The organism is Pseudomonas sp. GW821-FHT01D09, assembly GCF_059422465.1.
In genome coordinates this window covers 167899-282258 of sequence record NZ_JBWKWY010000004.1, presented here as the reverse complement: position 1 = coordinate 282258, position 114360 = coordinate 167899, and the positions used below count along the sequence as shown (strand labels likewise).

Annotated in this window: 101 protein-coding genes, 3 pseudogenes and 1 riboswitch (2 of these 105 cut by a window edge); of the genes and pseudogenes, 38 read left to right on the top strand and 66 right to left on the bottom strand. The window is 61.2% G+C overall.

Translation table 11 applies throughout. The annotated features are described in order from the left end of the window. Nucleotides 1-659 carry the 3' portion of a DMT family transporter gene (locus tag AC07W7_RS07135; RefSeq protein ID WP_495038993.1) on the top strand. 223 nt of this gene lie to the left of the window's left edge, so 659 of the gene's 882 nt are visible here — the last part of the coding sequence; the start codon falls outside the window, past its left edge; its stop codon occupies nt 657-659. Between the two features lie 128 nt (nt 660-787). Beyond that, nucleotides 788-1069, top strand: a complete 282-nt coding sequence (locus tag AC07W7_RS07130) for a hypothetical protein (RefSeq protein WP_495038992.1) — start codon at nt 788-790, stop codon at nt 1067-1069. Between the two features lie 38 nt (nt 1070-1107). Here AC07W7_RS07130 and AC07W7_RS07125 read toward each other — a convergent pair whose 3' ends face one another. Next, entirely contained in the window at nt 1108-1395 is a 288-nt protein-coding gene (locus tag AC07W7_RS07125) for an Rdx family protein (protein ID WP_169901371.1), read from the bottom strand. 83 nt (nt 1396-1478) lie between these two features. Here AC07W7_RS07125 and AC07W7_RS07120 point away from each other — a divergent pair, with 83 nt between their 5' ends. Next, nucleotides 1479-3668, top strand: coding sequence for a patatin-like phospholipase family protein (locus tag AC07W7_RS07120; protein WP_197883316.1), 2190 nt, complete (start codon nt 1479-1481; stop codon nt 3666-3668). An 84-nt stretch (nt 3669-3752) separates the two neighbouring features. On the opposite strand, the gene AC07W7_RS07115 is transcribed toward AC07W7_RS07120, so the two are convergent. Beyond that, a complete protein-coding gene (locus AC07W7_RS07115; protein WP_099168086.1) occupies nt 3753-4187 on the bottom strand; it encodes a MarR family transcriptional regulator in 435 nt (144 codons plus the stop codon). Nucleotides 4188-4308: 121 nt separating this feature from the next. Further along, nucleotides 4309-6438, bottom strand: a complete 2130-nt coding sequence (gene recQ / locus AC07W7_RS07110) for a DNA helicase RecQ (RefSeq protein ID WP_099168085.1) — start codon at nt 6436-6438, stop codon at nt 4309-4311. A gap of 274 nt (nt 6439-6712) precedes the next feature. Between recQ and AC07W7_RS07105 the strand changes: the two genes are divergently transcribed. From AC07W7_RS07105 to AC07W7_RS07095, 3 genes are all read left to right on the top strand, one after another. Then, nucleotides 6713-7300, top strand: a complete 588-nt coding sequence (locus AC07W7_RS07105; protein ID WP_076963034.1) for a UPF0149 family protein — start codon at nt 6713-6715, stop codon at nt 7298-7300. Nucleotides 7301-7320: 20 nt separating this feature from the next. Beyond that, on the top strand, nt 7321-7707 hold the full coding sequence (locus tag AC07W7_RS07100; protein WP_099168084.1) for a YbaN family protein: 387 nt from the start codon (nt 7321-7323) through the stop codon (nt 7705-7707). Between the two features lie 106 nt (nt 7708-7813). Continuing rightward, nucleotides 7814-11284 (top strand): hybrid sensor histidine kinase/response regulator, encoded by a 3471-nt coding sequence (locus AC07W7_RS07095; RefSeq protein ID WP_495038991.1) that lies wholly within the window; start codon nt 7814-7816, stop codon nt 11282-11284. A gap of 125 nt (nt 11285-11409) precedes the next feature. On the opposite strand, the gene AC07W7_RS07090 is transcribed toward AC07W7_RS07095, so the two are convergent. Both AC07W7_RS07090 and AC07W7_RS07085 read right to left on the bottom strand, forming a co-directional pair. Next, on the bottom strand, nt 11410-12774 hold the full coding sequence (locus AC07W7_RS07090; RefSeq protein ID WP_495039002.1) for a DNA recombination protein RmuC: 1365 nt from the start codon (nt 12772-12774) through the stop codon (nt 11410-11412). 175 nt (nt 12775-12949) lie between these two features. Continuing rightward, on the bottom strand, nt 12950-13273 hold the full coding sequence (locus AC07W7_RS07085; protein ID WP_076963030.1) for an SEL1-like repeat protein: 324 nt from the start codon (nt 13271-13273) through the stop codon (nt 12950-12952). 878 nt (nt 13274-14151) lie between these two features. Between AC07W7_RS07085 and AC07W7_RS07080 the strand changes: the two genes are divergently transcribed. From AC07W7_RS07080 to AC07W7_RS07070, 3 genes are all read left to right on the top strand, one after another. Beyond that, nucleotides 14152-14376 carry a hypothetical protein gene (locus AC07W7_RS07080; RefSeq protein ID WP_007898912.1) on the top strand — a complete coding sequence of 75 codons (225 nt, stop codon included), beginning with the start codon at nt 14152-14154 and terminating at the stop codon, nt 14374-14376. 279 nt (nt 14377-14655) lie between these two features. After that, nucleotides 14656-15138: a hypothetical protein gene (locus AC07W7_RS07075; RefSeq protein WP_076963029.1), complete on the top strand. Its 483-nt coding sequence runs from the start codon at nt 14656-14658 to the stop codon at nt 15136-15138. 146 nt (nt 15139-15284) lie between these two features. Continuing rightward, nucleotides 15285-16559 (top strand): OmpP1/FadL family transporter, encoded by a 1275-nt coding sequence (locus AC07W7_RS07070; RefSeq protein WP_076963028.1) that lies wholly within the window; start codon nt 15285-15287, stop codon nt 16557-16559. Nucleotides 16560-16624: 65 nt separating this feature from the next. Here AC07W7_RS07070 and AC07W7_RS07065 read toward each other — a convergent pair whose 3' ends face one another. From AC07W7_RS07065 to cobO, 13 genes are all read right to left on the bottom strand, one after another. Beyond that, nucleotides 16625-17176 carry a glutathione peroxidase gene (locus tag AC07W7_RS07065; RefSeq protein WP_495038990.1) on the bottom strand — a complete coding sequence of 184 codons (552 nt, stop codon included), beginning with the start codon at nt 17174-17176 and terminating at the stop codon, nt 16625-16627. A gap of 150 nt (nt 17177-17326) precedes the next feature. Next, nucleotides 17327-18526 carry an MFS transporter gene (locus AC07W7_RS07060; protein WP_495039001.1) on the bottom strand — a complete coding sequence of 400 codons (1200 nt, stop codon included), beginning with the start codon at nt 18524-18526 and terminating at the stop codon, nt 17327-17329. A 62-nt stretch (nt 18527-18588) separates the two neighbouring features. After that, nucleotides 18589-18993 carry a MarR family winged helix-turn-helix transcriptional regulator gene (locus AC07W7_RS07055; RefSeq protein ID WP_076963025.1) on the bottom strand — a complete coding sequence of 135 codons (405 nt, stop codon included), beginning with the start codon at nt 18991-18993 and terminating at the stop codon, nt 18589-18591. Nucleotides 18994-19035: 42 nt separating this feature from the next. Then, complete coding sequence (locus tag AC07W7_RS07050; protein ID WP_495038989.1) at nt 19036-19764, bottom strand: adenosylcobinamide-GDP ribazoletransferase; 729 nt, start codon at nt 19762-19764, stop codon at nt 19036-19038. Further along, a complete protein-coding gene (cobC, locus tag AC07W7_RS07045; RefSeq protein WP_076963023.1) occupies nt 19765-20340 on the bottom strand; it encodes an alpha-ribazole phosphatase family protein in 576 nt (191 codons plus the stop codon). Further along, complete coding sequence (gene cobT / locus AC07W7_RS07040) at nt 20337-21392, bottom strand: nicotinate-nucleotide--dimethylbenzimidazole phosphoribosyltransferase (RefSeq protein ID WP_076963022.1); 1056 nt, start codon at nt 21390-21392, stop codon at nt 20337-20339. Before cobT ends, cobC begins: the two co-directional genes overlap by 4 nt. Next, a complete protein-coding gene (cobU, locus tag AC07W7_RS07035; RefSeq protein WP_099168076.1) occupies nt 21389-21910 on the bottom strand; it encodes a bifunctional adenosylcobinamide kinase/adenosylcobinamide-phosphate guanylyltransferase in 522 nt (173 codons plus the stop codon). Before cobU ends, cobT begins: the two co-directional genes overlap by 4 nt. Nucleotides 21911-21920: 10 nt before the next feature. Continuing rightward, nucleotides 21921-23372, bottom strand: coding sequence for a cobyric acid synthase (locus AC07W7_RS07030; protein ID WP_099168075.1), 1452 nt, complete (start codon nt 23370-23372; stop codon nt 21921-21923). Continuing rightward, nucleotides 23369-24358, bottom strand: a complete 990-nt coding sequence (gene cobD / locus AC07W7_RS07025; RefSeq protein WP_197883321.1) for a threonine-phosphate decarboxylase CobD — start codon at nt 24356-24358, stop codon at nt 23369-23371. Before cobD ends, AC07W7_RS07030 begins: the two co-directional genes overlap by 4 nt. Continuing rightward, nucleotides 24351-25259: an adenosylcobinamide-phosphate synthase CbiB gene (gene cbiB / locus AC07W7_RS07020; RefSeq protein WP_099168073.1), complete on the bottom strand. Its 909-nt coding sequence runs from the start codon at nt 25257-25259 to the stop codon at nt 24351-24353. The genes cobD and cbiB overlap by 8 nt, the downstream gene beginning before the upstream one ends. Beyond that, nucleotides 25256-25906 (bottom strand): 5,6-dimethylbenzimidazole synthase, encoded by a 651-nt coding sequence (gene bluB, locus AC07W7_RS07015; RefSeq protein WP_099168072.1) that lies wholly within the window; start codon nt 25904-25906, stop codon nt 25256-25258. The genes cbiB and bluB overlap by 4 nt, the downstream gene beginning before the upstream one ends. Beyond that, the gene (locus tag AC07W7_RS07010) at nt 25903-27267 is read right to left on the bottom strand and encodes a cobyrinic acid a,c-diamide synthase CobB (RefSeq protein WP_495038988.1); all 1365 of its coding nucleotides are present in this window, start codon (nt 27265-27267) and stop codon (nt 25903-25905) included. The genes bluB and AC07W7_RS07010 overlap by 4 nt, the downstream gene beginning before the upstream one ends. Then, nucleotides 27264-27875, bottom strand: coding sequence for a cob(I)yrinic acid a,c-diamide adenosyltransferase (gene cobO / locus AC07W7_RS07005; RefSeq protein ID WP_076963015.1), 612 nt, complete (start codon nt 27873-27875; stop codon nt 27264-27266). The genes AC07W7_RS07010 and cobO overlap by 4 nt, the downstream gene beginning before the upstream one ends. 79 nt (nt 27876-27954) lie before the next feature. Next, nucleotides 27955-28202, bottom strand: a riboswitch (cobalamin riboswitch). Nucleotides 28203-28317: 115 nt separating this feature from the next. Here cobO and AC07W7_RS07000 point away from each other — a divergent pair. Next, nucleotides 28318-28647: pseudogene (locus AC07W7_RS07000) on the top strand (sorbosone dehydrogenase family protein); the annotation flags it as partial. Between the two features lie 136 nt (nt 28648-28783). Here the strand turns inward: AC07W7_RS07000 and AC07W7_RS06995 are convergent. The 5 genes from AC07W7_RS06995 to AC07W7_RS06975 all read right to left on the bottom strand — a co-directional run bounded on the left by AC07W7_RS06995 (nt 28784) and on the right by AC07W7_RS06975 (nt 33406). After that, the gene (locus AC07W7_RS06995; RefSeq protein WP_099168069.1) at nt 28784-29323 is read right to left on the bottom strand and encodes a C40 family peptidase; all 540 of its coding nucleotides are present in this window, start codon (nt 29321-29323) and stop codon (nt 28784-28786) included. A gap of 144 nt (nt 29324-29467) precedes the next feature. Continuing rightward, nucleotides 29468-30097, bottom strand: a complete 630-nt coding sequence (locus tag AC07W7_RS06990; RefSeq protein ID WP_099168068.1) for a C40 family peptidase — start codon at nt 30095-30097, stop codon at nt 29468-29470. Between the two features lie 213 nt (nt 30098-30310). Further along, nucleotides 30311-31015 (bottom strand): DnaA regulatory inactivator Hda, encoded by a 705-nt coding sequence (gene hda / locus AC07W7_RS06985; RefSeq protein ID WP_029292403.1) that lies wholly within the window; start codon nt 31013-31015, stop codon nt 30311-30313. A gap of 215 nt (nt 31016-31230) precedes the next feature. Further along, on the bottom strand, nt 31231-32304 hold the full coding sequence (locus tag AC07W7_RS06980; protein WP_495038987.1) for an AI-2E family transporter: 1074 nt from the start codon (nt 32302-32304) through the stop codon (nt 31231-31233). 43 nt (nt 32305-32347) lie between these two features. Continuing rightward, a complete protein-coding gene (locus AC07W7_RS06975; RefSeq protein ID WP_076963011.1) occupies nt 32348-33406 on the bottom strand; it encodes a DUF2066 domain-containing protein in 1059 nt (352 codons plus the stop codon). Nucleotides 33407-33764: 358 nt separating this feature from the next. Here AC07W7_RS06975 and purM point away from each other — a divergent pair, with 358 nt between their 5' ends. From purM to AC07W7_RS06955, 4 genes are all read left to right on the top strand, one after another. After that, nucleotides 33765-34823: a phosphoribosylformylglycinamidine cyclo-ligase gene (purM, locus tag AC07W7_RS06970; protein WP_032857036.1), complete on the top strand. Its 1059-nt coding sequence runs from the start codon at nt 33765-33767 to the stop codon at nt 34821-34823. Continuing rightward, nucleotides 34823-35473, top strand: a complete 651-nt coding sequence (purN, locus tag AC07W7_RS06965) for a phosphoribosylglycinamide formyltransferase (protein ID WP_099168066.1) — start codon at nt 34823-34825, stop codon at nt 35471-35473. The genes purM and purN overlap by 1 nt, the downstream gene beginning before the upstream one ends. 8 nt (nt 35474-35481) lie before the next feature. Next, a complete protein-coding gene (locus tag AC07W7_RS06960) occupies nt 35482-36195 on the top strand; it encodes a DUF3108 domain-containing protein (protein ID WP_076963008.1) in 714 nt (237 codons plus the stop codon). A 343-nt stretch (nt 36196-36538) separates the two neighbouring features. Next, on the top strand, nt 36539-36727 hold the full coding sequence (locus tag AC07W7_RS06955) for a hypothetical protein (RefSeq protein WP_076963007.1): 189 nt from the start codon (nt 36539-36541) through the stop codon (nt 36725-36727). Between the two features lie 94 nt (nt 36728-36821). Here AC07W7_RS06955 and AC07W7_RS06950 read toward each other — a convergent pair whose 3' ends face one another. The 6 genes from AC07W7_RS06950 to AC07W7_RS06925 all read right to left on the bottom strand — a co-directional run bounded on the left by AC07W7_RS06950 (nt 36822) and on the right by AC07W7_RS06925 (nt 49560). Continuing rightward, nucleotides 36822-37367: a DUF2058 domain-containing protein gene (locus AC07W7_RS06950; protein WP_076963006.1), complete on the bottom strand. Its 546-nt coding sequence runs from the start codon at nt 37365-37367 to the stop codon at nt 36822-36824. Between the two features lie 25 nt (nt 37368-37392). Next, the gene (gene mazG / locus AC07W7_RS06945; RefSeq protein ID WP_495038986.1) at nt 37393-38226 is read right to left on the bottom strand and encodes a nucleoside triphosphate pyrophosphohydrolase; all 834 of its coding nucleotides are present in this window, start codon (nt 38224-38226) and stop codon (nt 37393-37395) included. A 166-nt stretch (nt 38227-38392) separates the two neighbouring features. Continuing rightward, nucleotides 38393-40636, bottom strand: coding sequence for a GTP diphosphokinase (gene relA / locus AC07W7_RS06940; protein WP_099168065.1), 2244 nt, complete (start codon nt 40634-40636; stop codon nt 38393-38395). A 120-nt stretch (nt 40637-40756) separates the two neighbouring features. After that, nucleotides 40757-42109, bottom strand: coding sequence for a 23S rRNA (uracil(1939)-C(5))-methyltransferase RlmD (gene rlmD / locus AC07W7_RS06935; RefSeq protein WP_495038985.1), 1353 nt, complete (start codon nt 42107-42109; stop codon nt 40757-40759). Continuing rightward, nucleotides 42109-43011, bottom strand: a complete 903-nt coding sequence (gene cysM, locus AC07W7_RS06930) for a cysteine synthase CysM (RefSeq protein WP_099168063.1) — start codon at nt 43009-43011, stop codon at nt 42109-42111. Before cysM ends, rlmD begins: the two co-directional genes overlap by 1 nt. A gap of 147 nt (nt 43012-43158) precedes the next feature. Beyond that, nucleotides 43159-49560, bottom strand: coding sequence for a retention module-containing protein (locus AC07W7_RS06925; RefSeq protein WP_495038984.1), 6402 nt, complete (start codon nt 49558-49560; stop codon nt 43159-43161). Between the two features lie 477 nt (nt 49561-50037). On the opposite strand from AC07W7_RS06925, the gene AC07W7_RS06920 reads away from it, so the two are divergent. From AC07W7_RS06920 to AC07W7_RS06910, 3 genes are read left to right on the top strand one after another with little or no spacing between them, the layout of a single operon-like run. Next, nucleotides 50038-51396 (top strand): TolC family outer membrane protein, encoded by a 1359-nt coding sequence (locus AC07W7_RS06920; RefSeq protein ID WP_099168061.1) that lies wholly within the window; start codon nt 50038-50040, stop codon nt 51394-51396. A 22-nt stretch (nt 51397-51418) separates the two neighbouring features. Next, nucleotides 51419-53578 carry a type I secretion system permease/ATPase gene (locus AC07W7_RS06915; RefSeq protein WP_495038983.1) on the top strand — a complete coding sequence of 720 codons (2160 nt, stop codon included), beginning with the start codon at nt 51419-51421 and terminating at the stop codon, nt 53576-53578. A gap of 10 nt (nt 53579-53588) precedes the next feature. After that, nucleotides 53589-54944 (top strand): HlyD family type I secretion periplasmic adaptor subunit, encoded by a 1356-nt coding sequence (locus AC07W7_RS06910; protein ID WP_495038982.1) that lies wholly within the window; start codon nt 53589-53591, stop codon nt 54942-54944. 84 nt (nt 54945-55028) lie between these two features. Here the strand turns inward: AC07W7_RS06910 and AC07W7_RS06905 are convergent. The 8 genes and pseudogenes from AC07W7_RS06905 to AC07W7_RS06870 form a co-directional block, all read right to left on the bottom strand. Further along, nucleotides 55029-55343: pseudogene (locus AC07W7_RS06905) on the bottom strand (transposase); the annotation flags it as partial. 29 nt (nt 55344-55372) lie between these two features. Next, nucleotides 55373-56467 (bottom strand): DNA polymerase IV, encoded by a 1095-nt coding sequence (gene dinB, locus AC07W7_RS06900; protein ID WP_495038981.1) that lies wholly within the window; start codon nt 56465-56467, stop codon nt 55373-55375. Beyond that, the gene (locus tag AC07W7_RS06895; protein ID WP_495038980.1) at nt 56467-58602 is read right to left on the bottom strand and encodes an Orn/Lys/Arg family decarboxylase; all 2136 of its coding nucleotides are present in this window, start codon (nt 58600-58602) and stop codon (nt 56467-56469) included. The genes dinB and AC07W7_RS06895 overlap by 1 nt, the downstream gene beginning before the upstream one ends. Continuing rightward, the gene (locus AC07W7_RS06890) at nt 58577-59791 is read right to left on the bottom strand and encodes an MFS transporter (protein WP_495038979.1); all 1215 of its coding nucleotides are present in this window, start codon (nt 59789-59791) and stop codon (nt 58577-58579) included. Before AC07W7_RS06890 ends, AC07W7_RS06895 begins: the two co-directional genes overlap by 26 nt. Nucleotides 59792-59813: 22 nt before the next feature. Further along, nucleotides 59814-61220, bottom strand: a complete 1407-nt coding sequence (locus AC07W7_RS06885; RefSeq protein WP_495038978.1) for a coproporphyrinogen-III oxidase family protein — start codon at nt 61218-61220, stop codon at nt 59814-59816. Next, entirely contained in the window at nt 61204-61593 is a 390-nt protein-coding gene (speD, locus tag AC07W7_RS06880; RefSeq protein WP_495038977.1) for an adenosylmethionine decarboxylase, read from the bottom strand. The genes AC07W7_RS06885 and speD overlap by 17 nt, the downstream gene beginning before the upstream one ends. A 523-nt stretch (nt 61594-62116) precedes the next feature. Further along, nucleotides 62117-62725 carry a tRNA-uridine aminocarboxypropyltransferase gene (locus tag AC07W7_RS06875; protein ID WP_495038976.1) on the bottom strand — a complete coding sequence of 203 codons (609 nt, stop codon included), beginning with the start codon at nt 62723-62725 and terminating at the stop codon, nt 62117-62119. A 2-nt stretch (nt 62726-62727) separates the two neighbouring features. Next, complete coding sequence (locus tag AC07W7_RS06870; RefSeq protein WP_076962997.1) at nt 62728-63621, bottom strand: LysR family transcriptional regulator; 894 nt, start codon at nt 63619-63621, stop codon at nt 62728-62730. Nucleotides 63622-63782: 161 nt separating this feature from the next. On the opposite strand from AC07W7_RS06870, the gene speB reads away from it, so the two are divergent. Together speB and AC07W7_RS06860 are read left to right on the top strand one after the other, a co-directional pair. Beyond that, nucleotides 63783-64733, top strand: a complete 951-nt coding sequence (gene speB, locus AC07W7_RS06865) for an agmatinase (RefSeq protein WP_169897461.1) — start codon at nt 63783-63785, stop codon at nt 64731-64733. Nucleotides 64734-64785: 52 nt separating this feature from the next. Continuing rightward, on the top strand, nt 64786-66168 hold the full coding sequence (locus AC07W7_RS06860) for a sodium:solute symporter family protein (protein ID WP_099168057.1): 1383 nt from the start codon (nt 64786-64788) through the stop codon (nt 66166-66168). A 428-nt stretch (nt 66169-66596) separates the two neighbouring features. Here AC07W7_RS06860 and AC07W7_RS06855 read toward each other — a convergent pair whose 3' ends face one another. The 4 genes and pseudogenes from AC07W7_RS06855 to AC07W7_RS06840 form a co-directional block, all read right to left on the bottom strand. Continuing rightward, on the bottom strand, nt 66597-67199 hold the full coding sequence (locus tag AC07W7_RS06855) for a peptidoglycan recognition protein family protein (protein WP_495038975.1): 603 nt from the start codon (nt 67197-67199) through the stop codon (nt 66597-66599). 254 nt (nt 67200-67453) lie between these two features. Continuing rightward, nucleotides 67454-67576 carry a PA1414 family protein gene (locus AC07W7_RS06850; protein WP_003210728.1) on the bottom strand — a complete coding sequence of 41 codons (123 nt, stop codon included), beginning with the start codon at nt 67574-67576 and terminating at the stop codon, nt 67454-67456. Between the two features lie 139 nt (nt 67577-67715). Beyond that, nucleotides 67716-67823, bottom strand: a pseudogene (locus tag AC07W7_RS06845) (LysR family transcriptional regulator); the annotation flags it as partial. A gap of 60 nt (nt 67824-67883) precedes the next feature. Continuing rightward, the gene (locus tag AC07W7_RS06840; protein WP_076962992.1) at nt 67884-68720 is read right to left on the bottom strand and encodes a CvfB family protein; all 837 of its coding nucleotides are present in this window, start codon (nt 68718-68720) and stop codon (nt 67884-67886) included. Nucleotides 68721-69054: 334 nt separating this feature from the next. Between AC07W7_RS06840 and AC07W7_RS06835 the strand changes: the two genes are divergently transcribed. From AC07W7_RS06835 to AC07W7_RS06825, 3 genes are all read left to right on the top strand, one after another. Then, complete coding sequence (locus AC07W7_RS06835) at nt 69055-69234, top strand: PFL_1563 family small protein (RefSeq protein WP_007946007.1); 180 nt, start codon at nt 69055-69057, stop codon at nt 69232-69234. 219 nt (nt 69235-69453) lie between these two features. Further along, nucleotides 69454-70176, top strand: a complete 723-nt coding sequence (locus AC07W7_RS06830) for a TorF family putative porin (RefSeq protein ID WP_495038974.1) — start codon at nt 69454-69456, stop codon at nt 70174-70176. Nucleotides 70177-70242: 66 nt separating this feature from the next. Next, nucleotides 70243-71109, top strand: a complete 867-nt coding sequence (locus AC07W7_RS06825) for a DUF6279 family lipoprotein (RefSeq protein WP_495038973.1) — start codon at nt 70243-70245, stop codon at nt 71107-71109. On the opposite strand, the gene copD is transcribed toward AC07W7_RS06825, so the two are convergent. The 5 genes from copD to AC07W7_RS06800 all read right to left on the bottom strand — a co-directional run bounded on the left by copD (nt 71106) and on the right by AC07W7_RS06800 (nt 76699). Then, nucleotides 71106-72032: a copper homeostasis membrane protein CopD gene (gene copD, locus AC07W7_RS06820; RefSeq protein ID WP_495038972.1), complete on the bottom strand. Its 927-nt coding sequence runs from the start codon at nt 72030-72032 to the stop codon at nt 71106-71108. The genes AC07W7_RS06825 and copD overlap by 4 nt on opposite strands. Beyond that, nucleotides 72029-72403, bottom strand: coding sequence for a copper homeostasis periplasmic binding protein CopC (copC, locus tag AC07W7_RS06815; protein ID WP_495038971.1), 375 nt, complete (start codon nt 72401-72403; stop codon nt 72029-72031). Before copC ends, copD begins: the two co-directional genes overlap by 4 nt. Nucleotides 72404-72455: 52 nt before the next feature. Continuing rightward, nucleotides 72456-73298: a copper resistance protein B gene (locus tag AC07W7_RS06810; RefSeq protein WP_169897458.1), complete on the bottom strand. Its 843-nt coding sequence runs from the start codon at nt 73296-73298 to the stop codon at nt 72456-72458. Nucleotides 73299-73308: 10 nt separating this feature from the next. Beyond that, a complete protein-coding gene (locus AC07W7_RS06805) occupies nt 73309-75126 on the bottom strand; it encodes a copper resistance system multicopper oxidase (RefSeq protein WP_495038970.1) in 1818 nt (605 codons plus the stop codon). Nucleotides 75127-75352: 226 nt separating this feature from the next. Then, the gene (locus AC07W7_RS06800) at nt 75353-76699 is read right to left on the bottom strand and encodes a DEAD/DEAH box helicase (protein ID WP_076962985.1); all 1347 of its coding nucleotides are present in this window, start codon (nt 76697-76699) and stop codon (nt 75353-75355) included. Nucleotides 76700-76892: 193 nt separating this feature from the next. On the opposite strand from AC07W7_RS06800, the gene AC07W7_RS06795 reads away from it, so the two are divergent. Continuing rightward, entirely contained in the window at nt 76893-78191 is a 1299-nt protein-coding gene (locus AC07W7_RS06795) for a mechanosensitive ion channel family protein (protein WP_076962984.1), read from the top strand. 111 nt (nt 78192-78302) lie between these two features. Here the strand turns inward: AC07W7_RS06795 and AC07W7_RS06790 are convergent, their stop codons facing one another. The 3 genes from AC07W7_RS06790 to AC07W7_RS06780 form a co-directional block, all read right to left on the bottom strand. After that, the gene (locus tag AC07W7_RS06790) at nt 78303-79172 is read right to left on the bottom strand and encodes a carboxylate/amino acid/amine transporter (RefSeq protein ID WP_076962983.1); all 870 of its coding nucleotides are present in this window, start codon (nt 79170-79172) and stop codon (nt 78303-78305) included. Between the two features lie 203 nt (nt 79173-79375). Then, on the bottom strand, nt 79376-79975 hold the full coding sequence (locus AC07W7_RS06785) for an FMN-dependent NADH-azoreductase (RefSeq protein WP_099168049.1): 600 nt from the start codon (nt 79973-79975) through the stop codon (nt 79376-79378). A 147-nt stretch (nt 79976-80122) separates the two neighbouring features. Next, nucleotides 80123-80437, bottom strand: a complete 315-nt coding sequence (locus AC07W7_RS06780) for a 3-phosphoglycerate kinase (protein WP_495038969.1) — start codon at nt 80435-80437, stop codon at nt 80123-80125. Between the two features lie 49 nt (nt 80438-80486). On the opposite strand from AC07W7_RS06780, the gene AC07W7_RS06775 reads away from it, so the two are divergent. The 5 genes from AC07W7_RS06775 to aqpZ all read left to right on the top strand — a co-directional run bounded on the left by AC07W7_RS06775 (nt 80487) and on the right by aqpZ (nt 85574). Beyond that, nucleotides 80487-81410: a PA3225 family LysR-type transcriptional regulator gene (locus AC07W7_RS06775; protein ID WP_076962980.1), complete on the top strand. Its 924-nt coding sequence runs from the start codon at nt 80487-80489 to the stop codon at nt 81408-81410. 14 nt (nt 81411-81424) lie between these two features. Beyond that, the gene (locus AC07W7_RS06770) at nt 81425-82228 is read left to right on the top strand and encodes an alpha/beta fold hydrolase (RefSeq protein WP_236309286.1); all 804 of its coding nucleotides are present in this window, start codon (nt 81425-81427) and stop codon (nt 82226-82228) included. 3 nt (nt 82229-82231) lie between these two features. After that, nucleotides 82232-82792, top strand: a complete 561-nt coding sequence (locus tag AC07W7_RS06765) for a peptidylprolyl isomerase (RefSeq protein ID WP_099168046.1) — start codon at nt 82232-82234, stop codon at nt 82790-82792. 81 nt (nt 82793-82873) lie between these two features. Further along, entirely contained in the window at nt 82874-84706 is a 1833-nt protein-coding gene (locus tag AC07W7_RS06760; protein ID WP_076962977.1) for an ABC transporter ATP-binding protein, read from the top strand. 166 nt (nt 84707-84872) lie between these two features. Continuing rightward, on the top strand, nt 84873-85574 hold the full coding sequence (gene aqpZ / locus AC07W7_RS06755; protein WP_076962976.1) for an aquaporin Z: 702 nt from the start codon (nt 84873-84875) through the stop codon (nt 85572-85574). 126 nt (nt 85575-85700) lie between these two features. Here aqpZ and AC07W7_RS06750 read toward each other — a convergent pair whose 3' ends face one another. From AC07W7_RS06750 to aceK, 7 genes are all read right to left on the bottom strand, one after another. Then, nucleotides 85701-86825 (bottom strand): GNAT family N-acetyltransferase, encoded by a 1125-nt coding sequence (locus tag AC07W7_RS06750; RefSeq protein WP_197882376.1) that lies wholly within the window; start codon nt 86823-86825, stop codon nt 85701-85703. A 163-nt stretch (nt 86826-86988) separates the two neighbouring features. Then, nucleotides 86989-88323, bottom strand: a complete 1335-nt coding sequence (locus AC07W7_RS06745; RefSeq protein WP_076962437.1) for an OprO/OprP family phosphate-selective porin — start codon at nt 88321-88323, stop codon at nt 86989-86991. Nucleotides 88324-88651: 328 nt separating this feature from the next. Continuing rightward, entirely contained in the window at nt 88652-88885 is a 234-nt protein-coding gene (locus AC07W7_RS06740) for an anti-sigma factor family protein (protein ID WP_495038968.1), read from the bottom strand. After that, nucleotides 88879-89493, bottom strand: coding sequence for an RNA polymerase sigma factor (locus AC07W7_RS06735; RefSeq protein WP_076962439.1), 615 nt, complete (start codon nt 89491-89493; stop codon nt 88879-88881). The genes AC07W7_RS06740 and AC07W7_RS06735 overlap by 7 nt, the downstream gene beginning before the upstream one ends. 40 nt (nt 89494-89533) lie before the next feature. Next, on the bottom strand, nt 89534-90655 hold the full coding sequence (locus tag AC07W7_RS06730) for a beta-ketoacyl-ACP synthase III (RefSeq protein ID WP_076962440.1): 1122 nt from the start codon (nt 90653-90655) through the stop codon (nt 89534-89536). A gap of 228 nt (nt 90656-90883) precedes the next feature. Then, nucleotides 90884-94795: an ATP-dependent RNA helicase HrpA gene (gene hrpA / locus AC07W7_RS06725; protein ID WP_495038967.1), complete on the bottom strand. Its 3912-nt coding sequence runs from the start codon at nt 94793-94795 to the stop codon at nt 90884-90886. A 105-nt stretch (nt 94796-94900) separates the two neighbouring features. Continuing rightward, entirely contained in the window at nt 94901-96634 is a 1734-nt protein-coding gene (gene aceK / locus AC07W7_RS06720; RefSeq protein ID WP_169901202.1) for a bifunctional isocitrate dehydrogenase kinase/phosphatase, read from the bottom strand. A gap of 191 nt (nt 96635-96825) precedes the next feature. On the opposite strand from aceK, the gene AC07W7_RS06715 reads away from it, so the two are divergent. Then, nucleotides 96826-97722 carry a DMT family transporter gene (locus AC07W7_RS06715; RefSeq protein ID WP_169901185.1) on the top strand — a complete coding sequence of 299 codons (897 nt, stop codon included), beginning with the start codon at nt 96826-96828 and terminating at the stop codon, nt 97720-97722. Nucleotides 97723-97753: 31 nt separating this feature from the next. Here AC07W7_RS06715 and AC07W7_RS06710 read toward each other — a convergent pair whose 3' ends face one another. After that, nucleotides 97754-98614: a DMT family transporter gene (locus AC07W7_RS06710; protein WP_076962443.1), complete on the bottom strand. Its 861-nt coding sequence runs from the start codon at nt 98612-98614 to the stop codon at nt 97754-97756. 445 nt (nt 98615-99059) lie between these two features. On the opposite strand from AC07W7_RS06710, the gene AC07W7_RS06705 reads away from it, so the two are divergent. Further along, complete coding sequence (locus AC07W7_RS06705; RefSeq protein WP_197882381.1) at nt 99060-99650, top strand: hypothetical protein; 591 nt, start codon at nt 99060-99062, stop codon at nt 99648-99650. On the opposite strand, the gene AC07W7_RS06700 is transcribed toward AC07W7_RS06705, so the two are convergent. Both AC07W7_RS06700 and cysK read right to left on the bottom strand, forming a co-directional pair. Continuing rightward, a complete protein-coding gene (locus tag AC07W7_RS06700; protein WP_099168041.1) occupies nt 99589-100527 on the bottom strand; it encodes an aspartyl/asparaginyl beta-hydroxylase domain-containing protein in 939 nt (312 codons plus the stop codon). The two genes, AC07W7_RS06705 and AC07W7_RS06700, sit on opposite strands and share 62 nt — an antisense overlap. Before the next feature lie 200 nt (nt 100528-100727). Beyond that, entirely contained in the window at nt 100728-101702 is a 975-nt protein-coding gene (cysK, locus tag AC07W7_RS06695; protein WP_076962447.1) for a cysteine synthase A, read from the bottom strand. A gap of 125 nt (nt 101703-101827) precedes the next feature. On the opposite strand from cysK, the gene AC07W7_RS06690 reads away from it, so the two are divergent. The 3 genes from AC07W7_RS06690 to AC07W7_RS06680 all read left to right on the top strand — a co-directional run bounded on the left by AC07W7_RS06690 (nt 101828) and on the right by AC07W7_RS06680 (nt 105057). Continuing rightward, nucleotides 101828-102904, top strand: a complete 1077-nt coding sequence (locus AC07W7_RS06690; RefSeq protein ID WP_495038966.1) for a DUF748 domain-containing protein — start codon at nt 101828-101830, stop codon at nt 102902-102904. 117 nt (nt 102905-103021) lie between these two features. Further along, the gene (locus AC07W7_RS06685) at nt 103022-103867 is read left to right on the top strand and encodes an AAA family ATPase (RefSeq protein ID WP_029292347.1); all 846 of its coding nucleotides are present in this window, start codon (nt 103022-103024) and stop codon (nt 103865-103867) included. A gap of 11 nt (nt 103868-103878) precedes the next feature. Beyond that, nucleotides 103879-105057: a vWA domain-containing protein gene (locus AC07W7_RS06680; protein WP_076962449.1), complete on the top strand. Its 1179-nt coding sequence runs from the start codon at nt 103879-103881 to the stop codon at nt 105055-105057. Nucleotides 105058-105174: 117 nt separating this feature from the next. On the opposite strand, the gene AC07W7_RS06675 is transcribed toward AC07W7_RS06680, so the two are convergent. The 3 genes from AC07W7_RS06675 to AC07W7_RS06665 are packed head-to-tail and all read right to left on the bottom strand — an operon-like array spanning nt 105175 to nt 107530. Beyond that, nucleotides 105175-106089, bottom strand: a complete 915-nt coding sequence (locus tag AC07W7_RS06675) for a 5-oxoprolinase subunit C family protein (RefSeq protein ID WP_495038965.1) — start codon at nt 106087-106089, stop codon at nt 105175-105177. Beyond that, a complete protein-coding gene (locus AC07W7_RS06670) occupies nt 106086-106790 on the bottom strand; it encodes a 5-oxoprolinase subunit B family protein (RefSeq protein WP_197882391.1) in 705 nt (234 codons plus the stop codon). The genes AC07W7_RS06675 and AC07W7_RS06670 overlap by 4 nt, the downstream gene beginning before the upstream one ends. Beyond that, nucleotides 106787-107530 (bottom strand): 5-oxoprolinase subunit PxpA, encoded by a 744-nt coding sequence (locus AC07W7_RS06665; protein ID WP_076962452.1) that lies wholly within the window; start codon nt 107528-107530, stop codon nt 106787-106789. The genes AC07W7_RS06670 and AC07W7_RS06665 overlap by 4 nt, the downstream gene beginning before the upstream one ends. 178 nt (nt 107531-107708) lie before the next feature. On the opposite strand from AC07W7_RS06665, the gene AC07W7_RS06660 reads away from it, so the two are divergent. Beyond that, on the top strand, nt 107709-108647 hold the full coding sequence (locus AC07W7_RS06660) for a LysR family transcriptional regulator (RefSeq protein ID WP_495038964.1): 939 nt from the start codon (nt 107709-107711) through the stop codon (nt 108645-108647). A 107-nt stretch (nt 108648-108754) separates the two neighbouring features. On the opposite strand, the gene AC07W7_RS06655 is transcribed toward AC07W7_RS06660, so the two are convergent. From AC07W7_RS06655 to AC07W7_RS06645, 3 genes are read right to left on the bottom strand one after another with little or no spacing between them, the layout of a single operon-like run. Next, complete coding sequence (locus AC07W7_RS06655; RefSeq protein ID WP_099168035.1) at nt 108755-109297, bottom strand: DUF2937 family protein; 543 nt, start codon at nt 109295-109297, stop codon at nt 108755-108757. Between the two features lie 11 nt (nt 109298-109308). After that, a complete protein-coding gene (locus tag AC07W7_RS06650; protein ID WP_076962455.1) occupies nt 109309-110085 on the bottom strand; it encodes a class II glutamine amidotransferase in 777 nt (258 codons plus the stop codon). Between the two features lie 30 nt (nt 110086-110115). Further along, entirely contained in the window at nt 110116-110580 is a 465-nt protein-coding gene (locus AC07W7_RS06645; RefSeq protein WP_029292339.1) for a hypothetical protein, read from the bottom strand. A gap of 90 nt (nt 110581-110670) precedes the next feature. Between AC07W7_RS06645 and AC07W7_RS06640 the strand changes: the two genes are divergently transcribed. Then, nucleotides 110671-112725 carry a S9 family peptidase gene (locus AC07W7_RS06640; RefSeq protein WP_495038963.1) on the top strand — a complete coding sequence of 685 codons (2055 nt, stop codon included), beginning with the start codon at nt 110671-110673 and terminating at the stop codon, nt 112723-112725. Here the strand turns inward: AC07W7_RS06640 and AC07W7_RS06635 are convergent. Next, nucleotides 112722-113003: a hypothetical protein gene (locus AC07W7_RS06635; protein ID WP_099168033.1), complete on the bottom strand. Its 282-nt coding sequence runs from the start codon at nt 113001-113003 to the stop codon at nt 112722-112724. The genes AC07W7_RS06640 and AC07W7_RS06635 overlap by 4 nt on opposite strands. 81 nt (nt 113004-113084) lie before the next feature. On the opposite strand from AC07W7_RS06635, the gene AC07W7_RS06630 reads away from it, so the two are divergent. The 3 genes from AC07W7_RS06630 to AC07W7_RS06620 all read left to right on the top strand — a co-directional run. Further along, a complete protein-coding gene (locus AC07W7_RS06630) occupies nt 113085-113771 on the top strand; it encodes a spermidine synthase (RefSeq protein WP_076962458.1) in 687 nt (228 codons plus the stop codon). Between the two features lie 65 nt (nt 113772-113836). Next, on the top strand, nt 113837-114211 hold the full coding sequence (locus AC07W7_RS06625) for a YajD family HNH nuclease (protein WP_003210675.1): 375 nt from the start codon (nt 113837-113839) through the stop codon (nt 114209-114211). A gap of 141 nt (nt 114212-114352) precedes the next feature. Beyond that, on the top strand, nt 114353-114360 hold the start of the coding sequence (locus AC07W7_RS06620; RefSeq protein WP_032863501.1) for an RNA methyltransferase. Its footprint extends 460 nt past the window's final position; only the first 8 of its 468 coding nucleotides appear in the window; its start codon is at nt 114353-114355; its stop codon lies beyond the right edge, outside the window.

The following is a 114360-nucleotide window of genomic DNA, read 5'->3' as shown; positions in this document are numbered from 1 at the left end:
TGCTGGCCGGGCACTGGGTGAGTTTCTTTATCGCGGTAAAAGTGGCTGGGGTGGCGATTGCGACCTTGGGTTTTACCACGTTCCCGGCGTTCACCGTGATCCTTGAAGGGCTGATCTTCCGCGAGCGGATCCGCGCCAATGAAATGGTGCTGGTGGTGCTGGTCAGCATCGGCCTGGTGCTGGTCACCCCGGACTTCGACCTGGCCAGCCAAGCCACCAGTGGCCTGGTCTGGGCCGTGGTCTCGGGCCTGCTGTTCTCGCTGCTGTCATTGAACAACCGGGCCAGCGCCAGTATCCCGCCCGTGCAGGCGGCCCTGTGCCAGAACGTCGTAGTAGCGCTGTGCCTGTTGCCCGTCGCCGCTCCCGGCCTTGGCGAGGTACGCGCCCTGGACTGGTTGTGGATCAGCCTGCTGGGGGTGTTCTGTACCGGCCTGGCCCACAGTTTGTTCGTCGCCAGCCTCAAGGTGCTCAAGGCGCGCACCGCTGCGGTGGTGTTCGCCATGGAGCCGGTGTACGGCATCAGCGTGGCCTGGCTGCTGTTCAGCGAAACGCCAACCCTGCGCATGCTGCTGGGCGGTGCGCTGATTATTGCCGCCATTGTCGTCTCAGGGTTGATGAGCCGCCCGGCCAAGGCTAAACAGCCGCCGGCCATGGCCTGATCTATACTTTTTGTATCCGCAACAGTCAGCCGTCGTTCAACGGATACAGACTCCTCGACGACAGCCGTGGTCCTTGAAGTTGCTGCATGCGAGTGGTCACTCCCTTAACGCGATGCAGGAGTTTTACCATGGACATGTTCATCACCCTGATCATTCAAATCATCAGTGGCGCGGTCGGCGGCAATATCGCCGGCCTTAGCAAGCAAGGCCTGGGTTCCGGGCTCAACACCATGGTCGGTGGCGTCGGCGGCCTGGTGCTGGGGCAGATCGTTGCAGCAATCAGCGGCCTGCCGGCGGGCGGCGCGCTGGATGTTGCCGCCGTGGGCAGCCATATTGTCGGCGGCGGCGTCGGTGGCCTGGTGCTGACGTTTGTCGTCGGCTGGATCAAGAATAAAATGGCCGCCAAGTAAACCATTCGTCACTGCCGGCCCTGCGCCGGCAGTGTCGTTTACGAGGTCCGGTCGTTGTGCCCCAGGTCCCGCTCGGGGTCGATCTGGTCGCGCACCCGCTGCTTGAGCACCTTGGCCTCCGGGAAACCACCATCGGCCTTGCGCTCCCAGATCTGCACACCGTCGCAGGTAATGCGAAACGCCCCGCCGCTCGCCGGTTCCAGCGCTACCTTGCCGAGGTCGTCGGCAAAGGTGCTCAACAGCTCCTGGGCCAGCCACGCGGCGCGCAGCAACCACTGGCATTGGGTGCAATAGGTGATGACAATTTCGGGCTTGGGTGCGGACATGAAATGACAGACTCCTGCATGACGGGACAGGTGGATCGGATGGCTATAATACCGGCCTTTATCATCCAGCCCCGAGATTGATGATGCGCCGCCTGTTGTCCTGCCTGTTGCTGTGCCTGCTCCCTGTCCTTGTCCAAGCCGTGGAAGCGCCACGCCCGAAAATCGGCCTGGTGCTCTCTGGCGGTGCGGCCCGGGGCCTGGCCCACATCGGTGTGCTCAAGGCCCTGGAAGAGCAAGGCATCCACATCGACGCGATTGCCGGCACCAGCATGGGCGCAGTGATTGGCGGGCTGTACGCGTCGGGCTACAAGATCGACGAGCTGGAAAAACTCGCCCTGGGCATCGACTGGCAATTGGCGCTGTCCGATGCCCCGCCCCGGGAAGACGTGCCGTTCCGGCGCAAGCAGGATGACCGGGACTTTTTGATCAAGCAGAAACTGAGCTTTCGTGACGACGGCAGCCTGGGCCTGCCCCTGGGCGTGATCCAGGGCCAGAACCTGGCGCTGCTGCTGGAGAGCATGTTCGCCCACAGCAGCAACACCCGCGACTTCGACAAGCTGCCGATCCCATTTCGCGCCGTGGCCACCGATATCAGCAGTGGCGAAAAAGTGGTGTTTCGCAAGGGCCACCTGCCCCAGGTAATCCGCGCCAGCATGTCGATCCCGGCGGTGTTCGCCCCGGTGGAGCTAGACGGCCGGCTGCTGGTGGATGGCGGCATGACCGATAACATCCCCCTGGATGTGGCGCGGGAAATGGGGGTCGATATTGCCATTGTGGTGGATATCGGCACGCCGTTGCGCAACCGCAAGCAACTGGCGACGGTGGTGGATGTGCTCAACCAGTCCATCACCCTGATGACCCGCCGCAACTCCGAGGAGCAGCTCAAGGCCCTGCACCCCGGCGATGTACTGATCCAGCCACCGCTGGCCGCGTATGGCGTGACCGACTTTGGCCGGGCCAAGGACATGATCGACGCCGGCTACCGCGCCACCCGCGCCCTGGACACCCGCCTGGCACGCTTGCGCCCCACCCAATCGGTGGACGCCGAACTGACCGCCGCCCGCACGCCGGGCCAGCGCAACCCGACGATCACGGCGATCAAGGTGGAAAACGACTCGAAAGTCGGCGACGACGTGATCCGCTACTACATCCGCCAACCCATTGGCGAGCCGCTGAACCTGGCGCGCCTGCAATCGGACATGGGCACCCTGTACGGCCTGGATTACTTCGAGCAGGTGCAATACCGCGTGGTGAAAAAAGGCCCGGACAACACCCTGGTCATCAGCGCGCGCGGCAAACGCAGCGGCACCGACTACCTGCGCCTGGGGCTCAACCTGTCCGATGACATGCGCGGCGACAGCGCGTTCAACCTCGGCGCCAGCTACCGCGTCAACGGCATCAATCGCCTCGGCGCCGAGTGGCTTACCAGGGTGCAGATCGGTGATCGCCAGGAGCTGTACAGCGAGTTCTATCAGCCGATGGATGCCGGCTCGCGCTATTTCGTCGCCCCCTATATCAGTGCGCAGGCGCAGAATGTGGAACTGATCCTGGATAACGACCCGATCTCCGAATACCGCCTTGAACGCTATGGTTTTGGCCTGAACGTTGGCCGGCAGATCGGCAATAGCGGCGAAATCCGCTTTGGCGTCGGCGAGGCCTGGGGCAAGGCCGATGTGCGCATTGGCGACCGCGACTTGCCAAGCGTGAGCTTCAGCGAGGGGTTCTACGAGCTCAAGTACTCATTCGACTCCCTGGATAACGTGTACTTCCCCCACTCCGGCGAAGATATCGGCCTGGCCTACCGCGAATTCGAGCCGGGCCTGGGCTCGGACCAGCGCTACCGGCAATGGGAGCTCAAGCTGGACAAGGCCATGAGCCACGGCCCGGACACCCTGGTACTGGGCGGCCGCTACGGGCGCACCCTGGATGATTCCGACGTGGTGATTTCCAGCTTCCTGCTGGGCGGTGCACGGCAGTTGTCGGGGTTCCGCCAGGATGCGATTTCCGGGCAGAACATCAGCCTGATGCGCGCGGTCTACTACCGCCGCCTGACCCCACGCTCGTACTTGCCGCTGGACTTCCCACTGTACCTGGGCGCCTCCCTGGAACGCGGGCGGGCATGGAACAACGACAATGAGTTCGACAGTGGCTATATCAATGCCGCGAGTATTTTCCTCGGGTTTGATACGCCACTGGGGCCGTTGAATTTCAGCTATGGGTTTAATGATGACAATCAGAAGGCGGTGTATCTGAATCTTGGGCAGACGTTCTAACAACAACACTTAGCCGAGGTAGAGCAGGCTTGTGTGGGAGCGGGCTTGCCCGCTCCCACCTTTAGATCATGGGTATCGCAGACATCAGGTCTTTTCCAGGTTCGCCAGGATATGCCCATGTACCCGCATGCACACCCGCATATCCTCCTCATCGACCCCTACAAACAACTCCTGACGCAAAGCCGTGGCAATGGTCTCGATCTGCTCGATCAGCGGCCGTGCGGTATCACACAACACAATGCGCTTGGCACGCCGGTCTTCCAGCACGGCCTGGCGTTGCACCAGGCCCTGGCTTTCCAGGCTGTCGAGCAGGCGCGCCAATGTGGGCCCCTCTACCCCGACACTCTGGGCCAGCTCGCGCTGGGTCGGTGCTTCTTCAAAGCGTGCCAGATGCAGCAGCACCAGCCAGCGTGCCTGGGACAACCCCAGCCCCGCCAGACGGCGATCCAGCTCGGCGCGCCAGCCACGGGACATTTGCGCCAACTGCATGCCAAAACGGTGTTGATCGGTTAACGGCATAAAAAACTCATGGGTTAGACTGAAAATAAAGTGTGGCTAATTATTAGTCAGCTAAGCATGACCCATGACAGTAGGCAAGGCTTGCAATGTACTGATTCGTTACATTGTCGTAATTGACGCATCAAATCTCGAATTCCGACTGCAAAGCGGCCCGTACACAGTACAAAACGCCCTCGGGCACCCGCCCGGTAAACAGCGGCGCTATATCGGAAACAGGTGGCAATTCACCTTCGCCGTCGAGAAACGCATCCTGGATTTCACCCAGCAAGTCTTCCGGCAGGTCGAGGGCCTGTTCCAGGGACAATTGCTGTTTGCCAATGGACTCGGCCAGCAAGGTGTAGACGTTCTTTTCCGAGCACTGCAACTGCCCGGCGATCTGGATCGGGGTCATGCCGGCGCGGGCCAGGCTGATCAGTTCGTGGCGGATATCGGCGATTTCCTTGGGCGCTTCGGCCTGGCCGCCAAGGACTTCCAGGAAGGCCTGGCCATAACGCTCCAGCTTGCGTGCGCCGACGCCGCTGACCCTGGCCATTTCGGCCAGGGTGGTCGGTTGTTCGCGCAGCATCTCCAGCAAGGTGGAGTCGGGGAAAATGACGTAGGGCGGCACGCTGTGCTCTTGTGCCAGCTTACGGCGCAAGGCACGCAGGGCTTCCCATTGTTCGCGTTCTTCGCCACGCACCAGTTGGCTGGCCTGGCTGGTGCTGCTGGATTTGGCAGTGGTCTGCGGCTTGAGGTCGCGGCGCAGCTCCAGGCTGACCTCGCCCTTGAGCAGGGGCCGGCAACTGTCGTTCAGGCGCAGGCCGCCATAGCCTTCCAGATCGATATCCACCAGGCCACGGGCGACCATCTGGCGGAACAGCGAGCGCCATTCGCCTTCAGCCCGCGCCTTGCCCACGCCATACACCGACAGGTGCTGGTGACCAAAGCTGCGGATTTTTTCGTTGTCCTTGCCCAGCAGCACATCCACCAGATGGCCGACGCCATAACGCTGGCCGGTGCGGAAGATCGCCGACAGGCCCTGGCGCGCCGGCTCGGTGGCATCCCAGGTTTGCACGCCATCCACACAGTTGTCGCAATGCCCACAGGGCTGGGGCATGTCTTCGTCGAAATAGGCGAGCAAGGTCTGGCGGCGGCAGCGGGTTTCTTCACACAGCGACAGCATGGCATCGAGCTTGTGCTGCTCCAGGCGCTTGTGACGCTCATCGCCCTCGGAGTTCTGCAGCATCTGCTTGAGCATCACCACATCCTGCAGGCCATAGACCATCCAGGCATCCGCCGGCAGGCCATCGCGGCCGGCACGTCCGGTTTCCTGGTAGTACGCCTCCAGGGACTTGGGCAGGTCCATATGGGCCACGAAGCGCACGTTGGACTTGTCGATACCCATGCCAAACGCAATGGTCGCCACCATGATCAGGCCTTCCTCGTTGAGGAAGCGCTTCTGGTGATAAGCCCGCAACTCGTTGGGCAGGCCGGCGTGGTAAGGCAGTGCGGGGTAACCCTGCTCGCACAGGAACGCCGCCACTTCATCGACCTTCTTGCGTGACAGGCAGTAGACAATCCCGGCATCGCTGCGCCGCTCCGAGAGGAATGCGAGCAACTGCTTGCGCGGCTGTTCCTTGGGCACGATGCGATAAAAGATATTGGGGCGGTCGAAACTGGAAAGAAAACGCTCGGCGTTCTGCAGGTGCAGGCGCTCGACGATTTCTTCGCGGGTGCGCTTGTCGGCCGTGGCCGTCAGGGCAATGCGCGGCACATTGGGGAACAGCTCGGCCAGTTGCCCCAATTGCAGGTATTCACGGCGAAAGTCGTGGCCCCACTGGGAGACGCAGTGGGCCTCGTCGATGGCAAACAGGGAGATATCCAGGCTTTGCAGGAACGCCAGCATCCGCGGCTGGACCAAACGCTCGGGCGCCAGGTAGAGCATCTTCACTTCGCCACGGCGGATCCGCGCCGCCAGGTCGCGTTGCTGTTCGGCGCTTAGGGTGGAGTTCAAGGCGGCGGCGGCAACGCCCAGTTCTTCCAGGGTGGCCACTTGATCGTCCATCAGCGCGATCAGCGGCGAGACCACCACCGCCAGCCCTTCACGCAGCAGTGCCGGCACCTGGAAGCACAATGACTTGCCGCCGCCGGTAGGCATCAGGACCAGCGCATCACCGCCGCTGGCCACGCGCTCAATGATCGCACCCTGGCGGCCACGAAAGCTGTCGTAGCCGAAGATGTCCTTGAGGACGCGTTGAGCCTGTTCAAGCATGAAAAACTCCAAATTCCACCGAAATCCCTCTGTACAGGCTGGCTGAAAAAGCACGCCTGCCCGGAAAATAATCCGTAAGCGAACTTTTCCCGCAACCGCCTCCGGCCTGTAGGGGCATCACAAAACGCGGCAGTATACCCGAGCACTCCCCGGCAAAGGGCGCCACTGACGAATAGCGGCCCATCTGAAAACCTTGCAAATATGCCGTGCGGCTGGCCTGTGCGCTCAAGAAGGCCTAGAATTCAGCATCGTTTATTCCCAAGGTAGTCTTTCAATGTCCTTCGCTGAGCAACTAAACCGCCTGCAAGCCTTCCTCGATGCCGATGAGCTGCATGACGAGGCGCTGGACTACGTGGCCGCCCACGGCTACCTGACCGCCCTGTCGATCTGCTCTGAACCGGTGCCTGATCGCGAATGGATCGACGCCCTGTTCGCCGAAGAGCCGCACTACAAGGACGAGGCCCAGCGCACCGAAATCGAAGAAACCCTGCTCCAGCTCAAGGCCCACATCTCCCGCCAACTGGCGTCCGATGAAGAGTTCGAGCTGCCTTGCGAGCTCGACCTGGGCGAAGAGCCGGATGACTCCGACCTGCGCGGCTGGTGCATTGGCTTCATGGAAGGGGTGTTCCTGCGTGAAGCCGCCTGGTTTGAAACCGCCGAGGAAGAAGTCAGCGAAATGCTGCTGCCGATCATGGTCGGTTCCGGCCTGTTCGACGACCAGCCTGAGTTCGCCGATATCGCCAGCGACGCCAACCTGATGGACGACATGATCGTACAGATCCCGGAAGCCCTGACCGCCCTGTACCTGCTGTGCAACGCCCCCGACGAAAAACCGGCGATCCTCAAGCCTCGCCATCACTAAGTCCCCCGCCCGTGGCGCCCATGGGCAACCGCTCCCCGATTGTGCGCTACGTTCTATTGGCCATTGGCTGGTTGAGCGTGGTGCTCGGGGTGATCGGGATTTTCCTGCCAGTCTTGCCGACCACCCCTTTCCTGCTCTTGGCTGCCGGCTGCTTTGCCCGTAGCTCACCGCGTTTCTACCACTGGCTGGTGAATCACCCGCGCCTTGGCCCATGGATCCGTGATTACCTGGATGGCAACGGTATCCCATTAAAAGGCAAGGTGTACGCCATCGGCCTGATGTGGTTGAGCATCGGCCTGTCCTGCTACCTGGTGCCACTGCCCTGGGCACGTGGCTTCATGTTGACCAGTGCGGTGCTGGTGACGATCTACCTCCTGCGCCAGAAAACCCTGCCTCCGCGCTCGTAGGAACCGCCCCTACACGACCTTCGTCGACACTGACTAACCCCGGCCAGCATGCGAGACTGTCGTCCCGGGCCTGGAATGCCTGGGTGTTCTTATGCCTGGAGTACTCATGACGCTGTCCAGCGGGCTGATCGCCGCCGTTGCCCTGGCCTATATGGCCATTATGTTTGCCATCGCCTTCTACGGTGACCGTCGCCACGCGCCGCTGCCGCCACGGGTGCGTGCCTGGGTGTATAGCCTGTCGCTGGCGGTGTATTGCACCAGTTGGACCTTCTTCGGCGCTGTAGGCCAGGCCGCCGAACAGTTGTGGGCATTTTTACCAATCTACCTGGGACCGGTCCTGCTTCTAGTACTGGCGCCCTGGGTCCTGCAAAAAATGGTGCTGATCAGCAAGCAGGAAAACATCACCTCCATCGCCGACTTTATCGCTGCACGCTATGGCAAGTCCCAGTCCCTGGCGGTGGTGGTGGCGCTGATCTGCCTGGTGGGCGTGCTGCCTTATATTGCCCTGCAACTCAAAGGCATCGTGCTGGGGGTCAACCTGCTGATTGGCGCCGGCGCCGATGCCACCGGCACCCGGGCCCAGGACACCGCCTTGATCGTGTCCCTGGTGCTGGCGCTGTTCACCATCGTGTTCGGCACGCGCAACCTCGACGCCACGGAGCACCACCGCGGCATGGTGCTGGCGATTGCCTTCGAGTCCCTGGTCAAGCTGTTCGCCTTTCTTGCCGTGGGTGCGTTTGTGACCTACGGCCTGTACGACGGTTTCAACGATCTGTTCAGCCAGGCAATGCTCGCGCCGAGGCTGGAGGAATACTGGAAAGAGACCGTCAACTGGCCCTCGATGGTGGTGCAGACCGGCGTGGCGATGATGGCGATCATCTGCCTGCCCCGTCAGTTCCACGTCACCGTGGTCGAGAACATCGAGCCCCAGGACCTGCGCCTGGCCAAGTGGGTGTTCCCGGCGTACCTGGTGCTGGCGGCGCTGTTTGTGGTGCCGATTGCCCTGGGCGGCAAGATGTTGCTGCCCAGCTCGGTACTGCCGGACTCCTACGTGATCAGCCTGCCCCTGGCCGAAGCCCATCCGGCCCTGGCGTTGCTGGCGTTTATCGGCGGCGCTTCGGCGGCGACCGGCATGGTCATCGTGGCCAGTGTGGCGCTGTCGACCATGGTTTCCAACGATATGTTGCTGCCGTGGCTGCTGCGCCGCACCAACGCCGAGCGCCCGTTTGAAGTCTTCCGCCACTGGATGCTCTCGGTACGCCGGGTGAGCATCGTGATTATTCTGCTGCTGGCCTATGTCAGTTATCGCCTGCTCGGCTCCACCGCCAGCCTGGCAACCATCGGCCAGATCGCCTTTGCCGCGGTGACCCAACTGGCACCGGCGATGCTCGGCGCGCTGTACTGGAAGCAGGCCAACCGGCGCGGCGTGTTTGCCGGCCTGGCGGCGGGCACCTTCCTGTGGTTCTACACCCTGGTGTTGCCGATTGCCGCCCATAGCCTGGGCTGGTCGCTGAATATCTTCCCGGGCCTGGCCTGGCTGCACGGCAACCCGCTGGGGCTGCCGATCACCCCGCTGACCCAGGGTGTGGTGCTGTCTTTGGCCGGTAACTTCACCCTGTTTGCCTGGGTTTCGGTGCTGTCGCGTACTCGGGTCTCGGAGCATTGGCAGGCCGGGCGCTTTATCGGCCAGGAAACCAGCCAGCGCGCCAGCGCCCGCTCCATGCTGTCGGTGCAGATCAATGACCTGCTGAGCCTGGCGGCGCGGTTTGTTGGCGAAGAACGCGCGCAACAGAGCTTCATCCGCTTCGCCTACCGCCAGGGCAAGGGCTTTAACCCCAACCAGAATGCCGACAACGACTGGATCGCCCACACCGAGCGGCTGCTGGCTGGCGTGCTGGGGGCATCCTCGACGCGGGCGGTGGTGAAAGCGGCGATTGAAGGCCGGGAAATGCAACTGGAGGACGTCGTCCGTATCGCTGACGAAGCCTCCGAAGTGTTGCAGTTCAACCGCGCGCTGTTGCAGGGCGCGATCGAGAACATCACCCAGGGCATCAGCGTGGTGGACCAGTCCCTCAAGCTGGTGGCCTGGAACCGCCGCTACCTGGAGCTGTTCAACTACCCCGACGGCCTGATCAGCGTCGGCCGGCCGATTGCCGACATTATTCGCTACAACGCCGAGCGCGGGCTGTGTGGCCCAGGCGAGGCCGAAGTCCACGTGGCGCGGCGCCTGCACTGGATGCGCCAGGGCCGGGCGCATACGTCGGAGCGGCTGTTCCCCAACGGTCGGGTGATCGAGCTGATCGGTAACCCGATGCCCGGTGGCGGGTTTGTCATGAGTTTCACCGACATCACCGCGTTCCGCGAGGCCGAACAGGCCCTGACCGAGGCCAATGAGGGCCTGGAACAGCGAGTCACCGAGCGGACCCATGAACTGTCGCAACTGAACGTGGCCCTGACCGATGCCAAAGGCGTGGCCGAATCGGCCAACCAGTCGAAAACCCGCTTCCTCGCCGCGGTCAGCCATGACCTGATGCAGCCGCTGAACGCGGCGCGACTGTTCTCCGCCGCCCTCTCCCACCAGAGCGAAGGTTTGTCCGGCGAGGCCCGGCAACTGGTGCAGCACCTGGACAGTTCGCTGCGCTCGGCCGAAGACCTGATCAGCGACTTGCTGGATATCTCCCGCCTGGAAAACGGCAAGATCAACCCCCAGCGCCAGCCGTTCGCCTTAAATGAACTGTTCGATGCCCTGGGCGCGGAGTTCAAGGTGCTGGCCCAGGAACAAGGCTTGCGTTTCCGCCTGCGCGGCAGCCGCTTGCGCGTCGACAGTGATATCAAGCTGCTGCGGCGCATCCTGCAGAACTTCCTGACCAACGCCTTCCGCTATGCCCACGGCCCGGTACTGCTGGGTGTGCGACGGCGGCGTGGCGAACTGCGCCTGGAGGTGTGGGACCGTGGCCCGGGCATACCGCTGGATAAACAGAAAGTCATCTTTGAAGAATTCAAGCGCCTGGACAGCCACCAGACCCGTGCCGAGAAGGGCCTGGGGCTGGGCCTGGCCATCGCCGACGGCCTGTGCCGGGTGCTCGGGCACCGCTTGCGGGTGCGTTCGTGGCCGGGCAAGGGCAGCGTCTTCAGTGTCAGCGTGCCGCTGGCCAAGGCGCAAACCAGCGTGCAGGTGCCGGCCCCCCCAGAAAAAGGCCTGCCACTGAGCGGTGCCCAGGTGCTGTGCGTGGACAACGAAGACAGCATCCTGATTGGCATGCGCAGCCTGTTGAGCCGTTGGGGCTGCCAGGTCTGGACCGCCCGCGACCAGGCGCAATGCGCGGCGTTGCTGGCCGAGGGCATGCGCCCGCAACTGGCCCTGGTGGATTACCACCTGGACCATGGCGAGACAGGCACCGAGTTGATGGGCTGGCTGCGCGCGCAACTGGCGGAGCCGATTCCCGGGGTAGTAATCAGCGCCGATGGCCGGCCGGAAATGGTGGCCCAGGTGCATGCGGCGGGGTTGGATTACCTGGCCAAGCCGGTCAAGCCGGCGGCATTGCGGGCGCTGTTGAACCGGCATCTGCCTTTGTAATCAGCCGCGCATCCGATCAAATGTGGGAGCGGGCTTGCTCGCGATAGCGGAGTGTCAGTCACCGAATAAATCGACTGGTTCACCGCTATCGCGAGCAAGCCCGCTCCCACATTTGGGTTCTGTGTTTAGTCAGGGAGTTGGGCGACGCCATCTTCATCGGTCATCGCTTTTTCCAACAGATCGGCAGGCAAACCTTTGCTGGCCCGTGCGCCCAGCAGCTTCAACTGCTCGACCCGGCTGACCAGATTGCCGCGACCATCTGTAAGCTTATTGCGCGCCGCACTGTAGGCCTTATCCAACTGCTGTAGGCGATTACCCACTTCATCCAGATCTTGGATAAACAATACGAACTTGTCGTACAGCCAGCCGGCGCGCTCAGCGATTTCCCGGGCGTTCTGGCTTTGCCGCTCCTGCTTCCACAGGCTGTCGATCACCCGCAGGGTCGCCAGCAACGTCGTAGGGCTGACGATCACGATATGGCGGTCGAAGGCTTCCTGGAACAGGTTCGGCTCGGCCTGCAAGGCCGCCGCAAACGCGGCTTCGATGGGCACGAACAGCAACACGAAATCCAGGCTGTGCAGGCCCTCCAGACGTTTATAGTCCTTGCCGGCCAAGCCTTTGACATGATTGCGCAACGACAGCACATGCTGCTTGAGGGCGGCCTGGCCGATCACCTCGTCATCGGTCGCCACGTATTGCTGATAGGCGGTCAGGCTGACCTTGGAGTCCACCACCACCTGCTTGTCGCCCGGCAACATGATCAGCACGTCCGGCTGGAAACGCTCGCCATCCGGGCCCTTGAGGCTGACCTGGGTCTGGTACTCACGACCTTTCTCCAGGCCGGCATGTTCCAGCACCCGCTCCAGGATCAACTCGCCCCAGTTGCCCTGGGTCTTCTGCCCCTTGAGGGCACGGGTGAGGTTGGTGGCTTCGTCCGACAGGCGCAGGTTCAATTGCTGTAGGCGCTCCAGCTCCTTGGCCAGGGAAAAGCGCTCACGTGCCTCATTCTGATAACTTTCTTCCACGCGTTTTTCAAACGACTGGATACGTTCCTTCAATGGGTCGAGCAATTGCCCCAGGCGCTGCTGGCTGGTTTCGGCAAACCGCTGCTCGCGCTCGTCGAAGATTTTCCCGGCCAGCTCGGCGAACTGCGCACGCAGCTCATCCCGCGAGCCTTGCAGGTCGTTGAGGCGTTGTTGATGGCTGTCCTGCTGCTCGCGCAGTTCGGCACGCAGGGCGGCCGACAAGGCATCCAGGCGGCGCAGTTCGCCTTCCTTGGCAGAGCGTTCGATATTCCAGGCGTGGGCCGCATCACGGGCGTTATCACGGTCGATTTGCAGCAGTTCGACTTCCCGGCGTACCGCCGCCAGATCCGCCTGTTTGGCGGCATTGGCCTGGCTCAGGTCGCTGATCTCGTCGCGGCTGGCGTCCAGTTGCGCGGCCAGCCCTTCCTGGGCCAATTGCGCGGTGGCCAGGCGTTCTTCCAGCAGTTCCCAACCGGCGCTGCGGGCGTTCAGGCGGCGCTGGATCTGCCAGCACAGGACCAACAGAGGCAACGCCGCAGCGGCGAGACCCAATGCCACACTGGTCCAGTCAAAAGCCATAGCCATTCCTGCCATTACGGTAAAAGAGGAAGGTTAACCAAGCGAGCGCTTTGTGGACAGCTCAGTCTTTGATCTGGCCCAGTGCACGCTGGGCGCCAGGGTCGCCGGCACGGGCGGCCTGGCGCAGGAGGTCGTGGCCGATGCGGCGGTCCCGGGCATTGCCGCACTCGCGACACATCAACAGGCCCAGGCGGCTCTGTGCCGCGACCACGCCTTCACGGGCCGGCTGCTTGAGCAAACGCCCGGCGAAATGCTTGATATTGGGGTTATCGCCAATGCGCGGGTTATCCAGCAGCCACAGGGCGACTTTCAAGGAGAAGCGCTTGGGTGGGGTAACACTCGGAGGATTGTCGGTAACAGAGGGTGATACTGAGCGAAACTTCATAAAGCACTGTAGGGCAGAACGGAAGGCGCGCCACTCTACTCCTTTTTTCGTACGGGTAAAGCTGAAAAAACCCTGCACGCCCGTTCTAGAGCAAGCGCTTGGGACAATCCACAGAAGCTGTGGATAACTCAGTGGACAACCGTGCTTTAACTCGCGCAAAGGCCCATGGAATGGGGGCCGCGCTTAAACTGACGATTTTTTCACCAATAAAAAAAAGCCAGATTTTTCATTGACTTAAATTTTTGATGCAGGCATTCGTGGGCTCATCCGGCAGCGCGTCGACCCGGTGACACACGGCGCAACCAATGTGCACAACTACCTGCCGGGTGGTTATATCCCCATCGCTTTGCGGTCCAAAACGTTACAGCCCAGACACAAACGCGGGCGGGGCCAGAGGGGGCGGGTAAAGTATTTTGGCTAACACACTTGCTTTACTGGTTTCAAGCCATTACTATCTGCGGCGTTAGTACCAAGCTGAAAGTCAATTCTGGTCGAACAAATCCCCGCGACGTAGCTTCCCTAAAGAGAAGTTCTGTCAATCTTGATGGGATCGACCACCTCGATGGTTTCCAGGTATCACTTGCGACGACACGGCCTTTGAACAATGCAAAGGGTGTCGCGAAGTTTCCATACTCTGACCGAACCAACCTGCAAATTGATCAGGATCTTCACCCTGGGCCCAGAACCTTTGCCCCTGTTGTGTTGCCTGCCCTCCTAAGTACCTACCTGCCAGCCCAAGCGCGCCAAACTATTCAGCGCTTCAAACTGGCTGCTTTGTTCCAGTCGGGTTCTTCGCATGATCAATGGTGATCAGCGTCACTGGAACGTTTTAACGTTGCACGGTCCTTATCCGTGTCATTTGTAGGAACACCCATAATATGTCCACTCAAATCCATACTCAGGATGCCATTCGCACCCTCACCAATGCTTTTGCTCCAATGAACTGCCTGATCATGGCCGCTCGCAAAGGCTGCTTCAGCTTCACCCTGGTCAACGAACACGGCATCGCTCGTCACAGCGAACGCCTGTACCCCGATCAATACTCCAGCGCAGAGCCGCTGCAAGCCGTGATCGAGCGTACCCGTCAGGCCCTGGTTGCCTGATTGACCCGACGCTGAACATCGAAAACCCTGCCCGCAAGGCAGGGTTTTTTATTGCCCGCGATTTGGTTTTTTGTCGGTTTGCTTTAGGTCAAACCGATATAACGCTTATAACCACAAGCTAGAAATATTTTAAAAACAGGCCTTTACGTCGCAAATCTGACACTACACTTCAAGTCAGGCGGCTGGTTCCGCCTCCGACGAGCCTGAGATCCGATCCACCGCTGCCAAGCCCCCACCGTCTCAGGCCTCGTCGACCACTTTCAAGGTTTCGAGGGTTTTATGGGCATTGCCGCCAGCGAATTGTGTCGTTATGTGATCCGACCCACGCTGATTTACCTGGGTTGCCACAGCCACACTGCCGAATCCCTGCTGCTGGGGGTTGCCGCCAGCCAATCGGGACTGGGCTCGGCCTTACACGACCGGCGTGGCCACGGCCTGTATCGCATTACCGAGCCGCGCCACCGGGCCCTGTGGGACGACTACCTGGCCCTCGACCCGGAACGTGCCAGCCTGGTGCGCGGCCTCGCCAGCCAGCATGCCTTCCTCAGCGGGCCGCAGTTGGAACTGGCGGTCAATTTGCGTTACGCCACCGCCATCGCCTGGTTGCTGGTGGAACAACAACGTCCCGAACTGCCTCGCCCCGACGACCTGCTGGGCATGGCGCGTATCTGGAAAGAAATATTTCATCCCCAGGGCCGGCTGCGCGATTACACCCAGGCCTGGCAAACCTGTGTATCCCCCATGAAACAGGTCGCCTGCTGATCGGGCACTTTGCAAGATTCGGCTAAAAGCTGCAATTTTGGTCGGATTGTCCTACAAAACCGCTCTATCTCCTACATTACAGCCTATAGCGCTAAGTGAATTTTATTGTTACTTTCCGCAGCGGTGATCACCACGGAGTTCTAATAATGAAAAAAGTAATGCTCAAGACCACACTTAGCCTCGCCGTTGCCATGGCCTCTTCCCAACTGTTCGCAAGCGGCTTTGCCCTCAACGAACAAAGCGTCAGCGGGATGGGTACCGGTTTCGCGGGCCGTTCCTCTTCTGCCGATGATGCAAGCACTGTTTTTGGCAACCCTGCCGGTATGGCTCGCCTTGAAGGCCAGCAAGTCACTGGCGGTGTTGCAGTGATTGATGCCTCCACCGATATCAAAGATGTCAGCGGTCGCTCCCGCGGCACCAACAAAGGCGACATGGTCCCCTTCACGGCGGTACCGTTCGGCTTCTACACCAACAAACTCAATGACCAGTGGGCTGTCGGCTTCGGTGTGTATGCACCGTTCGGCCTGATTACCGACTACGAGAGCAAATATCAGGGCCGCGGCTTCGGCAGCAAAAGCGAAGTGCAGGTCATCACGTTCCAGCCAACGGTCAGCTACGCCTTCAACGACCGGGTTTCCATCGGTTTTGGTCCAACCTTCAACCGCATTGCCGGCACCCTGGAATCAGAGCTGACACTGAACCCTGCCGCGCCTGACACCCGGATCAAGATCAAGGGCGACGATACCGCCATTGGCTTCAACGCCGGCGTGCTGGTCCAGGCAACCGACACCACCCGTGTGGGCCTGACCTACCACTCGAAGGTCAAGTACAAGCTGGAAGGCCACACCGAAGTCAACGCGCCTGCGGCGACCTCCGGCGCCCTGGCTACCGGCCGCTATGATGCATCGCTGAAAATCGACACGCCTGAATCCTGGGACCTGTCGGTAACCCAGGACATGAACGACGCCTGGAAGCTGTATGCCGGTGCAACCTGGACGCGCTGGAGCCGTCTGAAAGACATCACCGTCGACAACAAAGGCGTGACAAGCGCCGGTGGCGGCCTGGCACCCGGCCTGGTAGGCACCATCAAGGAAGAGCAGAACTGGCACGACACCTGGGCCTATGCCGTGGGCACCTCGTACCAGTTGACCAAGCAGGTTGTGCTGCGTACCGGCTTGACCTTCGACCAGTCGCCCACCAACAACACGGATCGTTCGCCGCGTATTCCTACCGGCGACCGGACCATCTTCAGTGTTGGCCTGGGCTACGCCGTCATGGATAACATGACCATCGACCTGGCCTATTCCTACCTCAAGGAAGAAGAAGTCAGCGTCAACCGCTCCAACGCTCTGGCAAGCTACAACGCCAAGTACAAAAACAGCGCCAACGGTTTTGGCCTGGGCATGACGTACAAATTCTGATCCAACGCCGTATAAAAAAGCCCCGCTCTCCTACACAGGAGGCGGGGCTTTTTAGTGGCCGCCAATCAGGGCTTGGAAGCCAGCGCCTGCTCCACAGCCTTGATCAGCTCCGGGCTGTCAGGCTTGGTCAGGCTGGAGAAGCTGGCGATCACCCGGCCCTGGCGATCCACCACGTACTTGTAGAAATTCCACTTCGGCGCATTGCTCTGCTCGGCCAGGACCTTGAACAGGTGCACGGCATCCGCGCCCCTGACCTTCTGTGGCTCGGTCATGGTGAAGGTCACGCCGTAATTCACATAGCAGACCTTGGCCGTCTCCTCGCCCGTCTTGGCTTCCTGCTTGAAGTCGTCGGAAGGCACGCCAATCACTTCCAGGCCGTCGCCCTTGTAACGCTGATACAGCACCTCCAGGCCCTTGAACTGCGGGGCGAACCCACAAAAACTGGCGGTGTTGACGATCACCAGGGGCTTGCCGGCAAAGCGCTGGCACAGCTCGATGGATTCCTTGGCGCGCAACTTCGGCAATTGGCCTTCGAGCAACGGCGGGCAATCGGCGGCCATGGCCACACCGCCAAAAGCCACCGCCAGGGCGGGTACTGCGAGCCAGCGCATCAACATGTCGGATGTCCTTGGGCAAAGTCAGGCAAGCAACTTAACAGATCGCCATACCCAGTTGCATCAACGCCAGCCCGCTGCGCTGCCAGCCCCACCAGGCCAGCAGCAACAGCGCCAGCAGGCCGACTGCGCCAACCCAGTACCCGATTGAGTTCATGCGACCCCCATCTGCGCCTGCAACCTGGCCACCGGCCGCTCACGCACGGGCCAGTTAAGGGCGGCGGCGAGCAGGCTCAAGACAATCGCCACCTGCCAGATCAAATCGTAGTTGCCGGTTCGATCATAGACCACGCCCCCCAGCCAACCGCCGAGGAACGAGCCTAACTGATGGAACAGGAACACGATCCCACCCAGCATCGACAGGTTTCTCACGCCAAACAAGGTCGCCACCGTACCGTTGGTCAGGGGCACGGTCGACAGCCACAAAAAGCCCATGGCCATGCCAAACAGATAGGCGCTCATCTGCGTCACCGGCGCCCACAAGAACAACACGATCACCACCGCCCGCAACAGGTACAACGCGGTGAGCAAGCGTGGCTTGGACATCCGCCCGCCGAGCCAGCCGGCGGTGTAGGTGCCGAAGATATTGAACAGGCCGATCAGCGCCAGCACCGTGGTGCCGACGGTCGCCGGCAGATGCTGATCCACCAGGTACGCCGGCAGGTGCACACCGATAAACACCACCTGGAACCCGCAGACAAAAAAACCGAAGGCCAGCAACCAGAAACCGGAATGGGAACAGGCTTCCTGCAAGGCTTCGCGCAGGGTTTGCTGGCCGGCCATGACCGGCAGCGGGCGATCCTTGATCATCGTCACCAGCGGCACAATCAGCGCCACCAGCAGGCCCAGCACCAGCAAGGCGGCGGACCAGCCCAGCCAGCCAATCAGGCCCAGGGTGCCCGGCAACATGGCGAACTGGCCGAAAGAGCCGGCGGCACTGGCAATGCCCATGGCCATGCTGCGTTTTTCCGGGGCCACGGCACGCCCGACCACGCCGAGGATCACCGAAAACGAGGTGCCCGACAGGCCGATACCGATCAGCAAACCAGCACTCAGGGACAACGACCACGCCGAATCCGACAAGCCCATGAACACCAGGCCCAAGGCATACAGCACGCCGCCGATCATCACCACTTTGGCCGCACCAAAGCGGTCGGCCAGGGCCCCGGTAAACGGCTGTGCCAGGCCCCAGATCAGGTTTTGCAGGGCGATGGCAAAGGCAAAGGTTTCACGCCCCCAGCCGAACTCGGCGCTCATCGGCGCCAGGAACAGGCCAAAGCCATGCCGCACGCCCAGGGAAAGGGCCAGGATCAGCGCACTTCCGACAAGAATCCAGCCACTGGTACGCCACATCGAGGTCATTATTATTCTCCGCTTGCGGGTATATACCCGCTTGTAGTCGAACAAGCCCGCGTTTAAGCGAGTTCGTCCAGCAAGGCCAACAGGGTTTCGCGTTTTTGCACGCCCAACTTATCGATCAGTTTCTGCTGCGCCGCTTCCCAGGCCGGCAACGCAGCCGCCAGGCGCTGTTTGCCTTCTTCCGTGAGCACCACCAGGCGATTGCGCAGGTCATTGCCCTCGACCCAGCGCACCAGGCCTTCACCCTCCAGCACCCGCAGGTTACGCCCCAGGGTGCTGCGGTCCAGGCCCATGGCATCGGCCAGGCTGGAAATGCTCGGTTGATTCAGACGCTGCAGGTTACACAGCAAGGAATACTGGGCGACGTTGATCCCGAAGCCATCGAGGGCGCCGTCATAGTGCCTGCTGACGCCACGGGCGGCACGACGCAGGTTGATACATAAACATTGGGAGGCAAGCATGGAGCGTGTATATACCCGCGATTAAGGAAATGCAAGAAAGTGTTACAGAACCAGGACAATCAACACCGCCACTTCCAGCAGCTCCAACAAGGCGCCGGCCGTGTCGCCGGTGGTGCCGCCCAGCCGGTTGATCATCAGTTGCCGCAAGCCCACAAAGCAGATGGCCGCCAGCAACACCGCAATCCCGCCGCTGAATCCACCGATCAACACACACGCCAGGCCGCTGAGGATCAGCACCTGCTGCCCGACAAGCCGTGGCAAGTGGTCAGCCAGCGCCTGGCCCAGGCCCCCGGTGCGCACGTAACGGGTGGTGAGAAACAGTGCCAGCAGCGAGCTGCGACCGATCAACGGCGCGAGGATCAATGCGGCGCCATTGTGTTGCTCAATCAGGGCCACCAGGGCGCTGAATTTGAGCAGCAGCACCAAGCCCAGGGTGACCACGGCAATCGGGCCGCTGCGCGGGTCCTTCATGATGCTCAGGGTGCGTTCGCGGTCGCCAAAGCCACCCAGCCAGGCGTCGGCGCTGTCCGCCAGGCCATCCAGGTGCAGGCCACCGCTGAGCAACACCCAGGCCGTCAGCAGCAGGGCCGCGTGCAACAGCAACGGTGCGCCCATCAACAGCGTGTTCAAGCCCCATAGCAGCAGGCCGAACAACAACCCCACCAACGGATAAAACAGCAGCGAGCGCCCCAGCTCCTGGGGTTGTGGCATGCCCGGCAGGCGAATCGGCAGGCTGCTGAGAAACTGCAAGGCAATCCAGAACGGCAACATTCAGGCGCCCTCGCTCAACACGCCATCGGCCTCGACCCGCAGGCTGAACAAGCCGCCGTGGCCCACCTCGACATTCAGCAACTGTTCACGGGGCAAGCCACGGGCCTCGGCCAGCAGTAAACGCATGACGCCACCATGGCTGATCAACAGCACCCGTTGGCCGGCATACAGTTGATGCAGACGTAGGACTGCGCCGCGTACGCGCTGGGAAAACGCCGCGACAGGCTCGCCATCCGGCGGCGTAAAGCGATAGGGATCGGCCCAGAACAGGCCCAATGCCTCGGCATCGGTTTCCATCAACTGCGCCGCACTCTGCCCTTCCCAGGCGCCGAAATGCAGCTCCTGTAGAGCCTGTTCCAGGCTCACCGGCAGGTTCAGGCGTGCGCCCAACTCTTCAGCGAAACGTGCGCAGCGTTGCAGCGGTGAGCTGACCAGACGATCCCACGGCCCGTGCTCCCGCACGGCCTCGCGCATCTGCGCCCAACCCTTGGCCGTCAGTGCATCATCCAAGCTGCCGCGCAAACCGCCGCCCAGTTCGGTTTCGCCATGGCGCAGCAGGTCCAGGTGCAAGGTCATGCCGGGCGATCCGCCACGGCGGCTTCTGCGAACGTCGCCATCTGCCCGTGCAACGCACAGGCCAGGCGCAACAGGGGCACTGCCAGCGCCGCGCCACTGCCCTCGCCCAGGCGCAGGCCCAGTTCCAGCAGCGGCTCGGCGCCAAGGCTTTGCAACACATGGCGATGGCCCGGCTCGGCGCCCCGGTGGCCAAACAACAGCCAGGGCCGGCACGACGGATTGAGGCGCGTGGCAACCAGGGCCGCGACGGTGCAGATAAACCCGTCGACCAGCACCACCACCCCCGCCTGGGCGCAGGCCAGATACGCCCCCACCAACCCGGCAATCTCCAGGCCACCAAGATTGAACAAGGTCTGCAACGGGTCGCCGCGCTGCCCGGCATGCACTGCCAGGGCGCGCTCGATCACCGCCACTTTATGGCTCACGCCCTGGGCATTCAGGCCGGTGCCGGGGCCGGTCAGGTCGCTGACCGGGCAATCGAGCAAGGCACAGGCCAGTGCACTGGCGGCAGTGGTGTTGCCGATGCCCATCTCGCCGCCAATAAACAACTGCGCACCGGCGTTGAGTGCGCGCTGCACACTGGCACGTCCCGCCGCCAGGGCCAGCCGGCCCTGGGCCTCGGTCATGGCCGCGCCCAGCACGAAATTGGCCGTGCCCGGGGCGATATTCAGGTGGCGCACGCCCGGCAGGTCGAGCGCTGGGGTCACGGTGCCCAGGTCCACCACTTCCAGTTGTGCATCCAGTTGCCGGGCCAGCACGCTGATCGCCGCACCGCCGCTGACAAAGTTGTGCAGCATCTGCGCGGTGACTTCCTGGGGATAGGCCGAGACCCCTTCTGCGACCACGCCGTGATCGCCGGCAAAGATGGCGATCCACACCTGCTCGACCGTCGGCTTGAGCCGGCCCTGCAAGCCGGCCAGTTGCACCGCCAGCGCCTCCAGTTGCCCCAGGGACCCGGCGGGCTTGGTCAGTTGCTGCTGGCGGGCCAGGGCTTGTTCATAGGCCGCGGCGTCCAGCGCCTTGCACGGGTCCAGCCACCAGGATGGGCTCATAACGCAGTACCTTTCAAAGTCAGGGGCAGGCCCGCAACGGTCAGCACAACACGCTGACAGCGCTCGGCCAGGGCTTGATGCAGCCAACCGGCTTCATCCACATAGCGGCGAGTCAATTCGCCCAGCGGTACGACACCCAGTCCGGTCTCGTTGCTGACAAAAATGATTTCCCCCGGCAGCGATGCCAGGCAGTCCAGCAAGTGTTCGCGCTCGACCCCCAGGCGCTGCGGGTCGTCCAGCATCAGCAGGTTGGTAAGCCACAGGGTCAGGCAATCGACCAGCAGGCAATGCCCAGGGGCGGCGTTTTCACGCAGAACCCGCGCCAGTTCCAGCGGCTCCTCGACCAGCCCCCACTCACGTGGGCGACGCTGGCGATGCAGGGCCACGCGCGCGTTCATCTCGCCGTCTAGGGCCTGGCTGGTGGCGATATAGGTGACGGGCATGGCGCTGTCGCTGGCGAGTTTTTCCGCCAGGCGGCTTTTACCGGAGCGGGCGCCGCCGAGGATCAATTGCAACATGGTCAAGCCCTCAAATCCCACATAACTGGCGCAGCAACCTGGTGTCCAGATGCTGCTCCACCAAATCCGCCAGGCGCTCGATATCGCGCTCGCGCAGGCCGTGGTAATCGACGTCCTGCACCTCCTGCAAACCGGCCCAGCGCAACAAGGCGCTGCAAGCGGCGGGTGTCTCGAACAGGCCATGCAGATAAGTGCCGAGGATTTGCCCGTCATCGCTACAAGCACCGTCGCTGCGGCCATCATCCAGGCGTACCGCTGGCTGCTCCAGGGCCGCACCTCGGGTCACGCCCGCATGAATCTCATAACCGCTGACCGGTGCCTCTTCCAACGCCAAGCGCCCCCGCACATTGCGCAATTGTTTCTCGGCCTCCAGGGTGGTGCTCAAGGCCAGCAGGCCCAGGCCAGCACTGGAACCCGCCACGCCTTCCAGGCCCAGCGGGTCGTGGACCTGCTCGCCCAGCATCTGCAGGCCGCCGCAGATGCCCAGCACCTTGCCGCCGTAACGCAGGTGCCGGGCAATGGCAGTGTCCCAGCCATTGGTGCGCAGGTAAGCCAGGTCGCTGCGCACGCTTTTTGAACCGGGCAGGATGATCAGGTCGGCGGCGGGGATTGCCTGGCCCGGGCCGACAAACTGCAAATCCACCTGAGGATGCAGGCGCAGCGGGTCGAAGTCGGTGTGGTTGCTGATGCGTGGCAACACCGGCACCACCACTTTGAGCACCTGCGCCGCCTTGTCGATCTGGCGCTGGTCGATGCCATCCTCGGCTTCCAGGTGCAGGTCCATCACGTAAGGCAAGACGCCCACCACCGGTTTGCCGGTGCGCGCTTCAAGCCAATCGAGGCCCGGTTGCAGCAGGGCGATATCGCCACGGAAGCGGTTGATGATAAAGCCCTTGACCCGCGCTTGTTCTGACGGCGACAGCAACTCCAGCGTGCCCACCAGATGGGCGAACACCCCGCCGCGATTGATATCGGCGATCAGCAGCACCGGGCAATCCACCGCTTCGGCAAACCCCATGTTGGCGATGTCATTGGCCCGCAGGTTGATCTCGGCCGGCGAGCCTGCGCCTTCGACCATCACCACCGGGTAGGCCGCGCTCAAGCGCCCGTGGGACGCCAGTACCGCCTGCATGGCGATGGCCTTGTAGTCGTGATAGGCCACGGCATTCATGCTGGTCACGGCATGGCCATGGATGATGACCTGGGAGCCGGTGTCACTGTTGGGCTTGAGCAGCACCGGGTTCATATCGGTGTGCGGCGCCAGGTTGGCGGCCTGGGCCTGCACGGCCTGGGCGCGGCCGATCTCGCCGCCTTCGGCCGTGACTGCGCTGTTGAGCGCCATGTTCTGCGGCTTGAACGGCACCACCGGCACGCCCTGGCGCACGACCCAACGGCATAGCGCGGTCACCAGGGTGCTTTTGCCCGCGTCGGAGGTGGTGCCTTGCACCATCAGGGTGGTCATGAGGCTTGCTTCCAGGCAATCAGGGCTTGTTCAAGGCGTGCCCAATCGGCGTCCGTCCCGGGCAGGCCAAAGCGCAGGCTGCTGTCGTGGGCAAACAGGCGCAACAGGATGCCGCGCTGGGCCATGAACTCATGCAGCGGCTCAGCGCGCTCGGTGATCAGCCACTGGAACAGCGCGCAACCGCCTTGCGGGCGCAGGCCGTAGCGCTCCAACAGCCCGAACAGGCGCTGGCTGGCCTGATCACAGCGCCGGCGTTGCTGTGTATGGCCGGCAGGGTCTTTCAGGCAGGCCTGCCCCAGCACCCGCGTCGGCCCACTGACCGCCCATGGCCCGACCTGTTCAGCCAGCAGCTTGAGCAGTTTGCGTTCGGCCAGCACAAAACCCAGGCGAACCCCGGCCAAGCCAAAAAACTTGCCGAACGAACGCAACACAATCAACCCCACCTGATGAGTCTGGCTCGCCAGGCTCAACTGTGGGGTGTTGTCCATAAAGGCTTCATCCACCACCAGCCAGCCACCGCGCTGGGCCAGCCGCGCATGCCAATCCAGCAGGCGCTGGGGCGCAAGGCTCAGGCCGGTGGGGTTGTTGGGGTTGACCACCACCAGCACGTCGAGGCTGTCGAGGAAGAAGTCGACTTCCTGCTCCAGCACTTCACGCACGATATAACCGGCGCGGCGCCAGGCTTCGGCATGCTCGGCATAGCACGGCGACAACACCCCGACCTTGCCCGTGCGGCGCAGGCGCGGCAGCAACTGGATGGCCGCCTGGGATCCCGGCACCGGCAATACCTGGGCTGCACCGTAGTAGTGGCAGGCCGCCTGCTCCAGGCCGTCATCGGTCTCGGGCAGGCGTGCCCAGGCCCGTAGCGGGATGGGCGGGATGGGCCAGGGCCAGGGCGCGAGGCCACTGGACAGGTCCAGCCAGTCTTCCTGGGCGATGCCGTACCGCATCGCCGCCTTGCGCAGCCGTCCACCGTGTTCAAGCATAAAATTGCGCCCCCGCACACAGGATCAACACCCACAACCACACGCCGCGCTGCACCAGTTGCCAGCCACGCTCAATGGAATCGGCATCGGCCACTGGCCCTTCGCCGAGGGGTGGACGCTGGTGCAACTCACCGTGATAAATCGCCGCCCCGCCCAGCTCGACACCCAGGGCGCCCGCGCCTGCGGCCATCACCGGCCCGGCATTCGGGCTGTCCCAGGTCGGGCCCTGGCGGCGCCAGCAGGTGAGTGCCAGGCGTGTCTTGCCCAGCACAGCGTAGGTCAAGGCGACCAGGCGGGCGGGGATGTAATTGAGTACGTCGTCAATCTTCGCCGCCGCCCAGCCAAAGCGTTCAAAGCGTTCGTTGCGATAGCCCCACATGGCATCCAGGGTATTACTCAGGCGGTACAGCACTACGCCCGGCACGCCGGCCACGACAAACCAGAACAGCGCGGCGAACACCGCGTCGCTGCCGTTTTCCAGCACTGACTCGGTGGCGGCCCGCGCCACTTCAGTGCTGTCCAGTTCGCGGGTTTCGCGGCTGACCAGGTAACTGACGCGCGTGCGCGCCTCGTCCAGGTCACCACTGCGCAGGGCCTGGGCCACCGGCAACACATGCTCACCCAGGCTGCGCATGCCCAGGGCCAGGTACAGCGCGAGGATCTCGATCACCCAGCCGAAATAAGGCGCCCAGGACAAGGCCGTGGCCAGCAAGGTCAGCGGTATCACGCAGATAAACCACGCAGTCACACCATGGCTGCGCCAGCCGCGCCCTGCGGAGTTGAAACGTTGCTCGATGCGCCCGGCAAAATTGCCGAACGCCACCAGCGGATGCCAGCGCCTGGGCTCGCCCAGCAGCGCATCCAGCGCCACTGCAGCGACACTCAGCAAGGCCACACTCATTGACTCACTCCCCAATAATTTTCATACAGCATGTCACTCAGCGGACGCGGTTCGGTCCAGCCTTCGAGTTGCAACATCGGTGCCGGGTAGAACTCGGTCACCGGGCCCAGGCACAGCACGGCCAGGGGCTTGGCGCCGGGCGGCAGGCCCAGCAGGTCGGCCAGGTCCCGGGGCTCGAACAACGACACCCAGCCCAGGCCCAGGCCTTCGGCGCGGGACGCCAGCCATAGATTCTGGATCGCGCAGGACAGCGAGGCCAGGTCCATTTCCGGCAAGGTCCGGCGCCCGAAAATATGCCGCTCGCGGTCATCCATCAACGCCGCCACCAGCACCTCGGCGCAGTCGTGGATGCCTTCGACCTTGAGCCTCATGAAATCGTCCGAGCGCTCGCCCAGGGCTTGCGCGGTGCGGATGCGTTCGGCTTCCACCAACTGCTGGATCTGCCCGCGCAGGTTGCGGTCGCTGATGCGGATAAAGCGCCAGGGCTGCATCAGGCCGACGCTGGGGGCCTGGTGCGCGGCGTGCAGCAGGCGATGCAACAGTTCGGGGGCGACGCTGCCGCCGCTGAAGTGGCGCATATCGCGGCGTTCGGCGATGGCGCGGTAGATCGCGTCGCGCTCGGCCTGGGGGTAGGCGTGGTCGGTCATGGCCCTATCGCGGGCAAGCCCGCTCCCACATTTGCACCGTGGTGGTCTGCGATAACGGCTTGCCGGTCTGGCGCAAACAACGCGGCCACCGCAGCCGGGTTCGATGGGAAATAAAAGTGCACATAGGAGGCCGTCATCCGCCCCTGGCGATACACCGCCTCGGCGCCGCGCCCGCCATTGGGGCTCAGGCCACGGGCAATCGGCTGCCACTGCGTGCTGGTCAGGGAGTGATGATAGGTATGGCCGCGCAGCACGCCTTCTGGCAGCTCGACCGTTTGCAGGGCCAGGGCCGCCAGGCGTTTCTGCATGACCGCATCGCCTTGCAGCAGGCCCAGCAGTTCGGCGCGGGAGCCCTCGACATCGGTCAAGGAGTCGAGCAGGTAGAGCATGCCACCGCATTCGGCCAGCAACGGTTTGCCAGCGGCGTGATGGGCGCGGATCGCCTGCAGCATCGCGGTGTTTTGCGACAGCGCCTGGTGATGCAGCTCCGGGTAACCCCCGGGCAGATAAAGGCTGTGGGCATCGGGCAACACGCGGTCATGGATCGGCGAGAAGAAGTGCAACTGCGCGCCCATCGCCCGCAGCAAGTCGAGGCTGGCGCCGTAGGTGAAGGCAAAGGCTTCGTCACGGGCCACGGCAATCCGCACCCCGGCCAGCAAGGACTGGGCCTCGATTACCTCGGGCGCGGCGAATGCCACCGACGGTGGCAGCGCTACCTCGCAACTGCTGGCCAGGGCGGCAGCGGCGGCATCCAGGCGCAGGTCCAGGTCATTCAACTCGCTGGCCTGCACCAGGCCCAGGTGGCGGCTGGGTAACTCAATGCCGGTTTCCCGGGACAGTGCGCCGTACCAGCGCAGGCCTTCGGTCAGGCTGCCTTCGAGCAACTGCGCATGGCGCACGGTGCCGACGCGGTTGGCCAGGACCCCGGCGAACGGCAGGTCCGCCTGGTAACGCGCCAGCCCCAGCGCCAGGGCGCCGAAGGTCTGGGCCATGGCGGTGCCGTCGATCACCGCCAGCACGGGCACGCCAAAATGGCGGGCCAGATCGGCGCTGGAGGGGGTGCCGTCGAACAGGCCCATCACGCCCTCGATCAGGATCAGGTCCGCCTCCCCCGCGGCTTCCCACAACAGGCGGCGACTTTCCTGCTCGCCGACCATCCACATGTCCAATTGATAGACCGGCGCGCCACTGGCGCGCTCATGGATCATCGGGTCGAGAAAGTCCGGGCCGCACTTGAACACCCGGACCTTGCGCCCCAGGTTGCGGTGCAAGCGGGCCAGGGCGGCGGTGACGGTGGTCTTGCCCTGGCCCGACGCCGGCGCGGCGATCAGCACGGCAGGGCAATGGCGCGGCGGGTTCAAAGTTCGATGCCTTTCTGTGCCTTGATACCGGCCTGGAACGCGTGCTTGAGCATGCCCATTTCGGTGACGGTGTCGGCCATTTCCATCAGCTCCGGCTTGGCGCCACGCCCGGTGACCAGCACGTGCTGCATCGGTGGGCGGGCTTGCAGGTCGCCAAGCACCTGGTCCAGGTCAAGATAGCCGTGCTTGAGCGCGATGTTCAGCTCATCGAGCACCACCAGGCCGATGGACGGGTCCTGCAACATTTCCCGGGAGACTTGCCAGGCCGCTTCGGCGGCGGCGATATCGCGCTGGCGGTCCTGGGTTTCCCAGGTGAAGCCCTCGCCCATCACATGAAAGCGTACCTGCTCGGGGAAGCGCCGGAAGAACAGCTCCTCACCGGTGCTGTTACGGCCCTTGATAAATTGCACGACGCCGCATTGCATACCGTGCCCCATGGCCCGGGCCAGCATGCCAAATGCCGAGCTACTCTTGCCTTTGCCATTGCCGGTCAATACCAGCAGCAAACCGCACTCATTCGGTGAATTGGCAATGCGCTCGTCAATCACCGCTTTTTTGCGCAGCATGCGCGCCAGGTGGCGTTCGTCACGATCAGGGGAATCAGTCATGGCAGCTCTCCGTTGGGGCTGGACAAAAACGGCGGGCAGGAAAAGACAACAACATGAAGCCAAGCATCGCCCACCGTGATGCTGTTGGATGGATCAGGCCGGTCTCCGGGCTCATGAGGGGTGCCCTGTTGACCAGGGCAAACCGACGATGCACCTTCCCATATCGCGGGCGATACAGTGGCAAAAGCAGCGTCTTGACTCATTTACCGTTGCGGGGGCAGCGCCGGGATCGTGGCCGCACTGTAGAAAAGTGCGCGCACTCACCGGCTTCCCTGTTTCACTCGGTCGACGCGTACGTCACAGAGCACCTGAAACAAGCGGCGAAGGTTAGTGGGTTGGGGGTACAGCGTCAATTAAAGCCGGCCATACACTTGAACCATCGCCACGCGCCAGGCCTCTATGGCTACAGGCTTTGAGGATAAAAACATGCACAAGGCCCGATGCGCCGGACTATACCGTGGGGCCGCACACCGCATCGCTGGGCCTGACCTTCGCTGAAGGCAACACGCTGCCGGCGCAATTTGCCCAGGGGGCGTTTATTGGCCAGCACGGCTCGTGGAATCGCAAGCCACACAGTGGTTACAAGGTGATCTTTGTGCCGTTCGAGGGCGGCAAGCCGAAGGGGCAACCGGTGGATGTGCTGACCGGGTTTCTCAACGGTGACCAGAAAGCCATGGGCCGGCCGGTGGGCGTGGTGATCGACCAGCAAGGCGGGTTGCTGGTGGCCGACGATGTGGGGAATAAGGTGTGGCGGGTGTCTTCGGCCCAATAACCGGACCCGACAACACCACAAAACCAATGTGGGAGCGGGCTTGCTCGCGATAGCGGTGGGTCAGTTTGCACATCTGATACCTGATACACCGCTATCGCGAGCAAGCCCGCTCCCACATTTTTGATCGGTACAGGTCTTAGGGGTTACGCGCCAGGTGCTCGGCCGGCAACACGCGCTTGGCACTCAGGTAGGCATTCTGCCAATAGGCCTTGGACAAGGTATCCAGCTTCACCGTACCGCCGGTTTGCGGGGCATGGACAAAGCGCCCTTCCCCCACATAAATGCCGGCATGGCTGACCTGCGAACCGCCGCCCGTGGCGAAGAACAACAGGTCGCCGGTCTGCAGCGCATCTTCACGCACGTCCTGGGCCCGCATCACGATCAGCTCGCGGGTGGTGCGCGGCAGGGAGATGCCAGCGGCATCGCGGTAGACAAAACCAATCAGGCCACTGCAATCAAACCCGGAGTCCGGGGTATTGCCGCCCCAGCGGTAAGGCGTGCCGACCAAGCCCAGGGCGCGAAACAGCACGTCTTCGGCAGCAGGCGAAAAATTCTGGGTGGCGTAGTTGAAGACCGGCTTGGGCTTGGCCGCCACAGGCGCGGGTGCAGGACGGCTGGCGCAGGCACTGAGCAGTGCGGCGCAAACAAGAAGCATTAGGCGGGCCGAGGTCGACATGGGCAGAACAATCCTGATCTGGATGCGGCTTTCACTGCCGAACGCTGAAAACTAGACCGCGCAAGCAAGCTTGCGCGGTCAGGTTCGCAACAATATCTCAGGATTCTAGCGCTTACGCGTCAAACTTCAAGTATCACTTTAACTTTACTTGCGAGCGGTAACGGTAGTCGGGGCCATCGCCAAGGCGCGCTTGGCTTCGATGAAGGTTTTGCTCCAGTAGCTGTCGCCCAGTTTATCGACCCGCACCCCGCCGCTGCGGCGGCTGCTGGAGTGGATGAACTGGTCATCGCCCAGGTAGATACCGGCGTGGCTGACGCGGCCACGGCCATTGGTACTGAAGAAAAGCAGATCGCCGGGCTTGAGGTTGTTTCGTGCGACCAACGGTGCATTCACGTTGATCATTTCGCGGGTGGAGCGCGGTAGGTTCATGCCGGCTTCTTCACGAAACAGGTAACCGATAAAACCACTGCAGTCGAAGCCGGCTTCAGAGGTACCGCCGAAACGGTAGCGGGTCCCGATCAGGGACATGCCGCGCTCAAGAATGCTGTCGGCCAGCAAAGGCAGCTGATAAGGCTTGCTATCGGAGAATTCGGCCAGTTCCTTCTCGGTTGCGAGCTCTTCCTCGTAAACAGAAGAAGACTGCGTTGCAACGAATTTGGCCTGGTGCTGTTGTTGTGGTTTTTGCTGCTCTGCCACTTGTTGAGGGTGGGTGGCGCAACCAAACAACAGGGTAACGAGTGCGAGAGGCACGAGGGGTGCGAAGCGATTTAGCATGGGCACGACCGTGGCTGATAGGTAAAGAAGCCGAGACTATGCCCTCTATCACATCGATTTGCAAATTCAATCGTGATCTATGTGACTTCTTGTTTGACCTATGTCATCTAAGCCCTTAATCCCCATTTAGACCCTTTTGCGTGGCCAGAGCGGCCCAAACGCAGGTTTTCTGGCGCCTGGAATTTGCCAGGAGCCCCGGTTTCAAAGGGCTGGCTACCAGCCGAGGGTTTCTTTGAGGAAGGGGATGGTGAGCTTGCGCTGGGCCTGCAAGGAGGCCTGGTCGAGCTGTTCGAGCAAGTCGAACAACGCACTCATGCTGCGGGTGCCACGGGTGAGGATAAAATGCCCGACCTCATCGGTCAGGTGCAGGCCACGGCGCGAAGCGCGCAGCTGCAAGGCCCGCAATTTGTCTTCATCGGACAAGGGGCGCATCTGGAAGATCAGCGCCAGGGTCAGCCGCGACTTGAGGTCGGCCAGCTTGACCGGCAATTCCCGAGGCGAGGTGGAGGCGGCAATCAACAGGCGCCGGCCACTGTCGCGCAAGCGGTTGAACAGATGGAACAGCGCTTCTTCCCAGTCCGCCCGGCCGGCGACCGCTTGCAGGTCATCCAGGCACACCAGTTCGTATTGCTCAAGGTTGTCGAGGATACCGATGCCGCGGTCCAGCAGCTCGGCCAACGGTAGGTACACCGCCGGCTCGCCCAACTGCTCAAAGCGCAGGCAGGCGGCCTGCAACAGGTGGGTGCGCCCCACGCCGTCCTTGCCCCAGAGGTAGATCAGGCTTTCCGTCCACCCGGCGTCGGCTTCGCAGAGCCGCTCGACATAGCCGAGTGCAGCGGCATTGGCGCCTGGGTAGTAATTGATGAAGGTGGCATCGTCACGCAGACGCACACCTAGGGGCAGCTGAATCGGTTTCATGCTGACTGAACGGTTCCAATCGAACCGTTAGTGGCCTCTGTGAAAAGTTTGCAAAGTTTATACCCGTGACGCCGGGCGCACAATGCAACAGACCACAAGCAAAATCAAAGGTTTGCGTTAACTCATTGGATTTTTTGGAGATTGTTTGACGCGATGGCTAAATGCCAAGCCCCATAGGCAACAAACCCGGCCTTGAGCCGGGTTTGTGATGAGCCTTACGGCTGGGGATCATCGACGCCCGTATAGACGTCCGAATCCTTGTACACATCATGCACATGGCGCACCAGCACCATGATCACCGCCGCGACCGGCAGTGCCAGGAGGATCCCGGTAAAGCCGAACAACTCGCCGCCGGCCAGGATCGCAAAGATCACGGCCACCGGATGTAGGCCGATGCGGTCGCCCACCAGCAACGGCGTCAGCACCATGCCTTCCAGGGCCTGACCGACCATGAACACCGCGACAATCCCCAGCATCGGGTACAGGTCGCCGCCAAACTGGAACAGGCCGGCCACCAGCGCCGCGCCAATCCCGATGACAAAGCCCATGTACGGCACAATCGCCGCCAGGCCGGCAATCATGCCGATCAACAGGCCCAGCTCCAGGCCAATCGCCATTAGCCCGCCGGCATAGATAATCCCCAACGCCACCATCACCAGCAATTGCCCGCGAACAAAGGCGCCCAGCACCTCATGGCACTCCTCGGCCAGGGACACAATGCGTTCCTCGCTTTCACGGGGCAGCAGGCTGCGGATCTTGGCCATCATGATGTCCCAGTCACGCAGCAGGTAGAACGCCACCACCGGGATCAACACCAGGTTGGTCAGCCAGCCGATCAGCGCCAGGCTGGAGGCCGTGGCCTGGCTGAGGATCACCCCGACGATATCGGTGGTCTGGCCCATGTGCTCGCTGATCGCGGCCTTGACCTTGTCGAACTTCCAGAAGCCATCGGCCAGGCCGAGCTTGGACTGTGCCCAGGGCATGGCCGTGTGTTGCAGCCAATCGAGCATCTGCGGCGCCAGTTCGTACAGGCGAAACATTTGCTTGGCCAGCATCGGCACCAGCACCAGCAACAGCGCCATGACGATCAGGGTAAACAGCGCAAACACCGCCACCACCCCCCAGGTGCGCGACAGCCCGGCCTTTTCCAGGCGATCGACCACCGGATCGAACAGATAGGCCAGCAGCAAGGCGACCAGGAACGGCGTCAGGATCGAATGCAGCAAGAACACAAAGACGCACAGCAGGACAATCCCGCCAAGCCACACCCAACGACGCGTATCCGCCATAAACCACTCCATCTGTTATTTGCTTCTATATAAGGAAGAACATTTACCAACGGAAACGCAGTTGCGGCTCGGGCTCAGCCGGCGGCACGGGCGCAGGTGATGCGCCTTCGGCCACGGGCGGCGGCACAGGTTGTGGCGCAAGCGCTTCACCGGCCGGCACTTCCTGCAACCTGGCCAGGCTCAACTGGCTGCGCAACTGCTCGCTGCTGCCGTTAACCCGATAGACGATCCGATCGCCATCCACCCGCTGCAACTGCGCGCCAAACGGCTCCAGCAAATGACCAAGGGCGGCGTAGCGCTCCAGGGTCATGCCCTGCACTTGCAGCAACTGCTCGCTGGACACCCCGGCTTTTACGGCAAAACGGGGCGCCAGACGCTCACTGACCGCCAGCAAGACGGCATCGGCCAACGCGGCGGGGTCGGCGCCCTGTGCGGTGCCCTGCTCGGCCTTGTCCCCCAGCCACAGGCGCCATTTGGCTTGCCATTGGCCCGCATCTTCACGGGCATGCACCGCCAGCAGGGCATCGGCGCCATAACGCTCGGAGGCCGAACGCAGGGGCGCGGGATCTGCACTTTCAAGATTAGGGCCGGTGGCAACGATCTGTTCATCGAGGTCGCCCAGCGGCAGGCGCAACGGCAAGCCACGATGCTGGGCCGCACGGCGCAGCGGCTCGGCGGCGGCCTGGCCATCACCGACCAGGCTGCTGCCTTCGGTGGAATCGCTCAGCCACCAGCCAAGGATCGACGGCCGATTGCTGCCCCACAGCGCCAAGCCGGCATCGCGCAGGGCGCGGTCGGTGCTGACCGGGTCGAAATCCACTTGCAGGCTTTCCGGTGGGCCGGCGTCGTAGCCGTATTGGCTGATGATCTGTTGCGGATCCTTGCGGATCGCCGCCAGGCCAGGGCCCTGGGCGGCCTTGGCATCGCCGGTGAGGCGGATCACCAGGGTTTCCAGGGCGCGCTGGGTGGCTTGCGCGCGCTCCTCCGGCGCCTGGTTGCTGACCGGCTCCAGCACTTGATAGAGACCATTGAGGGTTTCGGCATGACTCGCCAGGCTGATACACGACAAACAGCCGACCAAAAAGTATCTACTCAGACCCATGAAAAAAGATTCCCGAACGACAAAAAAGCGGCTGGAACAGACCGCGTGAAGAAGGTTAGGCAAGGCTGTGACCACAGCGACCGGCAAAACATTCACAAGGCCCCGGTAAGTTTTCGTACTGTCATAACGATAGCGGGTTAAAGGCTATACCTTAATACAGGCGATCGCGGCGCCGATTAAGGTTTTTTTAGCACCATATGCCCCTGCCCGTCGGCCCGAGGATGGCCGCTGCCCCTCAAGCCTGATAAAATCGCGCGCCTTCGCAGACCGTCAACGGCTGGGCGTCCTGAAGTATTCGACTTCCGTACCCCCACCGCATCGGTCGTTACCCCTGAATCCCCCCCTAAAGGCCTGGATCATGAGCAAGCAACCCTCCCTGAGCTACAAGGACGCCGGTGTAGACATCGACGCCGGTGAAGCATTGGTCGAACGCATCAAGAGCGTCGCCAAGCGCACTGCGCGCCCCGAAGTCATGGGCGGCCTGGGCGGTTTCGGCGCCCTCTGCGAGATCCCGGCCGGCTACAAGCAGCCTGTGCTGGTCTCCGGCACCGACGGTGTGGGCACCAAGCTGCGCCTGGCGCTGAACCTGAACAAGCACGACACCATCGGCATCGACCTGGTCGCCATGTGCGTCAACGACCTGGTGGTGTGCGGCGCCGAGCCGCTGTTCTTCCTCGACTACTACGCCACCGGTAAGCTGAACGTGGAGACCGCTGCACAAGTGGTCACCGGTATCGGCGCCGGCTGCGAACTGTCGGGTTGCTCCCTGGTCGGCGGCGAAACCGCTGAAATGCCGGGCATGTACGAAGGCGAAGACTACGACCTGGCGGGCTTCTGCGTCGGCGTCGTGGAAAAAGCCGAGATCATCGACGGCTCCAAGGTGGCGGCCGGTGACGCCCTGCTGGCCCTGCCATCGTCCGGCCCGCATTCCAACGGCTACTCGCTGATCCGCAAGATTATCGAAGTGTCCGGCGCCGACATCGAGAACACCCAGCTCGACGGCAAGCCTTTGACCGACCTGCTGATGGCCCCGACCCGCATCTACGTCAAGCCGTTGCTCAAGCTGATCAAGGACACTGGCGCAGTCAAGGCCATGGCCCACATCACCGGTGGCGGCCTGCTGGACAATATCCCGCGCGTGCTGCCAAAAGGCGCCCAGGCCATCGTCGACGTGGCCAGCTGGCAGCGCCCGGCGGTCTTCGACTGGCTGCAAGAGAAAGGCAACGTCAACGAGACCGAAATGCACCGCGTGCTGAACTGCGGCGTGGGCATGGTCATCTGCGTGGCTCAAGAGCACGTGGAAACCGCGCTGAATGTACTGCGTGAAGCCGGCGAACAGCCCTGGGTGATCGGCCAGATCGCCACGGCTGCCGAAGGTGCGGCCCAGGTTGAACTGAAGAACCTCAAGGCTCACTGATGCCCGCAACCTGTGATGTGGTGGTGCTGCTCTCCGGCACCGGCAGTAACTTGCAGGCCCTGATCGACAGCACGCGCGCCGGCGACAGCCCGGTGCGCATCGCTGCGGTGATTTCCAACCGCAGCGACGCCTACGGCCTGCAACGTGCCCAGGACGCGGGTATCGATACCCGCGCCCTGGATCACCAGGCGTTCGACGGTCGCGAGGCCTTCGATGCAGCCTTGATCGAACTGATCGACGCCTTCAATCCCAAACTCGTGGTCCTCGCCGGTTTCATGCGCATTCTCAGCGCTGATTTCGTGCGCCATTACCAGGGGCGCCTGCTGAATATCCACCCTTCCCTACTGCCCAAATACAAAGGGTTACACACCCACCAGCGGGCCCTGGAGGCCGGCGATACGGAGCACGGCTGCAGCGTGCACTTTGTTACCGAGGAACTCGATGGCGGGCCTCTGGTCGTACAGGCAGTAGTTCCGGTAGAGTCTACGGACTCAGCGCAGAGCCTTGCGCAACGGGTTCACACCCAGGAACACAGGATTTACCCGCTGGCGGTTCGCTGGTTTGCCGAAGGACGCTTGGTTCTCGGTGACCAGGGTGCAGTGTTGGACGGCCAGTTACTTGCGGCCAGCGGCCACTTGATTCGTACCTAGGAGATTTTATGCGTCGCGCCCTGCTCTTCGCTTTTGCTCTGTTTGCCCTGCCTGCCGTGCACGCGGCAGACCTTCAGCCTTTCTCCGCCAGCTACACCGCCGACTGGAAGCAGTTGCCCATGAGCGGCACTGCGGAACGCAGCCTGGAAAAAAACGCCGACGGTACCTGGAAGCTCAGCTTCAAGGCCTCGATGATGATCGCCAGCCTGACCGAAACCAGCACCTTGACCCTGGACAAGGATACTTTGCTGCCACAGTCCTACCACTTTGAACGGGGTGGGCTGGGTAAAGCCAAGAAAGCCGACCTGGACTTCGATTGGACCGCCAAGATGGTCACCGGCACCGATCGCGGTGATGCGGTGAAGATCCCGCTGAACCGTGGCATGGTCGACAAATCCACCTACCAGTTGGCCCTGCAGCATGATGTGGCCGCCGGCAAGAAAACCATGAGCTACCAGGTGGTGGATGACGGTGAAGTCGACACCTATGACTTCCGCGTGCTGGGTGCCGAGAAAGTCGATACCAAGGCCGGCAAGATCGACGCCATCAAGGTTGAACGCGTGCGCGACCCGACACAAAGCAAACGTACCACCGTGATGTGGTTTGCCAAGGACTGGGACTACCTGCTGGTTCGCCTGCAGCAAGTCGAAACCGACGGCAAGGAATACAACATCATGCTGTTGGACGGCACGGTCAACGGCAAGGTTGTGAAAGGCAGCTGATCGTTAGCTGATTGAAAGAGCCTCGCTGAATGCGGGGCTTTTTTTCGCCTGAAGTTTGTGGTGAGACGACTGGCGCTATCGCAGGCAAGCCAGCTCCCACAAGTGAGCGCATTCCAAGGTGGGAGGCCCGGCACAAGGCCAAAGCCTTGCTCGAATATGAAACATTTTTCATAAAATCCCAGCCCCTGTGGCGCAATGTCGCGGCTTACGTGGCCTGGAGCATTGTTGCGTTTACTGCAATGAATTGTTGCACGCAAAGTCAGTTTACTTAGCAAGCTAACAAAATATATAACAAAGGCCTGCGACGCCTTGCCGCAGATCAACCAGAGACTGGAGCAAGCAGATGACTGTAAAAGTAACTGAACGCGACGATGCCCATATGTCCCACGAGGCCCTGGGCCATGGGATTCATATCTGGGATGTGCATCAGCAAGACCTACTGGTCGGCATGTTTCACAATGAGTGCGACGCTCATAATTATAAAAACGAGCTCGAAACCCTTGAAACGAGACGCCAGGCATCAAGTTCCTGAACAGCTGAAATCCCATAGCCACCCGGCCCACGCAGCCGCAGTGTCTATAAACACAAACCCCGCCTTTTGAGCGGGGTTTGTTGTTTTTAACGCCTTACCACATCAGATCGTCAGGGATCTGATAAGCGGCGTACGGATCATCCTCATCCGGCACCTGGGCCTCGGTGAGGATGTTCATCTGCACGATACGCTCAGGCGCGCGCTCCTGGATTTTCAGCGCGGCCTCCCGTGGGATGACTTCGTAACCGCCGCCGTGATGGACAATCGCCAATGAGCCGTTGCTCAGCTTGTTGCGCATCAAGGTGTTGACCGACAGGCGCTTGACCTTCTTGTCGTCCACGAAGTTGTAGTAGTCCTCGGTGGTCAACTTGGGCAGGCGCGAGGTTTCGATCAATTGCTTGACCTGCGCGGCACGGGCCTTGGCCTCGACCTTTTCCTGCTGCTGGCGGTTGAGCTCCTGGTCGCGCTTGACCTTCTCGGCCTGTGCCTCCAGGGCCAGGCGCTGCTGGGTGTCATCGGCCTGGGCCTGGCCTTTGTGAACCAGGCGCTGCTGCTTCTGCTTGTCTTTGCCGACCTGCTTGGCCTGCTTCTGATTGACCAGGCCTGCTTTGAGCAACTGGTCGCGAAGGGAAATGCTCATGGTGCTTACTCACTTAGGCAACTGCTCAACCGCAGTTGGACACATTCTTTTCCTGGCGTTTGGCTTCGCCCCACAGGGCGTCCAACTCTTCGAGGGTGCAATCTTCCATGGGACGGTGGGTGTCGCGCAATGCCTGTTCGATAAATCGGAATCGCCTTTCGAATTTGGCATTGGCACCGCGCAGGGCGGTTTCCGGGTCCACCTTGAGGTGCCGGGCCAGGTTGACCGCTGCAAACAGCAGGTCACCGACCTCTTCAGCGATGGCCACCGAATCGTTATCGGCCATCGCTTCGAGCACCTCATCGAGCTCTTCACGCACGTTATCCACCACCGGCAACGCCGCTGGCCAGTCGAAACCGACCTGGCTCGCGCGTTTTTGCAACTTGGCGGCGCGGGACAGGGACGGCAAGGCGCTGGGCACGTCATCGAGCAGGGACAGTTGCTCGGGGGCGTCGGATTTTTCTGCGCGTTCCTCGGCCTTGATGGCTTCCCAGCGTTCCTTGACCTGTTCTTCGCTCAGTTGCGGGATATCCAGCGGCGCATACAGGTCGCCAGTGGGGAACACATGGGGATGGCGGCGAATCAGCTTGCGGGTAATGCTGTCGACCACCCCGGCGAACTCGAAGCGCCCCTCTTCCCGGGCCAGTTGGCTGTAATACACCACCTGGAACAACAGGTCGCCCAACTCGCCTTGCAGATGGTCGAAATCCCCGCGCTCGATGGCGTCGGCGACTTCGTAGGCTTCTTCCAGGGTGTGGGGCACGATACTGGCGTAGGTTTGCTTGATGTCCCACGGGCAACCGTACTGCGGGTCACGCAGGCGGTTCATCAGGTGTAGCAGGTCTTCAAGTGAATACATCGGTCAATCTCTGTTCGCTGAAAGGGTCACGCTACAAATCAATGTGGGAGCCGGGCTTGCCCGCGATGCAGGCGCCTCGGTATGCCGGGTAGACCGAGTCGATGCAATCGCAGGCAAGCCAGCTCCCACACAAGCCCCACATTTCAGACTGCGCTGATCCAGCGCTTCATGGCGTGCGGTTACGCCGGGTCTCGATGATGTTCGGCAACTGGGAGATACGCCCCAGCAACCGCCCCAATGCGTCCAGCCCCGGGATCTCGATGGTCAGGGACATCAACGCGGTGTTGTCCTCCTTGTTCGAGCGGGTGTTGACCGCCAGGACGTTGATCCGCTCGTTGAGCAGCACCTGCGAGACATCCCGCAGCAACCCCGAGCGGTCGTAGGCGCGGATGATGATGTCCACCGGGTAGGTGAGCACCGGCACCGGGCCCCAACTGACCTGGATGATCCGCTCCGGCTCGCGCCCGCCCAGTTGCAACACCGAGGCACAATCCTGGCGGTGAATGCTCACCCCACGGCCCTGGGTGATGTAGCCGACAATGGCGTCGCCCGGCAACGGCTGGCAGCAGCCGGCCATCTGGGTCATCAGGTTGCCCACGCCCTGGATCTGGATATCGCCGCGCTTGCCCGGCTTGTAGCCGGTGGCCTTGCGCGGGATCAGCTCCAGTTGCTCGCTGCCGCGCTCCGGCTCCACCAACTGCTGGGCCAGGTTGACCAGTTGCGCCAGGCGCAGGTCGCCGGCACCGAGGGCGGCGAACATGTCTTCGGCAATCTTCATATTGGCTTTTTCGGCCAACTTGTCGAAGTCCACCTGGGGCAGGCCCAGGCGCCCCAGTTCGCGTTCGAGCAAGGTCTTGCCGGCGGCGACGTTCTGGTCCCGCGCCTGCAGCTTGAACCAGTGGACAATCTTCGCCCGCGCCCGCGACGTGGTGATATAGCCCAGGTTCGGGTTCAGCCAATCGCGGCTCGGCGTGCCGTGCTTGCTGGTGATGATCTCGACCTGTTCACCGGTCTGCAGGCTGTAGTTGAGCGGCACGATGCGCCCGTTGATCTTGGCGCCACGGCAGTTGTGGCCGATCTCGGTGTGCACGCGGTAGGCGAAGTCCAGCGGCGTCGCGCCCTTGGGCAAGTCGATGGCGTGGCCGTCGGGGGTGAAGATATAGACCCGGTCGGGCTCGATATCCACCCGCAACTGTTCGGCCAGGCCGCCGATATCGCCCAGTTCTTCGTGCCACTCCAGTACCTGGCGCAGCCAGGAGATTTTCTCTTCGTACTGGTTGGAACCGGCCTTGACGTCGGTGCCCTTGTAGCGCCAGTGCGCGCAAACGCCCAGCTCGGCTTCCTCGTGCATGGCATGGGTGCGGATCTGCACTTCCAGCACCTTGCCCTCGGGGCCGATCACCGCGGTGTGCAGCGAACGGTAGCCGTTTTCCTTGGGGTTGGCGATGTAGTCGTCGAATTCCTTGGGAATATGCCGCCACAGGGTGTGGACGATGCCCAGCGCGGTGTAGCAATCGCGCATTTCCGGCACCAGCACACGCACGGCGCGCACGTCGTAGATCTGGCTAAAGGCCAGGCCCTTGCGCTGCATTTTGCGCCAGATCGAATAGATGTGCTTGGCCCGACCACTGATATCGGCCTCGACACCGGTGGCCTGCAACTCTGAGCGCAACTGGCCCATCACATCGCTGATAAAGCGCTCACGGTCCAGCCGCCGCTCATGCAGCAGGGTCGCGATCTGTTTGTATTGATCGGGTTCCAGGTAGCGGAAGGACAGGTCCTCCAGCTCCCACTTGATATGGCCAATCCCCAGGCGGTGGGCCAGGGGCGCGTAGATATCGAAGACCTCGCGGGCGACGCGGTTGCGCTTTTCGTCATCGGCGGTTTTCACCGCACGGATCGCGCAGGTACGTTCGGCCAGCTTGATCAGCGCCACGCGTACGTCGTCGACCATCGCCACCAGCATCTTGCGCAGGTTTTCCACCTGGCCCTGGGTGCCCAGCACCATCGACTGGCGCGGGCTGAGGCTGGCGCTGATGGCCGCCATGCGCAGCACGCCGTCGATCAGCTTGGCCACCACCGCGCCGAACCGCTGGCTGACCAGCGGCAACGCAATATGCCCTTCGCGCACGCCGCGATAGAGCACCGCGGCGATCAGCGAGTCCTGATCCAGCTTGAGGTCGGCGAGGATCTCGGCGATTTCAAGCCCGGTGCGAAAACTGGAGGTGCCTTCGGCCCACAGGTTCTTGGCCGCATTGTCTTGCTGTTCTGCCTCGCGAGCGAACTCGCAGGCGGTTTTCAAGGCTTCACGGTCCAGTGCCGGATCGACACTGACGGCATGATCCAGCCATGCCTCGAGATTGATACTGCCGTCGGTGTTGATCGGCTGGTGTGCTCTCACCTGTACCATCTTGCTTACCTTCCCTACGACGCGCCTGTAGCGCGTCAAAATCGCTGACCCTTGTAACGCGAACTCCCTGGCAGGTCACAGGCCCTGGAGAACGCAGGCCAGTCGGACTAAACGAGCATCCTAGCTCGCTTCAAATAACGCCATCGCCTCGACATGCGCAGTTTGCGGAAACATATCGAGGATCCCGGCACGTTTTAGCCGGTAGCCTTGCTTGACCAACTCGACAGTGTCCCGCGCCAGCGTGGCAGGGTTGCAGGACACATACACCAGGCGCTCAGCCCCCAGAGTGGCCAGCTTGCGCACAACCTCCAGGGCACCGTCGCGAGGTGGGTCCAAGAGTACCGCACAAAAGCCTGCTTTGGCCCATGGCGCATCACTCAAAGGCTGGGACAAATCAGCCTGAAAAAACTGCACATTATGCAGATTATTGCTGAGGGCGTTGACGGCCGCGCGATCCACCATGGCCTGCACGCCTTCTACCGCCACCACTTCACGCACCTGGCCCGCCAGGGGCAAGGCAAAGTTGCCCAGGCCGCAGAACAGGTCCAGCACCCGTTCGTCGGCGCGCGGTGCCAGCCAGTCCAGGGCCTGGGCCACCATCGCCTCGTTGACCCCGGCATTGACCTGCACAAAATCCCCTGGCCGGTAAGCCAGTTCCAGGTCCCACTGCTCAAGACGATAGCCCAAGGCCTGCCCGGCCGCGAACGGCTGCGGCTCGCCTTCGCCATGCAGCCACAGCTGGGCGTCATGGAATGCGCAGAATTCTTGCAGCACCACCAGGTCGGCGTCCGACAGCGGCGCCATATGCCGCAGCAACACGGCAATCGACGAGCCACTGAACAACTCGACATGCCCCAGGGCCTGAGGCTTGCTCAGGCGCCGCAGCATGTTGGGCAGGCGCTGCATGATCGGTTGCAAGGCCTGTACCAGCACCGGGCAATCGTCGATGGCCACGATGTCCTGGCTGGCCACGGCGCGAAAGCCCACGTCCAGGCGCTTGGCCTTGGCGTCCCAGCGCACGGCGACCCGCGCCCGGCGGCGGTAGCCGAACTCGGGGCCGCTCAAAGGCGCCGCCCATTCCTGGGGCTCGACCCCGGCGACACGGGACAATTGCTCGGCGAGCATGCGCTGTTTCAGGGCAAGCTGTTCGGCATGGGGCAGGTGTTGCAGGCTGCAACCGCCACAACGGCCAGCATGCACGCACGGCGCCGGGCGGCGCAGTTCGCTGGCCTTGAACACCCGTTCGGTGCGGGCCTCGACCACTTTGCCATGGGCCCCCAGCACCCGCGCCTCGACCTCTTCGCCGGCCAGGGCGCCCACCACAAACCAGGTGCGACCTTCAAAAAACACGATCCCCCGGCCATCGTTGGCCAGGCGCTCGATGGTCAGGCGTTGCTTCTTGCCGACCGGAACTTGGGGCGCCCGGCTGCCGCCCGTAGGCTGGAAACGCAGGCCTCGCTCTTGCTTGGCCATCAGTTGGGCGCGTCGAAAATGCCGGTCGACAGGTAGCGGTCGCCTCGGTCACAGATGATCGCGACGATCACCGCGTTTTCCAGTTCTGCAGACAGGCGCAACATACCGGCCACGGCACCACCGGAGGACACGCCACAGAAGATGCCTTCTTCACGGGCCAGGCGGCGGGTGGTGTCTTCGGCTTCACGCTGGGCCATGTCGATGATGCGATCGACGCGGGCGGCGTTATAGATCTTGGGCAGGTACTCTTCGGGCCAGCGACGGATCCCCGGGATCGCCGCGCCTTCCACCGGTTGCAGGCCAACGATCTGGATCGCCGGGTTCTGCTCCTTGAGGTAGCGCGAGTTGCCCATGATGGTGCCGGTGGTGCCCATGGAGCTGACGAAATGGGTGATGGTGCCCTGGGTCTGGCGCCAGATCTCCGGGCCGGTGCTGGTGTAGTGCGACTCGGGGTTGTCCGCGTTGGCGAACTGGTCCAGGACCTGGCCACGGCCTTCGGCGGCCATGCGCTCGGCCAGATCGCGCGCGCCTTCCATGCCCTCTTGCTGGGTCACCAGCACCAGCTCGGCGCCATAGGCGGTCATCGCCGCCTTGCGCTCGGCGCTGCCGCTGTCGGGCATGATCAGGATCATTTTGTAGCCCTTGATCGCGGCAGCCATGGCCAGGGCAATCCCGGTATTGCCGGAAGTGGCTTCGATCAAGGTGTCACCCGGCTTGATCTGCCCACGCAGCTCGGCGCGGGCGATCATCGACAGCGCCGGGCGATCCTTGACCGAGCCTGCCGGGTTATTACCCTCAAGCTTGAGCAGCAAGGTATTGCTGGTGTTACCCGCCATGCGTTGCAAGCGGACCAGGGGGGTGTTGCCGACGCAATCGGCGATGGTGGGGTATTGCAAGGTCATGGCGTATTCGCAATCCAGGCTGCGGGGGCGCCTATCATACCGGCAAACGCTGGCGGGCCATATCACGCAATTCGCGGTGCTTATAGCTGCAAGTTATAAGCTGCAAGCGGCAAGCTTGACGCTGACAACTTGCAGTTGCCGCTGTCATCAGACCGTATCCACCTTCAACGAATGGTCATTCAACATCCCATTGATGATCGTCGCCGTATCCGCCCCACCCGCAATCAACCCACCCACGCCCGGTGTCACACCGTAGTGGGTCGCCAGGTTGACCCCCGCCAGGTCGAGGGTCTGGGTCGGCGTGGCGCCGGCCACGGCGCTGATGTCGATAGTGGTCATACCGCCCAGCACCTTGAAGTGCAGATAGTCATCCAGGGACGCCGATGTCGCATTCTCCCCCAGCAGCAACTGCGAGAGGTCCAGCTTGTCGCTGCCCACCGTAAAGTCGGTAATGACGTCGTGCCCACTATTGCCGGCCAGGTACTGGAAGGTATCGGCGCCAGGGCCGCCAGTCAGGGTGTTGGTGCCCGAGCCGCCGACCAGGAAGTCATCGCCGCCCTCGCCCTTGAGGGTGTCATTGCCCAGCCCGCCGGAGATCAGGTTGTTATTGCCGTCGCCGGTGAGCACGTCATTGAAGTTGGAGCCGATCAGGTTTTCCAGGGCCTGCAAGGTATCGGTGCCGGCGCCGCCGGTGACTTGCGCGCCCCCCAGGCCAAGGTTGACGGTCACGCCTGCCGTGGCATGGGCATAGCTGACGGTATCGATGCCCGCCCCGCCATCGAGCAGGTCGTTGCCGATCCCACTGAACAGCAGGTCATTGCCATTGCCGCCGTGCATCTGGTTATTGCCGGTGCCGGCGCTCAGTACATCGTTGCCATCCCCGCCATTGAGGAGGTTGCTGCCCGGCCCGGCCATGAGGATGTCATCGCCATTGGTGCCGGTCAGGGTGCTGCCGGCCTGGTAGCTGATGTCCACGGCGGCGCTGTCACTGCCACCGTGGTTGTCGCTGACCGAATAATTGCCGTGGTATTGCGGCGTGTAGTCCTGGGCGCCGGCGTAGTTGATGGTCATGGTCAACTGGTAGTTTTCGACGGCATTGGCATTCCCGGTGGGGTTGGGGACGTTGGTGAGGTGGATCTGGTACTCGCCCGTCGCCCCTGCCGTAAAGGTGCCGTTATCGAGGATCGGGGTTTCGCTGCCACCATTGAAGGCGTACGCCATGACCATGCGCGTGTCCGTCAGGTTATGGTTCAGGTTCAGGGTTTCCCCCTGATGCAGGGTGACGATGATGCGGTCTTCATCGTTAGCATTGCTGCCACTGACCATGCCCAGATAGCCGGTGACCAGCAGCGTAGCGGTCATGCCCGTGGCGCCCATGAAGGCTGTGCGCACATCCGCCAGGTTCTGGTTGGCGAAATTATCCGGCTGGCCGTTGAACGTGCGGCTGCCCGTCCCGGTAAAGCTGCCCCCCTTGACCATCCAGCCCGTTGCAAAACTGGTGGGCACAGGCGTCAGGGTGTCATGGTTGGCATCGCTGTCATTGGCCAGCAACAACTCGGCAGGCACCACAATATTGCCCGCCAGGATATTGGTGATCACATGATCATCACCGGCCACCGGTGCCACGTTCGGGTTGACCTTGACCACCAGGCTGGAGGTGGCGAGATCGCCGTCGTTGTCGCTGACGGTCACGCCGAAGGTTTCGGTGATCAGCGACCCCGTCAGCGTCGGCGGGGTGTAGCGGAACTCGCCGTTGTCCATGTCCACCACCAGCGTGCCGCCCTGGTTGGTGGTGATGGTGACACTGTTGCTCAGCGTATCGAACGTACCGTGGCCGCCCGGCAGGTTGGCGCTCATCGAGCCCCCCGCCGCCGGGTTGTAGGTGTAGACGATCCCATCCACCGCAAGGGATTTGACGAAGCCGCCATCGGCGCCAAACGTGCCGTCCGTCAGCAGGCTGCCGGTGACCGGTGCGCCCTGTACCGTGCCGGCCAGCACCGCGTCCAGGCCCGCCAGGTTGGCCACCACCACCGCGTTGGTGTTGGTGTGGGTGCTGCCGTCGTAGGCCACCGGGTCCAGGTAAATGCTGTTGACCCCCGCGCCCAGGCCAATGGCATAGGCCTTGATGCCGTTGGCGTCGAGGAAGGCCCGCCATACACCTTCTTCAGTGACGTCGATCCCGTCGCCGTATTCCGGGTTGACCACGTTGCCGGGGTTGTTCGGGTTATTGGTGTTGGACGTGGTGGGGTTACCGTCCGAGAAGAAATACGCCACGTTCTGCGCGCCCTCCAGCTTGCCGGCGGTGCCATAGGCGGTCTGCGCGGTGCCGAGGGCCGAATCGTAGTTGGTGCCGTTGAACGCGGTAAGGCCGTTGACCAGGGTCTTGGCCGTGGCGACGCTGACCCATTGGCTGCTCAATTGCTGGGAGCTGTCATTGAAGGTCACGATCTGCACCTTCACATCGCCCATGTCGTCATAACGGTTGAGCAACTCGGTGATGGAGGCTTTGGCCAGGTCGAGCCGCGTACCGCCGGCCCCTGACGCGTCGTTCATGCTGCCGGAGATATCGATGATCAGCAGCAGGTTGGAATCCACCTCCGTGGCCGTGACCTCACGCGCGCTGGACACTACGTTGGGCACGTCATCGACAATGCTCACCACGATGCTGCTGTTGGTGGTATTGCCCAACAGGTCCGTGACCTTGTAGGTGAAGGTCTCGGTCAGCACATTCGGCCCGTCGTTGCTATTGGGCAAGGTCTTGGGTGCCGAGGTCAGGGTGTAGGTGTAGGTGCCGTTGGGGTTGAGCAGGATCTGCCCGTAGGTGCCAGTAGCACTGCCCACCAGGCTGAAACTCAGCGGGCCACTGCCGCCGGTTACCGAATCTGCGAGGTTGCCGCTGGCGGTTTCCGTGGTGGCCGTCGGGTCGCTGCCGACCACGGTGCCAGGCGCCAGGTCCTGGCCGTCCAGGTTAAGGTCCAGGGCTTTTTCGTAGACCGTGACATCGCCATCGGTCAGCGCTTTCAGGCCACTGTCGGTCAGCGTAATGGTCAGGGTCGTGGTGCTGATATCTCCGTCGGCATCGCGCACGGTATACACGAATGTATCCGTCGCGCCTGGTGGCGTCACCGAGTTGGGGTTGCTGTGGTACACGGCGTTGCCGTTCGCATCCAGGGTCAGGTAACCGAAGGCCCCGTTGATGTTGCTGCCCAGGCCACCACTGGCCGGGGTGCCGGTATTGCTCCCCGCCCGCACCCCGACCACCGCGCCGGCCAACGTGGGGCTATCGGCGCCGCCCACGTCATTGCCCAGCACATTGGCGCTGACCACACCGCCTTCTACCACCGAGCGCACGTCAGGGTTGGCGGTGGGCAGGTCATCGATGATGTTGATATCGATCGTACCCGTGGCCGTATGGGTATCGTAATCGCTGGCCGTGACCGTAATGTGCTCGGACAGGCTGTTGTCGCCGTTGGCATTGGGGTGCGCTTCATTGTCGAGCAAGGTGTAGCGGTAACTGACCACCCCGGTGTTGGGGTCGTAGCCGGTAACAACAAAGTTATTGCCCAGCAGGGTGCCTTCCGACAACGGGAAGGTGGCAACCACGCCGTTGGTCACCACGTTCAAGCCGCCGACCGTGAGGTTTTTCAAACCGTCCAGGGCGGTGACCGTGAAAATGCCGGTCTGGGTCAGTGCGGGGATATTCGGGTTGCTGCCGTCGAACAGGTTTTTTTCATAGACGGTCAACTCGCCGCCGGTGAGATCCAGGCCGGTCAGCACTACCGGGTCGTTGTTGTTGTGTACCTGTAGCACCAGCTTGGCGGTGCTGGTATCGCCGTCGCTGTCGTTCAACTGATAGGTGAAGGTCTCGGTACCGTTACCCCCGCCGTGAAGGGCGATAAATTGTGGATCAGTCTTGTCCAGGGTGTAGATGTAGCTGCCATCGGCAAACAGTTGCAGGGTGCCGTAGGTGCCGACAATAGTGCTCGGCGTTACCGGGCCCGTGGCGATGCGGTCGGCGCCTTGCACGTCATTGCCCAGGACGCTGCCGCTGAGGATGAGCAGACTTTCGGAGGCAGTACCAGCAGGATTGTCATCGACGGCTTTTGGCACATCGTCGACCACATTCACGTCCAAAGAACCGCTGGCGGTGCTGTTGTCGTTGTCAGTAGCGGTCACCGTGAACGACTCGCTGATGCTATTGGTGCCCGCGCCCGATGGATGGCTGTCGGTGCCATTGAGGGTATAGCTGTAGCTGATTACGCCGGTGCTGGCGTTATAGCCGGTGATGGTCAGGGTGTTGCCCAAGCCAGTGGGTTCCGACTGCGGAAAATTGGCGGCGACGCCGTTGCTGACGACGCTGATACCGCCCACAGTCAGGTTTTTCAAGCCGTCCAAGGCAGTCACGGTAAAGGTGCCGGATTGGGTTAACGCAGGCCCATCGATAGCGCTGCCCAACGGTAGGTTTTTCTCGTAGACGGTGACTTCCCCACCATTCACTTCAAGCCCCGTCAACACCACCGGATCGTCGTTGTTATGCACCTGCAAGACGAGGTTGGCGGTGCTGGTATCACCATCGCTGTCATTCAATTGATAAGTGAAAGTCTCAGTGCCGTTGCCACCGCCATTCAGGGCCATGAACTGTGGATCGGTCTTGTCCAGGGTGTAGACATAGCTGCCATCGGCAAACAGTTGCAGGGTGCCGTAGGTGCCGATGATGGTGTTCGGCGTCACCGGCCCGGATACCACCCGATCCGCGCCTTGCACATCATTGGCCAACACCGTGCCGCTCAGGGTCAGCAAGCTTTCAGACGCCACTTGCCCATTGCTGTCATCGGCGGCTGCCGGAACATCGTCCACCACGCTGATATGCAGCGTGCCAGTAGCCGTGCTGTTGTTGGTATCGCTGGCGATCACATTGAAGCTTTCGGTCAGCGCATTTACCCCGCCCGCCGCGGGATGCGCCTCGGTGCCGGTCAGGGTGTAGCTGTAGCTGACCACCCCGGTGGCCGGGTCAAAGCCGGTGATGGTCAGGGTATTGCCCAGGCCGGTGGCGATCGATTGCGGGAAGCCGGCGGCAACACCGCCGGACATCACGCTGATACCGCCCACGGACAGGTTCTGCAAACCGTCCACGGCCGACACGCTCAGGCTGCCGGTGCGGGTCAGTGCGCCAGCGTCGGGGCTACTGCCGTCCACCAGGTTTTTTTCATAGAGGGTCAGGTCGGCACCATTCACGCTGATGCCACCGATCACCACCGGGTCGTCGTTGTTGTGCACGTGCAGCACCAGGTTGGCGGTGCTGCTGTCGCCATCGGCGTCGGTCAGGGTGTAGGTGAAGGTTTCGCTGCCATTGCCGCCGCCGTGCAGCGCGACAAAATCAGGGTCGGCGGTGTTCAGCGTGTAGGTGTAGCTGCCATCGGCCGCCAGCACCAGGGTGCCGTATTGGCCGATGAATGTACCACCGGTGATCGGGCCACTGGCGACGCGGTCGGCGCCCTGGGTGTCGTTGTCCAGGACGTTGCCGACAAGGGTCAGCAGGCTTTCCGATGCGCTGCCTTCATGGCTGTCAGCCACCGCCTTGGGGACATCGTCGATAACCGTGATATCCAGCGAACCCGTGGCGGTATCGTTGTCGCTATCGGTGGCAACCACCGCAAAATTTTCGCCGAGGCTGTTGGTGCCGGCACCCGATGGATGGGCCTCATTGCCCGTCAATGTGTAGCTGTAGCTGATCACCCCGGTGGCCGCGTTATACCCGGTAATACTCAAGGTATTACCCAACCCGGTGGTAATGCTTTGCGGGAAGCTGCTGGCCACCCCGCCGCTGACCACGTTGATGCCGCCCACCGTCAGGCTTTGCAGGCCATCGGGCGCCGAGACGTTGAAGGTGCCGCTTTGCACCAGTGCCACCGGGTTGCTGGCCGAACCTTGGGCAAGATGGGCCTCGTTGAGCGTCAGTTCGCCGCCTTCGACCTCCAGCCCGCCCAGGCTCACCGGGTTGTCGGGGGGCACCACCACGGGCTGGTCGTTGCCGGTATCGGGCTGGCCGGCGACCTGGAACAACGGAAACTCAGGAATCGCGCCAAACCCTGCCGTGGGAAAGCCGATGACCGGCTCCACCCGCCCGGCGACTTCAGTCAGCAGCACAAAGGAGTGCCCACCGCCCAATTCACCCGCCGCCGTGCTGCCGGCCTGGCCGGCGGCCGTGGCTTCGGCGGTCTGGGTCGGGTCGGCCCCTGCGGCAATGGCTTTTTGCAGTTGCTGCACATCGGTCAACTGCGCCTGGCTCGCTGCGAGATCTTCCGAGGCATGAATCTGCGGCGCCTGGCCGGCCAGCAGTTGCGGGGAAAGACCCAGGCTGCTGTCGCGCCCTAAGGTCAGCTCCTGGCCGTTGGTCAATTGCACCGCCACCGCACCGGCTGCGCCGGTCTGCAGTTGCTCGCCGGCAAACAGTCGGTCGCCTTCGATCAGGCTACGGCGGCTGCCATCCCCGGCCACGGCAAAGACTTCCCCAACCACCTTGCTGACAACACCAACTAACTTGGCCATGTGCTTATCTCCCTGTCCGACCCCAGTAGTCGGCACCTCGGTTACGTGCACAAGTGCAGTGGATCAGATGCCCGGCCGGTCATTGAACGTGGCACAAAACCGATTCAAATCAGTTACCCATCCACGCCTCGACCCGGTTGCAGAGAGCCTCCCAAGGGGGCAAGCGACAAAAAACCGTCACCTGTAAATTCCCCTTTTTTCCGCTCCCCCTTCCTCCGCCTGCACTTGCGATTGAACTTTCCCCGAGCCGCAAAACGCGCCAAAGCGCACATAACTCAAGGCTTACGCTTTGAACAATGTATTGCTTCGCGCCGAACGCATAAGTTTTTTTGGACATAAATATTATGAGAAATCCTTCTTAGCTCCTCTCGCAAATGTTCTTAGCTCTGTTGTTACAAGCCTGAGACGGTTTGACCCCATAAATTCGTCAAATAAATGGCGACAGACCAGTAACACTGACTACAGGGAGAAGTACCCATGCGCGTCTTGACCCCCCTCTGCAGCGCGATTCTGATCGCCATGGCATGCGCCAATACCCAAGCAATGTCGTTGACCCAAGCGATCCAAAGCACGCTGGACACTCACCCGGAACTCAATGCCAGCCGTAACAGCCGGCTTTCAGCCGATGAAGAGGTGAAAGTCGCCAAGGGCGGCTTCTACCCCAGCCTCGATCTCAATGCCGCCTACGGCCGCGGCTACAGCGACAACAGCAGCACCCGCGCCCGGGGCGGCAACCACCACACCGAGACCGACAACTACACCCAGTCGGAACTACGCCTGCGCCAGATGCTGTTCGACGGTTTCAACACCTCCAACGAAGTGCAGCGCACCGGGGCGGTGGTCAACTCCCGCGCCTACTACACCCGTGGCACCGCCGAAAGCCTGGCCCTGCGCACCGTCGAGGTGTACCTGGAAGTGCTCAAGCGCCGCGACCTGCTGACCCTGGCCAAGAACAACCTGCAGGCACACCTGCGCGTCACCGACCAGATCGGCCTGCGCACCGAGCGCGGCATCGGCAGCACCGCCGACCGCGACCAGTCCACCGCCCGTCGGGCCCTGGCAGATAACAACTACCAGACCGCCATGGTCGACCTGCAAGACGCCGAATCGAACTTCTACAGCGTGGTCGGGCGCATGCCGGACGAACTGGAAAGCCCGGCGTCGATCAAGGGCGAGCTGCCCAGCGACCAACTCGGGGCCCGGCGCAGCATGCTGGAGAACAACCCCTATCTGAAGTCGGCCCAGTCCGATGTGATGGCCGCCGAGAGCCAATACGAAGTGGCCAAGTCGCCGTTCTACCCACGCTTCGATGCCGAGGCGGCGGTGGGTGCCAATAACAATGTGCAGGGCGACCTGGGCCACGACAACGAATGGCGGGTGGGCGTGGTGATGAACTACAACCTGTTCCGTGGCGGCAGCGACAAGGCCCGCCTGGCGTCGGACTCGCACAAGATCAACCAGGCCATGGACATCCGCAACAACGCCCTGCGCATGCTCAACGAGAACCTCAACCTGGCCTGGCACGCCATGGACAACGCGCGCATCCAGACCCCCACCGCCCGCGAATACGCCGAGACCACCCAACGCGTACGTGCGGCCTACCAGGACCAGTTCGGCCTGGGCCAACGCACCCTGCTGGACCTTTTGGACAGTGAAAACGAGCTGTACAACGCCAACCGGCGCTACACCGAAGTGCGCTACACCGAAGAGTTCTCCATGTACCGCGTGCTGGCCAACATGGGCGAGCTGCTGAACAAGGAGCGCGTGGTGGTGCCGGCCGAAGCCATTGCCCAGTCGGAAGTCAAAAGCGAAGCCCACCTGCCTGACCTGAAGTAGCCACGACCTGGAGCCGATCGCCGTGAGCCAGATGGAACCGCTGAACCCGGGTGTCGACCCGCGCCAGAGCTTTGATGACCCATTGCTCGACGGCCTGCTGATCCTGTGCAAGCTGCACGGCCGTACCGTCAGCCGTTCCAGCCTGAGCGCCGGACTGCCCTTGGCAGAGCAGCGCCTGGGCCTGGACTTACTGCCACGGGCGGCGGCCCGGGCCAGCTTGCAGGCGCGGGTGTTGCGCCGGGACTTAAAGGCCATCTCGGCGCTGAACCTGCCGGTACTGCTGCTGCTTAACGCCGGCCGCTGCGCGGTGCTGCGGCGCTGGGGCGAGAATGGCCAGGCGCTGATCCTGCCCAGCGAAGCCGAAGGCGGCGAACAGTGGGTCAGCCGCGAGGAGCTCGAAGCGGCCTACAGCGGCCAGGCCCTGTTCGCCCGGCCCCGCCACGAGATCGAAGACCTGCGTGCGCCGCTGGTGCCGCGGGTCGAGGCGTGGTTTCGCGATACCCTGAAACTGTCGCGCTGGCTATACAGCGACGCGATTCTCGCCAGTTTGCTGATCAACCTGCTGGGCCTGATGGTGCCGCTGTTCGTCATGCAGACCTACGACCGCGTGGTGCCGAACCAGGCCATCTCGACCTTGTGGGTGCTGGTGATCGGCCTGCTGATCGGCACGGGCTTCGAGCTGGTGCTGCGGGTGGTGCGCGCCCATCTGCTGGACACCGCCGGCAAGAAGACCGACGTGATCCTGTCGGCGACCCTGTTCGAGCGCATCACCGGTATGTCGATGAAGGCGCGCCCCGCGACCATCGGCGGTTTTGCCCAGAGCATCCATGACTTCCAGGGCCTGCGCGAATTCCTCACCGCCGTGACCCTCACCAGCCTGATCGACCTGCCCTTCGCCGTGCTGATGCTGGTGGTGATCGGCCTGCTCGGCGGCTGGCTGGTGATCATCCCGTTGTGCGCATTCCCGCTGACCATCGGCTTTGCGATGCTGATCCAGGCGCGCCTGCGCGACACCGTGCAAAAAAGCCTGAGCCTGGGCGCCGAACGCCAGGCGCTATTGATCGAAACCCTCAGCGGCCTGGAAACCCTCAAGGCCTGCAGCGCCGAAAGCGAGCGCCAGCACCAGTGGGAAAGCACCCATGGCGCCCTCACCCGCCTCGACAGCCATGCGCGCAACCTCTCGGCGCTGGCCACCAATGGCACGCTGTTCATCCAGCAGTTTTCCGGGATGGCGACCATTGTTGCCGGGGTGTACAGCATCATCGCCGGCAGCCTCAGTGTCGGCGCGCTGGTGGCCACCTACATGCTCGGCAGCCGGGTATTAGCGCCGCTGGGGCAGATCGCCGGGTTGATCACCCGCTACCAGCAGGCGCAATTGACCATGCGCAGCACCGATGCGCTGATGGCCCTGCCCCAGGAGCGCGACCCGCAGCAGCGCCCACTGGAACGCACACAACTGAGCGGCGCCCTGGAAGTCAGCCAGGTCACCTTCCGCTACGCCGGGCAAAACGCCCCGGCCCTGAGCCAGGTCGGTTTCCAGCTCAAGGCCGGCGAGCGCGTGGGGATTATCGGCCGCAGCGGCTCGGGCAAAAGCACCCTGGGCCGGCTGGTGATGGGCTTTTACGCGCCAGAAGAAGGCCAGCTGCTGCTCGATGGCCTCGACCTGCGCCAACTGGATGTGGCCGACCTGCGCCAGCAAGTGGGTTATGTGGCCCATGATCTGCCGCTGTTGGCCGGCAGCCTGCGCGATAACCTGACCCTGGGCGCGCGCTATATCAGCGATGCGCGGATGCTCGAAGTGGCCGAACTGACTGGCGTCAGCGAACTGGCCCGCCAGCACCCCCAAGGCTTCGACCGGCCGGTGGGCGAGCGCGGGCAACTGCTGTCCGGCGGCCAGCGCCAGGCGGTGTTGCTGGCCCGCGCGCTGCTGCTCGACCCGCCGATCCTGCTGCTGGACGAACCCACCAGCGCCATGGACAACAGCAGCGAAGAAACCCTGCGCCAGCGCCTGGAGCTATGGGTCAGGGGCAAGACATTGCTGCTGGTCACGCACCGCACCTCGATGCTCAGCCTGGTCGACCGCCTGATCGTGCTGGACAACGGCCGCATCGTGGCCGACGGCCCCAAAGAAAGTGTGATCGATGCTCTGCGCAAGGGCCGTGTCGGCTCGGCCGCCGTCTAGGAGCCCCACCATGTCAGCCACTCCCGCGTCACCGGGCTATTTCAAGAGTTTTGGCAAAACCGCCGACAGCGAATTCATGCCCGAACTGGCGGGCGCTGCGCTGCAGGACTCGCCGCGCCGTTCACGGATTATCGTGTGGCTGACCGCCGGCCTGATCATCTGCGCCCTGCTGTGGGCCAACTTTGCCGTGCTCGATGAAGTGACCATGGGCGAAGGCAAGGCCATCCCGTCGAGCAAGGTGCAAGTGATCCAGAACCTGGAAGGCGGCATCGTCACCCAGATCTACGTGCGCGAAGGGCAGATGGTGGACAAGGGCGACAAACTGCTGCAACTGGACGACACACGGTTCCGCTCGAACAAGGGCGAAAGCGAAGTCGACCGGTATGCCCTCACCGCCCAGGTCGAACGCCTGTCGGCCGAGGCCGAGGGGCGGCCGTTCAAACTGTCCGATGAAGTGATCGCCAAGGCCCCGCAAGTGGCCGAGGACGAACGCTCGCTGTTTGAACAACGCCAGCGGCGCTTGAGCAGCGAGCAACGGACCTTGAGTGAACAATTACGGCAGAAAACCCAGGAGCTGGCGGAGTTCCGTTCCAAGCAGGGCCAATTCAGCTCCAGCCTGGCGCTGCTGCAACAAGAGATGAACATGTCGGCGCCGCTGGTGGGCACCGGCGCGGTGTCGCCGGTGGAAATCCTGCGCCTCAAACGCAGCGCCGTGGAGATCCGTGGCTCGCTGAACGCCACCACCCTGGCGATCCCCCGGGCGGAATCGGCGATCAATGAGATCAAGAGCAAAATCGACGAGTCGGTGCAAAGCTTCCGCTCGGAAGCGGCCAAGGAACTCAACGAAAAACGCACCGACCTGTCAAAAATCACCGCCTCGAGCATCGCCATCGACGACCGCGTCAGCCGCACCACCGTGGTCTCCCCGGTGCACGGGGTGATCAAGCAATTGAAGGTCAACACCATCGGCGGCGTGGTCCAGCCGGGCAGCGACATGGTGGAAATCGTCCCGCTGGAAGACAACCTGCTGATCGAGGCCAAGGTGCGCCCCCAGGACGTGGCGTTCTTGCATCCGGGGCAAAAGGCGATGGTCAAGTTCAGTGCCTATGACTACACCATCTACGGCGGGCTGGCGGCGAAACTGGAGCTGATCGGCGCCGATACGATTACCGACGACAAGGGCAACAGCTTCTACCTGATCCAGGTGCGCACCGATAAGAACCATCTGGGCGGGGAGAAAAAACCGCTGCTGATCATCCCCGGGATGGTGGCGACGGTGGATATTATTACCGGGGAGAAAAGCGTGCTGGATTACTTGCTCAAGCCGGTGCTGAAGGCACGCACGGAGGCGATGCGTGAGCGTTGAGGCTGAGCCGGATACGCGCTTGACTACACCGTAGACGCCCCTTGGGCTGCCACATAACGAGGGGCACTAGTTCCTCAGATGCTCCCTGAACAGTGCAGGATCGAGCAACCAGTGCTCCATATCGATCATTCCCTGAGCATTCAGGCGGGTTCGTAGCCGAACCAATACTCGCTCCAGCGTACCGTCGTCTTTCCAGTCACGATAACGCTGATACACCGTCGACCATGCTCCAAACCGCTCCGGCAGGTCACGCCATGCAGCACCGGAACACAAGATCCAGAATATCCCGTTGAGCATCAGCCGATCATCATGACGAGGTCTACCTGTTCTTCGTGGTGGAACCATCAGGTCCATGATTAAACTCCACGCCCAATTGGGAAGTTCGTAGCGCCTATTCATAAGTGTCTCCTTTCATTCGGGCGAGTTACCTACCAAGGAAAAGCCAGTTGAATATCGTTCTCGACCTTCCTTCGGACTTTTACCGAGAGCCCGATTAGCCGAACGGACCGGCCTTCGCGGCGGGTATCCCAAAGCAATCGACAAAGCGACGTCAAGGTGTGCAGGCAAAGGGCATTAGCAGGTGCTTGCATGGATGAAATCGAGAAATCTGAAAGTTTGAGTTTCACCAAATTCTTGGTTATCAAGTAATCATCACCCAACTCGGCAAGACGCTCCCTCAAGCCTTCCGATAAACATTCCAGCTCCATCAGGCAGTCACAAAGCGTTTCACAATCTACAGGCAGGGTTCTTTCAATTCCGACGGACTTAATATCGCTGCCCCGCTCGTCAGGCTCTTCGATACCCTGGCAGCGCTCCCAGACATAAAACCCATGCACGCCGAGATAACGCATCAGCGCCGGAATTTTCTCCTCGGTAATATCTTTGCATTGTCGGCAGCCCAGGTTTTGCAGCACGGCATAAGTCTTGGGGCCGACCCCCGGAATTTTACGAATATCCAACTCATCGAGAAATCCCTGGACCCGGCTCGGCGTAATGACAAACATTCCATTGGGCTTGTGCACTTGCGAGGCAATCTTGGCCAGGTATTTCAACGGCGCAACGCCTGCCGATGCCGTCAGCCCCAGTTCTTGCTGAACCGCCGCGCGAATATGTGCAGCGATATGGGTCGCCGACCCATTGAAGCGAGTTTGCCCGGTGACTTCCAGAGAAGCTTCATCCAGCGACAGAAACTCGATTTTATCGGTATAGCGCCGGAATATTTCGTCAAGCTTTCGCGTCACCGCCTCATAGGCCTCAAAGCGCGTTGGCAGCACCACTAAGTCTGGGCATAAGCGGTGCGCGGTCGCAGTTGCCATACCACTTTTGACCCCAAATGTCCGGGCGATATAGTTCGCGGTACTGATCACCCCGCGCTCAGCCACCGTACCGCCCACGGCGACCGGGCGAAGACGCAAATGGGGCGCGTCAAGGAGTTCGACGGAAACAAAAAAAGAGTCCATGTCGATGTAAATGAACTTGCGCTCGTTGGTGCCTGCCCTAGGCTGCCCGGTACGCATCGACATCAGACAGCTACGCCATCAAGCACGTGCACCTGCAAGGCCACCGAACCGCCATCACCCTGACGGTAATAGACACCCTGAAGATGGGGGGCAAACTCGGGATAGCAGTTAACCAAGGCCTGGACGGCCATCAGATAATCAATCAAAGATGCGTTCCAGAGCTCCCCAGGCACGATGCACATGATCCCGGGCGGATAGGGAATCACGCCTTCTGCAGCAACACAGCCTGCCGCGCAGCCAATATCAATGAGCCTGAACTGCCCACGTACAAAGGCCTGGTTTGCACTATGGGGCGTCAACATCGCGGGCACCGATACCATAGAGCTGAAGAGGTCCGATTGGAGTTTTTCAATCTGGTAGTGCTGGAACAAGTGGTTGATGGCACAGCACAACTCATGCAACGAAACGTCGGCATAACCCGGCTCCGCAGTTGCCAGCGACGGCAATACAGAAGTCGCCCCAGTGCCTTCGGCCAGCTCTCGCTCCAACCGCTCCAATGCACGCGCCACGCCAGTCAGTTGCGCAGCGCCGGAAGACGCAGATACCAGCAAGGTGAAGTTATAGAAGTCGGACTTTTCCGGTGTGTAGTTCATGTCTCGCAGATAGCGGGTAACAATGCTCGCGGGAATGGAAACATAGCCGGCATCGGCCGCAGCTTTACTCGCTCGAGTGGTGAACATAGCCTTGCACGGGTCCAGGTAGTGCAGACCCGCTTCGATTGAATTGGGGTGATGACTGACAGGACGAAAACCCTCGGTATAGGCCTCCACTGCATGCGTTGCCGCCGTCGCCACCCTTTGGCCGTAATAGGGCTTGATGATCCGGCAGCGTCGGCCAACCGCTCGCCTGAATTCGCAGGCCACAGCGACGGCGGCGCTCCATAGCCGCTGACCGTTGCCATTGGCATGGATGGCCGCATTGACCTCCAGTGACATGAACAGCGGATAGAACGGACTGGTCGAGGAATGCTGCATGAATGCGCTGTTGAACACAGCCCCTGAACAATAGTGCGGTTGAGACTGGATGTGCCTGTCCTTTTTATGGATTTGCGAGGCTTGAGAAAGGCCGGACATTTGTTTGTGGACGGACTGCGTCACGATGATGCCTGGCGCATTTGGCGAGAGTGGAATATGCAGCGGTGATCGCTGGGCAAGCGAATCGACAAAGGGTTCGTAACCCAACCACGCGGAATCGAACAGAACGTAATCGCAGAGGTGACCCATTCGTTGCAGTAACGCCCCGGCATCTACCACGACACCATCACAGGTGGCGTGCTGCACGATCGCCAGGCGAAATGGCCTTGGCTCCCGGGCCCTGATGGGGTCGATGCGTGCCGCCCTGGCTCTAAGCTGATCCTCGTGCAGGGCCCCCTTTCGGTACCCACCGAGTACCCCGCACTCGTCACGGAAGTTATCGAGGTATACGGCTCGCGCCGCGCTCTGGACTAGCGCCCCCAGATACACCGACTTGTGGTTGTTACGATCCATCAATACAAGGTCGCCGGCCGTGAGCAGCGCACTGGTGACAATCTTGTTGGCGGTCGAGGTGCCATTGAGGACAAAGTATGTTTCGTCGGCATTGAACACTTGGGCAGCAAGTTCCTCGGCCTGCTTGATGGGCCCCTCATGGCAGAGGACATCGCCTAGTTCGGGGGCTGCGTGGGGCACATCCACGTGAAAAACGCCGTCACCCAGCAGCGATTTGAAACGCCACCCGGCGGGATGCCCCTCCAGACACTGCCCACCTTGGTGACCTGGGCAGGCAAACGTAGGTCGTTTCCTTGAAACAAACTCAGCAATTGCCGAGCTGAATGGCGGCAGCGCTGTTGATTCAAAGTCTCTGGCGGCCTCCATGACACGGGCAATGGCACTCTTCGACAAAGGCAGTTGGAGCAGGATTGGCTCAAGACTGGCAAGCGCCGGCGGGAGCGCGTCGGGCTTAGGCCCCTGAAGTACAAACAGCGGAATCCGCCAAGTGCCGACACACTCCATCACACCGGGCCTCAAAGCGTCCTCCAAGTTTATAACGAGCGCGCTGGCCCTGAGCAAATCAGGGCATTGTGCAAACGCAACGACCGAGAGCCCCGACTGCTCGTCAAGGCACGCTGCCGGACTACAGACAATCGTTATCGGCATCATCTCTACCTAGCCTCCAACCCAATGGCGCAATACACAGCATAAAAGTCATACTGATAAACGTGGCCGGCCCGACAACCAGGAACATCAGGCTGGCAATAAGCCCCGACACGGCATCGCCAATGACCGCAGTGAAGTAGTACAAGGAAAAGTTCTTACCCACCTCCTGTGGCTTAGACAGGCATTGAATATTTGTGACAATTGCAATATCGACAAAGGCGCCGATAAAACCAACGCACAACAGCAAGCATAAGAATAGATAAGTGTTCAACTCTAGAGCGATGGCGGTGAGAAAAAAAAGCACGCCGTACAGTAACCAATAGCGAACGACCGCGCGCGCGCGGGTAATCGGGTTGAATTTCATATAAAGCATGCCGCCGGCCACCGTCCCCAATGCCAGCAGGGAATATATGTAACCCACGACGACTTCGGACTGAAAGCTCTGGATAACCGCCGCAGGCAATATGAAGCGTATGACCGACGTTGCAAACATCGCGCACAGCGTGGTGCAACAAATAACCGTAAACAACGGCATATTAAACTTGCGCAGCCTGCCGATATTAAGAGTGGCATCCTTGAAAGTGGCCCGTAGCTTTATCGGGACTCTCTCCGTTATCGGCGATGACAATAGCGTCAAGGCACAAGTGGCTGATACTAGTAAGCTAACGGCAAAAAACAAAAATACATAACTGGACGCCAACATCACTGTAACCAATGAAAATATCAACGGACCTATAATAGAAGAGACATCCTCAACCACTTGCACCCCACTATTTACAGCAGGCAAATCATCACCACTAACCACACCCGGAAAATAAGCGCGAAACGTCGGTGTATATAGACAATCCAGCGCCGTCATAAACATAGAGACCACGACCACTATTACGATAGTGGACTGACTAAACTCAAACACCCCGAACAACACCAACGCTACAATACACTTCAATAATTCAATAACGACAAGCGTGGTCTTTTTTTCAATATTGTCGGCCAGCCAGCCACCCAGCGGGGAAAACACTGCGCTGGGCAGGTAACGAAAAAAATACATGCACCCTATTAATAAAAGATCTGCATCAGCCAAGGTAACTACAGCTACAGCAAATGCGGTTTCAAATGCAAACTCACCGCTTTTTGAAAAAAAATAACCTGCCGAAAGTCGCCGAGTGGCGTGATTTAACATCAGTGCACGCATAGCCATCGCCTATTCAGTAGTCCTAACCTGCCGAATAAATCAGCTCATCCCGAGTTATATCTCGCCCATTAACACTAAGCCTTTCAAACACTATTTTCTTCAATATCTCTTGTTCACTTTCCGGAATCAGATAAAACATAATATTGCTGTACCACAGCCATCCCAACTTGGTCAGTTCAAAAGTTGTGGCGGTTTCAATAACCAGATCCGCTTCGATCAGTTCATTCATTCGTTGCAGCAATCCTTGGGGCAACTGACTCATCGCAATCTTGGATTTATGGATTACGCCATGATAAGGAAGCCGCAGGACAACAGGTTTGACCAGATCGAGCATCGGAGCATGCTCGCTAACCTGACAGATATACTCACCGGCAGTCATCCCTGCGATATATTGCTCACGCAACGAGGTATTGGTAATAACGTTTTGCGCAACTGAAGAGATAGCCCCAACACCGAAGCCCAATAAGTCGTGGTCGGTATATCCGTAGACGTGCTCGTGATAAATAAAGGAATACTCATGGGTTAGCAAAGGCGGTAGAGCTCCGGTGTACCGTACATACCCGTGCCCGTTATACGCAACATAGCCCTTATGCCGCATATGCTCGTCAATCATCAGTTTCATATTCAACTTACGCATGGCCGGAAAAACTTCGGCTGTGAGCGCCTTGATCTTTTTGTGGAGTTTGACCGATGTCACGACGTTGTTGATCGGATAAATATCAATATTACTAACGCCCAGTTCAACGGCCTTGTCAATATCCGCCAGGGTCTGAGCCTCACTGCTGCCATTCATACCGTACAGGATGTCGCATAAGACATGGTCGAATGTGGATACCAATAGATTGGCCGCACGATCGATTTGCGTTAAGTCTTCGCTGAGGTTGAACAATTTTCGCCAGCCAGGATCAACAGTCTGCAAGCCAAAACGCGCATGTGTGACGCCAATATCTGCGAGCGCAATACAACGCTCTCTCGTGACACTGGTAATATTGAATTCAAAAGAAAACTCCTCCACCGTCGACATATCGAAAGATCTATGTAAAGCCTCACCGATATCACGGATATTTTTTGGCGAAAGCAGTGAAGGTGTACCACCACCAAAGAAAATTGCTCTGATCGGTACGACTTTAAAGTCCATTAACTGGGATTTGTATTCGAGCTCTTTAATCAGCGCCTTGGTGTAACGATCAATATCCTCTTCGCTTTTGTACAACCCACGAGTGAATGGGCAAAATGAGCAAATAGCTTCGCAAAATGGTATATGAAAATAGAGTGCTCGAGAGGTCGCCTGAGTGTTGGCGCCTTTCAGCACGTCAGATAGTTTTGCTTCGCTGGGGCGAAAGACGTTCAGGGATTGCGAAGGAAAAAAGAAGTTATACAGCGGAAACTGGTAGTCAAATTTTATCAGCCCATTATTGACAAGTTTCATTTTCCACCTCCTGAATGAGAATAGCATTGCTTCCTCGGATCAGTGTTCGGGTGGCAACCTGCACGTCATTACCGAAAAACTCTCGTATCCCCTCGCTGATCGACACACTATGTGAACCACAGGTATAAACGTCGATGCTTATGTAGCGGTTTTCCGGGTAGGTGTGATAGGAAAGATGTGACTCGCAAAGTAGATAGAGCCCAGTCACACCCTCACCACCAACATTAAATTTATGCACCAGATGATTGAGCACCGTAAAGTGTGAGCGCTGTAACGTGCCGAGAAAAAAATTGTGCAGCGCAGGTGCATCTTTTAACAACCGGGCATCTGCACCGCTAATATCCCAAATTGTGTGATATCCATAGTCGTCCATATACACACTACTCCTAACCATAAGTTATGGAGCTCTCGTAAACAAAGAACAGGGAGGGAGCCCCCCCTATTCTTCCTCATGCTTACCAGAGGCAAACGCCTTTAGTGGTAACGCCCGTCACTTCAGTTTTAAACAAATCGATTGCAGAGTTCATAGCAAGATCCTTGTTCAAGTTAAAGTATTGCCCGGGGTTAACGGACACTTTAAAACTAGCAGGTCGCTTTTATCGACAGCTCCGAAAAATGTAAAAAAATATTTCATATCAAAGCAATATTAATCATTACAAAACAGCTACACTCAGCGCCATGAGCAACATGGTAATGCGATATGAATTTTCGCTCTCCCCATAGACGCTTCCAACGCTTACAAAAACCAACCAAAGAAATTTCCCACAGATAGTTTTCGTACAAACTTGAAAGTCAAATAATTAAAAATCCATATCCTACACATCAACCAGAAACTTCTTTCTTCCCTTACTCCGTAGTAGCCCTTAACACCAAAAAACGGCAGGGCATCAGGCGGCTCAATTATGAGGGCCCGCATCACCATGATTGCGCTGAAAAACCGCCTCCCCCATCGCCGCAATCTGCCCCTCGATCAACGCCTCGAACGGCCGCAACAACGGCTCGAATGACTGCGGCGCCTCCAGCACCTGCAACGCCTGCACAATCGCCTCTACTGTCGATAAAGCCCCCGGCCCCGGCGCCTTGCGCAGCCGGTAGCGAGACACCGCGCCCGCCGCCAGCGTCACCCGGGGCAACGCCGCCAGCAGCGGGTTGAGGTGCAGCAGCTTGCGCGCCTTGCGCCAGGTGCCGTCGGGCACTACCAACAACAAGGGTTCGTCGGATGGGCTGTAGGCCTGCAGCGGTTGCGCCTCTTCGGCGGGAAACAGCAGCCGCGCCTGATACCCCGGCGGGTTGAGCAAGGTGGGCAAGTCCTCGAAGACTTCACCCACCACCAGTTGCGCATTCATCAGGCCCAGCGCAGCCAGGCGCGCGGTATTGAGTGCATGGTTGACCTCGCTGGGATGCTGCAACAGCAACACCCGGGTGCGGCTGTCCAGGCTCGGGATCAGGGCACACAGGCAGTGAGTGGTCGGCCGCAGGCAGCGGGGGCATTGGGGTCTGGACATATTCAGGCCTGATTGAGCTGTGCTTTGAGTAAATCGCGGAAGGTCTGGATCAACGGCTCGCGGCTGCGCCCACGGCGCATGATCAGCGAAAACGGCGCCTGGTAGCCAAAGGTCGCCGGCAATAGCACCCGCAAGTCGCCTTTGTCGACCCAGGCCTGGGCGTAGTGTTCGGGCAAGTAGCCGATGTAGGCGCCGGACAGCACCAGGATCAACTGCGCCTCCATGCTTTCCACGGTGGCGGCGCTGTGTTTGAAGCCGTGGCGCGCCAGTTCCGCCTGGCTCCAGTAACCGCGCCCGACCATGCGTTGCTGGGTAATCACCGGTTCCGGGATGCGCCGCTCGCTGAACAGCGGGTGGCGCGAGCTGCAATAGAGCCAGTGCTGTTCGCGGTACAGCGGCATGTAGAGCAAGCCGCTCATGCGGTTGGAGAAGGCACCGATGGCCAGGTCCAGACGATTGTCCTGCACCCCCAGTTGCAGTTCGTAGGGGCTCATCACCGACAAGTGCAAATGCACCGCCGGGTGCTCAAGGCTATAGGCGCCGATGACTTCGGCGAATGGCAGGGCCTTGTCGCTGACGGTCGAATCAAGCACGCCCAGTTTGAGCGTGCCGCGCAGTTCGCCCTTGAGCGCCGCCGCGTATTGCTCGAAGCCCTCCAGTTCGCCCAGCAGGCGCAAGGTTTCCTGGTGAAACAACTCACCCTTGCTGGTCAGGCTGAAGCCGCCACGCCCGCGATGGCACAGCACCAGGCCCAACGCGCCTTCCAATTGGCTCATGTAAGTGCTGATGGCCGAGGTCGACAGGTTGAGCTCGTGCTGGGCACTGGCAAACCCTTGGTGGCGCACCACGCTTGCGAAGATGCGCAGCAGTTTCAGGTCGGGCAAGGCATTAGCCATGGGCGCTCCAGGCAAAAAATCAGCTGACAGGTCGTGTGGAGTCTACCCCAGGCATTAGTTCAGAAAAATCTGAACTAAGTATTTCCCCACAGCGATTCTTCCCTTGCCTGGCATTTCGCAGAATCGGCCTCTGATAACCACAACAACGATGAGGCACTGCCGTGGACAAGATTTTTCACCAACCACTGGGCGGCAACGAAATGCCGCGCTTTGCCGGCATCGCCACGATGATGCGCCTGCCCCACCTGCAAACCGCCGCCGGCCTGGATGCGGCCTTTGTCGGCGTGCCCCTGGATATCGGCACCTCGCTGCGCGCCGGCACCCGCTTCGGGCCGCGTGAAATCCGTGCCGAGTCGGTGATGATCCGCCCCTACAACATGGCCACCGGCGCCGCGCCGTTCGACTCGCTGTCGGTGGCCGATATCGGCGATGTGGCGATCAACACCTTCAACCTGCTGGACGCCGTGCGCATCATCGAAGAATCCTACGATGAAATCCTCAAGCACGACGTGATCCCGCTGACCCTGGGCGGCGACCACACCATCACCCTGCCGATCCTGCGGGCGATCCACAAGAAGCACGGTAAGGTCGGGCTGGTGCATATCGATGCCCATGCCGACGTCAACGACCATATGTTCGGCGAGAAAATCGCCCACGGCACCACCTTCCGCCGGGCCGTCGAAGAGGGCCTGCTCGATTGCGACCGCGTGGTGCAAATCGGCCTGCGCGCCCAGGGCTATACCGCCGAAGACTTCAACTGGAGCCGCAAACAGGGGTTCCGCGTGGTCCAGGCCGAAGAATGCTGGCACCACTCCCTCGCGCCGTTGATGGCCGAAGTGCGGGAAAAGGTCGGCGGCGGCCCGGTGTACCTGAGTTTCGACATCGACGGCATCGACCCAGCCTGGGCGCCCGGCACCGGCACCCCGGAAATCGGCGGGCTGACCACCATCCAGGCGATCGAGATCATCCGTGGCTGCCAGGGCCTGGAGCTGGTGGGTTGTGACCTGGTGGAAGTTTCGCCGCCCTACGACACCACCGGCAATACCTCGTTGCTGGGTGCCAACCTGCTGTACGAAATGCTCTGCGTGCTGCCTGGCGTCACGCACCGTTGATGTAGCGCGCCACCTGATCAGTCAATAAAAACAATAACTGGAGAGCGCCACCATGGCCCTGGATCTATTCATCGTATTTATCTACGCCGCCGGCATGCTCGTGCTCGGCTATTTCGGCATGCGCCGCGCCAAGACCCATGAAGACTATCTGGTCGCCGGGCGCAACCTGGGGCCGACGCTGTACATGGGCACCATGGCTGCGACGGTACTGGGCGGCGCGTCCACGGTGGGCAGCGTGCGCCTGGGTTATGTACATGGCATTTCCGGTTTCTGGCTCTGCGCAGCGCTAGGTACGGGGATCATTGCGCTGAACCTGTTTCTCGCCAAACCCTTGCTCAAGCTGAAAATTTTCACCGTGACCCAGGTCCTGGAGCAACGCTACAACCCCACGGCCCGCCAGGCCAGCGGGCTGATCATGCTGGCCTATGCGCTGATGCTGGCGGTGACCTCGATCCTGGGGATCGGCACCGTACTGCAAGTGATGTTCGACCTGCCGTTCTGGGCCGCCATCCTGCTGGGCGGTGGCGTGGTGCTGGTGTATTCGACCATCGGTGGCATGTGGTCGCTGACCTTGACCGATATCGTGCAGTTCGTGATCAAGACCGTCGGCCTGATGTTTATCCTGCTGCCGATCTGCCTGTACCGCGTGGGTGGCTGGGATGAACTGGTGGCCAAGCTGCCGGCAGCCAGCTTCAGCTTTACCAGCATCGGCTGGGACACCATCATCACCTACTTCATGATCTACTTTTTCGGCATCCTGATCGGCCAGGACATCTGGCAACGGGTGTTTACCGCCCGTGACGCAAAGGTCGCCCAGTATGCGGGGACCTTCGCCGGGTTCTACTGCATCCTCTACGGCCTGGCCTGTGCCCTGATCGGTATGGCCGCTCATGTGCTGATCCCGGACCTGGACAACGTCAACAACGCCTTCGCCGCCATCGTCAAACTGTCGTTGCCCGACGGCTTGCGTGGCCTGGTGATCGCGGCGGCGCTGGCGGCCATGATGTCCACCGCCAGCGCCGGCCTGCTCGCCGCCTCCACCGTGCTAACCGAAGACCTGCTGCCACGCCTGCGCGGCGGCAAGCAGTCGAGCCTGAACATCAACCGCCTGTTCACCCTGCTGACCGGCATCGCTGTACTGGGTATCGCCCTGGTGGTCACCGATGTGATCAGCGCCTTGACCCTGGCCTACAACCTGCTGGTCGGCGGCATGCTGATCCCATTGATCGGGGCGATCTACTGGAAACGCGCCACCACCTCGGGCGCGATCAGCGCCATGGCATTGGGGTTTGTCACGTCCCTGGTGTTTATGATCAAGGATGGTTTGGAGGCCAACACCCCGATCTACTACAGCCTGGGCGTGAGTGTGGTGAGTTTTGTGCTGGTGAGTGTGCTGTCGCGGCGGCCAGAGGCCACGGCGGCCGACGTGGCTTGAGTCAAGCTTGCTTGAGCGGGTGCGACGGGGGGCGTCGCATCCGTTTTTTGTTTAACTCCCAGGGCTTTCAAACAGGTCGCCGCACTCGTCACAAGCAAAGTACTGCTCTGCCGCCGAACACCGGATGACCCCAGTGGCTCCCGCCCTCACCTGCCATGTACATATATGCCCGTTGTACTTCAGGTTGCCCTCCAGATAACAAGGCGCCCACTCGTAACGGTCATGCAGGGTGCGGCTATCAATCTTCGACGCCCGTTGGAAAAACGCCTGCACATGGCTTGGGTCGAGGGGCACGTCAGAAGGCCGGCAACTCTCGGGCTCCTGGGATTGGAAGCTTGAGATAACAATATTTTCAAGGTTGGGGGCGTGCAGATCCGTACATCCCGCAAGAACCAGTAATGCACCTATCGGCCACGCTTTGATGGTTATCATTCCCACACCGCACTACTGGCTTCACCCGGGTTTTTATAGGATATCTGCGGGTGCCTGTAGACATCACCCGAGGACAGGTTGAAATGAACATATAACTCGTTGACGAGCCATTGAAGGGATTGGTTTTGCACGAGGGTAACGGTCTCATACCGAGAGGTATCCAAGTGTTTGCCCACCAATTCGATGCCAATAGAGTCGGAGTTCACAGGATAGCGTTCAGGGTAGCTTTTTGCTCGCTCATATGCGTCCAACGCCTTGATCTGCGCAGTCCACGATAACGCTTGAATGCGGGCCATCTGAGCGCTGTCACATGATTTTTTATCAATTGCCAGACACTTCGAGCGAATGAGCTTTCCAACGTGGTAGCAGCGTTTTTTCAAGCTAGCCGTTTGGTAAATAAAGCCATTTTTATCAATCAGAAAGTGCGCACCGCTGCCTTTGGCGAGGTAACCGTTGAACGTATGTTGCGCCGTAGGTGCATCCGTCTGGTGGACAACTAAAGCATGTACCGTCTGCAAATCCCCATGTTCAATCGCGTAAAACCGACGCAGTACCACTTTGTCGGAAACCAGCATTCCATCATTGTTAACAAACGACATAGCCCTGTCTTCCTTCCTTGAAGAGAGCAGGAATATAAAGCGTCCAAATACGAAAAAGGTCGGGGGAGCAGACAAAAGGAAACGTCCGACCAGAATACTTCCAGGGTCAGACAAAGCGAGCGCAACTTAATTTAGAAACCGGGTCTTCGACTGGTGCGCAGCCATCACATACAAGCGCGCCCACCCACCGTGTTCCCGGGACAGTATGACGAGCAATCGCGCCCAAACACCAATGTCTGAGCGCTTTTCCGGGCTTACCTGCGACGCGGGCGGCGCTGTTCGTCATCGGTGCGGATAGGCACCGGTTGCAGCGGTGGCTCGATCAAGCCGAGTGCGACGCCGAGGTCGTGCAGCCAGTTTTGCAGTTTCTCTTTCATGGTGCCCCCTTTGAGGGTAGTGCCGAGCAGCTGGAATTCTGTGGCTGCTTCCTACAGATAGTAGTACTAAGTCCCACGTAATGCTTGCCTGAAACCGCAACGAACCATTACTGAATTGATACAAATCCTGACGGGGCGGTCAGGCAAGCGCCCGGGTCTCTTGTACAGGCCGCGCCTTGCCCGCTTGCTGCCGCTCAATCCATGCATTGAGATTAGCCCCAAGCCTGCCTTTGCGCCACATCAGCCAGGGGGCATGGGCAACAATCGACATGCAGTCCGATAGTAGCGGGCTTACGGCAAGGGGCAATCAGCTCAGTTCAATGCGGTCGGCATGAATCACGATCTGACCCTGCTTGTACAGCGCACCAATGGCCTTCTTGAAGTTACCCTTGCTCACGCCAAACAAGTTGCTGATCACGCTCGGGTCGCTCTTGTCGCTGACCGGCAAGCTGCCGTTGTTTTCCCGCAACTTGGCGAGGATCTTCGAGTTCAGGCTGGACGCCGCTTGCTCGCCGACCGGTTGCAGGCTCAGGCTGATATTGCCGTCGGCGCGGATTTCCTTGATGAACCCCTTCTCTTCCTTGCCCGGACGCAGGAACTTGAACACTTCGTTCTTGTGGATCAGGCCCCAGTGCTTGTTATTGATGATTGCCTTGAACCCCATGTCGGTGGCTTCGGCAACCAGCAGGTCGACTTCCTGGCCCACGGTGTAGTTGGCTGGCGTCTTGTCCAGGTAACGGTCCAGGCGTGCCGTGGCGGTGATGCGTTTGGTGTGTTTGTCGAGGTAGACGTGCACCACGCAGTACTCACCGGCGGTCAGTTGGCGCTTTTCCTCGGAGTAAGGCAGCAGCAGGTCCTTGGGCAGGCCCCAGTCGAGGAAGACCCCGATGCTGTTGACTTCAACCACTTTCAGGCTGGCAAACTCGCCCACCTGCACTTTTGGTTTTTCAGTGGTGGCGATAAGTTTGTCATCGCTGTCCAGATAAATAAAAACGTTAAGCCAGTCTTCATCTTCACTGGGAATATCTTTGGGAATATAACGATTGGGCAAAAGGATTTCGCCTTCTTGCTCACCGTCCAGATACAAACCAAAGTTAGTGTGTTTAACCACTTGCAAACTGTTGTAGCGCCCGACTAAAGCCATTTCCAATACCCTCATTGCGTGGGCGGCATTCTACCCGAGTTGAAGGCGGCGGTCCCGTGTCCGGGCGCGCAACCCTGAAAAAACGCGGGTTTGCCGGGCAGTGGTCGGCAATTGCCCCGCTCGTCAGGTCGAGCCCCTGCCGTGCTGCGATGGCCAGGGGCTATTTTTGCCCATGGGTTTCTATTTAAAACAGCGAGTTAGGGGCTCGACCAAAGACCAACTTCGGGCATTTATAATCGCGCCGCTTATTCCTGGGAGATATTTACCAAGCAATTGTCAAGCATTTCATGTACGATGCCTGGCCAAGTTAATTTTCTACAGGTTAGTGGCCGCCATGCGCGTAAAAGCATCCAACAGCAAAGCAAAGCCAGCTCCCGCCGTTGAAACCAGCGAATCGATCAACAACCAAATCGCCGCGTTCCTCAAGTCCGGCGGTGAAATCCAGCAGATCGCCAAGGGCGTGAGCGGCCAGACCTTCGGCCCGTCCAAGCAGATCACTCTGGGTAAGAAGTAAGCGCGCAAAGCCGCCTACGCACCCCACCTGGTCCCTAAGCGCCTTGCCTATCAAGGCGCTAGGACTAGAGCCAGCAACATCCCCCCGACACACATTCAACCACGCCAATCGACGAACGGGCCTCAATCCCTGGCTTTCGCCGGTATGCTTGCACACGTCTAGACCGGGCGTTTGCCCGATTCCTTCGGTTACTGCTCCTCGCTTTTCATGGAGTGATGCATGCTCAAAACCTGCATTTTCCTGGTCAGCGCCCTGCTCGCCAGCCCCCTCGCCCAAGCGCAGGTTTTCCAGCGTGAACTGGGCGACGTCGACTTGAAGCTGGGGACCACGCCCAGCCGCAGCATGGCCCAGGGCCTGGTCAAACCCACTGCCCCGGGCAGCAATGCATTCCACGGCGGGCTCGACCTCACCCACGCCAGCGGCCTGTATTTCGGCCAGTTTTCACCGAGCATGGGCCTGTCGCCTGCCAACAACCTGGAAGTCGACTCCTATATGGGGTTCAAGCGCCCGTTCGACCAGACCCTGGGCTATGAACTGGGGATGATCCACTACAGCTACCCCAAGCTGAGCCCCCTCGACAGCCAGGCGTTCTACGGCGGCTTGAACCTACTGGGCAATCGGTTTGGCGTGTCACTGGGCAACGACCCCGACCGCCGCGACAGCACCCTGTTTGCCGACCTGGGCGGCACCCAACCGTTTGGCATTGGCGTGAGCATGAAGTACACCACTCATCAGTTAGGCGCCCCGGCCTCGGTGGAGGGCGGCTCGATCCGTGGCTTCAGCGATTGGTCGGTGAAATTCTCCCGACCGTGGATGGGCATGGACCTGGACCTGATCTACAGCGACTCCAGCCTCAGCGGCAGCGACTGTTCGGCCTACTCTGGACACAATTCGCAATGCGATGGCCTGTTGACCCTGAAGGCCGAGCGGTCGTTTTATTGATGGGCTGAACTGTCACGCCCCCGGCGGGTTCAGATAAACATCCCTGGTCTGCGCAAGGACTCGCCCATGCTGCGTCGGTTAAGAATCCTGGTGGCCTTGCTGGTCCTGAGCCTCCTGCTTGCCGGTTGCAACCGCGTGGGCCTGGCCTACCGCAACCTCGACGTGATCATCCCCTGGACCCTCAACGACTACCTGGACATGAATGCCGGGCAGAAAAGCTGGTTCAACGACACCCTCAAGGAACACCTCGCCTGGCACTGCACCACCCAGTTGCCCGGCTACCTGGGCTGGCTCGACCGCCTGCAACAGATGGTCGTCCACCAGCAAGTCAGCGATGTCGCCCTGCAAACCCGCACCCTCGAAGCCAAGCAGGCAATCGCCGACGTCGCCCGGCAAATCACCCCATCGGCCATCGAACTGCTGCGCGGGCTGGATGAGCAGCAGGTGCGCGAGATGGAGGCAGCGCTGGCCAAGGACCTGCGCAAACGCCAGGACGAATACCTCAAGCCGCCCCTGGAGCAACAGATCAAGGACCGCAGCACGCGCATGAGCAAACGCCTGGATGCCTGGTTGGGCCCGTTAAGCGCCAGCCAGCAAGCGCGGGTGCTGGCCTGGTCCACCGCCCTCGGCGCGCAGAACCAGCAATGGATCGGCAACCGCGCCCAGTGGCAGGCGCAGTTCATCGCGGCGGTCCAGCAACGGGCCAGCAACGATTTCCCACGCAAGATGGAGCAACTGCTGGTAGACCGTGAAAGCCTGTGGACCGCGGACTATCGCCAGGCCTATGCCCAGACCGAAGCCGCCGCCCGCAGCCTGCTGGTGGACGTGATGGCCCAAAGCACGGCGCAGCAACGCCAGAAGCTGGTGCAGAGAATCGATAAGGTGCGCAGCGACTTCCAGTCCCTCAAGTGCCTCAAGGGCCGCGCAGCCTAGTCGGACGACATCGGGCCCAATGTCCCCAGCCCTGCCACCAACCCCAGGATCAGCAGCACCGCGCCAAACTCCAGGCTCAAACTGCGGCGCAGGGCACGACAGGCCATTGCCTGCTCGCCGGTCTCCACCGCCCGCAGCAGGAGCGGGCTCAGATGGAAGCGGTTGAGTGCCGCCATGGCCAACATCACCCCAAACAACGCCAGTTTCAGGCTGAATAAAATGCCGTAGGTGCTCTGGGTAATCCCGCCCAGCGTCGCCCCGACCACCAACAGGTAATTCACCACGCCAGTGACTATCAACACCGCTACCAGCACCGCGCCGACCACCTCAAAGCCGGTCAGCGCCCTGGCCAGGCTCCTCACTGGCGCAATGTCCTGCGTGTTTCCAGGCAGCAACAGCAACCCAAACGCCGCCAATGCCCCGAACCAGGCGCCGGCCGCCAACAGGTGTGCGCTGTCGGCCATCAAGTGCCAGACGCGCAGCGCCCCGTCACTCATCGCGCCGTGACCGGCCCAGGCCAGTGTCGCCAGGGCGACCCCGGCGGCCCAGGTCGCCAGCCATAGACTGCCGGTGGGCCATGCCGCACCGGTCATAACAGCCAGCACCGCGATCAACAACGCCCCGATACGCAGCATCCAGGTCAAGCCCAGCTCGGTCTGCCACAGCATCATCTGCACATGCGGCCCAAGGGCCTGCCACGCTTGCTCGCCGCTCATGGCCCGCGTCATCACCAGCAACGAAGCCATTGAAAGCAGCACACCCAGGATGGCCGTGCCGGCCAGCCAGCCCTTGATATTCAAGACCACACCGGACACTCGTTCCGACGCCTTCAAGCCATACAGAGCAAACAACCCCAAGCCAAACAGCAGCATCAGGTCCAGGTACAACGCAAACCGCAAGGCGATACCCAGTAAGTCACTCATGGCTGGACGCTGAACACCACATTACCGGTGATGGGATGGGTATCCGACGACACCGCACGCCAGTCCACCCTGTAGGTCCCGACCGGCAGCGGCGCCGTGGGCTTGATCAGCATCACCTTGGGATCGCTGCCGCCCGACACGCTGGCCTTGACCGACATGGGCGAATGGGCCATGCCGGGCATCGCGGTCATGATCAGTTTGGCCCCGGAGAACTGCGTTATCAGGTTCTCCGAAAAATGCAGCTCGATGGTTGCGGGGGCAGCGCCCTTGGCCCCGTCGGCTGGCGATGAAGACAACAACGTCGGATGCGCCAATACCGGCACGCTCATCAACAGTCCAGCACACAGCGCAACCGCTTTAAACACAGACATGCAAGGCTCCTGGCCGCTCATGACGGCAGGTTATTAGTAAAGTGGTGTTCCATCAGAACCACAGGCGTACACCCAAGACCCAGCGCACCTCGTTGCGGTCCTCGCCCTCATCCCTGGCGTATTCGGCCGTCTGGCCGTAGGCGCGATTCCAGGTCACGCCGACATAAGGCGCAAACTCACGGCGGATTTCGTAGCGCAGCCGCACCCCGAGCTCGGTGTCTGCCAGGCCGGAACCGATCCCGCGCCCGGGGTCGTTTTTCCCATAGAAGTTGGCTTCGGCGGTGGGCTGCAAGACCAGCCGGTTGGTCAGCAAAATGTCGTAGTCACCTTCCAGGCGCGCGGCGCTCTGGCCGCCTTCACCGACAAACAGCGTGGCCTCGGCTTCAAAGTTGTACAGGGCCATGCCTTGCAGGCCGAAGGCCGCCCACGTCTGACTGTCGCCTGGCTTGAAGTCCTGGCGCATACCGGCCACCACATCCCACCAGGGACTGATGGCGTGCCCCCATAACGCCTGGACCTCGGCCTTTTCGGTCTTGCCCTTGGCGCGCTCGCCCTCGGTGCGCAACCACAGGCGATCAATATCGCCGCCCACCCAGCCGTTGACATCCCACCCCAGGGCATTGCCATCGTCGGAGCCCTGCCATTCCAACTGATTGATGACAAACAACGAGTTGAGACCGCTGTCATGCACCTTGTGCCCACCCGGTGCGTTGTAGACCGCTGCACGGTCTGCGTCGGTCAACACCGGGATCGGCGTGCGACTGTGGCTGGTGGCCGCCGGCTTGGCGGGCGCCATGCCCTGCATCTGGCTGTGATCCATGGTTTGAGCAGTGGCCAGCGCCACCGGTGCACAGGTGGCGATCAGCAGTGCAACAGGTCGAAATAGATGGTTCATGGTCGGCTCCTCACTCTTGCACCCGGACTTCACGGAACATGCCCATTTCCATGTGGTACAGCAGATGGCAGTGGAAGGCCCATCGCCCCAGGGCATCGGCCGTCACCCGGTAGCTGCGACGCGAGCCCGGCGGCATGTCGATCGTGTGTTTGCGCACCATGAACTGGCCGTTTTCGTCTTCCAGGTCGCTCCACATGCCATGCAGGTGAATCGGGTGGGTCATCATGGTGTCGTTGACCAGCACCAGCCGCACCCGCTCGCCATACGTCAGCCGCAGCGGCTCGGCATCGGAGAACTTCACCCCATCGAAGGACCAGGCGAACTTCTCCATATGGCCGGTCAGGTGCAACTCGATCGTGCGGCCGGGCTCGCGGCCATCGGGGTCTTCAAAGGTGCTGCGCAAGTCGGCATAGGTCAGGACCTTGCGTCCGTTGTTTCGCAAGCCAATCCCCGGGTCGTCGAGCTTGGGCGAGGTGCTCATCGCCTGCATGTCCACCAGCGGGTTGTTGCTTTCGCTGGCCGGATGGCTTTGCATCGGCATCGACATCCCCGCCATCGCGCTGTGGTCCATGCCGGGCATCGCACTGTGGTCCATGCCTGCCATGCTCTGGCCATCCATGCCGGACATGCCTTGCATCGCCCCGCCGTCCATCCCGGTCATCTGTCCATGGTCCATGCCCGGCATATCGCCCATGGCGCCGTGGTCCATGCCGCCCATCCCCATATCGTCCATGGTCAACCAGGGGCGCGGGTCCAGCGCTGGAACCGGCGCCAGCAATCCCGGCTGGCGGCTGAGGGTGCCGCGTGCATAGCCGGTACGGTCCATGGCTTGGGCAAACAGGGTGTAGGCCGCCTCGCTTGGCTCGACGAGCACGTCATACGTCTCGGCCACGGCAATGCGTAACTCATCCACATTGACCGGCTTTACCGGCAAGCCATCAGCCGCCACCACCGTCATCTTCAAGCCTGGAATACGCACATCGAAGTAGCTCATGGCCGAGCCGTTGATAAAGCGCAGGCGGATTTTCTCACCGGCGCGAAACAGCCCAGTCCAGTTTTGCGCAGGGGCCTGGCCGTTCATCAAATAGGTGTAGGTGGTGCCGCTGACGTCCGCCAGATCCGTGGGGTTCATCTTCATTTGCGCCCACATCAGGCGGTCGGCAGCCGTGGCCGACCAGCCCTTGTCGGCCACATCCTTGATGAAGTCGCCCACGGTGGGTTTATGCAGGTTGTAGTAATCGGACTGTTTCTTCAGGGTTTTCATCAGGGCGGCGGGATCTTCGTCGGTCCAGTCGCTGAGCATCACCACGTAGTCACGCTGGTAAGTGAAGGGTTCGGGCTCCTTGGGGTCGATCACCAGCGGGCCGTAGACCCCTTGCTGCTCCTGGAGCCCGGAGTGGCTGTGATACCAGTAGGTGCCGTGCTGGTTGACCTTGAACTGGTAGACATACACCCCGCCCGGCTCGATCCCCTTGAAACTCAGCCCCGGCACACCGTCCATGTTCGCCGGCAGGATAATGCCGTGCCAGTGGATCGACGTCGGCTCCGCCAGGCGATTGCGCACGCGCAGGGTCACGGTATCGCCCTCACGCCAGCGCAGCAGCGGGCCCGGCAAACTGCCGTTGATCGTCAACGCGGTGCGCACGTTACCGGTGATATTGACCGGGGTCTGGCCGATAAACAGCTCAAACTCGCTGCCCGCCAGCACACCCGGTTGCCCGGGGCTGGCCAGGGCCCAGACCGGCGGCCGCCACAGGCCCGCGCCGCCCAGCAGGCTGGCCGCAGCCAGGCCTTTGACGAAGGTTCGTCGAGAAGTGTTGGAGTACATGCCGATTCCGTTCCCGTCAATTGAATGACCGCAGAGTAGGGATCGACGCCTGTCAGTTGGCTTAGTGCCAGATTACCGATTTGACAGTTTCAACGGGCCCGGAGGCGATTGAGCTGAACTTTCTGCTGGCCGGCACGGCTCAAGGAACTGAAGGAAACGGCGGCCAAGGCGAAAAACTGAGGGCATAAAAAAACCGGACATTGTCCGGTTTTTTATGGCGCCACTTTTATTCAGCAGCCGGTGCTTCTGGCTTGCGGCGCTTGAGCGGCGCCATGCCGTCCTTGCTGACCAACGACAGGTTGTCGGTCTTCGGCCGGTTGGCGATCTTGCGCTTGGTCGGCGCCTTGGCACCGGTTTTTTTCTTGTCGCCCTTGGCGTCGACCTTTTTCTTCTTCACGCCCACAGCCTTGCCCGAGGCCTTGACCTTCTTCGGCCCGCTGTAGGTGCCTTTGACTTCCTTGATGGTACGGCGCTCGAACGACTGCTTGAGGTAGCGCTCGATGCTCGACATCAGGTTCCAGTCGCCATGGCAGATCAGCGAGATGGCCAGGCCATCGTTGCCGGCACGCCCGGTACGGCCGATACGGTGCACATACTCGTCGCCGCTGCGCGGCATATCGAAGTTGATCACCATGTCCAGGCCTTCCACGTCCAGGCCGCGCGCGGCGACGTCGGTGGCCACCAGGATCTTCACGCCGCCCTGCTTGAGGCGGTCGATGGCCAGCTTGCGGTCCTTCTGGTCCTTCTCACCGTGCAACACAAACGCCTTGTACTCCTGAGCCACCAGGCGCCCGTAGATACGGTCGGCCATGGCCCGGGTGTTGGTGAACACAATGGCCTTCTGATAGGTCTCGTTGGCCAGCAGCCAGTTGAGGATCTGCTCTTTGTGCACATTGTGGTCAGCGGTGATGATCTGCTGGCGGGTGGTCGAGTTCAGGTCGCTGACGTTATTGACCTGCAGGTGCTCGGGGTTGTTCAGGACCTTGGCGACCATCTCGCGCAGGGTCGAACCGCCGGTGGTAGCAGAGAACAGCATGGTCTGCTGGCGGTTGACGCACTCTTCGACCAGGCGCTGCACGTCGTCGGCAAAGCCCATGTCGAGCATGCGGTCGGCTTCGTCGAGCACCAGCACTTCGACTTCCTTGAGGTCCAGGTTGCCGGCGTTCAGTTGCTCGATCATCCGCCCCGGGGTGCCGATCAGGATATCCGGGACCTTGCGCAGCATGGCGGCCTGGACCTTGAAGTCTTCGCCACCGGTGATCAGGCCGGACTTGATGAAGGTGAACTGCGAGAAGCGCTCCACTTCCTTCAAGGTCTGCTGGGCCAGCTCACGGGTAGGCAGCAGGATCAGGGTCTTGATGCTGACGCGCACCTTGGCCGGGCCGATCAGACGGTTGAGGATCGGCAGGACGAAAGCGGCGGTCTTGCCACTCCCGGTTTGCGCCGTCACCCGCAGGTCACGCCCTTGGAGCGCGAGCGGGATGGCCGCAGCTTGCACAGGCGTAGGCTCGACAAATTTAAGCTCGGCCACGGCTTTGAGCAGGCGTTCGTGCAGGGCGAATTGGGAAAACACGGGTGCTACCTCGAAGAAATACAAAAAATCAGCTGCATAGGGTAACGGTTTCGGGCGCCCAGGCCGAGTTTCTTTACGCGAAGTGGGCCAAACAGATGGTTTTTTGTCAGGTGATTTGTCTGTCTGCACAACTTTGTAGCACTTAAATGCTCTAATCGCCCCGTCATGTCTTACAGAAGAATCGCGTTAAACCATGGATATCAAACAGCTCTGGCTCAACGTCCAAGACCTCTGGGGTGCCCTGGACCAACACCCGCTGCTGCATTCAAGCCTGGCTTTGCTGGTGCTGTTGGTGGTGGCCCTGCTGGTCGGACGGGTGGCACGCTACCTGATCCTGCACGCCGTCAAATTGCTTGGCCGCCAACCCGCCCTGCATTGGCTCAATGACCTGCGCCACAACAAGGTCTTTCATCGCCTGGCACAGATGACGCCGTCGCTGGTGATCCAGTTCGGCCTGCACCTGGTGCCAGAGCTGAGCAAGACCAGTGCGCTGTTTATCGGCAACGTGGCGCTGGCGTTCACTATCCTGTTCCAGGTCTTGGCCATGAGCGCCCTGCTCAACGCCCTGCTGGACATCTACGCACGCACCGAACATGCCCGCACGCGCTCGATCAAGGGCTATGTGCAATTGGCGAAAATGGTGTTGTTCGTGTTTGGCGCGATCATCATCGTCGCGACATTGATCGACCGCTCGCCGCTGTTGCTGCTGTCGGGCCTGGGTGCCATGTCGGCGGTGATCCTGTTGGTGTACAAGGACACGCTGCTGTCGTTTGTCGCCAGCGTGCAATTGACCAGCAACGACATGCTACGGGTCGGCGACTGGATCGAAATGCCCCAGGTCGGCGCCGATGGCGATGTGGTGGACATCACCCTGCACACGGTCAAGGTGCAGAATTTCGACAAGACCATCGTCTCGATCCCTACCTGGCGCCTGATGTCCGAATCGTTCAAGAACTGGCGCGGCATGCAGGCCTCGGGCGGGCGGCGGATCAAGCGCAGCCTGTTTATCGACGCGGCGGGCGTGCGCTTCCTGCGCGACGATGAAGAAGTGCGCATGACCCAGGTGCACCTGCTGACCGACTACATCAGCCGCAAGCAGGCGGAACTGAAGGCCTGGAACGAAGCCCAGGGCCACAGCGCGCAACTGTCGGCCAACCGCCGGCGCATGACCAACCTGGGCACCTTCCGTGCCTATGCCCTGGCTTATCTGAAGAGCCATCCAGATATCCAGCCGAACATGACCTGCATGGTGCGCCAGATGCAGACCACCTCCCAGGGCGTACCGCTGGAAATCTACTGTTTTACCCGCACCACGGCGTGGGCCGACTACGAGCGGATCCAGGGGGATATCTTTGATTACCTGCTGGCGGTGCTGCCGGAGTTTGGCTTGAGCCTGTACCAGCAACCCAGTGGCAATGACCTGCGGGCCGGGGTGCTGCCGGCGGTGTTGGGGGCCAGCCACCTGCCTGCCCCCGAAACAGCCGCACTGTAGATCGTTCCCACGCTCTGCGTGGGCACGCCTCCTGGGGCGCTCCGCGCCCCGCCATCTGGCCTGAGACGCGGAGCGTCACGGGCTGCATTCCCACGCAGAGCGTGGGAACGATCATTGCCGGCAGAGTGGCGTAGGGCGAATCCCCAACCGGCTGATCCACACCGCCGCCACAATCACCGCCCCGCCCAGGAACAACCGTCCCAACGGCTCATGCTGGTTCCAGATCAGCAGGTTGAGCAACAGCCCCACCGGCACATGCAGGTTATTCATCACCGCCAGGGTGCCGCCGTTGACCAGGCAGGCGCCCTTGTTCCACCAGTACAAACCCAACGCGGTGCTGACCAGGCCCAGGAATACCAACACCCCCCATTGCAACGGCGCTTCAGGCAGGAAGTTGGCCTTGCCAAACAGCAGGAACGCCGGCAACACCACGGCCAATGCCCCCAGGTAGAAATAACCAAAACGCCGGTAGTGCGGCAGGTCGCTCGGGTGCCGCGCCACCAGGCGCCGGTACAGCACTTGCCCGGCGGCGTAGGTGAAGTTGGCCAGTTGCAGCAGCAGGAACCCCATGAAGAAGTCCGGGCTGATCTGGTCAAAGCGGATCACCGCCGCCCCCGCCACCGCCACCAGTGCGGCAATCAACGCCCAGGGGTTGAAACGCCGGTTCAGCGCATCTTCGATCAACGTCACATGCAACGGTGTGAGGATGGTGAACAGCAGCACCTCCGGCACCGTCAACACGCGGAAGCTCAAATACAGGCACACGTAGGTCACGCCGAACTGCAACGCGCCGATCAGCAGCATGCCGCGCATGAAAGCAGGCTCCACCGAGCGCCAGCGGGTCAGCGGGATAAACACCAGCCCGGCCAGCAGCACGCGCACCAGCACGGCGAAATAGCTGTCGACATGACCGGCCAGGTATTCGCCGATCAGGCTGAAGGAAAACGCCTGGATCAGCGTGACAATCAGTAAATAGCCCATGTGCGCCTCGTATTGGAATGGGCGCGACAGTAGCGTTTTTCGCGGCGGGACGAAACTCAAGGCAAAAAAAACCCGACTTCGCTAAAGCGGCAGTCGGGCAGGAGCACTCAGGAGCAACGAGCGCAAAGGGAGGTTCGATACGCGAACTTGAAGGGCTGCGTGGTGTTATAGAAACATCACGCGATTATCTGGCGATTAACGCCTCAGGCCACCTGTGCCAGCAACGCCTTGGCGTGGTTCACGCCCTTTTCCTGGAAGTCGCCCCCCAGGTTCACCCCTTCGGCATGAATGAAGGTGACGTCATGGATGCCGACAAACCCCATGACCTGCCGCAGGTAAGGTTCCTGGTGATCACTGCTCGCGCCGGTGTGGAGGCCACCACGGGCGGTCAATACAAAGGCGCGCTTGCCGGTCAACAGGCCCTGGGAGCCGGTGGCGGTGTACTTGAAGGTCACGCCGGCCCGCAACACATGGTCGAGCCAGGCCTTGAGGGTGCTGGGGATGGCAAAGTTGTACATCGGCGCGGCCATCACCAGCACGTCGGCAGCCAGCAGTTCGTCAGTCAGGTGATTGGAGCGGTCCAGGGAAGCCTGCTCATCGGCGCTACGCCGTTCAACCGGCTTCATCCAGCCGCCCAACAGGTTGGCGTCCAGGTGCGGCACCGGGTTGACCGCCAAGTCCCGCACGCTGATCTGATCGGCCGGGTGGGCAGCCTGCCATTGGCTGATGAACTGCTGGGTCAGTTGACGGGAAACCGAATCCTGATGGCGGGCGCTGCTTTCGATGATCAGAACGTTGGACATGGCTTTGTAAGCTCCATCGGTAATTGCTGTAAGTCAATGAAGCGAAGATTAAACAGAGCCCGTTCGATAAAAAAGCGTAAAAAACTGCTATAAACCATCTATAAATTTGTTTATAAGCGGAGCACAGCCACAGGGCTGCGCAGCGCGTTACTTGGGTTCGCAGGTCAGCTTGATGCGCATCTTGATAATCGCGCGGCTGAACTTGATCGTGGTGTTGGTGCTTTTCCCGGCGGGCACGCTGACCTTGCGCACCCGCGCCGGCTCAGGGCCATTGGTAAACGCTACCGTACACGCGGCGTCGTTAGTCCCGTAGTTACTGAGCCGGATAGAGCTGATATCGCCGTCCACATCAGATGCGTTGTAATCGACGCTGACGCCTTTGATCGATTTCGACACATCGATCGGGTAGGCAAACGCACTCAACGGCAACAGTGCCAGCAACACACAACAGAATTTTCTCATTCGCCAGTCTCCAGTAAGGACTGCCAGCTTAGGACAACAGGAGCTCATCTTGAAAGCGCCCCGCGTGACCCTTGATCAATGGCGCACATTGCAAGCCGTGGTCGACCATGGCGGCTTCGCCCAGGCGGCCGAAGTGCTGCACCGTTCGCAATCCTCGGTGAGCTACACCGTGGCCCGCATGCAAGACCAATTGGGCGTGCCCCTGTTGCGCATCGACGGGCGCAAGGCCGTGCTCACCGACGCCGGCGAAGTGCTGTTGCGCCGCTCCCGGCAACTGGTGAAAAACGCCAGCCAGCTGGAAGACCTGGCCCACCATATGGAACAAGGCTGGGAAGCCGAAGTGCGCCTGGTGGTCGATGCCGCCTACCCCAACGCCCGCCTGGTACGCGCCCTCACCGCCTTTATGCCGCAAAGCCGTGGCTGCCGCGTGCGCCTGCGCGAAGAAGTGCTGTCCGGGGTCGAAGAGCTGCTGATCGAAGGGGTGGCGGACCTGGCGATCTGCGGCTTCAACATTCCCGGCTACCTGGGCACGGAAATGAGCAACGTGGAATTTGTCGCCGTGGCCCATCCCGAACACCCACTGCACCGGCTTAACCGCGAGTTGAGCTTCCAGGACCTGGAAAGCCAGATGCAGGTGGTGATCCGCGACTCCGGTCGCCAGCAACCGCGGGACGTCGGCTGGCTCGGCGCCGAACAGCGCTGGACCGTGGGCAGCCTGGCCACCGCCGCCACCTTCGTCGGCAGCGGCCTGGGGTTTGCCTGGCTGCCCCGGCACCTGATCGAGCGCGAACTCAAGGAAGGCGTGCTCAAGCAACTACCCCTGGAGCAAGGCGCCAGCCGCCACCCGACGTTCTACCTGTACTCGAACAAGGACAAGCCCCTGGGCCCGGCCACGCAGATTCTCGTCGAACTGCTGCGCACCTTCGACACCGCACCGCTGGACGCCCCCTTTGCCGCACCCCGGCAAGCCTGACACGGAGTTCACCCATGGCCTATTTCGAGCATGAAGGTTGCACCCTGCATTACGAGGAATATGGCCACGGCGTGCCGCTGATCCTGATCCACGGCCTGGGCTCCAGTTGCCAGGATTGGGAGTTGCAGATACCGGTGCTGGCCCGGCACTACCGCCTGGTGCTGCTGGATGTGCGCGGTCACGGGCGCTCCGACAAGCCCCGGGAGCGCTACAGCATTGCCGGCTTTACCGCCGACCTGGTGGCGCTGATCGAACACCTGCAGCTACCTGCCGCCCATGTGGTGGGCCTGTCGATGGGCGGGATGATCGCCTTTCAACTGGCGGTCGAGCAACCGCAGAGGCTCAAGAGCCTGTGTATCGTCAACAGCGCGCCCGAGGTCAAGGTGCGCAGCGCCGATGACTATTGGCAATGGGCCAAGCGCTGGAGCCTGGCACGTGTGCTCAGCCTGGATACCATCGGCAAGGCGCTCGGCGACCGGCTGTTCCCCAAGCCCGGGCAGGCCGACCTGCGACGTAAAATGCGCGAACGCTGGGCAAAAAACGACAAACGTGCTTACCTCGCCAGCTTCGATGCGATTGTGGGCTGGGGGGTACAGGAACGACTTTCGAGGATCACCTGTCCAACCCTGGTCATCAGCGCCGACCATGACTACACCCCGGTGGCGCAGAAACAAATCTATGTAAAACTGCTGCCCGATGCGCGCTTGGTGGTGATCGAGGATTCGCGCCACGCCACACCGCTGGACCAACCCGAGACCTTCAACACCACCCTGCTCGATTTTCTCAAGACCGTTCAAACCACTACTCAGGATCACTGACCCATGCTGAAAAAAATCGCCCTCTTTGCCGGTTCTGTTCTATTTGCTGCCAACCTGATGGCGGCTGACGCCAAGGCACCGCATGTCTTGCTGGACACCAGCTTTGGCAAAATCGAAATCGAACTGGACCCGGTCAAGGCGCCGATTTCCAGCAAGAACTTCCTGGAGTACGTCAACAGTGGTTTCTATACCAACACCATCTTCCACCGTGTGATTCCAGGCTTCATGGTCCAGGGCGGTGGTTTCACCCCACAAATGGTCCAGAAAGACACCAAGGACCCGATCCGCAACGAAGCCAGCAACGGCCTGCATAACGTGCGCGGTACCTTGTCGATGGCACGCACCTCCAACCCCAACTCGGCGACCAGCCAGTTCTTCATCAACGTTGCCGACAATGCCTTCCTTGACCCGGGTCGCGATGCTGGCTACGCGGTCTTCGCCAAAGTTGTCAGTGGCATGGACGTGGTAGACCAGATCGTCAACTCGCAGACCACCACCACGAAAGGCATGCAAAACGTGCCCATCGACCCTGTGCTGATCAAGTCGGCCAAAGTCATCGACTGAACGACCGGGAGTCTCGCGCGCGGCCCACAAGGCTGCGCGCGCATTTAACAAGGAGAGCCCGCGCGGCGGGCGTCAGACCTAATGCTCTATCGTCGCTTTGAACAACTGATCGATATTTTCCGCGACGCTCCCAGCGCGGCCCCTCCCGATAAAGTCCTGCCCTTCTACCTTTATTACCTGCGCCAGGTGTGGCCGTGCTTCGCCGCGCTGCTGGTGGTGGGCCTGATCGGCGCGCTGATTGAAGTGGCGCTGTTCAGCTACCTGAGCCGCATCATCGACCTGGCCCAGGGCACGCCACCGGCCAATTTCTTCCAGCTCCACGCCACCGAGTTGATCTGGATGGCCGTGGTCGCCCTGCTGCTGCGCCCGATCTTCGGCGCCCTGCACGACCTGCTGGTGCACCAGACCATCAGCCCTGGCATGACCAGCCTGATCCGCTGGCAGAACCACAGCTATGTGCTCAAGCAGAGCTTGAATTTCTTCCAGAACGATTTTGCCGGGCGTATTGCCCAGCGCATCATGCAGACCGGCAACTCGCTGCGCGACTCGGCCGTCGCCGCCGTCGATGCCATCTGGCACGTGGCGATCTACGCCATCAGCTCCCTGGTGCTGTTCGCCGAAGCCGACTGGCGCCTGATGATCCCGCTGGTCACCTGGATCATCGCCTACAGCCTGGCCTTGCGTTACTTCGTGCCACGGGTCAAGGAACGCTCGGTGATCTCGTCCGAGGCGCGCTCCAAATTGATGGGGCGCATCGTCGATGGCTACACCAACATCACCACTTTGAAGCTGTTCGCCCACACCCAGTCCGAACAGGAGTACGCCAAGGAAGCGATCATCGAGCAGACCGAAAAAACCCAACTGGCCAGCCGCGTGGTCACCAGCATGGACGTGGTGATCACCAGCATGAACGGCCTGCTGATCGTCACCACCACCGGCCTGGCCCTGTGGCTGTGGACCCAGTCGCTGATCTCGGTCGGCGCCATTGCCCTGGCCACTGGCCTGGTGATCCGCATCGTCAACATGTCGGGCTGGATCATGTGGGTGGTCAACGGCATCTTCGAGAATATCGGCATGGTCCAGGACGGCCTGAAAACCATCGCCCAGCCGCTGGCGGTGATCGACCGCGAGAACGCCCCGCGCCTGAGCGTGCCCCAGGGCGAAGTGCGCTTTGAACAGGTGGATTTCCACTACGGCAAAAGCAGCGGCATCATCGGTGGCCTGAACCTGGTGATCGCGCCAGGGGAAAAGATCGGCCTGATCGGCCCATCCGGGGCTGGCAAGTCGACCCTGGTCAACCTGCTGCTGCGCCTCTACGACCTGCAAGGCGGGCGCATCCTGATCGACGGCCAGAACATCGCCGAAGTGGCCCAGGAAAGCCTGCGCGAACGCATCGGCATGATCACCCAGGACACCTCGTTGCTGCACCGCTCGATCCGCGACAACCTGCTGTATGGCAAGCCCGATGCCACCGACCAGGAACTCTGGGACGCGATCCGCAAGGCGCGCGCCGATGAATTTATCCCGCTGCTGTCAGACGCCGAGGGTCGCACCGGCCTGGACGCCCATGTGGGTGAGCGCGGGGTGAAACTCTCCGGCGGGCAACGCCAGCGCATCGCCATCGCCCGGGTCCTGCTCAAGGACGCCCCCATCCTGATCATGGACGAAGCCACTTCGGCCCTGGACTCGGAAGTGGAAGCGGCGATCCAGGAGAGCCTGGAAACCCTGATGCAAGGCAAGACAGTGATTGCCATCGCCCACCGCCTGTCCACGATTGCGCGAATGGACAGGCTGGTGGTCCTGGAAAAAGGCCAGATCGCCGAAAGCGGCAGCCATGCCCAATTGCTGGCTCACGGCGGCCTCTACTCGCGACTGTGGCAACACCAGACGGGAGGGTTCGTGGGGATCGACTGATTCTGGACTACTAACGGCGTTATCAATTCCGAACAATTCTGACAGTTTTTTCTATCTCGCTGGCCGTCTATCACAATCCTGCTGTACTGCACTCAGGGTCCAGGAGGACCCTGATATCAGGCTGCAGGGAAGCATTACCGACCAGTTGATTTAGAAGGACGCATTCATGTCTCTGTTCAAACGTTCCGTTACAGAAGGGTTAGGTACGTTTTGGCTGGTGTTGGGTGGCTGCGGGAGTGCCGTTCTGGCCGCTGCGTTCCCCGATGTCGGAATCGGCCTGCTGGGGGTATCGCTGGCCTTCGGGCTTACCGTGTTGACCATGGCATTTGCCATTGGCCATATCAGCGGCTGTCACCTCAACCCGGCGGTCACCGTGGGGTTGGTGGTCGGCGGCAGGTTTCCAGCCAAGGAGATGCCTGCGTATATCGTCTCGCAAGTCATTGGCGGCGTGGTGGCAGCGGCCCTGCTGTACTTCATTGCCAGCGGCAAACCGGGTTTTGAACTGGCTTCGGGGCTGGCGTCCAATGGCTATGGTGAGCACTCGCCAGGTGGCTATTCAATGGCGGCAGGGTTTGTCACTGAACTGGTGATGACCGCGATGTTCGTGCTGATCATCCTCGGCGCCACTGACCGTCGCGCACCGGCTGGCCTGGCGCCCATCGCCATTGGCCTGGGGCTGACGCTGATCCACCTGATCTCCATCCCGGTCACCAACACCTCGGTCAACCCGGCCCGCAGCACCGGACCTGCACTGATTGTCGGCGGTTGGGCGATCCAGCAACTGTGGCTGTTCTGGCTGGCGCCGATCCTTGGCGCAGTGATCGGTGGCATCACCTATCGCTGGTTGGGCAAGGAAGAAAAGGCCTGATCCAACCGCATCAATCCACCCTGTAGGAGCGAGCTGGCTCGCGAAGAACTCACGTACACCGCGTTCATCCTGGATAAACGCGGCGCCCTCAGTTTTTTCGCGAGCAAGCTCGCTCCTACATGAGCGTTATTCCTGCCGATACGGCAACGCCGACCGCGCCTCTTCGGCATACGCCAGAATCCCTACCCGCTCGCGCTCCAGGAAATCCGCTACAGCGGTTTTCAAGCCCGGATGGCGCAAGTAATGCCAGGAACGGGTAATCACCGGCTCAAACCCACGAATCAACTTGTGCTCGCCCTGGGCACCCGCGTCGAAACGTTGCAGGCCATTGGCGATCGCGTAGTCCATGCCTTGATAGAAACAGGTTTCAAAATGCAGTCGGTCGAACTCGCCCAGGCAGCCCCAATAGCGGCCATATAGGCTGTCGCCACCGACCAGGCTGAACGCCATGGCCACCGGCCGCGTCCCTTGCTTGGCCAGCACCACCCGTATTGCCTGCGGCATGCGTTCGGCCAGCAGGCTGAAGAACTCGCGGGTCAGGTACGGCGACTGCCGGCGCACGGCGTAGGTGTTGGCGTAGCAGGCGTAGACAAAATCCCACTGGGCCTCGCTCAACTCATGGCCGTGCAGCCACTCGAACTCGATCCCCTGCCCCGCCACTTGCTCGCGCTCCTTGCGCATCTGCTTGCGCTTGCGCGAACTCAGGGCGTCGAGGAAGTCCTGGAAATCGCGATAACCACGATTCTGCCAATGAAACTGGCAACCCAGGCGCGCAAGCCAGCCGGGTTGCTGGCCCAGGGCGGCATCGGCCATGGCATCGGTGAAGTTGATATGGGCACTGGAAAGCCCTTCGATCTCCAGGTAACCGGGCAGGCTCTTGAGCAATTCAAGGCCGTCCGCACCATTGGCCACCAGCAGGCGCGGCCCGCTGACCGGGCTGAAAGGCACCGCTGTCAGCAGCTTGGGGTAGTACTCGATGCCCGCACGCGCACACGCATCAGCCCAGCCATGGTCGAACACATATTCGCCATAGGAGTGCCATTTGCGATAGCTGGGCAGCGCCGCCACCAGTTGCTCCCCCGCGTAATGCAGCAAGTGCTCCGGCTGCCAGCCAGCGTGCCGGCCAAGGCTGGCACTGTCTTCCAGCGCACTGAGGAACGCATGGCGCAGAAACGGCTGATCCTCGGGGACCAACGTATTCCATTCATCAGGCGATATTTCGGACAGGCTATTCAAACGTTTCAACGGCATGCCATTCCCCGACGGTAAACGCTCGCTCACAATATTCGGGCCATTCTGACAGAACCCGCCGCCCGCGCGGGCAGCAAAAAAAAACCCCGCCAATGGCGGGGTGAAAAAGAGGATTGCGCTTTAACGGATGAAGAAAGAGCGCTTGGAGCGGTATTAGCGTTGCTTAGAACACGTACTGCACACGACCGACGATGGAATCACCGCTGTCATCGCCATTGGCGTTGGTGATTTTGTCAGTGCTGACCTTGCTGTAGTTCAGGGACAGCTTGACCGCTTCGTTGGCGTACCAGTTCACACCCAGGGTGTTGACGTTGGCCTTGGCGTCGCCGGTTTCGCGGGTAGCGCTGCTGACGACGATGTTTTTGTCGTCAACCTTGATGTTGTCGTAGCGGTAGAACACTTCCCAGGCGCCGTATTGCTTGTTCTCGGGCTTGATCGCATCGAACTTGCCACCGTCGAGTTTGTAGGCACGGGACTCGCCGGTCAGGGTGTAGGCCAGTTGGCCGTAGAAACCGCTGGTTTTCACGTCCTGGTAGGCATTGCTGTCAGCTTTCATCTTGCGGCTCAGGGCTTCAGCCTGCACCGAGAATGGACCACTGGCGAAGGCAAATTCACCACCGAATACGGTGTCGGTGTCGTAGGCGCCGACTGCGGTCAGGTTGCTGGCGTTCAGGCCCACGCCACCACCGAAGGTCGCACGGTTGCCGTTGGTGCCCGCATCGTTGCCGCCGGTGGTTGCCACGCCACGAGCGCCGAGACGTGGACGGATCCGCGAGTCGAAAGCGGCATCGTTCAGGTCACGTACCGCCACGTTCAAGCCGAAGTGCAGGACGTCGCCGCCTTTGTTCATCGGAGCCAGTACGATACGGCCGTTGAATTGCTTCACGCCCTTGCCGTCTTCGTCGTTGATGTCCTTGGAAGCCAGGCTGGTCGAGCCGTAGAACATATCGGCGGCGGTGCCGCTGACCTGGATGCCCATGCCGTTTTCGTGAAGGTTGACCCAGTCTGCAACCTCGTAAGCCGAGTTACGCTCCATGGCCGTGATCCACTTGGAGCTGGTGGCTTTTTCCAGGCCGAAATCCGGGTCAAAACGACCGACGCGGATCGTAACCGGCTTGAAGCCCACATAAGACATGGACGCTTCGTCGAAGTAACCGTCGTCGGAGTTACCCGAGTTGTGGGAGAAGTCGTAGTTGAGCTGGTATTTGAAATCCTTGTAGACGGTGCCACCCAGTTCCAGGAAGGCGCGGCGGAAGTAAGCGGCGTCGCCCGAATCACCGTTCTTGGTGTAGAAGCCGTCAAATGTGCCGTAATCGGCTTGCAGGCGACCACCCAGCTTGAAGCTGAAGTTCTGGTCGGTCGTAGCAACCTCAAGGCCGCCCTTGGTTTTGACAACGATATCGGCGCCATCAGTAGTGACAGTACCAGCGAAAGCCTGGGCGGTAACGGCCAGGGCCAGGGCGCTGGCCGCGAAACCGGCGAAGTGCTTACGGATCATCGAAGAATTCCCCTAATTGGTGGTCTTTTGCGTTGGAAAACACACGGGGCAGGCCCGCTGGTGTTGGGAGGGGATCTTGGCGAGGGGATATTTCAGACAGGTTTCCGGTAGATAAATATTTGATTACAGAGGAACTTTTTTACAACCAAAGGAAATAAGCGCAAAGCTACGGCCGGCTTGGGCCCGAGCAAAAAAAATGGCAAAAAAGCCAGGCGAAAAAAACATGACAAAAATGAAATGTTTTTTGCCGCCAAGGTTTCTTATCGACGAAAAAAAGCCTGCGACCACTCTCGGTGCAGGCGTCTTGAATCGTTCAGGGTCGAGTGCTCTAGGGGTTGCGCTGAAGCTCGGCGGCCAGGCGTACGGCTAACTCGTCGCTGCCCTCCACCGGGGGGTCCGGCAACAGGCGCAACGTCGCCTGCATCAGGCGCATCTGGCGCATGAAACGCCGGCAATGACCGCAAAACAGCAAGTGTTGGCGCATGAACAAACGCTCACGAAAGGTCAGTTGCCCATCGAGATAGTCGCTGGAGCGCGCCACTTGTTCCTTGCACGTCAACATTCACCGGTCTCCTCGAAATGCTCCACCGTGGCGAAGACTTTAAGCCGCGCCCGATGCAACAGCACACGAACATTGGAGAGCGATATCTCCAGAAGATTACAGATCTGCTCCAACTCCAGCCCCTGGCGCTCACGTAGCGTCAACACGCTGCTTTGCAATTCCGACAGGCTCAGCAACGTGTGCTCCAGGCACTCGCGCAGCTCGTTTTCGGTGAGCAGCGCTTCAGGGGTGTCTTCATGCCAGGCGAACGGTGCCACCAGCCAATGCCCGTCATCGGCGGCAAAGCGCTCATCGCCAATGGTCCCGTGGGGTGACGGCAGGTCATCAAGCAACACTTCGCGCCGGTTCAGCTTGTAGCGGCCCTTGGCCGAGTTGGCGGTGATGGTCAGCAACCAGGTCTTGAGGCTGGAGCGCCCCTCGAACTTGGCAAGGTTGCGGACCACCGACAGCCAGGCATCCTGCACCACTTCGTCGGCATGGCGCTGGCCGACGATGGCGTAGGCCACGGCGCGCATTGCGCTCTGGTAAGTGGTGACCAACTCCTTGTAGGCACGCTGCTCCCCCTTGAGCAGGCGTTCAAGCAGATGCGCGTCGTCGGCGGCTGCCATTCAAAACCTCATTGTGTTGAAGCCAAGGAAGCCTGCTTACTCAGCGCTTGCGCAGGATCACACTACCAATCGAATACCCGGCGCCGAACGAGCTGAGTACCGCCAACGCGCCCTTGGGCAGGTCGTCCTGGTAGGTGTGGAACGCGATCACCGAACCCGCCGAACTGGTGTTGGCGTAGGTATCGAGGATCACCGGTGCTTCTTCGATCTCGGCTTCGCGGCCCAGCAGCTTCTTGACGATCAGGTGGTTCATGCTCAGGTTGGCCTGGTGCAGCCAGAAACGCTTCACGTCGGTGACGCTCAACTGGTTCTCAACCAGGTGCTGGCCGATCAACTCGGCAACCATCGGGCAGACATCACGGAAGACTTTGCGGCCTTCCTGCACGAAAAGCTTGTCCGGCGCGCCCACACCTTCTTCCGCCGCACGGTTGAGAAAACCGAAGTTGTTGCGGATGGTATTGGAGAACTTGGTCAGCAACTTGGTGCTGACCACCTCGAACTGGTGCTCGGAAGTGGCCAGGTCGGCACGCTCCAGAATCACCGCGGTCGCCGCATCACCGAAGATGAAGTGGCTGTCACGGTCACGGAAGTTCAGGTGGCCGGTGCAGATCTCCGGGTTGACCATCAGGATCGCCCGGGCCTGGCCCAGCTGGATGCTGTTGCAGGCGTTCTGGATACCGAAGGTCGCCGAGGAACACGCCACGTTCATGTCAAAACCAAACCCCTGGATGCCCAGGGCTTCCTGGACTTCGATGGCGATGGCCGGGTAGGCGCGCTGCAGGTTGGAGCAGGCGACGATCACCCCGTCGATATCGGCGGCGGTCTTGCCGGCGCGCTGCAGGGCCTGCTCGGCGGCGCCCACGGCCATCTGGCAGAGGATCGACCACTCGTCGTTGGAGCGCTCGGGCAGGCGCGGGGTCATGCGCTGGGGGTCGAGGATGCCGTCCTTGTCCATGACAAAGCGGCTCTTGATACCCGAGGCCTTTTCGATAAAGGCGGCGCTGGATTCGGTCAACGCCTGAACGTCGCCCTGCTCGATGGCCACGGCGTTGTCGGCATTGAACTGTTGAACGTAAGCATTGAAAGACTGCACCAGCTCTTCGTTGGAGATGCTGTTGGCCGGGGTGTACAGGCCTGTGCCGCTGATGACGACGTTATGCACGGTCGTTCCTCTAAATCTGTTCAGGCAGAAGGGATTGGTACCGTCGTACCAAACCGTAAGTCGCTCTAGTCCGCCGCGCGGACATCAAACGGGGAAACGCTTTGTCCCGGCGCGTCGAGGCTGATACAGCCCATCTAGACGATCCCGGCATTTATACCGGCGAAGTTTGCCATAAACCGGGGGGTTTGGCGCCTATTGCGCACGCCCTTCCCCCCAGGTTCTTGCAGGTCAAGGCTCGACCTGGCTCCACTGTTTGCTCAAGCGCTTGTCAGAAATCGGCACCTTGGTGCCCAACTGCTGGGCAAACAACGACACCCGGTATTCCTCCAGCCACCAGCGGTAAAGCGCCAGTTGCGGGTCGCGCTTGCCTTCCTGGGCGTGCTTGTTCAGGCGCGTCTGGTATTGGCTCCACAGGCCGCCCAGCTCGGCGCTCCAGACCCGGTCCTTCTGCACCTGGCTGGGCAGTTTCTCCAGGCGCAGTTCGATGGCCTTGAGATAGCGCGGCAGTTCCTTGAACCACTGCGCCGGGGTTTCGCGCACAAAGCCTGGGTACACCAGGTTGCTCAGTTGCTGCTTGATATCGTTGAGTGCCACGGCCTGGGCCAGGTCGATCTTGCCCTTGAAGCGTTTTTGCAGGCCATGCCACAGCTTCAATACTTCCAGGGTCAGGCGCGCCAGGCGTTCGGCGTGTTCGGTCCAACTGCTGCGCTTGCGCTCGGCCAAGGCTGCCAGGCCCGCGCCATCCCGTGGCAGGCTGGCCTCGCCTTCCAGCACGCAGCTGTCGAGGCTGGCCAGCAGTATGTCTTCGACCAGGGCGTCGATGCGCCCCAGCTCGCGGTACATCAGCCCCAGCTCTGTGAGGCCCGGTAATTTGCCGCGCAGGAATTTTGCCGGCTCGGCCAATTGCTGCATCAACAGGCGCTGCAAGGCGCGGCGGTGCTGGAATTCGGCTTCGGCGGCGGTGGAGAAACGTCCTTCCTTGACCGTCCCGTTTTCCTCCACCAACGCCGGATACACCGTCATCGACAACCCGGCGATCTTCTGCTGGGTGGTCTCGGCCACGGCGGCGAACACCTTGGCCTCCACCGGCTGCTGGCTTTTGGCAGTCTGCGGCACCGCCAGGGCAGCCTGGCTGGCTTCGACAAACCGTGCGGTCAGCGCTGCCAGGTCGCGGCCCTCACCGAGGAACTTGCCCTGGGCGTCGACCACTTCCAGGTTCATCTTCAGATGGTTTTCCACCTGCTGCGCGGCTTCGCTCCAGGCTTCGTCGCTGACCCGCGCGCCGGTCATGCGCAACAGTTCGCGCCCCAGCGCCTGGGGCAGCGAACCCTGGGCAAATTCGATACGTTGCAGCGCGGCCTTGACGAAGTCCGGCACCGGCACGAAGTTCTTGCGCAAGGCCTTGGGCAGGTTGCGCACCAGGGCAATGCACTTGGCCTCGATCAGCCCGGGCACCAGCCATTCCAGACGTTCGGCGGGCAAGGCCGGCAACAGCGGCGCCGGCACGCGCAAGGTCACGCCGTCGCGCGGGTGGTTGGGTTCAAAGTGATAACTCAAGGCCAGGGCCAGGTCGCCCAGGTGCAAGGTGTCGGGGTAATGGGCGGCGGTGACTTCACTGGCCTCGCGGGCCAGCACGTCTTCTTCGCGCATGATCAGCAGTTGCGGGTCTTTCTGGCTGGTGAGCTTGTACCAACTGTCGAAGGTCGCCGTCTGATGGATTTGCGCCGGCAGGCGTGCGTCATAGAAGGCGTACAGGGTTTCTTCGTCGGCCAGGATATCGCGGCGCCGGGCCTTGGCTTCCAGTTCGTCCAATTGCTCCAGCAACTGTTGGTTGGCGCTCAGGCACTTGGCCCGGGACTGGATCTCGCCACGCACCAGGCCTTCGCGGATAAACAGCTCGCGGGACACGACCGGGTCCACCGGCCCGTAATGCACCGGCCGGCGCCCCACCACGATCAGGCCGAACAGGGTGATCTGCTCAAAGGCCACGACCTGGCCGCGCTTCTTCTCCCAATGGGGTTCAAAGTGGTTTTTCTTGATCAGGTGCCCGGCCAGGGGCTCGATCCAGTCGGCATCGATCTTGGCCACCATGCGCGCATACAGCTTGGTGGTTTCCACCAGTTCGGCGGTCATCAACCATTGCGGGCGCTTTTTGCCGATCCCCGAGGAGGGATGAATCCAGAAGCGCCGCTGACGGGCGCCCAGGTAGTCACCGTCCTCGGTTTTCTGGCCGATCTGGCTCAGCAGGCCGGACAGCACCGCCTTGTGCAGTTTCGGGAAATCCGCCGGCTCCTTGTTGACCGTCAACTGCATATCACGACAGATCAAGCTCAACTGGCGGTGGGAATCACGCCACTCGCGCAAGCGCAGGTAGTTGAGGAAGTTCTTGCGACACCAGTTGCGCAGCGGGCTGGCGGTCAGTTCCTGGCGCTGCTCTTCAAAGCCGCGCCACAGGTTGACCAGCCCGGCGAAGTCCGAGTCCGGGTCCTTCCATTGCGCGTGGGCCTGGTCGGCCGCTTGCTGGCGCTCCGGTGGGCGCTCGCGCGGGTCCTGGATCGACATGGCGCTGGCGACGATCAGCACTTCCTGCAAACTGCCGAGCTTGGCCGCTTCCAGCAACATGCGGCCCATGCGCGGATCTACCGGCAAGCGCGCCAGTTGCCGGCCCAGGGGCGTCAGCTGGCTGTTGCGATCCACCGCCGAAAGTTCTTGCAGCAGGTTGAAGCCATCGCTGATGGCCTTGCCATCCGGCGGTTCGATAAACGGGAAGTCGGTGATTTCACCCAGGCGCAGGTGCAGCATCTGCAGGATCACGGCCGCCAGGTTGGTACGCAGGATCTCCGGGTCGGTAAATTCCGGGCGGCCGATAAAATCTTCTTCACTGAACAGGCGCACGCAGATGCCCGGCTCGACCCGGCCGCAGCGGCCCTTACGCTGGTTGGCACTGGCCTGGGAGATCGCCTCGATCGGCAGGCGCTGAACCTTGGCGCGGTAGCTATAGCGGCTGATGCGTGCGGTGCCGCTGTCGATCACGTAGCGGATGCCCGGCACGGTCAGCGAGGTCTCCGCGACGTTGGTCGCCAGCACCACGCGCCGCCCCGGATGGGACTGGAAAATGCGCTGCTGTTCGGCCGGCGACAGGCGCGCGTACAACGGCAGGATTTCCGTGTGCTTGAGCTGGGCCTTGCGCAGCATATCGGCGGCATCGCGGATCTCGCGCTCACCGGGCAGGAACACCAGCACATCGCCCGGGCTCTTGCGCTCGCTGCGTTCAAAGGCGGCGATTTCATCGAGGGTGGCGAGGATCGCCTGGTCCACGGTCAAGTCGTCTTCGACGCGGTTGCCTTCCTCGTCCTGTTCCAGGGTCAGCGGGCGGTACCAGGTTTCCACCGGGAACGTCCGCCCCGAGACCTCGACAATCGGCGCATCGTCGAAGTGCTTGGAGAAGCGCTCCAGGTCGATGGTGGCCGAGGTGATGATGACTTTCAGGTCCGGGCGGCGTGGCAGCAGGGTCTTCAGGTAGCCGAGCAGGAAGTCGATATTCAGGCTGCGCTCGTGGGCTTCGTCGACGATGATCGTGTCGTAGCGTTCGAGGTAGCGGTCGTTCTGGGTCTCGGCCAGCAGAATGCCGTCGGTCATCAACTTGATCAGGGTGTTGGAATCGCTCTGGTCCTCGAACCGCACCTGATAGCCCACCAGCGCGCCCAGCGGCGTGGCCAATTCTTCGGCAACCCGGCTGGCCACACTGCGTGCCGCAATACGCCGGGGCTGGGTATGGCCGATCAAGCCGTACTGGCCGCGGCCGATTTCCAGGCAGATCTTTGGCAACTGCGTGGTTTTACCCGAGCCAGTCTCACCCGCGATGATCAGCACCTGATGCTTGAGTAACGCCGCCTTGATCTCATCGCGCTTGGCGGCGATGGGCAGGCTGTCGTCATAGCGGACCTGCGGCACGCTGGCCGCCCGCGCCGTGACCTGGGCACAGGACGCCTGCATACGCGCCACCCACTGCGCCAGCTTCTCCTCATCGGGCTTCTTGCGCAGCTCAAGCAACTGCCGACGCAAGCGGTGGCGGTCGGCGAGCATGGCGTGATCGAGGTTTTTCAGGAGTTGGTCGATAGCGGGCGCTTGGTCAGTCATCAGGTACTTTGAAGGTCGTCTATTTATGCACGGCCGGCAATTGTGGCAGAAAAGCGCACACAACGTTAAAGGCCGCGTAAATCACATGTGGGAGCTGTCGAGCCCCTATTCGTTATCCAGGCCCTTGCGCCGATACGGGAACACATCAATCACCTTCCCTGCCCGAATCGCCTCCTGCAGGCCTTTCCAGTAGTCGGCGTTGTACAGCTCGCCGTGCAACTCATCGAACAGGCGCCGTTGCCCGGCGTCGGCAAACAGGAACGGCGGGAATTCCTCGGGGAACACGTCCAGCGGGCCGATGGAGTACCAGGGCTCGGAGGCCATTTCATCCTCGGGGGTACGCGGTGCCGGGATATGGCGGAAGTTGGCTTCGGTGAGGAAGCAGATCTCGTCATAGTCGTAGAACACCACGCGACCATGGCGGGTGACGCCAAAGTTTTTCAGCAGCATGTCGCCGGGAAAGATATTCGCCGCCGCCAGCTGTTTGATTGCCAGGCCGTAGTCTTCAAGGGCTTCGCGCACCTGGGCCTCGTTGGCGTTTTCCAGGTAGAGGTTGAGCGGGGTCATGCGCCGTTCGGTCCAGCAGTGGCGAATCAACACCGTGTCGCCTTCCACCTCGACCGTGCCCGCGGCCACTTCCAGCAATTCGGCCAGGCATTGCGGCTCGAACTTGCTCAAGGGGAAACGGAAGTCGGCGAACTCCTGGGTATCGGCCATGCGCCCGACCCGGTCGACACTTTTGACCAGGCGGTACTTCTCGATCACCGTGGCGCGGTTGACGTTTTTCGACGGCGAGAAACGGTCCTTGATGATTTTGAACACGGTGTTGAACCCCGGCAGGGTAAACACGCTCATGACCATCCCGCGCACGCCCGGGGCCATGATGAACTGGTCGTCGGTACTGGCCAGATGGTTGATCAGCGCCCGGTAGAACTCCGACTTGCCGTGTTTGTAGAAGCCGATGGAGGTGTACAGCTCGGCGATGTGCTTGCCCGGCAGGATGCGCTTGAGAAAGCCGATGAATTCCGCCGGCACCGGCACGTCCACCATGAAATAGGAGCGGGTGAACGAGAAGATGATCGACACATCGGCTTCGTCGGTGATCAGCGCGTCGATGCGGATGCCCTGCCCTTCGCGGTGCAGCAGCGGGATCACCAGCGGCCACTGTTCATCGCGGGTGTACAGGCGGCCCACCAGGTACGCACCCTTGTTGCGGTAAAGCACCGAGGAAAACAGCTCGACATTGAGGTCCGGGTCCTTGCACACCCAGTCCGGCAGGTTCTCGCGCAGTTGCGCTTCGAGGCGCTGCAGGTCGGCGGGCAGGTCGGCGTAGGGCTCGCTGAAGCGGTAGTCGCTGAAAATCTGTTCGAGCATGCCCGCCAGTTGGCCCTGGGGCTTGTAGGTGCGGGTCTGCGCGGCACGGGCACGGCGCAGGCTCGGGCGGGTGGTATGGATGAACATGCAGCCGTCGCTGATCAGGTCATGGCTGAACAACCCGCAAAAAATCGAGTTGTACCAGGTCTCGGACAGTTCATCGTCAAACCGCAGGTCGATCAGGCTGATATAGGCGCTCTTGACCAGGGGCCAGGCGTTGACATCCAGCAATGCCCCCGCGTCAAAAGCGGCCCGCAGGCGCGTGGTGACTTCGCCGACCTTCTCTTCATACAGGTTGATCCGCGCCGCCGAGGCGGTTTGCGCCTCTTGCCACAGGGCCTTCTCAAAACGCTCGCGGGCGCCGTCGGTGATCTGGCGAAAGTGCTCGCGGTAATCGTCGAAGCCATCGAGGATCATCTTTGCGATGGACTGCGCGGTGTCGATGGCAGGCGTTTGCTGCGGCATGTCGGAGACCTCTGCGGGCATTCGGAAGACCTGAGATTAGCCAGAGTCCGTAGGCAGGAGAAGTACAATTTTTGCCAGGCGCCGGGCCTCACTGGCAGGGGGATGCGCTTTCTGGTGTCGTTGACGCGTAAAAGATTGTGTCAGGCCGATCCCTGGGCAACACTCTCGCCCTTGTGAAAAAGGAGCTGTCCGTGAGACCTGTCGACACCCTGTACCTGCTGGTGCTGGCCGCCATCTGGGGCGCGAGCTTTCTGTTCATGCGGGTTATCGCGCCGGAAATCGGCACGATTCCCACGGCCTTCTTCCGAGTATCGATTGCCGCCGCCGGCTTGCTGGTGATCCTGGCCATACTGCGGGTGCGCTGGGACTTCCAGGGCAAGTTCAAGACCGTGCTGTTGCTGGGGGTGATCAACTCGGGGATCCCCGCGACCATGTACTCGGTGGCGGCCCAGGTCTTGCCGGCGGGTTACTCGGCGATTTTCAACGCCACCACGCCGTTGATGGGGGTGCTGATTGGCGGGCTGTTTTTCCATGAACGGCTGACGCTGTCGAAGATTGTCGGGGTAGGCCTGGGCCTGTTCGGCGTAGGCATCCTGACCCGGGCCGGGCCGGTGGCGTTTGACCTGGAACTGCTGATGGGCGCCCTCGCCTGCCTGCTGGCCACTACCTGCTACGGCTTCGCCGGCTTCCTGGCGCGCCGCTGGCTGGACCAACAGGGTGGCCTGGATAGCCGCCTTTCAGCCTTGGGCAGCATGCTGGGCGCCACCTTGTTTCTCTTGCCCTGGTTTGGCTGGAGCGCCATCAGCCATCCGCCCGCCAGTTGGGGCGGCTGGCATGTGTGGTTGTCATTGCTGGGCCTGGGGCTGTTGTGTACGGCGTTCGCCTACATCTTGTACTTCCGTTTACTGACCTCCATCGGGCCGGTGAAGTCGATGACAGTCACCTTCATGATTCCGCCCTTCGGCGTGTTGTGGGGGGCATTGCTGCTAGATGAGCCATTGTCCATGGCGCACCTGTATGGCGGGATGTTGATCGCGGGGGCATTGTGGCTGGTGCTGCGACCAGGGAAATTGATCAAAGCTGTGTAGGAGCCGGCTTTTCGGCTCCTACACAGGGATATCAAGCCTTACGGAAGACAAACACCAACCCGATGATGATCAACCCCATCCCCAGCACACTCAGCAGCGCCAGGCGATTGCCGAAGATCAGGTAGTCCATCACCGCAGTGACTGCCGGCACCAGGTAGAACAGGCTGGTGACATTCACCAGGTTGCCCCGGGCAATCAGGCGGTACAGCAACAGCGTCGCCAACAGCGACACCACCAGCCCCATCCACAGCACTGGCAGGTAAAAGCCACGGGTGTGCTCGAACTCAAAGGGCTGGAACGGCACAAACACCGCGCACAGCAACAAGCCCGCCAGGTACTGCACCGGCAAGGTGCCCAGTGGGTGCTCGGTGATGCGCTTTTGCATGATCGAGCCCAGGGTCATGCTCGCCAGCGCCAGCAAGCCGAACAGCATGCCGGCCAGGGACATCCCAGCCAGGCCGATGCCCTGGTACACCACCATGATCAGGCCCGCCAGCCCCAGTGCCAGGCCGAACAGCCGGCGCCAGGAGCGCTGGCGTTCCATCAGCACCACGGTGAGGATCGGTTGCACGCCCATGATGGTCGCCATCACGCCGGGGGTGACCTTCAGGTCCAGGGCCAGCAGATAAAAAATCTGATAGGCCCCCAGCAACACCAGCCCGGTGGCGACGGCATACCACAGCGGTTTACCCGGGCGCGGCAGCTTGAGCCTGAGAACCGGCACCAGCACCACCAGGCCCGCCAGGGCAATGGCAAAGCGGATCAACAGGAAGGCAAAGGGTGAGGCATGGGCCAGGCCCAACTTGGAGAAAATCGCCCCGCTGCTCCACAGCAGGACAAACAGGCTCGTCGAGGCCGCCGCGGCCACGGATTGTTTTGAAAGCACAGACATGATGAACACCTGTAGTCAGGCAAAAAGCCAACTCAGCCAAGGCTGAAATTCAGTAGGTTCGGTACAGGCGGGCAACGGGGAACAGCGGTCTGCTGATCAGCCCGAAATGCCAACGCCCGGCGGTGATACGACTGCGTACACCGGCGTGCTACTGACAGGTGGGGGGTAATGACTGATCTGCACAGGCTGTTGATTCCCGCACGGCACGACCACAGCGTTGAGCGCTGAATCGACTACCGCTATGCGTGGGGAAGCAGGCATGGGCTGATCTTTTTGAAGGGATTGAAAGGGGCCATAAAGCACCTGGGCTCGACTATAACCAGCCGGTGACACGCTTTGCAATGGCTTTGCCAAAAGGCCAGTAAGGACAAGTAGAAAAACCACCTCTAGCCTTGGGAAAAACCAACGCGCGCCACTTCAGGAGGCTTTCGACTCATGACCGCCAATGCCAAAAACCCGCGACGCCTTGCGATACCCGCTCTACCGATCCAAAGCCTTGCGCCTTGCGAATGCCTCGACTCAACAGTGGTACAAAAACCTGAAACACACCGACGCCCAGGGCACAGAGATCGACTTGACCCATGTCCGTTTTGAATTGATCGACAGGCATGCATTGGCTGCCTATCAGGACTGGGCAGAAGACGCTCACTTCTCGTGGGACGAGGTTGCGACGTGGAAAGGCCGTGAACCGATGGCGTTCGATTTGTCTCTCTGGTACGACGAGGTGCTCTGTGGGCTGTGCTTTGCCAATCCCAATCAAAGCCGGTTGCGGATCAAGCTCATCCGCCTGGCGGGAAGACCTGGAAAGTCCCACCCTTTGAAAAGCCGCATAGCCTCACTGACGATGATTGCCATCGACCATTACGCGAGAATCATTGGCAGCCCATTGACGAGCCAAGCCTATTGGCGGGTCGCCCGGAAAAGTAACAGGCATAAAAAACCGCTCATAAGAGCGGTTTTCTGTTCTAAAACTATCAGCCAAACAACCAATACACCAACGCCACCACCACCGCCGCCGCCAGCACTGGCCGCATGATGCGATAGGCTTTGGGGTGCTTGCGCTTCCACTGCTTGACCACGCCACTGAAACGGTCGCTGAAGCTCTTGCTCCAGGCATAGGCCTGGTTGATGCCGCCCACGCGCTCGTCATCCAGGTTCTGTGGCGCGGTCGCGCGGCCCAGTTGGGCACTGACCCAACGGTTGATGCGGGTCATCAGCCGGTTGCTCAGGGGCCGCTCGATATCACAGAACAGAATCACCCGGGTCTTCTCGGTTTCGTTCTTTACCCAGTGCACATAGGTTTCGTCAAACATCACGTCGTCGCCATCACGCCAGGCGTAGACCTGGCCATCGACGAAAATGCGGCAATCGTCGGAGTTGGGCGTGGACAAGCCCAAGTGATAACGCAGGGAGCCGGCAAACGGGTCGCGATGGGGGTTGAGGTGGCTACCGCCCGGCAGCAGCGCAAACATGGCGCCCTTGACGTTGGGGATGCTGCTGACCAGGGCCACGGTTTTCGGGCACAACAACTCGGCCGACGGCAGCGGTTTGTCGTACCACTTGAGGTAGAAGCGCTTCCAGCCCTTCTTGAAGAACGAGCCAAAACCGGCATCGTTGTTCTTCTCGGCGGCGCGGATATAGCCTTCGTCGAACAAATGCATGGCCTCGTCGCGGATCACTTCCCAGTTGTCCTTGAGCACATCCAGTTCCGGGAACTTGCTACGGTCCAGGTAGGGCTTGGACGGTACACCCGAGAAGATGTACATCAAGGCGTTATAGGGGGCGAACAGCGCCGAATGGTTGACGAACTGACGCAGCACCGGCAAACGCGCCTTGCCGCGCAAATGCACGTAAAGCGTACTGCCGATAAACAGCAACAGCACCGACAGCTTGGCGGCCAAAGAAAAGGTCATGCAGCAACTCCTGGAAAGAGCCTCCCGGCAGCGGGAAACCAGACATAGCAGCCGGCCATGATAAACACTCCGGGCCGGAGGAAAAACCCGCGTGATCCAACAATCCGTTTTAAGGAGCACGCGGCGGGCAATCAATTATGCATAAGAGGCATAAAACCGGGCTGATATGGATCAACCCGCTTTCGCTACACCTACAAGGGTCAGGCCTGGTTTTCCTGGTCGCTGAACAGATCGCTGAACAGCATGCTCGACAAGTAGCGCTCACCGGAGTCCGGCAGGATCACCACGATGGTCTTGCCCTGCATGTCCGGTTTCTCGGCCAGGCGCACCGCCACGGCCATCGCCGCGCCACAGGAAATCCCGCACAGGATGCCCTCTTCCCGCATCAACCGCAGGGCCATGGCCTTGGATTCGTCGTCACTGACCAACTCCACCCGATCCACCATCGACAGATCGAGGTTCTTTGGCACAAAACCCGCGCCAATCCCCTGGATCTTGTGGGGGCTGGGCTTGATCTCTTCGCCAGCCAACGCCTGGGTAATCACCGGCGAGCTGATGGGCTCCACGGCCACCGAGAGGATCGGCTTGCCCGCCGTGTTCTTGATATAACGCGATACGCCCGTGAGGGTTCCCCCGGTGCCGACCCCCGCCACCAACACATCCACCGCGCCATCGGTGTCGTTCCAGATTTCCGGGCCGGTGGTTTTTTCGTGGATGGCCGGGTTGGCCGGGTTATCGAACTGGGCCGGCATAAAGTAGGTGGCCGGGTCGCTGGCGAGGATTTCACCGGCCTTCTCGATGGCACCTTTCATGCCCTTGGCCGGCTCGGTCAGCACCAGCTCGGCGCCCAGGGCCTTGAGCACCTTGCGCCGCTCGATGCTCATGGACGCCGGCATGGTCAGCAGCAATTTGTAGCCTCGGGCGGCGGCAACAAAGGCCAGGCCGATCCCGGTATTGCCCGAGGTCGGCTCGACGATGGTCATGCCCGGCTTGAGTTTGCCGCTGCTTTCGGCATCCCAGATCATGCTCGCCCCAATCCGGCACTTCACCGAATACCCTGGGTTACGCCCTTCGGTCTTGGCCAGGATAGTCACACCACGGGGCGCGATACGGTTGATCTGCACCAGGGGCGTATTGCCGATGGAGTGCGCGTTGTCTGCAAAAATGCGGCTCATGGCGGAGTCCTTTAGGCGGTTTTCAAGAAGGCAACAAGGGTATGCCTCGTACTCCAAGGCGTCCAGTCGAGGAACGTTGCCGCTGCCCGCGTAGTCAACCGCCTATACACAGGGAGAAAAAACCTATGAAGCGTCGCTACAGTTGGCCGCTCTGGACGGTCGCCGGGCTGGTGATCGTCCTGGTGGCACTGGATATCGCCCTGCCCTACCTGGTGCGTAACTACCTCAACGAAAAACTCGCCGACATGGGCGACTACCGTGGCCAGGTGACCGATGTCGACCTGGCCCTGTGGCGCGGCGCGTACCGGATCAATGGCCTGCAGATCGTCAAGGTGGATGGCAAGGTGCCCGTACCGTTCGTCAAGGCGCCGGTCATTGACCTGTCGGTCAGCTGGCACGCCTTATGGTACGACCGTGCGGTGGTGGCCCAAGTGCAATTCGTCAAGCCAGAGCTCAACTTCGTCGACGGCGGTGCCAACCAACAGGCGTCCCAGACCGGTCGTGGCACCGATTGGCGGGCGCAACTGGGCAAACTGCTGCCGATTACCCTCAATGAAGTGCGGATCGACGATGGCACGATTGCCTTTCACAACTTCAATTCCAAACCGCCGGTCAACCTCGGTGCCACCCAGGTCAACGCCAGTTTCTACAACCTGACCAATGTGGTGGACGTCGAAGGCAAGCGCGATGCGCGCTTTGATGGCAAGGCCCTGTTGCTGGGGCATGCGCCGCTGGAGGCCAGCGCGACCTTCGACCCGCTGAGCAATTTTGAAGACTTCGCGTTCCGCTTTCGCGCCCGCGACATCCAGCTCAAGCGCCTGAACGACTTCGCCTCGGCCTACGGCAAGTTCGACTTCAATGCCGGCACCGGCGACGTGGTGATCGAAGCCCAGGCCGAAAAAGCCCAACTGACCGGCTATATCAAGCCACTGTTGCGGGATGTGGAAGTATTCAACTGGCAACAGGACGTGGAGAACAAGGACAAGGGGGTTTTGCGCTCGATCTGGGAAGCCGTGGTGGGCGCCAGCGAAACCGTGCTGAAAAACCAGAGCAAAAACCAATTTGCCACCCGGGTCGAACTGAGCGGCAGCGTTCACCAGCAAGATATCAGCGCGTTCCAGGCGTTTTTGCAGATTTTGCGCAATGGTTTTGTCCATGCGTTCAATGCCCGCTATGAGCAACCCAAACCCAGCGCGGATTGACTATGGCGTGACCGGTCATTCAGAGACTGAATAACCCGTCTACGTTCACAGTCGCCAGGCCTGCGCGCTATAGTCGCAGGCATGCTGACTACCGGCGTCATGTTCGAGGATTGAGAAATGAAGTTTGAAGGCACCCAGGCCTATGTTGCCACCGATGACCTGAAACTGGCCGTCAACGCTGCCATCACGCTGGAGCGCCCGCTGCTGGTCAAGGGCGAGCCGGGCACCGGCAAGACCATGCTCGCCGAACAACTGGCCGAATCGTTCGGCGCACGGTTGATTACCTGGCACATCAAGTCCACCACCAAAGCGCACCAGGGCCTGTATGAATACGATGCGGTCAGCCGCCTGCGCGACTCACAGCTGGGCGTGGACAAGGTGCACGATGTGCGCAACTACCTGAAGAAAGGCAAGCTGTGGGAGGCTTTCGAGTCCGAAGAGCGGGTAATCCTGCTGATCGACGAGATCGACAAGGCCGATATCGAGTTCCCCAACGACCTGCTGCAAGAACTCGACAAGATGGAGTTCTACGTCTACGAAATCGACGAGACCATCAAGGCCAAGAAGCGCCCGATCATCATCATTACCTCCAACAACGAAAAAGAGCTGCCAGACGCGTTCCTGCGCCGTTGCTTCTTCCATTACATCGCCTTCCCCGACCGCACCACCCTGCAGAAAATCGTCGACGTGCACTACCCCGACATCAAGAAAGACCTGGTCAGCGAAGCCCTGGACGTGTTCTTCGACGTGCGCAAGGTGCCGGGTCTGAAGAAAAAACCCTCCACCTCCGAACTGGTGGACTGGCTCAAGCTGCTGATGGCCGACAACATTGGCGAGGCGGTGCTGCGCGAGCGTGATCCGACCAAGGCCATCCCGCCACTGGCCGGCGCCCTGGTGAAAAACGAGCAGGATGTGCAACTGCTTGAGCGCCTGGCGTTCATGAGCCGTCGCGGCACTCGATAAGGGCTTTTGCCATGCTGCTCAACCTGTTCAATGAAATGCGTGCAGCCAAGGTACCGGTCTCGGTGCGTGAACTGCTGGACCTGATCAACGCCCTGAAACAACGGGTGACCTTCGCCGACATGGATGAGTTTTACTACTTATCCCGGGCGATTCTGGTGAAGGACGAGCGTCACTTCGACAAGTTCGACCGGGCTTTCGGCGCCTACTTCAATGGCCTGGAAAAACTCGACGACCACTTGCAGGCGCTGATTCCCGAAGACTGGCTGCGCAAGGAGTTCGAGCGCTCGCTGAGCGATGAAGAGCGCGCGCAGATCCAATCCCTGGGCGGCCTGGACAAGCTGATCGAGGAATTCAAGAAACGCCTGGAAGAACAGAAGGAGCGCCACGCCGGCGGCAATAAATGGATCGGCACCGGCGGCACCAGCCCGTTCGGTTCCGGCGGCTTCAACCCCGAGGGCATTCGCGTGGGCGATGCCGGCCAGCGCCAGGGCAAGGCGGTCAAGGTCTGGGACCAACGCGAGTACAAGAACCTCGATGACTCGGTGGAACTGGGCACGCGCAATATCAAGGTGGCCCTGCGCCGCCTGCGCAAGTTTGCGCGCCAGGGTGCGGCCGAAGAGCTGGATATCGACGGCACCATCGACCACACCGCCCGCGATGCCGGCCTGCTGAATATCCAGATGCGCCCGGAGCGGCGCAACACGGTCAAGCTGCTGTTGCTGTTCGACATCGGCGGTTCGATGGATGCCCACGTCAAGACCTGCGAAGAGCTGTTCTCGGCCTGCAAGACCGAGTTCAAGCACCTGGAGTACTTCTACTTCCACAACTTCATTTATGAATCGGTGTGGAAGAACAATATGCGCCGCACCTCCGAGCGCACCTCGACCCAGGATCTGCTGCACAAGTACGGCGCCGACTACAAGGTGATCTTTATCGGTGACGCAGCCATGGCCCCGTATGAAATCACCCAGGCCGGCGGCAGCGTGGAGCACTGGAACGAAGAGCCGGGGTATGTGTGGATGCAGCGCTTCATGGAGAAGTACAAGAAGTTGATCTGGATTAATCCGTACCCGAAAGATACCTGGGGCTATACCTCGTCAACCAATATCGTGCGGGATTTGATTGAGGACCAGATGTATCCGTTGACCTTGCGCGGGCTGGAAGAGGGGATGCGGTTTCTCTCCAAGTAGGGGGTGGATTCACCGCCGCTATCGCAGGCAAGCCAGCTCCCACATTTGGAATGCATTCACATATTTTACTTTGTGAACGCAGTCACAAATGTGGGAGCTGGCTTGCCTGCGATGCTTTTAGCAATGAGCAAAACGCTGCAAATACTTGAGATGCTCGCGGTGCGCCGTCTCCTGCATCACCGGCGCCAGCCTCACCTTCTCTCCCGGCAGACACTGGGCCAGGCGCGCCAACGACAATGGCGTCAACGCGCCCAGTCGTGGGTAGCCGCCAATGGTCTGGCGATCATTGAGCAATACAATCGGCTGCCCATCCGGTGGCACCTGGATCGCGCCCAAGGGAATGCCTTCGGAGATCAGCGACGGCCCCTGATACGCCAACGGCGTGCCCAGCAAGCGCATGCCCATGCGGTCGGCGCGGCTGTCCAGGGCCCATTCGGTATTGAAGGCATCGAACAGGCTCTGGCCGCTGAACTGGCCGATCTGCGCGCCGAGGATCACGTCCAGGGGCGCCGTAGAGTGCAACCGCTCAGCCGGCAATTCACGCAAGTGGCTGCCCGAGCCGGAATACACCAGGGTCGCGCCTTCAGCCAGGGCCCGGCCAAAACCGTCCAGCCCGCCCAGGGCTTCGCGCCCGACACTGGCACAACTGCCCAGGACCTTGGGCGCGTCAAACCCGCCCGGCGCCGCCAGGTAAGCCCGCGCACCGCTGTGCGGCTGGGTGAAGCGCAAGCGCTGGCCTTTTTGCAGAATAAAACTGCGGCCCGGGCTGATGGCGCGCTCGTCGATATACGCCCCCAGGTCCGCACCCGCCAGGGCCAGCACGCAAATCTCCTCGGCCTGTACGGTAAAACCGCCCAGGGTGATTTCCACCACCGGCGCATCCAGCGGGTTGCCCAGCAACCAGTTGGCCCAGGACATCGACACCCAATCCAGCGCGCCGCCCTGGGTCACGCCCAGGTGCCGCACACCAAAACGCCCGGCATCCTGCAACAGGCACAGTGGGGTGCTGGCCTCGATCGACAAACGGCTCATACCTGGGCCTCCAAGGGCGTGTCATCGCCACCCAGGTTGATAAATTCAGCACGCCCGATGGCTTCAAAACGCACACTGTCGCCCGGCTGCATCAGGCTGTAGCCGTCGCGCTCGCGGTCGAACAATTTGGCCGGGGTGCGGCCGATCAGGTTCCAGCCCCCCGGGGATTCCACCGGATAGGCGGCGGTCTGGCGCTCGGCGATGCCGACGCTACCCGGCGCCACCCGCTTGCGTGGGGTGCTCAGGCGGGGGGCGGCGAGTTGCTCTTCCACCAGGCCCATAAAGGCAAAACCGGGAGCAAAACCGAGGGCGAAGACCTGATATTGATGCTGGCTGTGGCGGCGAATCACCTCGTTGACCGCAAGCCCACTGCGCTGGGCGAGCAAGGTCAGCTCAGGGCCGACGCTCAGGTCGTACCACACCGGCAATACATGACACTGCCCGCTGCCCTGGGCCTGGGGCTGCAAGCCCGTGAGGGCCTGATCGATCAGTTCCCGCGCCTGTGCCGGGCTCAGCGCCAGCAGGTCGTAATGCACCATCAGGGTCGTGTAGGAAGGCACCAAGTCCACCAGCGCCGCGCCAAACCCCTCACGCAGCCGACGCGTGGCGGCGAGCATCCAGGGCATGTGGTCTTCGGCGATCACATCAAACAGGCGCACCATCAGGCAGTCGATGGCCACTACTTCGATCCGTGGCTTCATTGTGGCGTCAACGCTTGGCGAATACGCTGCACCGCCGCCACCGAGCTGGCGTTATCGCCATGCACACAGAGGGTGTTGGCCTGCAACAGCAAGGGGCTACCATCGCTGGCGACCAGGGTTTGGCCCCGGGCAATGGTCAGGGCCTGCTGGAGAATGACCTGCGCATCGTGATGCACCGCACCCGGCAACTGCCGCGAGACCAGGTGCCCGGCGTTGTCATAGGCGCGGTCGGCAAAGGCTTCAAACCACAGGGTCACGCCATATTCATCCCCCAGGGCCTGGGCGGCGCGGTTGTCACGGGTGGCCATCAGCATCAACGGCAGGCTGGCGTCATACGCCGCCACGGCCTGGATCACTGCGCGCAGTTGCGCAGGCTTGGCCATCATGTCGTTGTACATCGCACCATGGGGTTTGACGTAGCTGACCCGGCCACCCTGGGCCCGGCAAATACCGTCAAGGGCACCGATCTGGTAATGCAGCAGGTCCTGGAGTTCCTGGGGGGCGTACGCCATGGATCGGCGGCCAAAGCCTGCCAGGTCCTGATACGCCGGGTGTGCACCGATTTGCACGCCATGCTGCAACGCCAGGGCGACGGTCTTGCGCATGATGCTCGGGTCGCCAGCATGGAAACCGCAGGCGATATTGGCGCAATCAATAAATGGCATGACCTCGGCATCCAGACCCATGGTCCAGGCGCCAAAACTTTCGCCGATGTCGCAGTTCAGTAGCAGGCGGCTCACGCTGAAGACTCCTGTAGGCTTTATTTTTTTATAGTGTGGGATCTTTTACCAAGATCTCGCAACGATGTTGTCCTGAGCCCCGACGACGCTTATCGTGAGACAGCTCGATTTTTGGCGCGCAGCCCCTGTTGCGTCCAACTAATAAAAACCGATCCATGCATAAGAAAAAGTTGATCCCATGAATTTGAAGTTCCTCGAAACCTTCGTCTGGGTAGCCCGGCTCAAGAGCTTCCGGCTCACGGCAGAGAAGCTGTTCACCACCCAGGCCTCGATCTCCAGCCGCATTGCAGTGCTGGAAAGCGAGCTGGGGGTGAAGCTATTCCTGCGTGACTCGCGTGGCGTGAGCCTGACCCCGGATGGGGTGAAGGTGCTCGATTATGCCGAGCAGATGATGATCACCATGCAGGGGCTCAAGCAGTCGCTGGAAACCACCAGCAGCAAGGTCGGACGCATCCGCATCGGCGCGATGGACACGGTGATCCACACCTGGCTCAGCCCCTTGGTGACCGAACTGATGGCGCATTTTCCCCTGGTGGAAATCGAATTGGTCGCCGATACCGCGCTGAACCTCTGCGATCAGCTGCAAAAAGGCTTTCTCGACCTGATCCTGCAAACCGACCTGCTGCGTCAGGAATCGGTGCGCAGCCTGGAGCTGGCCAGCCACCCCATGGACTGGATCGTCGCCAGCCATTCGATCTACAACCGCGACTACGCCTCCCTCGCCGAACTGGCCCAGGAACGGATCATCACCTACTCGAAAAACTCTCATCCGCACCAGGATGTGCTGAGCCTGATGCAAACCCACGGCGTGGCGGCGCCGCGCATGAACTGCGTGAACTCGGTGTCGGCCATCACCCGTTTACTGCGTGACGGCTTTGGCATTGGCGCGTTGCCGCCGGTGCTGGTCAGCGAGGAGCTGGCACGGGGTGAATTGGTGCTGCTGCCCATGGAACAGCGCTTGCCGAACCTGCAGGTGGTGGTGTCGTGGCGGGTGGGGGTGGAATTGGTAGAGGAAATCGTCGCGCTCTGCCAGAGCGTCGTGGCGCGGTATGCCGAGGAAGTGGGTGAAGAGCGCATGGTGCTCAGTCAACCACCCTCGCTGAAGAAACCCGATTGAAGCTGTGAGAGCGGGCTTGCTCGCGATGCAAGCGCTGCGGTCAATCAGATACACCGAAGCGATGCTATCGCGAGCAAGCCCGCTCCCACACAAGCCCTACCTATCCCTTACAGGCCCTTGAGATCCCGCTCTTCAATCGGCCGGCTCTGGCGCAAACGCTTGCCGCCCAGCACCACCCAGTCGATCAGGCGGAACAAACACTCCAGGCCGAACGACAGCAGCATCGCCCCACCCAGGCCCCAGCCCATGGCTTCGGGGGTCAGGAGGATCTGGTAGCTGTAGCCATTCCAGGTTTCCCGGCGAATATCCGGGTCGGCCGCCACGGCCACCTGCAAGGCGCGGATGTACCACGGCCCCTGCATGGCCTGGAACTGCTTGTCCAACGCCACCTGGCGATCGAGCAAGGTGCCGAGGCTGTTGGCATCGCTGCGGAACACCGGGTCATCGCTGGCACGGTAATGCGCCACCAATGCTTGCAAATCGCCATTAAAGAACTGCTGCGCAGTACGTTCAAAACCGCGCAAACCGGTCTGGGCTTCGATCAAATGGGCTTCGACGCGCTTGGCGTAGTCGTTGATAAACCCCGGGACTTGCACCCCGACCAACAAGCCGATGGCAAACAACACCAGGCGCAGATAGCTGAGCAACATAATCGACGTCCTTATGCGGTTGTGCCCTGGCGCACGCATTCGCCGCGCCGCCATAGGCTCCACTGGCCCGGTTCGTAGCGGGTCCAGGTCTCGTTTTCGGTCAAGGGTTCGGTGGCAATCACCGTCACCACATCATTAGGCGTGGTTTCGGCCTGAAAATCGACGATCACGTCGACATCTTTCAGGCGTGCGGGGCCAAAAGGTGCGCGACGGGTAATCTGTGCCAGTTTGGTCGAGCAATAGCAAAACAGCCAATCACCATCACTGAGCAGGCAGTTGAACACGCCCTTGCTGCGGTATTCGGCGCAGGCGGCGATCAGGTCCGGCAGCACCTGCTCGATATCCACCGGCTCGGGAAACGCCTGGCGAATACGGTTGAGCAGGTCGCAGAAGGCCGCTTCGCTGTCGGTATCGCCCACCGGGCGGTAGAACGTGGCCTGGGGCGTGAAGTCCGCGAGTTGGCCGTTATGGGCGAAACACCAGTTACGCCCCCACAGCTCGCGCACGAACGGATGGGTATTGGACAGGCTCACCTTGCCGACATTGGCCTGGCGGATATGGCCAATCACCACTTCACTCTTGATCGGATAACGCTGCACCAGCAGCGCCACTTCCGACTCGCTGCTGGCCGCCGGGTCCTGGAACAGCCGCAGGCCACGGCCCTCGTAGAAGGCAATGCCCCAGCCATCGCGGTGCGGCCCGGTGCGCCCACCGCGCTGCATCAGCCCGGTGAAGCTGAACACGATATCAGTCGGTACGTTGGCACTCATGCCCAATAATTCACACATGCCAGGACTCTCGATGCAGGGCAAACAACGTTAAAGACGCGGTTCGACCCGCATGCCACTGACAGGGGCCGGCGGACGGCCATAGGGTTCGTCGTCCTCAGGCTCGGCCGCGACCGCTGCCGCAGCGGCGGCCTTCTGCTCACGCCGGGCCTTGGCGGCACGTTCGATGGGCCAGCGGATCAGCACAAAGACCAGATACAGGCCAAAGGCAATCATGGCGTACATCAGTAAGTCGGACACCGCCCGCCAGGCGTTATTGCCCACCTTGAGCAACAGATCCAGGGCGGTGATGGCCACGGCCGGGGCAAACTGCTCCTTGACCGGGTCGACAATGGTCGGGCTCAACAACAACACCGCCATCAGCAACCGCAGCGGTTCGCGCAGCCAGCGCCAGATCCAGCGGGTCAGGCGAAACCACACCAACAGGCAGCCCAAAGCGGCGAAGGCGTAAAGGCCCCAAGCGGTCAGATAGTCGTTCTCGGTCATGGTGTCCATGGCAAGGTAGGCAAACAGGCCCGTATGATAACGGCTTTTGAGGGCCACGGCTGCAATGCCGTCGGCCCACCACCAGACAGAGAGTGATCCATGCCTCCATCGACCCACGCCGCTGCCGCCCCGATTGCCCGCCAGGACTCAGGCCAGGACCCGTATGCCTGGTTGCAAGAACGCGACAACAGCGAGGTGCTCGACTACCTCAGGGCCGAGAATGCCTGGCAAGAGGCGCAGCTTGAAGACCAGAAAGCGCTGCGCGAAACGCTGTTTCAAGAGATCAAGGGCCGTATCCTTGAGACCGACCTGTCACTGCCCTCGCCCTGGGGCCCGTACCTGTATTACACGCGCACCACCGCCGGTGACGAGTACGCACGCCACTACCGCTGCCCACGCCCGGCCGACGACAGCCAGCAGATCGACGAAAGTGCCGAAGAACTGCTGCTGGACCCGAATGTGCTGGCCAATGGCGGCTTTTTCTCCCTCGGTGCCTTCAGCATCAGCCCGGACCACAAGCGCCTGGCCTACAGCCTGGATACCAATGGCGAAGAGATCTACACCCTGTACGTAAAGGAATTGTCTTCGGGCAAGGTCAGCGAACTGGCGTTTGCCGACTGCGATGGCAGCATGACCTGGGCCAACGACAGCCTGACGCTGTTCTTCGGCGAACTGGACGACACCCACCGCCCGCACAAGCTGTATCGCTATCGCCTGGACGGCACCGCCGCCGAAGAGGTGTTCCACGAGCCCGACGGGCGCTTCTTCCTGCATTGCTACCGCTCCAGCTCCGAGCGTCAACTGCTGCTGTCCCTGGGTAGCAAGACCACCAGCGAAGTCTGGGCCCTGGATGCCGAGCAGCCGCAACAGGCGTTTGCCTGCCTGGCGCCACGGGTCGAAGGCCATGAGTACGATGTCGACCACGGCAAGCTGGACGACCAATGGACCTGGTTTATCCGCAGTAACCGCGACGGCATCAACTTTGCCCTGTTCCAGGCCGCCGACACCGGCAGCGTGCCCAGCGAAGACCAGTGGCACAACCTGATTGCCCACGATGACGCAGTAATGCTCGACGGCGTGACGCTCAATGCCCGGGCCATGACCCTGAGCCTGCGCATTGGCGGCCTGCCGGTGATCGACGTGCACCCACAGGGCCTGCCGACCTATCGCGTGGAATTGCCAGACGCGGCCTACAGCCTATACGTGCAAAACAGCCTGGAGTTCCACAGCGACAAGATCCGCCTGCGCTATGAAGCCCTCAATCGCCCGGCCCAGGTCCGTCAACTGGAACTGGCCAGCGGCGCGCAACAAGTGCTCAAGCAAACCCCGGTACTGGGCGTGTTCAATGCCGACGACTACGTCAGCCAGCGGTTGTGGGCGACGTCTGCCGATGACACCCAGGTGCCGATCAGCTTGGTGGTCAGGCGCGACCAGGTGGGCCAGCCGACGCCGCTGTACCTGTACGGCTACGGCGCCTACGGCTCAAGCCTCGACCCGTGGTTTTCCCATGCGCGCCTGAGCCTGCTGGACCGCGGCGTGGCATTTGCCATTGCCCATGTACGCGGCGGTGGCGAACTGGGCGAGGCCTGGTACCGCGCCGGCAAGCAGGAGCACAAGCAAAACACCTTCAGCGACTTTATTGCCTGCGCCGAGCACTTGATCGCCGAGGGCCTGACCACCGCCAAGCAACTGGCTATCAGCGGTGGCAGCGCCGGCGGGCTGTTGATCGGTGCCGTGCTCAACCAGCGCCCGGAGCTGTTCCAGGCGGCGATTGCCGAGGTGCCCTTTGTCGACGTGCTCAACACCATGCTCGACCCGGACCTGCCCCTGACCGTCACCGAATATGACGAATGGGGCAACCCCCAGGAGCCCGAGGTGTATGAGCGGATCAAGGCCTATGCGCCCTACGAAAATGTCAGCGCCCAGGCCTACCCGGCGATGCTGGTGATCGCCGGCTATAACGACAGCCGCGTGCAGTACTGGGAAGCCGCCAAGTGGGTGGCCAAGCTGCGCGCCACCAAGACCGACGACAACCTGTTGCTGCTCAAGACCGAACTGGGCGCCGGCCATGGCGGCATGAGCGGGCGCTACCAGGGCTTGCGTGACGTGGCCCTGGAATACGCCTTTGTGTTCAAGGCCCTGGGGCGGGCTTAAGAACCCGTCGCCTTCGGCTTGCTGTCGTTTTGCTGCAGGCCGGGCAAGGTCTGGTCCTTGGGCGGCTTGGGCATTTCAATCGGCGGCAACGGCGCCCCGGCCCCTTGTGGCTTGGGTGCCGTGGGCGGGGTGACTTGCGGATAGGGGGTCGGCGTTGCAGTGCCCGGTGCGCCCGTGGTGGTCGCCGGCGTGTTCGGCACGGCTTGCAACTGCTGGGCATGTGCGGCCCCCAATGTGAGCACACTCCCTACAATGACCGCTAGAATGCTGCACTTCATCGATGGCTCCATGGCCTGACTGTTAACCAGTCCCAAGGCTACTCCCAACCGCGCAAGAATGCCCTTCCCAATGAGATTTCCATGAAACGTTTCGTGCTGCTCGACACCACCCCCATCCCCGATAACGGCGGCGCCCTGTGCCTGTTCGAGTATGGCGAGGATTTTGTGATCAAGATCCAGGGCGGTGACGGCGGGCAATTGATGAACACGCGCATGCACGGTTCCGAAGATGCCCTGGCCGAGATCCCTTGCCGCAAGGTCGCCGGACGCCCCGGTTCACGGGTGTTGATTGGCGGCCTGGGCATGGGGTTCACCCTGGCCTCGGCGCTCAAGCACCTGGGCAAGACGGCACAAGTGGTGGTGGCTGAGCTGGTGCCGGGCGTCGTGGAATGGAATCGCGGCCCCCTGGGGGAAAAGTCCGGCAACCCGTTGCAGGACCCGCGCACCGTGATCCGCCTGGAAGACGTGGCCAAGGTGCTGCAAGCCGAGCCCCAGGGCTTTGATGCAATCATGCTCGATGTCGACAACGGCCCCGAAGGCCTGACGCAGAAAGCCAACAGCTGGCTGTACTCCGCCGGCGGCCTCAGCGCCTGCGCCAAGGCCCTGCGGCCCAAGGGCGTGCTGGCGGTGTGGTCGGCCAGCGCCGACAAGCAGTTCAGCGACAAACTGCGCAAGGCCGGCTTCAAGGCCGAGCAAGTGCAAGTCTTCGCCCACGGCAACAAGGGCACCCGGCATACCATCTGGATTGCCGAGAAGCTCAAGGGCTGAAGTAAATTGCCCCGCGAGCAGCTAGAATCAACGCTATCCGTGAGCCACTAAAAACAGGAGCCATGATGAGCTCGACCAACCCGCCCTCCCACACCGCCAAGCTGGACCGCATCCTCGCCGATGCCCAGCGCGACCGGGAAATGGGCTACCGCGACAAAGCCCTGAAAATGTACCCCCACGTGTGTGGCCGCTGTGCCCGTGAGTTCGCCGGCAAGCGCCTCAGCGAACTGACCGTGCACCACCGTAACCACAACCATGATGACAACCCCCAGGACGGCTCCAACTGGGAGTTGCTGTGCCTGTACTGCCACGACAACGAGCACTCGCGCTATACCGACCAACAGTACTTCGGCGAAGGCTCCACCAGCAGCCCGACCATTGCCAAGGCGACGCACAACCCGTTTGCGGCGTTGGCGGGGTTGATGAAGAAGGACGACTGACGGTCGTCGCTGAACGTTACGACGCCATCGCGGCGATGACAATCGCCGCGATGACAATCGCCCAGACACGCCATGTCTATACCGACCGCAGATCGAGCAATCCCCGTATAATCGCGGTTTTTCTCGAAGGCACCCTCTCCCGTGGGCAA

Excerpts from the sequence above, each read along its gene's own strand:
- AC07W7_RS07130 (WP_495038992.1), top strand. The coding sequence starts at position 788 with ATGGACATGTTCATCACCCTGATCATTCAAATCATCAGTGGCGCGGTC.
- AC07W7_RS07125 (WP_169901371.1), bottom strand. The coding sequence starts at position 1,395 with ATGTCCGCACCCAAGCCCGAAATTGTCATCACCTATTGCACCCAATGC.
- AC07W7_RS07120 (WP_197883316.1), top strand. The coding sequence starts at position 1,479 with ATGCGCCGCCTGTTGTCCTGCCTGTTGCTGTGCCTGCTCCCTGTCCTT.
- AC07W7_RS07115 (WP_099168086.1), bottom strand. The coding sequence starts at position 4,187 with ATGCCGTTAACCGATCAACACCGTTTTGGCATGCAGTTGGCGCAAATG.
- recQ (WP_099168085.1), bottom strand. The coding sequence starts at position 6,438 with ATGCTTGAACAGGCTCAACGCGTCCTCAAGGACATCTTCGGCTACGAC.
- AC07W7_RS07105 (WP_076963034.1), top strand. The coding sequence starts at position 6,713 with ATGTCCTTCGCTGAGCAACTAAACCGCCTGCAAGCCTTCCTCGATGCC.
- AC07W7_RS07100 (WP_099168084.1), top strand. The coding sequence starts at position 7,321 with ATGGGCAACCGCTCCCCGATTGTGCGCTACGTTCTATTGGCCATTGGC.
- AC07W7_RS07095 (WP_495038991.1), top strand. The coding sequence starts at position 7,814 with ATGACGCTGTCCAGCGGGCTGATCGCCGCCGTTGCCCTGGCCTATATG.
- AC07W7_RS07085 (WP_076963030.1), bottom strand. The coding sequence starts at position 13,273 with ATGAAGTTTCGCTCAGTATCACCCTCTGTTACCGACAATCCTCCGAGT.
- AC07W7_RS07080 (WP_007898912.1), top strand. The coding sequence starts at position 14,152 with ATGTCCACTCAAATCCATACTCAGGATGCCATTCGCACCCTCACCAAT.
- AC07W7_RS07075 (WP_076963029.1), top strand. The coding sequence starts at position 14,656 with ATGGGCATTGCCGCCAGCGAATTGTGTCGTTATGTGATCCGACCCACG.
- AC07W7_RS07070 (WP_076963028.1), top strand. The coding sequence starts at position 15,285 with ATGAAAAAAGTAATGCTCAAGACCACACTTAGCCTCGCCGTTGCCATG.
- AC07W7_RS07065 (WP_495038990.1), bottom strand. The coding sequence starts at position 17,176 with ATGTTGATGCGCTGGCTCGCAGTACCCGCCCTGGCGGTGGCTTTTGGC.
- AC07W7_RS07060 (WP_495039001.1), bottom strand. The coding sequence starts at position 18,526 with ATGTGGCGTACCAGTGGCTGGATTCTTGTCGGAAGTGCGCTGATCCTG.
- AC07W7_RS07055 (WP_076963025.1), bottom strand. The coding sequence starts at position 18,993 with ATGCTTGCCTCCCAATGTTTATGTATCAACCTGCGTCGTGCCGCCCGT.
- AC07W7_RS07050 (WP_495038989.1), bottom strand. The coding sequence starts at position 19,764 with ATGTTGCCGTTCTGGATTGCCTTGCAGTTTCTCAGCAGCCTGCCGATT.
- cobC (WP_076963023.1), bottom strand. The coding sequence starts at position 20,340 with ATGACCTTGCACCTGGACCTGCTGCGCCATGGCGAAACCGAACTGGGC.
- cobT (WP_076963022.1), bottom strand. The coding sequence starts at position 21,392 with ATGAGCCCATCCTGGTGGCTGGACCCGTGCAAGGCGCTGGACGCCGCG.
- cobU (WP_099168076.1), bottom strand. The coding sequence starts at position 21,910 with ATGTTGCAATTGATCCTCGGCGGCGCCCGCTCCGGTAAAAGCCGCCTG.
- AC07W7_RS07030 (WP_099168075.1), bottom strand. The coding sequence starts at position 23,372 with ATGACCACCCTGATGGTGCAAGGCACCACCTCCGACGCGGGCAAAAGC.
- cobD (WP_197883321.1), bottom strand. The coding sequence starts at position 24,358 with ATGCTTGAACACGGTGGACGGCTGCGCAAGGCGGCGATGCGGTACGGC.
- cbiB (WP_099168073.1), bottom strand. The coding sequence starts at position 25,259 with ATGAGTGTGGCCTTGCTGAGTGTCGCTGCAGTGGCGCTGGATGCGCTG.
- bluB (WP_099168072.1), bottom strand. The coding sequence starts at position 25,906 with ATGACCGACCACGCCTACCCCCAGGCCGAGCGCGACGCGATCTACCGC.
- cobO (WP_076963015.1), bottom strand. The coding sequence starts at position 27,875 with ATGACTGATTCCCCTGATCGTGACGAACGCCACCTGGCGCGCATGCTG.
- AC07W7_RS06995 (WP_099168069.1), bottom strand. The coding sequence starts at position 29,323 with ATGTCGACCTCGGCCCGCCTAATGCTTCTTGTTTGCGCCGCACTGCTC.
- AC07W7_RS06990 (WP_099168068.1), bottom strand. The coding sequence starts at position 30,097 with ATGCTAAATCGCTTCGCACCCCTCGTGCCTCTCGCACTCGTTACCCTG.
- hda (WP_029292403.1), bottom strand. The coding sequence starts at position 31,015 with ATGAAACCGATTCAGCTGCCCCTAGGTGTGCGTCTGCGTGACGATGCC.
- AC07W7_RS06980 (WP_495038987.1), bottom strand. The coding sequence starts at position 32,304 with ATGGCGGATACGCGTCGTTGGGTGTGGCTTGGCGGGATTGTCCTGCTG.
- AC07W7_RS06975 (WP_076963011.1), bottom strand. The coding sequence starts at position 33,406 with ATGGGTCTGAGTAGATACTTTTTGGTCGGCTGTTTGTCGTGTATCAGC.
- purM (WP_032857036.1), top strand. The coding sequence starts at position 33,765 with ATGAGCAAGCAACCCTCCCTGAGCTACAAGGACGCCGGTGTAGACATC.
- purN (WP_099168066.1), top strand. The coding sequence starts at position 34,823 with ATGCCCGCAACCTGTGATGTGGTGGTGCTGCTCTCCGGCACCGGCAGT.
- AC07W7_RS06960 (WP_076963008.1), top strand. The coding sequence starts at position 35,482 with ATGCGTCGCGCCCTGCTCTTCGCTTTTGCTCTGTTTGCCCTGCCTGCC.
- AC07W7_RS06955 (WP_076963007.1), top strand. The coding sequence starts at position 36,539 with ATGACTGTAAAAGTAACTGAACGCGACGATGCCCATATGTCCCACGAG.
- AC07W7_RS06950 (WP_076963006.1), bottom strand. The coding sequence starts at position 37,367 with ATGAGCATTTCCCTTCGCGACCAGTTGCTCAAAGCAGGCCTGGTCAAT.
- mazG (WP_495038986.1), bottom strand. The coding sequence starts at position 38,226 with ATGTATTCACTTGAAGACCTGCTACACCTGATGAACCGCCTGCGTGAC.
- relA (WP_099168065.1), bottom strand. The coding sequence starts at position 40,636 with ATGGTACAGGTGAGAGCACACCAGCCGATCAACACCGACGGCAGTATC.
- rlmD (WP_495038985.1), bottom strand. The coding sequence starts at position 42,109 with ATGGCCAAGCAAGAGCGAGGCCTGCGTTTCCAGCCTACGGGCGGCAGC.
- cysM (WP_099168063.1), bottom strand. The coding sequence starts at position 43,011 with ATGACCTTGCAATACCCCACCATCGCCGATTGCGTCGGCAACACCCCC.
- AC07W7_RS06925 (WP_495038984.1), bottom strand. The coding sequence starts at position 49,560 with ATGGCCAAGTTAGTTGGTGTTGTCAGCAAGGTGGTTGGGGAAGTCTTT.
- AC07W7_RS06920 (WP_099168061.1), top strand. The coding sequence starts at position 50,038 with ATGCGCGTCTTGACCCCCCTCTGCAGCGCGATTCTGATCGCCATGGCA.
- AC07W7_RS06910 (WP_495038982.1), top strand. The coding sequence starts at position 53,589 with ATGTCAGCCACTCCCGCGTCACCGGGCTATTTCAAGAGTTTTGGCAAA.
- dinB (WP_495038981.1), bottom strand. The coding sequence starts at position 56,467 with ATGTCGATGCGTACCGGGCAGCCTAGGGCAGGCACCAACGAGCGCAAG.
- AC07W7_RS06895 (WP_495038980.1), bottom strand. The coding sequence starts at position 58,602 with ATGATGCCGATAACGATTGTCTGTAGTCCGGCAGCGTGCCTTGACGAG.
- AC07W7_RS06890 (WP_495038979.1), bottom strand. The coding sequence starts at position 59,791 with ATGCGTGCACTGATGTTAAATCACGCCACTCGGCGACTTTCGGCAGGT.
- AC07W7_RS06885 (WP_495038978.1), bottom strand. The coding sequence starts at position 61,220 with ATGAAACTTGTCAATAATGGGCTGATAAAATTTGACTACCAGTTTCCG.
- speD (WP_495038977.1), bottom strand. The coding sequence starts at position 61,593 with ATGGACGACTATGGATATCACACAATTTGGGATATTAGCGGTGCAGAT.
- AC07W7_RS06875 (WP_495038976.1), bottom strand. The coding sequence starts at position 62,725 with ATGTCCAGACCCCAATGCCCCCGCTGCCTGCGGCCGACCACTCACTGC.
- AC07W7_RS06870 (WP_076962997.1), bottom strand. The coding sequence starts at position 63,621 with ATGGCTAATGCCTTGCCCGACCTGAAACTGCTGCGCATCTTCGCAAGC.
- AC07W7_RS06860 (WP_099168057.1), top strand. The coding sequence starts at position 64,786 with ATGGCCCTGGATCTATTCATCGTATTTATCTACGCCGCCGGCATGCTC.
- AC07W7_RS06855 (WP_495038975.1), bottom strand. The coding sequence starts at position 67,199 with ATGTCGTTTGTTAACAATGATGGAATGCTGGTTTCCGACAAAGTGGTA.
- AC07W7_RS06850 (WP_003210728.1), bottom strand. The coding sequence starts at position 67,576 with ATGAAAGAGAAACTGCAAAACTGGCTGCACGACCTCGGCGTCGCACTC.
- AC07W7_RS06840 (WP_076962992.1), bottom strand. The coding sequence starts at position 68,720 with ATGGCTTTAGTCGGGCGCTACAACAGTTTGCAAGTGGTTAAACACACT.
- AC07W7_RS06835 (WP_007946007.1), top strand. The coding sequence starts at position 69,055 with ATGCGCGTAAAAGCATCCAACAGCAAAGCAAAGCCAGCTCCCGCCGTT.
- AC07W7_RS06830 (WP_495038974.1), top strand. The coding sequence starts at position 69,454 with ATGCTCAAAACCTGCATTTTCCTGGTCAGCGCCCTGCTCGCCAGCCCC.
- AC07W7_RS06825 (WP_495038973.1), top strand. The coding sequence starts at position 70,243 with ATGCTGCGTCGGTTAAGAATCCTGGTGGCCTTGCTGGTCCTGAGCCTC.
- copD (WP_495038972.1), bottom strand. The coding sequence starts at position 72,032 with ATGAGTGACTTACTGGGTATCGCCTTGCGGTTTGCGTTGTACCTGGAC.
- copC (WP_495038971.1), bottom strand. The coding sequence starts at position 72,403 with ATGTCTGTGTTTAAAGCGGTTGCGCTGTGTGCTGGACTGTTGATGAGC.
- AC07W7_RS06810 (WP_169897458.1), bottom strand. The coding sequence starts at position 73,298 with ATGAACCATCTATTTCGACCTGTTGCACTGCTGATCGCCACCTGTGCA.
- AC07W7_RS06805 (WP_495038970.1), bottom strand. The coding sequence starts at position 75,126 with ATGTACTCCAACACTTCTCGACGAACCTTCGTCAAAGGCCTGGCTGCG.
- AC07W7_RS06795 (WP_076962984.1), top strand. The coding sequence starts at position 76,893 with ATGGATATCAAACAGCTCTGGCTCAACGTCCAAGACCTCTGGGGTGCC.
- AC07W7_RS06790 (WP_076962983.1), bottom strand. The coding sequence starts at position 79,172 with ATGGGCTATTTACTGATTGTCACGCTGATCCAGGCGTTTTCCTTCAGC.
- AC07W7_RS06785 (WP_099168049.1), bottom strand. The coding sequence starts at position 79,975 with ATGTCCAACGTTCTGATCATCGAAAGCAGCGCCCGCCATCAGGATTCG.
- AC07W7_RS06780 (WP_495038969.1), bottom strand. The coding sequence starts at position 80,437 with ATGAGAAAATTCTGTTGTGTGTTGCTGGCACTGTTGCCGTTGAGTGCG.
- AC07W7_RS06770 (WP_236309286.1), top strand. The coding sequence starts at position 81,425 with ATGGCCTATTTCGAGCATGAAGGTTGCACCCTGCATTACGAGGAATAT.
- AC07W7_RS06765 (WP_099168046.1), top strand. The coding sequence starts at position 82,232 with ATGCTGAAAAAAATCGCCCTCTTTGCCGGTTCTGTTCTATTTGCTGCC.
- AC07W7_RS06760 (WP_076962977.1), top strand. The coding sequence starts at position 82,874 with ATGCTCTATCGTCGCTTTGAACAACTGATCGATATTTTCCGCGACGCT.
- aqpZ (WP_076962976.1), top strand. The coding sequence starts at position 84,873 with ATGTCTCTGTTCAAACGTTCCGTTACAGAAGGGTTAGGTACGTTTTGG.
- AC07W7_RS06750 (WP_197882376.1), bottom strand. The coding sequence starts at position 86,825 with ATGCCGTTGAAACGTTTGAATAGCCTGTCCGAAATATCGCCTGATGAA.
- AC07W7_RS06745 (WP_076962437.1), bottom strand. The coding sequence starts at position 88,323 with ATGATCCGTAAGCACTTCGCCGGTTTCGCGGCCAGCGCCCTGGCCCTG.
- AC07W7_RS06740 (WP_495038968.1), bottom strand. The coding sequence starts at position 88,885 with ATGTTGACGTGCAAGGAACAAGTGGCGCGCTCCAGCGACTATCTCGAT.
- AC07W7_RS06735 (WP_076962439.1), bottom strand. The coding sequence starts at position 89,493 with ATGGCAGCCGCCGACGACGCGCATCTGCTTGAACGCCTGCTCAAGGGG.
- hrpA (WP_495038967.1), bottom strand. The coding sequence starts at position 94,795 with ATGACTGACCAAGCGCCCGCTATCGACCAACTCCTGAAAAACCTCGAT.
- aceK (WP_169901202.1), bottom strand. The coding sequence starts at position 96,634 with ATGCCGCAGCAAACGCCTGCCATCGACACCGCGCAGTCCATCGCAAAG.
- AC07W7_RS06710 (WP_076962443.1), bottom strand. The coding sequence starts at position 98,614 with ATGTCTGTGCTTTCAAAACAATCCGTGGCCGCGGCGGCCTCGACGAGC.
- AC07W7_RS06705 (WP_197882381.1), top strand. The coding sequence starts at position 99,060 with ATGCCAAAAACCCGCGACGCCTTGCGATACCCGCTCTACCGATCCAAA.
- AC07W7_RS06700 (WP_099168041.1), bottom strand. The coding sequence starts at position 100,527 with ATGACCTTTTCTTTGGCCGCCAAGCTGTCGGTGCTGTTGCTGTTTATC.
- cysK (WP_076962447.1), bottom strand. The coding sequence starts at position 101,702 with ATGAGCCGCATTTTTGCAGACAACGCGCACTCCATCGGCAATACGCCC.
- AC07W7_RS06690 (WP_495038966.1), top strand. The coding sequence starts at position 101,828 with ATGAAGCGTCGCTACAGTTGGCCGCTCTGGACGGTCGCCGGGCTGGTG.
- AC07W7_RS06685 (WP_029292347.1), top strand. The coding sequence starts at position 103,022 with ATGAAGTTTGAAGGCACCCAGGCCTATGTTGCCACCGATGACCTGAAA.
- AC07W7_RS06680 (WP_076962449.1), top strand. The coding sequence starts at position 103,879 with ATGCTGCTCAACCTGTTCAATGAAATGCGTGCAGCCAAGGTACCGGTC.
- AC07W7_RS06675 (WP_495038965.1), bottom strand. The coding sequence starts at position 106,089 with ATGAGCCGTTTGTCGATCGAGGCCAGCACCCCACTGTGCCTGTTGCAG.
- AC07W7_RS06670 (WP_197882391.1), bottom strand. The coding sequence starts at position 106,790 with ATGAAGCCACGGATCGAAGTAGTGGCCATCGACTGCCTGATGGTGCGC.
- AC07W7_RS06660 (WP_495038964.1), top strand. The coding sequence starts at position 107,709 with ATGAATTTGAAGTTCCTCGAAACCTTCGTCTGGGTAGCCCGGCTCAAG.
- AC07W7_RS06655 (WP_099168035.1), bottom strand. The coding sequence starts at position 109,297 with ATGTTGCTCAGCTATCTGCGCCTGGTGTTGTTTGCCATCGGCTTGTTG.
- AC07W7_RS06650 (WP_076962455.1), bottom strand. The coding sequence starts at position 110,085 with ATGTGTGAATTATTGGGCATGAGTGCCAACGTACCGACTGATATCGTG.
- AC07W7_RS06645 (WP_029292339.1), bottom strand. The coding sequence starts at position 110,580 with ATGGACACCATGACCGAGAACGACTATCTGACCGCTTGGGGCCTTTAC.
- AC07W7_RS06640 (WP_495038963.1), top strand. The coding sequence starts at position 110,671 with ATGCCTCCATCGACCCACGCCGCTGCCGCCCCGATTGCCCGCCAGGAC.
- AC07W7_RS06635 (WP_099168033.1), bottom strand. The coding sequence starts at position 113,003 with ATGAAGTGCAGCATTCTAGCGGTCATTGTAGGGAGTGTGCTCACATTG.
- AC07W7_RS06630 (WP_076962458.1), top strand. The coding sequence starts at position 113,085 with ATGAAACGTTTCGTGCTGCTCGACACCACCCCCATCCCCGATAACGGC.
- AC07W7_RS06625 (WP_003210675.1), top strand. The coding sequence starts at position 113,837 with ATGAGCTCGACCAACCCGCCCTCCCACACCGCCAAGCTGGACCGCATC.